Source organism: Pseudomonas sp. GW821-FHT02B10 (assembly GCF_059421865.1).
In genome coordinates, this window is the sequence record NZ_JBWKVU010000009.1 from 170,118 (window position 1) to 281,722 (window position 111,605).

A 111,605-nucleotide genomic window follows, 5' to 3' on the forward strand; every position below is an offset into this window, starting at 1 on the left:
CGGTCGTCGCCGCGCATGCTGCTGGAATAAGCGACGCCGGCTTCCACCAGCATCGCCGGGGTTTCGGCGCGCCAGTCGCCCGACGGGGTACGGAAACCTTCGGCGCGGATATTCAGGTGGTTCCAGAACACCTCGCGGGATCTGGCCATGACCGCCTTCTGCTGCTCCAGGGGCAGGGCATAGAAGGACTCATGCTGGTAACCGTGGTACGCCACCTCGTGCCCGCGCTCGACGATCGCCTGGCATTGCCTGGGCCAGTTCTCCACCACCCAGGCGGGAACGAAGAAGGTGGTCGGGATCCGGAAGTCATCGAGCAGGTCGAGCAAGCGCGGCAGGGCCCGATAGGGGCCGTAGCCACCGAAGCCGAAATACTCCGGCTTGCGCCAGATCGAGCCGTCGAGCATGGCGTCGCCGGTCGGCCCGTCGAGGTCGAAGGCCAGGGCCAGGCACGCCTGGTGCCCGTCCGGCCAGCTGGGTTGGGGTGAGGAAGACATCGATAGCGCTCCAGTCATTGGGGCGGGCCGGTTTGCCCGCCATCCGCTGAGCAACAGCCACCTCCCGCGGACACGAATGTGCTCGTGCCCGCGGGGGGATTGCTCGGATGGTTATTTACCGGCGTTGAGGGTCACGGTCTTGATCGCGCCCAGCTCCAGGTCCCATTTCTTCAGGATGGCCTGGTAACTGCCGTCGTCGACCATGCTTTGCAGCGCGCTCTTCAGGGCTTCGGCCAGCTCGGGCTTCTTGTTGCTCACGCCCAGGCCGGTGAACTGCTCGGAGATCGGCAGGCCCAGGGTCTTGTAGGTGTCTTTTTCCTGGGCCTTGAGGTACGGCAGGGTCTCGCTGCCTTGCATCGCAGCGTCGATGCGGCTCTGGCGCAGTTGCGCGCGGGCGTCGGCCGAACCTTCGGCGCCGATCACCACCACCGCCGGTTTGCCGTGGGCTTCGCAGTTGGTCTTGCTCCAGGCAGCGATTTCCGCCGGAAAGGTGGTGCGACGGCTGGTGCCGACCTTCTTCCCGCACAGGTCGGTGGGTTCGTTGATCGTGGTGTTTTTCTGCAGGGTGTAGAACTGCGGCCCGCTGGTGAAGTAGTCGACGAAGGTCACGCTCTTCTGCCGTTCGGCGGTGTCGGTCATGCCCGACAGCACCGCATCCACGCGGTCGGTGGTCAGGGCGTTGATCATTTGCTCGAAGCCGGTTTCCTGCCAGGCGATCTTCACCCCCAGGCGCTCGGCCAGGGCGTTGCCCAGGTCGTAGTCCAGGCCGGTGAGCTGGTTGGTGGCCGGGTCCTTGAAGTCCATCGGCGGGTAGTTGGGCATGATCGCGACAACGATCTCGCCCTTGGCCTTGATGCTGGCGGGCAGCTCGGCGGCGAAGGTCAAGCTGCTGGCCATCAGGCTTGCGAGTACTGCTGGAATGACGAAATTCTTCATGGTCGTTCTCTTATGAATGTTGTGAGGCTGTGCTTGGTTTGCGAGCTCAGGCCTAGGTTCGAACGGCAGAAATGAAGCTTTGGGTGCGCGGGTTTTGTGGGCTTATTAGTATTTCTTCGGGGCTTCCAGCCTCCACGATCTGCCCGCCGTCCATGAACACCATGCGGTTGGAAACCTCCCGGGCGAAGCCCAGTTCATGGGTGACGACGATCATGGTCATGCCGGTCTGCGCCAGGTCGCGCATCACCGACAGCACCTCACCGACCAGTTCCGGGTCGAGTGCCGAAGTGGGTTCATCAAACAGCATCAGCTTGGGCCGCATGGCCAGGGCGCGGGCGATCGCCACCCGCTGCTGCTGGCCGCCGGACAGCTCGATCGGGTAGCTGTTGCGCTTGTCGGCCAGGCCCACCCGGGCCAGCAGTTCCAGGGCTTCCTCGTGGGATTCCTTGGGCGAGCGCTTGAGCACCTGGCACGGGCCTTCGACGATGTTTTGCAGCACGGTCATGTGCGGGAACAGGTTGAAGCGCTGGAACACCATGCCGGTGGCCAGGCGCTGGCGGGCGATCTGCGATTCGTTGAGCTCGTGCAGCTTGTTGCCGACGATGCGGTAGCCCACCAGTTCGCCGTCGACCCACAGGCCGCCCTTGTCGATCTTCTCCAGCTGGTTGACGCAGCGCAGCAGGGTGCTCTTGCCCGAGCCGGACGGGCCGATGATGCACAGCACTTCGCCTTGCTCGACCTCGATGTTGACGTCCTTGAGGGCGTGGTAGTTGTCGTAGTACTTGTTCAGGCCCACAGCCTTGACGATGTTTCTCATGATCGGATTCTCCAGGGCTGCTTACGAGCGTTTGCCGGCGCCACGGGCGAAACGGCGTTCCAGGCGGCTTTGGCCGAAGGACAGGACGGTGACGGCGGCCAGGTACCAGATGCCGGCGACGATCAGCAGCTCCATCACCCGGGCGTTGGCGTAGTAGATGTTCTGGGCGTTGTAGAGCAGTTCCGAGTACTGGATCACGCTGGCCAGGGAGGTCATCTTGACCATGCCGATGAACTCGTTGCCCACCGGCGGGATGATGATGCGCATGGCCTGGGGCAGGATGATCCGGCGCAGGGCCTGCAGGCGCGGCATGCCGATCGACTTGGCGGCTTCGTACTGGCCGGTGTCCACCGACAGCAGGCCGGCGCGCACCACTTCGGCGGTGTAGGCGCCCTGGTTGATGCTCAGGCCGAGCAGGGCGGCCACGAACGGCGTCATCAGGCTCACGGTGTCCAGCTCGAACAGCCCGGGAATGCCGATGGTGGGGAAGATCAGCGCCAGGTTGAACCACAGCAGCAGCTGCAGGATCAGCGGCGTGCCGCGGAACAGCCAGGTGTAAGTCACGGCCACGTAGCGCAGGATCGGGTTGGCCGACATGCGCATGATCGCGGTGATGACCCCGAACACGATGCCCAGGGCCATGGCCAGGATCGCCATGACCAGGGTGTTGAGCAGGCCGAACAGGATCGCCCGGGACGTGAGGAACTGGCCGATGTACGACCATTCGATCTTGCCTTCGGCGAAGGCCCGGACCAGGCCGACGAGGGCGATGACGATCACCGTGGCGAAGAAGATCCGCCCGTAGTAGCGCCGCGGCACATGTTCGTACTGGGTGATGTCGAACTGGTTTTCGGCTTGTTTGCGCTCGGCGAGGAGGCGCTCTGCCTGGGTCTGGCTCATGCTGTTTCTCCCAACGCAGGCGGACGGTGCCTGCGGTCTGTCGGTCGTCATCCCCGTGGGGCGAACGGGCGTGCGGCATCGATGCCGGTTCGCCCCCGCGGGACTGCGTTCAAGGTTTCAGAGACGGAAACCGTCGTACTGCGCGGCCCATTGCCGCTGCGCCGCCAGGGCGGTTTTCAGCCGGGCGATCTGCGCGCGCACCTGCTCCGGCGCGGTGCCGCCCCAGCCGCAGCGGGCGGCGATGGCGGCTTCCAGGGTCAGGCTGTCGCGCACCTCCGGGGTCAGGCGCGCATCGATCTCGGCCAGCAGCGCCGGGGAGGCTTCCCAGAGTTCGAGGTCGTGTTTCTCGCAGGCCTGGACCAGCGCGCCGGTGATTTCGTGGGCTTCCTTGAACGGCACCCCGCGCACCGCCAGCCAGTCGGCGACTTCGGTGGCCAGGGTGAAACCCAGTGGCGCCTGGCGCCGCAGTTCCTCGACGTTGACGGTCATGGTCGCGACCATCCCGGCCATGGCCGGCAGCACCAGCAGCAGGGTGTCGACGCTGTCGAGCACGCCGTTCTTGTCTTCGCTCAGGTCGCGGTTGTAGGACAACGGCAACGACTTGAGGGTCGACAGCAGCCCGGTGAGGTTGCCGATCAGCCGGCCGGCCTTGCCCCGCGCCAGTTCGGCGATATCGGGATTTTTCTTCTGCGGCATGATCGAGCTGCCGGTGGCGTAGGCATCGTCCAGGGCCACCCAGCGGAACTGCCGCGACGACCACAGGCAGAACTCTTCGGCCAGGCGCGAGATGTTGATCCCGAGCATGCTGGCGACGAACAGGAACTCGGCCACGTGGTCACGGCTGGCTACCGCGTCGATGGAGTTCTCGCAGACGCCGGCGTAGCCCATTTCCCTGGCCGACTGCTGCGGCTGGCGGGCGATGGCCGAGCCGGCCATGGCCGCCGCGCCCAGTGGTGACAGGGCGGTGCGGGCATCCCAGTCCACCAGCCGTTGTACGTCGCGCAGCATCGATTGGGCGTGGGCCAGCAGGTGGTGGGCGAAGACGATCGGCTGGGCCTGCTGCAGGTGGGTGAAGCCCGGGCAGATGCTGTCGACATGCTGTTCGGCCTGTTCCACCAGCGCTTGCTGCAGGTCCAGCACCTGCACCGCCAGGCTGCGGACATGGTCGCGCAGGAACAGGCGCAGGTCGTTGGCGGTCTGGTCGTTGCGCGACCGGCCGGCGCGCAGCTTGCCGCCGAGGGCGCCGAGACGCTCGGTGAGCAGGCGTTCGATGAAGGTGTGCACGTCTTCGTCGTCCAGGGTCGGGCTCACCCGACCGGCGCGGAAGTCTTCGCCGATGCGCTCCAGGGCCTCGAGCATGGTGCGGGTTTCCGGCTCGTCCAGCAGGCCGGCGCGTTGCAGTTCCCGGGCATGGGCCTTGGAGCCGGCGAGATCGTAAGGGGTTAGGCGAAAGTAGCGCTCGGGGCAGCGCGACAGGGCGGCCAGGGCCGCGGACGGGCCGCTTTTGAAACGGGCGCCCCAGAGGCGATCGGTAGGCTGGTTCATTGTTTTTTTCCTCGTCGATAACGCGAATTGAATTCGGTACGGCCGACCACGGACTTCTCCAACAGCCGCTGAAAGGGCGTCGAAGAGTCTTCGGGTCAGGCAGGTTTCAAGAGGGCAGTAGCAAGTGGCGAGAACTGATCGAAGTGTCAGTTTTTAAGGGTGTTGAATCAGCGAGTTGTGGCTGACCCAGGGAAACTTCTGATGGTTGCCAAGCCTTGTTTTCTGTGTTCATTATTATTTGTCGGCTGTGTTTTTGTTGTGCAGCAAAGCCTGTTGAATATGCCGCCCGAGGTCAATAAGCATTATGGAAACCCCACTTTCCAATTCTGGAAACCCAGCGATTAAAACCGCCCACAGAGCACCGCTGGCACTCAGCGGACTGGACTTCAAACTGCTCAAGGTATTCAAGGCGGTGGTCGAGGCGGGAGGCTTCAGCGCCGCGCAAAACGAGCTGAACGTGGGCCTGGCGGCCATCAGCAAGCAGATCTCCGACCTGGAGATCCGCATCGGCATGCGCCTGTGCACCCGGGGCCGGGAGGGGTTTTGCCTGACCGAGGAAGGCAGCCTGGTGTATCAGGCGTCGATTGACCTGTTTGCCTCGGTGGACAACTTTCGCGACCGGCTTAGTTGCGCGCAGAATGAAATAATCGGCGATTTGGGTGTGGGGGTCATTGATAATACGATCACCGATATTAGTTCGCCGTTAGTTGCTGCCCTGCGACGAATGAATATGGAGTCGCCGAAAGTAAGATTCAGGCTCTACGCATCACAACTGGATGAAGTTGAACGGGGTGTGGTGGAGGGGCGCTTAGTTGCTGGAATTGTGCCGGTCTATCAAAAGCGCGAAGAGTTCGACTACTTCAAGTTATATGACGAAGAGTCCGCGGCTTATTGCGCTGTGGGGCACCCGTTGTTTGACGTGGCGGACAACGCGATCGACGCCGAGACCCTCAAGCAGTACGAGTTCATCAACCATCGCTATGCGATCCATCAGGCCAAGGGGCAGTTTGCCCTGTACGACAGCTTTTCGGCGGCGGCGTCCCAGGTCGAAGCGGTGGCGATACTGATCAAGACCGGGCGTTTCCTCGGTTTCCTGCCCCGGCACTATGCCGCGGCGCTGGTGGAACGCGGCGAAATGCGCGCACTGCTTCCGGAGCTGGTGCACTACAGCACGCCCTTCAGCCTGATCCTGCGTCACAACACGGTGCGCAGTCCCTTGGTCAAGGCCTTCGCCCAGGCGCTGGGGGTGGACCTCAAGAGTAATGGCTGAGCCTGGCCCAGGTGCCGTCCAGGTTCTGCCTGCACTCGTTGTCTGTGCCTGGCTGCTGGTGAAAAGTACGGGATAAAAGTGCGGCTCAAAAGTGCAAATGAAAAGTGCGGTTCAAAGTGCGCTATTCCATAAGGCGGAGCACGCCGCAGACATGGCTGGTATAGCCGGCGTCATGGCACTTTCATCCCATGGTTACAGTTCTTTGGATTCCCGCAGGGTTATCCGTACGAAGTAACCGGTGAGTACAAAACATGCCGTTTGCGGCCCACCCACTCGCCATTTTAAATAACCGGCGCGGCGCTCCTTAGATGCCTGATACCTTCCGAACACCCCCGGTAGGAGCGAAGCTTGCTCGCGATAAGGCCGGCATATGCACCATCGATTTTGCCTGGCAGAGTGTCATCGCGAGCAAGCTTCGCTCCTACAGTTGCATGGGGTGGGCAGGCAGTGTCAGGCGCATGGCGCAGCGCCGGGCCGCCGGCAGGCCATGGCGAGCTTCCTCGGCCAGCACCTGCCGCAGGCGCGGCCCCAATTGCTCGGCGTCCAGAGTGACGAAACCGCAGCGCTGGTAGAAGGGTTCATTCCACGGCAACTGGCGAAAGGTGCTCAGGGTCAGAGCGGTAAACCCCTGCTGGCGCGCCTGTTCGCCCACCGTCTGCAGCAGGCGACGGCCGATACCGCGCCCTTGGGCGGCGCTGGCGACCGAGATCTCCCAGATATGCAGCGCGTCGGCGCAGGCTTCTGCGTCGAGGAAGGCGCACACCTCTTGCTCGAGCACCGCCACCCACACCCGCTGCTCGCGGATATGCGCGCGGTGCTGCGCGGCGTCGGGCACCTCGGCGTCGGCCAGCCAGGCCAGTTCGGGGTCGCGGCGAAACAGCGCGGCGGCGCTGCGTTCGATGGCGGGGAGCAGGGGGGCATCGGCCTCTGTGGCCAGGCGGATTTGCAGAGTCATGGGGCGCGAGTGTAAGGAGCCAGGGCGCGACCGATCAACCGTTCAGGGGGGCGTGGTGGCGGGCAGGTGCAGCATGACGTAGTCGTTCTTGTCGAAACGCCCGCCGAGCACCGGGGTCAATCGCGCCAACGGCGTGGCCTTGAGCGTCGCCAGGTCGCTTTGATCCATGATCACCCAGGCCGGGCCTGGTATGGCTGCAAGGGCTTCGGGGCGCTCGGTGAACAGCGGCTGCAGGTCCTGGTCGAGGTGGACCATGAACTTGATGGCCTTGGCGTCCTTGCCCATGGCGTGCAACACCAGCGGTGCCGGGTCGCTCTGGATCAACCGTTGCGCCGCGAGGCTGAAGTCGCGGGTGTCGTACAGCTGGCGTTCGACCGGCTCGAACACCCCGATATAGGTGGTCCACACCGCCAGCACCGCGGTATAGGCCAGGCCGACGGCCCGCCAGCGCGGCTGGGCCAGCATCAGCAGCGCGGCCCCTTGCAGCAGCCCGAGGAGCGCTAGCATTGCGGTCAGGTCCGTCAGTTGCTCGGGAAACTTGCGTTGCAGCACCAGCAACCCGACGATCAACAGCCCCGGCAGCAATAGCCATATGCCTTGGATCGCAATCCGCAGCCAGGCCATGAAGCGCCCCTGGCGCGCCTGGAACGGGTAGGCCGCGACAATCGCCGCCATGGGCAGCATCGGCAGCAGGTAACGGGCTTTCTTGGCCTGGGGAATCGACAGGCCGATCATCACCAGCAGCCCCGCGGCGGTGCACAGGCGCAGCAGTTTCAGCGCCGGATCCGGCTCGCCGCGCGGCGCCAGGAGCACGCCGATCCAGGTCAGGATTGCCAGCGGGTAGGCCAGGGCATAGTTGCCCAGGGAGCTGCTGAAGTAATAGAACGGGCCGCTGCTGCCTTCGCTGCCGTCCAGGCGCCCGGTGAATTGCATGCGGATCACCTCCTGCATGAAGGCCGCGCCGCCACTGAGTCGGGCCAGCCACAGCAACAGCGTCACGCATACCAGCAACAGCAGCAGGGCGCTGCCACCGAAGACCAGCATGCGTCGCCACTGGCCTTCGAGCAGGTAATAGCTGCACAACATGCCGCAGGGAATCACCAGGCCGATCGGCCCGCGAATGGCGAACCCTGCGACCAGCAACGCGAAGATCAGCCACAGGCGGCGCGGCGCGGCGAAGTGATCGTGGGCATACCCCAGGTAGAACACCGCCAACGCCAGGGCGGCGAGTATCTGGTCCAGGGACACGGCGCGGGTTTCGCAGATAAAGGTATTGCTGAGCAGGAGCAGGGCGACACTGAGCAGGGCCCAGGTCCGGGAACAGGGCGCCAGCAGTCGATAGATCAGGCTGACTATGGTTGCCGAAGCCAGGGCCGTGGGCAGCCAGGCGCTCAGGCTGACGACCCGGCCGAACGGCAGCGAGAACAGATAGATCAGCAGCGTCGAGGCGCTGCTGTAGTCGGCATAGGGCTGGCCATAGGTGGTGGGGAAGAACCCCGGCCCATGGCGCAGCATTTCCTTGGCGAACAGGACGAACCTGGAGTCGAAACCGGTCACCGCCTGCTGGTAGACCCCGGCACAGAACAGCAGCAGGGCCAGCAGCCCCAGCCCCAACGCTTGCCTGTGCAGTGTCTGGGCGGGGACGGCGCGCGGGATCATTCAGGCTTCAACCGGTGTGCCGGCCCATTGCTGGTAAGGAATTGGCAGCTCGCGCGACTCGCCGCGGCCGATCGGGAAGTAGGTGAAGCCGTTGCGGGCCAGGCGCTCGGCGTCGTACAGATTGCGCCCGTCGAAGATCACCGGGGCCTTGAGGCGCTGTTGCAGCAGCTGGAAGTCCGGCGCCTTGAACTGCTGCCACTCGGTGCAGATGATCAGCGCGTCGGCGTCGTTGAGCACCGATTCCGGGGTGCCCATCAGCATCAGCTTCGGTTCGTCGGGGTACAGGCGCTGGGTTTCCTGCATGGCTTCCGGGTCGAAGGCGCGCACATTGGCGCCGGCGGCCCACAGCGATTCCAGCAGCACCCGGCTGGGGGCATCGCGCATGTCGTCGGTGTTGGGCTTGAAGGCCAGGCCCCAGAGGGCGAAGGTCTTGCCTTTCAGGTCACCCTTGTAGAAGGCGTTGATGCGCTCGAACAGCTTGTGTTTCTGCCGTTCGTTGATGGCTTCCACCGCTTGCAACAGGTCGCTGGAGCAATGGGCCTGCTCGGCGCTGTGGATCAGCGCGCGCATGTCCTTGGGGAAACACGAGCCGCCATAACCGCAGCCCGGGTAGATGAAGTGATAGCCGATGCGCGAGTCGGCGCCGATCCCCAGGCGCACCGACTCGATGTCGGCCCCCAGGTGTTCGGCCAGCTCGGCGATCTGGTTGATGAAGCTGATCTTGGTCGCCAGCATGCAGTTGGCGGCGTACTTGGTCAGCTCGGCGCTGCGCAGGTCCATGAACATGATGCGGTCATGGTTGCGGTTGAACGGTGCGTACAGGTCGCGCATCACGTCGCGGACTTCTTCGCGCTCGCAACCGACGATGATCCGGTCCGGGCGGCGGCAGTCGGACACCGCCGAGCCTTCCTTGAGGAATTCCGGGTTGGAGACGATATCGAACTGCAGGGCGCGCCCGTCCAGGGCCTTTTCGATGTGCGCTTTCAAGGTGTCGCCAGTGCCTACCGGCACCGTGGATTTCTCCACCAGGATCACCGGCTGTTCACGATGCCGGGCCACGGCGTCGCCCACCGACAGCACGTAGCGCAGGTCGGCCGAGCCGTCCTCGCTGGACGGCGTGCCGACCGCGATAAACAGCACCTGGCCATGTTGCACCGCGAGCTTTTCGTCGCTGGTGAAACTCAGGCGCCGGCTTTCCAGATTGTCGCGCACCAGGCTCGACAGCCCGGGCTCGAAGATACTGACGTGCCCCTGTTGCAGCTGCTGGACCTTGTGTTCGTCAATGTCCATGCAGATGACATCGTGGCCGACTTCGGCCAGCACGGCGGCCTGCACGAGGCCGACGTAACCACTTCCAAATACGCTGATTTTCATGGGGTATTCCTGGGACTTGTCGCGGGAGCAGGTCGTGAGTTGATGGTAATGACGCCGAGGATGACCAGCGCCACCCCCAGGGTTTTCGAGAGACTGAACGGTTCGTTGAACAGTGGCAGGCTGGCGGCCAGCAGGTAGACCAGGGCATAGCTGACGCTGAGCAGGGAATAGGCCCGGCCCAACGGCAGGTCGCGCAGGGCCAGCAGCCAGCAGAGCATCGACAGGACATAGGCGAGGATCGCCGCCAGCACCACGCCCAGCGCCAGCAGGTCGACCTGGCCGCCGGACAGCGCCGCCAGCCAGTCCGCGGGTACCGGCAGGCGGGTCATGCTCCAGCGCATGCCCAGTTGCGCGGCGCTGACCAGCAGCACGCTGCCCATGGCGAAGGTGAAGCCCAGAGCCCGGCTCATGCGTGGCGACTCAACAGCAGCACGCCAGCCAGTACCAGCGCCACGCCCAGCCAGTGGCGGCGGTCGATGGCTTCATGGAAGACGAAGCGGGCGATCAGGGTGATCAGCACGAAGTTCAGGCTGAGCATCGGGTAGGCGATGCCAACCTCGACCCGCTGCAGCACCAGCAACCACACCAGCAAGCCCAGGCCGAGGCTGGCCAGGGCCAGCCACAGCCAGGGCGAGCGCAGTTTGGCGAGTGCGCCGGAGGGCTGGCCACGCCAGCTTTCCACGGCGTACTTCTGCGCGATCTGGCCCAGGCAGGTCAGCAGGCAGGCAGCGAGCAGCAGCAACAGGCTCATGGCTGGCTCTGAGGGAAGATCAGGATCACGAGATTGCCCTGGTCATAACGTTTGAAATCCTGCGGCAACAGATCGATTTCGTAGTGTTCGTCGCCATTGACCCGCATCACCACGCCCACCTGGCCTTGCTTGCGGGCCTCGGGCATCCATTCGCCGACCTTGCGCAGGTCGATATAGCGATGCTGGGTGTCAGGATAGGCCAGGCCATATTTCACTTCGCCTGTCGTGTTGTACAAGGCGATATCCGGGCGCTTGAGACGCCAGGCCAGGGCCGAGGCGGCGCCCAGGTCGTTGCTCACCAGGGTGTGACTCTTCGCGAGTTCCTCGGCGTGATCGATGATGAATTGATCCGGCATCTTGTTGTAGACCACCGAGTTCGGCAGGCCGGCCGGCAGCAGGGCGATGAACAGCCAACTGCCGAGCGCCGGCGCGGCCCACAGTTGCAACGGGCGGAAGGCCGGTAGCAGGTTGCTCATGTTCCAGCCAAGCAGGGCCAGGAATACCAGCACCAGATGCCCGGGCTCGTTGCTGTACAGCGGCTTCTTCAGTTGGAAATACACCAGCGCCAACAGCAGCAACAGGCCCAGCACCAGGTTGAGCACAGCGTTGAGGCGGATGATCCGGGTTTGCCCGGCGTGCAGCCGGTCGCTCAGGCTATTGCCCATCAACAGTGCCAGCGGCAGCAGGCACGGCAGGATATAGGCCGGCAGCTTGCCCTTGCTCAGACTGAAGAGCGCCAGCGGCAGGATCAGCCACAGCAGCAGGAAACCGATGCTCGACTGACGCCGGGTCTGCCAGGCCTGCTTCAAGGCACCGGGCAGCACCAGGACCCAGGGCATGCTGAACGCCACCAGCAACGGCAGGTAGTACCACCATGGCGAAGCGTGCTGGGCGTCGTCGCCGGCAAAACGGCGGATGTGTTCATGCCAGAAGAAGAAGCGCCAGTAATCTGCTTCCTGGGCATGCACCGCCAGGGCCCACGGCAGGCTCACGACAATCGCCACCAGCACCGCGACGCCGCCGTAGGTGAACAGTTCGCGCAGGCGTTTTTGCCAGAACATGTAGGGCAGGGCGATCAGCACCGGCAGCAGCCAGGCGAGGAATCCCTTGGTCATGAAGCCCATGCCGCAGGCGAAGCCCAGGCCGGCCCAGGCCAGCAGGCGGTTGCGTGGGGTGCTGTTGTCCAGGGCGAACCACAGGGCCACCAGGCTCAGGTTGACCCAGAAGGTGAACTGCGGGTCGAGGTTGGCATAACCGCCGGCGCCGACCACCACGCAGAAACTCATGTACAGCAGGGCGCAGACCAGGCTCTTGCGCGGGTCGTTCCACAGCCGCCTGGCCATCAAATAGGCCAGCAGTACGCTCAGGCCCATGCTCAGGGCCGAAGCGACCCGCACGCCGAACAGGTTCTGGCCGAACAGTGCCTGGCCGAGGGCGATCATCCAGTAGCCGGCGGCCGGCTTCTCGAAATAACGGATGCCCATGAAATGCGGCGATGCCCAGTGGCCGGTCAGGAGCATTTCCTGGCTGATCTGCGCATAGCGGGTTTCATCGGGAATCCACAAACCGTGGGTGGCCATCGGCAGCAGGTAGAACAGGCCGAAGGCAAGCAGTAAAAGAGGCAGGGCCCAGCGTCTGGTCATGCGCCTTGCACCCCCAGCCAGCCCTCGCGGCCCTCGAGGGCGCCACGAATGACCTGCCCCTGGGGCAGGCTCTGCAAGGAGGCGGGCAACAGATTGCCCAGGGTAGTGAAATGAATGTCGCGCTGGCGGGCTTGCGCCAGCAGTTGACGAAAATCGTTGGCCATCAGAATCCCTTCGACCTCGGCGTGAATGGTGTAGACGTTGAGCTTTTCAGGGCTGAACCGGTCCAGGATGAATGTGTTGAAGTCGTGGGCCGCGACAGCGGGCCCGACCACTTCGTCGAAGGTCGGCAGGTCGACCGGAATCTGTGGGGCGCCCAGGCCGCCATCCGCCAGCCGGGGCTGGAAGATCGACGTGCCGCGGCAATCGCTGTTGTAGCGAAAGCCGAAGCCCTGCTTGGCCTCGATCACCGACTCGTCGGCGCGCCAGCCGGCGGCGGCCGAGCAGTCGACGCGCTGGCCGAGAATGTCATTGAGGGTGTCGACGCCCTGGCGGATCTGCTCGATCAACTGCGCCGGGTTCCAGCGCCCGGCATTGGCCTGCCAGCCGTGGTGATCCCAGGCGTGCAGGCCGACTTCATGGCCGGCGTCCCGGGCCTGGCGCATCAGGTGCCCGAGGTCGCGACCGATCGGCTTGCCCGGCCAGGCGGTGCCGGCCAGCAGGATGTCCCAGCCATACAGGCTGGCGGCGTTGGAGCGCAGCATCTTCCACAAAAACTGCGGGCGGATCAGGCGCCACAGGTGGCGCCCCATGTTGTCCGGGCCGACGCTGAAGAAGAAGGTGGCCTTGATCCCGGCCTCGTCGAGCAGTTCCAGCAACCGCGGCACCCCCTCACGGGTGCCGCGATAGGTGTCGACATCGATTCGCAGACCTGCCTGCATCAACATGCTTCTTCTTTAGAGTGCTCCGCGATTTCGAGCATGGCTTCGCGCAGGAAGAAGTCCAGCGTGTTGCCGATGGTTTCCTTCATCTCGACGGTCGGCTCCCAGTTCAGCAGGCGCTTGGCGTTGGCGATGCTCGGCTTGCGGTGTTCCACGTCCTGGTAACCGGCACCGTAGAAGGACTTGCTCTCGACCTCGCGGAAACCGGCGAACGGCGGGAAGTTGCCACGCAGCGGATGGGCCTCGAACTGACGCAACAGCTCTTCGCCCAACTGGCGGATGCTGGCTTCGTTGTCCGGGTTGCCGATGTTGATGATCTGGCCGTTGCACACATCGTTTTCGTTGTCGACGATGCGCGCCAGGGCCTCGATGCCGTCGGCGATGTCGGTGAAGCAACGCTTCTGCTCGCCACCGTCGAACAGGCGGATCGGCGTGCCTTCCACCAGGTTGAGGATCAGCTGGGTGATGGCCCGGGAGCTGCCGATGCGCGCCGAATCCAGGCGGTCAAGGCGCGGGCCCATCCAGTTGAACGGGCGGAATAGGGTGAAGTTCAGGCCCTTGCTGCCGTAGGCCCAGATCACCCGGTCCAGCAGTTGCTTGGACACCGAGTAGATCCAGCGTTGCTTGTTGATCGGGCCGACGATCAGGTTGGAGCTGTCTTCGTCGAAGTTCTGGTCCTGGCACATGCCGTAGACCTCGGAGGTCGACGGGAAGATCACGCGCTTGTTGTATTTGACGCAGTAGCGGACCAGCTTGAGGTTCTCTTCGAAGTCCAGTTCAAACACACGCAGCGGGTTGCGGGTGTACTCGATCGGGGTGGCGATGGCCACCAGCGGCAGGACCACGTCGCACTTCTTGATGTGGTACTCGATCCACTCGGAGTGAATGCTGATGTCGCCTTCGACGAAGTGGAAATGCGGATGGTTGCGCAGGCGCTCGATGGCGTCGCAGCCGATATCCAGGCCGTAGACCTCGTACTTGTCGTCACGCAGCAGGCGCTCGGACAGGTGATTGCCGATGAAACCGTTGACGCCGAGGATCAGCACCCGGGTGCGCCGCGGGGCACGACCGGATTCGGCGCCGCGCAGTAGCGAGCCATCCACCAGGCCCAGCTCGTTGGCCAGTTGCGGGCCGCTCAGGTACAGGCCGTTGTCGTTGCGCTGGCCGGCGTTGATCAGCAGCGAGTCCTGGCCGCAGGCGATGCGCAGCGGGTCGACGCTGATCACCCGCCCCGGGGCCTGGCCTTCGTTGCCCTTGATGACCTCGGCGCTCCAGACGATCAGCTTGTGCTCGCCCACGGCGCAGAACGCGCCCGGGTAAGGCTTGGTCACCGCGCGTACCAGGTTGAACAGTTGCTCGGCCGGCTGGCTCCACAGCAGCTTGCCATCAGCCGCGGTACGGCGACCGAAGTAGCTGGCCCGGGATTCGTCCTGGGCGGTTTCGCTGACCTTGCCTTGCGCCAGGGCGGGCAGGGTGTCGCGCAGCAGGCTGGCGGCGGCATCGCGCAGCTTGCCGTGCAGGCTCAGCGCGGTATCGCTGCGATCGATGGCCACCCGCTGCTGGGCAACGATCGCCCCGGCATCCGGGCGCTTGACCATGCGGTGCAGGGTCACGCCGGTTTCGCTCTCGCCGTTGACCAGCACCCAGTTGGCCGGCGCGCGGCCACGATAGCTTGGCAGCAGCGAACCGTGCAGGTTGAAGGCGCCCTTGCTGGCGGTGGCCAACAGCGCTTCGCTTAACAGGTTGCGATAGTAGAAGGAGAAGATGTAGTCGGGGTTGAGTTTGGCGATGCGCTCGACCCACAGCGGGTGGTTGGCGTCATCCGGGGCATGCACCGGGATGCCCTTGAGCGAGCACAACTGGGCCACGGAGCCGTAGAAGGTGTTTTCCTTCGGATCGTCGGCATGGGTGAAGACCGCGCCGATTTCATAACCCGCGTTGAGCAGGGCTTCGATGCCCGCGCAGCCGATATCGTGGTAGGCGAAGACAACAGCTTTATGACTCATGGCGAAACCTGATCGGAGAGAGTGGAAGTTAGACCGTCGACGGTGACAGCGGGAGCAGGGGCGGCAGGCTGGCTGCGCAGAACTTTTTCAATGAAGAAGCGTGGACGGGCACGCACATCGCTGTACATGCGACCCAGGTACTCGCCCAACAGGCCCATGCCGATGAACTGGCCACCGGTGAACACGAACAGGATGGCGAACAGCACGAACATACCGTCGCCGGCCCATTCGGCGCCGAACACCAGGCGCAGGAAGATCAGCAGCAGGGCGAACAGCACGCCGAGGCCGGCCATGCTGAAACCGATGATGCTCAGCAGGCGCAGCGGCGTGGTGGTCATGCAGGTGATCAGGTCGAACATCAGGTTGATCAGGCGCATCGGGCTGTACTTGGAGTCGCCGTGTTCACGCTCGGCGTGGTTCACCAGCACCTCGGTGGTGTGGCGGGCGAAGCTGTTGGCCAGGATCGGGATGAAGGTGCTGCGTTCGCGGCAGGCGAGCATGGCGTCGACCACGCTGCGGCGGTAGGCGCGCAGCATGCAGCCGTAGTCGTTCATGGCCACGCCAGTGGAGCGTTGCACGGCGAGGTTGATCAGCTTCGACGGCCAGCGGCGCCAGGCGGAGTCCTGGCGATTGTTGCGCACCGTGCCGACCACGTCGTAGCCCAGCTCGGCCTGGGCCACCAGGCGCGGGATTTCTTCCGGCGGGTTCTGCAGGTCGGCGTCCAGGGTGATGATCACGTCGCCACGGCACTGTTCGAAACCGGCCATGATCGCCGCGTGCTGGCCGTAGTTGCGGTTGAGGATCACCGCCACCACCGGGCTGCCTTCGCGGCCGGCCGCTTCCTCGAGGATCTGTGCCGATTCGTCGCGGCTGCCATCGTCCACCAGGACGATCTCGAAATCGTGCTTGAGCTGGCGGCAGGCCGCTTCAGTGCGCCGCAGCAGTTCGGGCAGGCTTTCTTCTTCGTTGTAGACCGGAATGACGATCGACACGAACTGGATTGGATAAGGTTTCAAGGTTTCAGTCCAGACAGGTTTTGATGGCGCCGACGACCCGCTCGACATCGTCGAGGGCCATGTCGGGGAACAGCGGAATCGAGCACAGGCGTGCCGAGTTCCATTCGGTGTTGGGCAAATGCACATCCGGGAAGCGCTGGCGGTAATAGCTGTGCAGGTGAGTGGCGACGAAATGGATGCCGCTGCCGATATTTTGTTCCTGCAGGGCCTTCATGAAACCGTCGCGATCGATGCCGCAACGCTCGGCGTCGATGCGCAGGATGAACAGGTGCCAGGCATGTTGCTGCGGATACTGCGGCAGGTGCAGCGGTTGCACCGGCAGGTCGCGCAATTGCTCCAGGTAGGCCTTGGCCAGGATCTCGCGCTGACGATTGATCGCGTCCAGGCGCCGCAACTGCACCAGGGCGATGGCGGCATTGATATCCGCCAGGTTGTATTTGAAGCCGGGCTCGATCACCTCGGCCTGGGGCTTGCGTCCGTGGGTCAGGCGGTCATAGGCATCGACGCCCAGGCCATGGAACTTGAGCATGCGCACCCGGTTGGCCAGGGCCTCGTCGTCGCTGACGAACATCGCGCCTTCGGCGCAGGTCATGTTCTTGATCGCATGGAAGGAAAAGATCGCCGTGCCCCGGGCGCCGACGGGCCGACCGCGATAGATGGTGCCGGCGGCGTGGGCGGCGTCTTCGATCACTGCGATGCCGTGTTTGTCGGCCAGGGCGTAGAGCGGATCGAGGTCGAAGGCGGCACCGGCGTAATGCACCGGAATGATCGCTTTGGTCCGTGGTGTGATCGCCGCTTCAATCGTGGCGGCATCGGTCATCAGGGTGTGCGGATCGACATCGACGAAGACCGGCGTCGCCCCCAGCAGGCAGATCATATTGGCCGTGGAAACCCAGGTCTGCGAGGGGGTGATCACCTCGTCGCCCGGGCCGATGCCCAGCGCTAGCAGGGTAATGTGCATGCCGCCGGTGGCCGATGACAACGCCACCGCGTGCTGGCAGCCGACCCGCGCGGCGAATTGCTGCTCGAGCTCCTGGTTTTTCGGTCCGGTGGTGATCCAGCCAGAGCGTAGAACCTGCTCGACCGCAGCGATCTCTTCATCGCCAATACTCGGACGCGAGAAAGGAAGGAAAGCCTGGTTCATTGAGACCTCGGGAAAAAGGATTTCAGCAATCGAAAGAAGAAAAAGCGCCTGTGCCACAGCTGGGACTATTCAAAAAAGGCGTTTTTGGTTCGGTCATTGAAGTACGTCCATAAGTGAGGTCGGTGTGGTCGTCCATGCCTGATTGCAGTAAAGACCATGCGGGGTAAAAGTAAAGCCATATCAGTGTGTTAGCTTTTGTTTCGATTAGATGACCGGGCTGATTTCCTGCGTCTATGAATGGATTCAGATTAAGCGGAAAAATGTGAAACGAACATGAAAAAAAGGCCAACGGAGCGTTTATCTTTCACCTAGACAGCCAGTGTTCAGACTTCGCCACTAGTTGATCGGGAAAACCCCTGTTACAGCATCCCCAAGGTGTTCTTTTTCGCGGATAACATGGATGAAAGTCGTTTGGCCGAGAGAGTTTTCTGCCTTTGCAGATGCCTCTGTTTTTCAAGCACCACCTGAACCAAGGAGCATCCGTTTGCCCACCGCCGATCCGTGGACGCTTCATCTTGCTGCCTTGACACCTTCGGGGCGCTCGACCATGGCGACCGATACGACCTTTGATAGGACCATGGCGTTCCCGTCGTATACTCCGTCGGGCTTGTAGCGGTGCTCGATCGTTTGCCTGAAGTCAAACCATGTGGAAAAAACCGGCGCTATTGTCGGCGGAACCCGGGAGAGGGAAGACGCTGGCAATAACACTGCTCTCATTCACCGCTGAATAACCACCGGCCATTCAATAACGAATAGAAGCCAACAAGAGGCTCGTTGTGTGACTGACAGAACACCCGCCAAAGGCGTTGCTCTTTTCAGCCTGTTGTTACTGCCGCTATTCCCGGGAACGATTCCTGTGCTCGAGGCGCACGAAGCCCTCGATTTTCTGATCCCGGACGCGCCGCCCCTGACCATGGTCAATCAGGGCGATCGTCACGGCATAGTCGGCGACATTGTTCTGCGGGCGCTGAACAACAGTGGATATGCCAGCGAACCCAGAACCCTGCCTTGGGCGCGGGCGCAGAAACATGCCATCGAAAACGACAACATCCTGATCGCGCCGCTCAGCCGCACGCCCGAGCGGGAAGATCGCTACACCTGGATTGCCCCGATCATGCCGATGGATCGGGAGTTTTTCAGCCTCGAGCATAAAGTGACGAGCTTCGAAGAAGCCCGGCAGCGTTTCAAGGCCATCGCCGTGGGGCTGGGCAGTGCCCAGGAAGAAATCCTGCGCAGCAAAGGCTTCGCCCCGGAGCAGATCTATGCGATCAAGATCGGCGAGAACCCCGCGCAATTGCTGTTGAAGGGCAGGGTGGACGCCTGGTTCAACGGGGTTCAGGAAAGCCGGTATATCTGGAAACGCGTCTCCAGTCGGCCGCTGTTGATGAGCCCACCCATGGTGAGTCATGAGCTGTACCTCGCCTGTTCCAAAGTGTGCGACGCCGAGGTCGTGATCCATGTCGCGAAGGCCATAGAGGCTATGCGCCGCGATGGTTATATCGAGAAAGTCAAAGACCGCTATCTAAATAACGACCCTTTAGCAAAACCAGGCAGTTTGTAGTTGAGTAGCTTCAGTTTTTACCACTCTTGGTAATAAGCAATGTTTGCGTGGCAACCAAGGCAAGTTTATTCCGGCAGTGCATCTTCATTGAGTCGAATGACCTCGTTGAGGCTTCTAAGGGTGTTGTTGAAGTTGTCCTTGGCATGGTTGAGCTTCTTGAATTGCTCCGCCAGCTCCCTGGTTTTTTGCTGCAATGCTTCTTCGCGTTTATCCAGTTCGCCCTGACGCGCTTCTTGTTGCGCCCGCACCGTGCTGTCGGATTGCCGACCCTCATCAAGTTGCCGTTGCAGTTGCTGTAACTGCTCTTCCTTCTGTTCGAGCGCGCGCGCTTTCTCCTGCAGTTGGGACTCTCTGGAGTCCAGGGTCTGCTGTTGTGCCTGGCTTTGCAGTTTCTGTTGCTTGAGCCGATTGGCGATGCTGGAAAACTCCATCAGGCTCGCCTCGACATCCTGCAGGAAGTGCTCGGGGTCGGTGCCCGGGAAAGGCCAGGCTTCATCCTGGGGTTCGGCCGAGGGTTGCTGTTCGTCCGGTATTGGCAGGGGGCCGGCATCGGAGTAGCGAATTTCGGCTTCGGGCGCATCTGGCTGGGGGCTTTGCGTTGCGCAGCTGCCCGCAGCCACGGTGGATTCGTGGTGTTCTTGCTCGGCGCTGTCGTTTGCCTGTTCGTCGAGCTGCGCCAGGGCGGCGTCGAGTTGCTGGTCATCGATGGCTGTGGGCAAATGCTCGGCCGCCGGGCCGAATTGAGCCGAATTCTGAAAGCTCAGCAGCTTGGCGATCCACTCTTTCTTGGTGCTCAACAGGCGATGGTCCGCCGCGGCGGCGGGCGGTAACTGTTGTTTGTTCAGGTCCAGCAGATGGTAGGGCACATCGCTTTCACGGTGTTCGCCGGTGGCTGCCTCGCGCAGGATCTGGCTGAACACGCGAATCGCTAGCTGCCCGTCCTCGTCCGAGTCCAGGGCGCCCAGGCAGTAATTGCCCCCTTCGTTGAATAACAAGGCGATATAGACGCGCAGATTATCGTCATCAAGGCTTTCGTTCAGGCTATAGGCGAGAAAGTTTCGACCTGCTTCTGGAACAGAAAAACTGCAGAGCAAAGCCGCTGTCAGCATTTGCTGCTCTTTGTTTTCGATGAAGATAGTGCGTAAGAGCATGTGTCACCCAGTAAACTTAAGTAAAAAATATGAGCGCTAGGATACTAGGAAATAATGTCAGCTGGCGTTAAGAGCAATACTTCGATCGCTTAGGATAAATCTTATAATTCTATTGAATAGTCTTATTCATATAATTTTATACCCTCGTTAAAAATATCAGCGTGTATTGTGTTGCGCCCATTCCGGCACAACACAGCTGTTGATCCTGTTACAACTATTCAATCTCAACCCCTGCTGAATATGAATGGCTTTTAGCTGTTCACCTCAGACTCTCTTGCTGAACCTGGAAGCCATGATCGAAATATCCAAACTAACCAAGTCTTTTTCCGGGCAGGTCGCGGTCGACGATCTGTCCTGTCATATCGGTCCGGGAGAAGTTCTGGGGATTCTTGGACCAAACGGTGCAGGCAAATCCACCACGATGAAAATGCTCACCGGCTTTCTGGCGCCGACTTCCGGCACCGCGAGCATCCTGGGGTTCGACATCCGCACCCAGACCCGTCATGCCCAGCAGCAGATGGGCTACTTGCCGGAAGGCGCACCCAGCTACAGCGACATGGCGGTACAGGGCTTTCTGGAGTTCATTGCCAGTGTTCGCGGCTATCGCGGTGCGCAGAAGCGTGAACGGGTGGACCGGGTGATCGACCTGCTGGAGCTCGGCGACGTCCGCCGGCAGACCATCGAGACCCTGTCCAAGGGCTTCACCCGCCGGGTCGGCCTGGGCCAGGCGATCCTCCACGATCCGCGGGTGCTGATTCTCGACGAACCCACCGACGGCCTCGACCCGAACCAGAAGCAACTGGTTCGCCAACTGATCCAGGACTTGGGCCAGGACAAGATAGTAATCATCTCGACCCACATCCTCGAAGAGGTGTCGGCCGTCTGCAACCGTGCCCTGATCATCAGCAATGGCCGCTTGCTGGCCGACAGCACGCCGTACGAGCTGGAGCGCAGTTCGCGCTATCGCCAGGCGGTGACCTTGCAGGCCGACGAGCCGCTGGACCTGCTGGCCCTGGTGGTATTGCCGGGTGTGGCGGGCGTCGAGGAGAACCCGGCCGAGGGCAGCCTGACGCTGCTGGCGCGGCCCGGCGAGGTGATTTTCCCTCAGGTCAACGCGCTGGTGACCGCGCGTGGCTGGAAGATGAAGCGCCTGGAACTGGAGCAGGGCCGTCTTGACGAGGTCTTCCAGACCCTGACCCGGGGAGAGTCGGCATGAGACAGTTACCGGTGATTTTCAAACGTGAGCTGGGCAGTTATTTCGCCACGCCGCTGGCCTTCGTGTTCATCGAGATCTTCCTGGTGCTCTCGGGCGTCTTCACCTTCTACCTGGGCAGTTTCTACGAGCGCAACCAGGCGGACCTGGCGCCGTTCTTCGACGTCCATCCCTGGCTCTATCTGTTCCTGCTGCCGGCCCTGGCCATGCGCCTGTGGTCGGAGGAGCGCAAGTCCGGCAGCATCGAACTGCTGATGACCCTGCCGGTGAGCTGTTTCGAAGCGGTGGTCGGCAAGTTCCTCGCCGCTTGGGTGGTCGCCGGCATCACCCTGCTGTTGACCCTGCCCATGGTGCTCACCGTGAACTATCTGGGGAACCCGGACAATGGCGCGATACTGACCGGCTATCTGGGCAGTTGGCTGCTTGCCGGCACCTACCTGGCGATCGGCTCCTGCATGTCCGCCATGGCCAAGAGCCAGGTGATCGCCCTGATCCTCGCCTTCATGGTGTGCTTCCTGTTCGTTGCCTGCGGTTTCTCCCTGGTGCTGGATGCACTCAATCCGTGGGCGCCGCAATGGCTGTTGGACTTGCTGGCCTCGCTGAGCCTGCTGACGCATTTCGGCGCGATCAGCAAAGGACTGATCGATCTGCGCGATCCGCTGTATTTCCTCAGCGTGATCGTCGCCTGGCTGATGGCCACGGTGGTGACGGTCAACCTGAAGAAAGCCGAGTGAGGACGATTCGATGAAACGCATGCTGTATTCCACTTCCGGTCTGTTGCTGATTGCCTTGCTGTTCCTGGCCTTCAACCTGGCGACCGGGCTGCTGATCACCGGTGTCCGGCTCGACCTGACCCAGAACAAGCTCTACTCCATCAGCGCCGGCACCCGGCAGATTCTCGCGGAGCTGAAACAACCGCTCGACCTGTATTTCTACTTTTCCGACAGCGGCTCGAAGGAACTGGTGCCAATGCGCGGCTATGCCCAGCGGGTCCAGGAACTGCTCAAAGTCTACGAGCGCGAGGCCGACGGCAAGATCCGCCTGCATGTCATCGACCCGCTGCCGTTTTCTGCGGAGGAGGACAAGGCCGCCGAGTTTGGCCTGCAGGCCGTGCCGCTGGGGCAGGGCGGAGCGCCCGTGTATTTCGGCCTGGCCGGTACCGATGAGCAGAACAACGCCCAGGCGATCGAGTTTTTCGCGCCGGACCAGGAAGAGTTCCTCGAGTACGACATCAGCCGCTTGCTGCAGACCCTGGCCAACCCCAAGCGCCCGACCCTGGGCCTTTTGAGCAGCCTGCCGGCCAACGGTGGCTTCGATATCCGCACGCAGAGCAAGACCGAGCCGTGGATGCTGATCCAGGAGCTGCGTCGGGAGTTCGATCTGCAACAGCTCAAGCCCGATACCCAGGACATCCCGAAAGACGTCGACATCCTGATGTTGCTGCACCCGAAAAAACTCTCGCAGCCGACCCTGTACGCCATCGACCAGTTCGTGTTGCGCGGCGGCAAGCTGGTGGCCTTCGTCGATCCCTACAGCGAGCAGGACTCCGGCGAGGAGTACTTCGGCATCCAGAGCAAGGACAAGTCCTCCAATCTCGAGCCATTGTTCAAGGCCTGGGGCATCCATATGCAGCCGGGCAAGGTCCTGGGGGACAACCTCTATGCCTTGCTGGAGACTTCCGAGGAGGACGGGCGTCCGCTGCCGCGGCCGTTCACCCTGGGTGTGCCGCAGGCTGCCTTGAGCCAGCAGGACCCGAGTACCGCCGGGCTGGAGTTCATTGCCCTGACCACCGCCGGCATCCTCGAACCGGTGGCCGGCGCCAGCACGCACTTCACACCGCTGATGTACAGCTCCGACTCGGCCAAGGCCTTCGAGGCGGACCGTTTCGACAAGCCAGCCGACCGCAAACAGATGCTGCGCGACCAGGAACAGCCCAGCCAGCGTTATGTGATCGCCGCCCGGGTGCAAGGCCCGGTACGCACAGCCTTTGCCGACGGCATCGAGGGTCGCAAGGACGGCCTCAAGGAGGCGCAGCAGGTCAACCTGGTGGTGGTGGCCGATACGGACCTGTTGAGCGACCGGATGTGGCTGGAAATGCAGGACGTCAACGGGCGTCCGGCAGCACGGCCATGGGCCGACAACGCCTCCTTCGTGCTCAATACCCTGGACAACCTCGCCGGTTCGGACGCCCTGAACAGCCTGCGTTCGCGCGGCCCCTACAGTCGTCCGTTCGTGGTGGTGGAGCAATTGCGCCGTCAGGCCGAAGCCAGTTTCCGCGCCAAGCGCTTCGCCCTCGAGGAAAGTCTCGAGGAAACCGAAGGCAAGCTGCAGCAGTTGCAGGGTTCGTCGGACAAGGGCGAGAGCCTCAGCGCCGAACAGCAGGCGACGGTGCGCCAGTTCCTGCAGGAGAAAACCCGCATTCGCAAGGAACTGCGCGAGGTGCAGTACCAGCTGAACGCCAATATCGATGAGCTGGGCAGGACCTTGAAGATGCTCAACATCGCCGCGGTTCCGCTGCTGTTGAGCCTTGGCATGCTGCTGGTCTGGGCCGTGCGCTACCTGCGCCGGAGCAAGGACCTGTCGCGCAAGTCTGCGCCGCTCGGCAAGGTAGCCGGCTCACGGCGAGCGTAAGTGACCAGGGCCCGACCTGCCATTCATGCGCCAGGTCGGGCAGCGCCAGGGCGAGGCGCTGCTACGCTGGGAGCAACTCCCCAACCTGCGATCCCGACATGACTGACCCGCTCCCGCCCACGCCTGCTTGCAGCGCCCGACAACTGCTGACCGCCCTCAACCTGGAACCGCACACGGAAGGCGGTTACTACCGCCGGACCTTCCAGACGGACCAGCGGCCGCTGCTCGCCAGTGCGGGCGGGCAGCGGTACTTGATGACCTCCATCTATTACCTGCTGACCGGGGATTCGCCCATCGGTCACTTTCATCTGAACCAGTCCGACATCCTGCATTACTTTCACCTCGGCGATGCCCTCGAATACTGCCTGGTGTACCCGGATGGCCGCCTGGAAACCCGGGTGATGGGCAGCGATGTGCTGGCCGGTCAGTGCTTGCAGCTTCATGTCCCCGGCGGTGTATGGAAGGCCTCGCGGCTGCTGCCCGGCGCGGCGGGCTACGGCCTGATCAGCGAAGCGGTGTGCCCCGGGTTCGACTACGCGGACATGCAGCTGGGCTGCAAGCGCCAGCTCAGCGAACGCTTCCCGCTGCACGCCGAATTGTTCGAGCGGCTCTGCCAACCCTGAAGAAAACCGTCGCGCCGATTGCTCATTGCGATCAGTCAAGTGTCACTTGCGATCATTGTTGCGTGCGGCGCCCGGCGCTTATGGTGGCTCGGTCAATCACCGTCGAACGACAGCTCCCCGGTCCACCCCTTGCAAGCGACAGGAGAACACCATGTCCGATCTGAAACTGCATCCCCAGGCTGCCGCCTCCCTGCAACGCTGGCACGCCATGCTGGCCCAGGGTGACCTGGGCGCCTTGCCTGAACTGCTGGATTCGACAGTGGTATTCCGTTCGCCCATGGCCCATACGCCTTATCCGGGCGCGCCGGTGGTCTCGACCATCCTCAATACTGTGTTCAAGGTGTTCAGCGACTTCGCCTATCACCGTCAACTGGTCACCGCCGATGGCCTGAGCGTGGTGCTGGAGTTCAGCGCAAGGGTTGGCGAGCGGCAGATCAAGGGCATCGACCTGATCCGCTTCGACGAAGCCGGCAAGATCGTCGAATTTGAGGTGATGGTCCGTCCCATGAGCGGCCTGCAGGCCCTTGGCGAAGAAATGGCACGCCGCCTGGCGCCCTATCTGGCGGCGAGCAAGGCGTCTGGCTGAGCCGCCAGCAAGAGCAGGGCTGCCCTGTGGAGGCCGGATCCTCGACTAGACTCACGCGATCGATGAAAGCGAGCATGAGGTTCCGGTCATGGCAAAAAACAAAAAGGGCGCCGCCAAGGGCGTTCCCGCAGAATCTGCGAAACTGAGCAAAAAAGACTACGAGGATCAGCTGCGCCGGCTGCATGTGGAACTGGTCAAGCTGCAGGAGTGGGTGCGCGAAAAAGGCATCAAGATCTGCATCGTCTTCGAGGGGCGCGACGGCGCCGGCAAGGGCGGGACCATCAAGGCCCTCACCGAGCGCCTGAGCCCGCGGGTGTTCCGGGTGGTGGCGCTGCCGGCACCGACCGACCGCGAGAAAAGCCAGATGTACCTGCAGCGCTACCTGCCGCACCTGCCGGCGGCGGGCGAAGTGGTGATCTTCGACCGCAGCTGGTACAACCGCGCGGGCGTCGAGCGGGTGATGGGCTTTTGCAGCGAAGAGCAGGCGGACGGCTTCCTCAAGGCGGTGCCGCTGGTGGAGCGGGCGATCGTCGATTCGGGCGTGATCCTGCTCAAGTACTGGCTGGAAGTCAGCCCGGAAGAACAGACCCGCCGCCTCGAAGCACGGATCAAGGACGGGCGCAAAATCTGGAAGCTGACGCCGATGGACGTCAAGTCATACAGCCGCTGGTATGACTATTCCCGTGCCCGCGACGCGATGTTCAAGGCCACCGACACCGAACATGGGCCCTGGCTGGTGGCCGACTCCAACGATAAGCGCCGCGCGCGCCTCAATATCATCAGCGACCTGCTCAGCCGCATTCCCTACAAGGAAGTACCACGGGAGAAAGTGGTGTTGCCCAAACGCCAGAAGCCGGGCGGCTACCGGGAATCGGACCACCCGCTGCGACGGGTTCCGCAGAAGTTCTGAGCGCCAGGCATAAGCTCATCTACCCGCCAAGGATCAGTGTCCGATGAACCACTCGGGGTCTTCACCGCCCGTCCCGGAACCTGGCCGGATCGCCCGCCGGGACGCCGGCGACGAACAGCATCGCTGGAGCCGCTGGCTGCCGGGGCTGCGCATGCTGCGCGAATACCGCGTGGCCTGGTTGCGTCACGATTTCGTGGCCGGGCTGGTGTTGACCACGGTGCTGGTGCCTGTCGGCATCGCCTACGCGGTGGCGTCGGGGCTGCCCGGCATCTATGGCCTCTACGCGACCATCGTGCCGTTGCTCGCCTATGCGATGTTCGGCCCCAGCCGGATCCTGGTGTTGGGGCCGGATTCCTCACTGGTCGCGGTGATCCTCGCTGTGGTCCTGCCACTGTCCGGTGGTGACCCGCAGCGCGCGGTCGTCCTGGCGAGCATGATGGCGATCGTATCGGGGGCGGTATGCGTCCTGGCCGGTATCGCGCGCCTGGGTTTTGTCACTGAATTGCTTTCCAAACCGATCCGCTACGGCTATATGAACGGTATCGCATTGACGGTATTGATCAGCCAGTTGCCGAAACTCTTCGGCTTCTCGGTGGACGCCAACGGGCCGCTGAGCAACCTGTGGGCCATCGCCACAGCGGTGCTGGAGGGCAAGCCCAACTGGACCGCCTTCATGGTCGGTGCGGCGACCCTGGCGCTGATCCTGCTGTTCAGAAAACACAAGCGGGTACCGGGCATTCTGATCGCCGTCACCGCGGCGACGGTCGCTGTCGCGGTGCTGGACCTTGCGGCAACCGCCGGCGTTTCGGTCCTGGGTTCTCTGCCACAAGGCCTGCCGGCGTTCGCCATCCCCTGGATCAGCCGCGCCGATATCGGCCCGGTGCTGATCGGCGGTTGCGCGGTGGCCCTGGTTTCGTTCGCCGATACCAGCGTGCTTTCCCGTGTCTATGCGGCGCGGACCCGCACCTACGTCGACCCGAACCAGGAGATGGTCGGGCTTGGCGTCGCCAACCTGGCCGCCGGGCTTTTTCAGGGTTTTGCGGTCTGCAGCAGTTCGTCGCGCACCCCGGTGGCCGAGGCCGCCGGTGCCAGGACCCAGGTGACCGGGGTCATAGGCGCCCTGGCCGTCGCCTTGCTGCTGGTGCTAGCCCCGAACCTGCTGGAAGATCTGCCCACCAGCGCCCTGGCCGCGGTGGTGATCGCATCGGCCATCGGCCTGATCGAAGTCAGCGACCTGCGGCGGATTTATCGCATCCAGCAATGGGAGTGCTGGCTGTCCATCGTCTGCACCGTTGGCGTGGCCGTGCTGGGCGCAATCGAAGGCATCGGCCTGGCCATCGTGATCGCCGTCATTGAGTTCCTGTGGGATGGCTGGCGCCCTTACTCGGCGGTCCTGGGGCGGGCGGAAGGGGTCAAGGGTTATCACGACATCACGCGTTATCCCGACGCGCGCCTGATTCCTGGCGTGGTGCTGTTTCGCTGGGACGCCCCGTTGTTCTTCGCCAATGCCGAGCTGTTCCATGACCGGGTGCTGGACGCCGTGGCGGCCTCGCCAACGCCGGTGCGCTGGCTGGTGGTGGCGGCGGAACCGGTCACCAGCGTCGACGTGACGTCCGCCGACATGCTGGCGGAACTGGACGACACCCTGCACCAGGCCGGCATCGAGCTGTGTGTGGCCCAGATGAAAGACCCGGTCAAGGACAAGCTGAAGCGGTTCGGGCTGTTCGCACGGTTTGGCGAAGCGGCGTTCTTCCCGACCATAGACGATGCCGTCGACAGCTACCTCGCGCTACAGCCGCTGGAGGGGGAAGGGGACGACGAGCAACCTTGAACGGCAGGCGCCTGATTGACGCTTGTTTGTCTCGCTGTCGCTGCGCCACATCATCGCGCGAGGGCGGGAGCGCCAGAGGTGGCCGCGACTATACTGCGCCGCGGATGCATGGAACCAATACCACAGGGAAGTAAGGATCGATCATGGATTACAGGCGTCTTGGCCGTTCAGGGCTGAAGGTTTCCGCCATTGCGCTGGGAACCGCGCAATGCGACTGGTGGGTGAATGAAGCGACATCGCGCAGGTTGTTCGATACCTACGTCGAGTCAGGTGGCAACCTGATCGACACCGCCGATGTCTATCCGGTCTTTGCCGACGGGGTGGGTGGCAAGGCCTCGGAGGAGTTCGTCGGGCGCTGGTTGCAGACCACGACCAAGCGGCACGAGGTGCTGCTGGCGACCAAGGTGTCCGGGCGCATGGGGCCAGGGCCGAATGACCAGGGGCTTTCCTGGCGGCATATCGTCAAGGCTGTCGAAGGTTCCTTGAGCCGCTTGCAAGTCGACTGCATCGACCTGTATCAGGCGCATGACGACTACGACGATGTGCCGGTGGAGGAGACGCTACGGGCCTTCGACCATCTGGTGCAGCGTGGGCTGGTTCGTTATGTGGGGTGCTCCAACTTCAAGGCCTGGCGGTTGATGAAGTCGCTGGCGATCAGCGAGCGCTCGGCCCTGGCGGGCTATGTCAGCGTCCAGGAACGCTACAACCTGCTGGAGCGTGATCGAATCGAGTCCGAACTGCAGCCGCTGTGCGTGGAGGAGGGAGTCGGTCTGTTGCCCTACAACCCCTTGGCCAAGGGCTTTCTCTGCGGCCGCTACCAACAGCAGGCAGCCTTGCCGGGCTCGCCTCGCGCGGCGGGCGTGCAGCGAGACTACTTCAACGCCCGGAACTGGCAGACCCTCGAGGTGCTGCGGCGGATCGCCCAGGAGCGCGACAGCAGCTGCACCCAGGTTGCCCTGGCCTGGCTGTTGTCTCGCCCCGCCGTGGTCGCACCCGTGGTGGGAGCCAGCTCGGTCGAGCAACTGCGGGAGATCATGGCGGCCCCGCAGTTGCAGCTGTCGCAGGCCGATCTGTATCAGTTGAACCAGGTAAGCGCCGCGCCCGTGGTCTGAACCCGGGGCCGAGGTGATCAGGCGTTGCTGGCCGGCCTGCCCATGCGCAGGCCGAGCCGTACCTGCCGAAGGTAGTCATGCCGGTTGTAAGGGTTGGCCATGGTCCGCTCCCGGCAGGGGGGGGGGGCCGCAACTGGCGCATAGCTGGCGAGTTCGCTTTCCATGAAGCCCAGGCCGCTGGTGGCGTTAGGGATTTCATGTTGCAGCCGGTAGATGCGCGTGGTGACGATCGAGCCTTGAATGCGCACGGTCTCGCCGCTCAGGGTCGCACCGTTGAGGGTGGCGCCGGCCTTGGCCAGCAAGGCATGGACTGGGCTGCTCAGCGCCGCGGGCACCTCGATGCGGAACTGGCTGCGCGGCTCGCACACCTGGGTACCGGCCCGTCCGATCGCCGCAGCGAGCACCAGGGGGGTGAGGTGGCGGAAATCAGCGGCCGTGCTCGAGGGGGATGCATAGTCGACCCTGGTCAGCGCGACTTCGCAGTCGTGCACCGCCCAGCCATGCCGGCCTTCCCGGAGGGTTTCGAAGACCGATTCCTCGATGGCCTTGTAGAAGCTCGTCGGCATCAGCCCGGCATGGGCTTCGCGGATGAATGTCTGGCCCGATCCCGGCGCCCCCGGACTGACCCGAATACCCACGGTGGCGAGGAAGGGATTGCCTTCATCGTCGAGCGACTCCAGGCCCTCGGCGGTCGACAGCAACGTTTCGACGCAGATGGCCGAGCTTTCCTCGAAGAGGGCCTGGATGTCGTACTCGTCCTGCAGCGTGGCCTGGATGATCTCTTTCTGTACCTCGCCGTACAGCGAGACGAACACCTGGCCCGCGGCGTTTCTTCGCAGGTCGATCAGCGGATCCTGCTCGGCCAGCGCGCCGAGCGCCTCCCAGAGCGCCTTGGTCTGCGCCGGCGAAGTGGGGGAGACGTGGGTTTCGATAGCCGGAGGGGTGAAGGTGTGGGCGCCTTTGCCGCGCTCGCTGCAAGCGCCGATGCGGTCACCGATGCGCACGCCTTCGAGCCCGGTGATGCAGGCAATCTGGCCCGCGGCGGCCTGGGTGGCGGGTTGCAAGCCGCCGCTGGCGGACACATGAATGCCGGTGACCCTGGACGCACCTTGCGGCGTGTCGACGGTTTGCCTGAGGCGCAAGGTCCCGGCCAGCATGCAGAGATGAAAGCGCTTGTGCCTACCCCAGCCTCTGTCGATCTTGAACACCGAGGCAAGCACAGGGGCACTGGCGTCGTAGGACTTGACCGGGGCCAGCCGGGCGATTGCCTCGATCATCTGGGCGACGCCGACCCCGGTGATGGCGGACCCGGCGAACACCGGGTTGACCAGGCCTTGGCCAAGTTGCTGGCGCAACTCCCGCTCGAGGCGCGCCTTGCCAATGGCTTCAGGGGCGCTGACATAGTCGTGCAGCAAGGCTTCGTCATGCTCGCACAGCAGATCCAGCCACTGCGCCATCACCTGGGGCGCCGCCGGATCGCTGGTTTCGACCCTCGCCAGGCCAGTCCCGGCATCGTGCACGCTGACCAGTGACAGGGGCCGGCTCTTCAGGTGGCTGCCGAGCGCCTCCAGGGTGCGCTGGAAGTCGGCCCCCTTGCGATCGACCTTGTTGACGAAGAACACATGGGGAATCGCCAGTCGCTGCAGGGCGCCTACCAGTACGCGGGTCTGGGCCTGGACCCCCTCGATCGCCGACACCACGATAATGGCGATGTCCAGCAAGGCCAGCGTGCGCTCCACCTCGGCGATGAAGTCCGGGTGCCCGGGAGTGTCCAGCAGGTTCACCAGGATGCCGTCGAGCTCGAACGAAGCCACCGCGGACCTGATGGTGATGCCGCGTTCACGCTCCAGGAGCAGGTTGTCGGTGTAGGTGCTGCCCGAGTCCACACTGCCCAGGCGCGGCCTGGCGCCGGCGTCGAAAAGTATCCGCTCGGTCAGGCTGGTCTTGCCGGCATCGACATGCGCCAGGATACCCATGCTCAGGGATTTCATCGTCGATCGCTCCTGATCTTCGCGACTGCCGGGCAGCCTGTTGAGTTCCATTCATGTGCCTTGTTTCCGTCTGCGGACAAGTCCATGTACCGTTCTGGAAGGAAGTTTAATTAGTTGAGTTTTGTCAAAGCGTCAAGCAGAGGCGAAGTATTAAAAGTTGTTGCGGCGATAAGCTCGTGGGTATAGGCATTCAAATGAAACGGCGCAGCGATTGATAACCGTTCGAGTGGATGGTCGCAGTGGCGCCGTTGTGATTTTTTTTGCGCGGGTAAGTCGCTGATAACAATGGGCTCTATATATGTTCTAACTGTTCAGTTAAATTTTTGTGCGGTTGAGTATATGTTCTAAGTATATAAAGGATGAACGGTTTTCTCCGCTACTGCTTTTCGGCTAAATAAATTTTTTTGGATGAGTTTCCTTGACCTTTTTCGGGGTGGCAACTAGACCTGATATCGCTGCAACTCGGCAGCAACCTTTAATCACATGGAGATAGTGAAATGATTAAATATCAAAGCGTTCAGACCCGAATTCTTTCGGCGCTGTTCATCCTCTGATTGTCTGCTGTACACAAGATACCGGTGTCTTGTGAAGTACGGCCGAAGCATTGCTTCGGCCGTATTTTTAATCACACCTCTCGCGGTTCCTACATGTCATAGGGAGATGATATGTCCAGAAAAGTGGATGACGCATTCTCGCGCGCCGTGTTCTTTTACGATGACGCGGGCGTGCATCAAACGAACTGGTCCCGCTCTGTGTGTGCGGGGCTGGCGGAACAGAATTTCGACGAAGTGCCTTATCGGGTGCCTCAACTTCTTGAACCCTCGACACTGGTCGAAGTCGCGCAGCGGCACGCCATCAGCGTCAATGAGCTCGAGTTTTTCTCGTACGGGATGGACGGTCCGGTCGCCAAGCTGAAGTGGCTGGCGGACCTGCGCGAATGGGCTCCGCCGGTGCAGAAACTGAGCCTGGCACAGTCCCTGGCCGCCAGCTGCCGGTACCGCTTCGCCAATCAGGTACTGGCCGAGGTACCTTATGACGCGCTCTATCCCGATCAGCGGGTGACTTATCATCTGGCCCGCTTTGCCATTCAGAACCGTCTCGAGATGCAATCCTCGCATCAGGACGACTTCACCGCACTCAAGGCGCTCATGCAGGCCCATCGGCTGTCGCCAGCCCGGGTACTGGATGTCTGCTCCCAGGCGATTGTCTGGAAAATCAAGGGCAATGCCATCGATGACGAGCTGAACCGCTGGTTCATCGGCACGGGCGAGGCGGCGGTCAAGCAGATTGCCTCGAGCGCCACGCCGGCGGATCTGGTTTCGCTGTCTTCGTTCTATCGCGGCCTGGCCATGGTGCCGGCGGCCCGGGGCGACGTCGCCACCACGCGGCAATACATGCTGCTGGCCGAAGAGTATGCCGAGGCGGTGTTGCGCGGCGAGAGAGGCGGCAGTATCGAGGCCCGGGAAGCACGCAAGACTGTCTACGAGTCAAAGCTCAAGGAAATGCTCTACGTCGCCCGCGATGTCGAAAGTGCCCGGCGTGTGGCCGATGAGCTGCTTGCCTACGATCCCGACTGGAGTATTTCCTATCACGAGGCCGGTGAGGTCGAAGTGGTCGACCGGCAATGGCAACGCGCGTTGCAACGCTTCCAGAAGGCTTACGACATCGGCTTTCCACGGGTGACTTACTCGCAATACATGATCGGTGCCTGTCATCAGCAACTGGGGAACTTCGACCAGGCGCTGGACGCGTTCAAGAGCACCCTGTTACTCGACAAGACAAATATATCCGCCGGTATCGCCGGTTATGAAGTAGCCCGGCAACATTCGCCGGAAGTGCTGCCGTTCTTCAAATCCTATATCGATACCTGGGAAACCGACGGCCTGTTGCCGGATGATTATCGAGGGCTTGTCCAATGAATGCTCCGCTCGACAGGATCAGAATCGTGGGTATCGATCATATCCAGCTCGATGTGGCCGATATTGAAGAAAGCCAGGCGTTTTATGCGCGGGTGTTCGGTTTCGAAGTGAAGGAGGTGGGTATTCGTGCCTTTACCCGCTGGATGATTATTGGCGCGGATCAGACACTGTATTTATGCATGCATGAATATGCCGAAGGGCGGGGTGTAAAGAATGATGGTCTGGAAATTACTCACTTCGGTATTTTGGTGGAAGACTTCGATCATGTTCTGCTGCAACTACGCGATCACGGCGTGAAGTTGCTCCCCGATTATGAAGTTCAATACCACTCTTCACGTTCGGTTTATTTTCTCGATCCCAATGGTTACAAGATCGAGATATCCGAGAAGTACGGCGGCGGCATAGAAGACGCCAGGCGGAAAATGTGCCAATAAGCAGCGCGACGGACCGGGAAGTGTCCGGGGGAGGGTGGCGTGTCGGATTACGCTGAGCATTTGCAAAGCACATGGTACAAAAACAACCAGGCGCTGCGCTGTTACAGGCCATGGCGGGATACGCCGGCGCTGGACTGGCACGCCAAGCCGACTCATCAGCGCACGATTCCCTGCGCGGAACGGGTATGGAGCATTCCGTGCAGGATCGGCGAGGACCGCATCGTTTTCGGCTGCTGGGACAACAGCCTGCAGTGCGTCAGCCTGCGCGATGGCGCGCACCAGTGGCGTTTCGCGACCCAGGGGCCGGTCTACAGCTCTCCTGCGGTGTCGGACGATGGCAGTTTCGTGGTGGGTTGCGAGGACCATGTCTTGCGCCGGATAAGCCAGGATGGCGAATGCCTCTGGGCCTTTCATGCCCAGGGGCCATTCCATGCCAGCCCGACCATCGATCCAGCCAGAAGCATCGTCTACGCAGGCAGCTACGATCATACGTTGTACGCTCTTGACCATGCCTCGGGCAGGTTGCTGTGGAAGCAGTCGTTCGACGAGCAGGTGGAGGACGATCTCTACAGCTCGCCAGCACTGGATGCGGACGGCAATGTCATCGTCGGCACCGACAATATCCTGATGTGCTTCAGGCCCGACGGCGAGGAGCGCTGGAGAATCACCGAAACCGGCAGGTTCGAAGGCACCGCGGCGGTCGACCATGCCTCGGGGCGTGGCGTCATAGGCACGGAAGTCGACGGCAAGATCATCGTGTTCGAGACCAAAAGCGGTACGGTCCTCAGGCAATTTCACACCGATGGCTTCGTGGTGTCTTGCCCGAGCCTGTCCCCGCAGGGGGTGGCGTACGTCGGCAGCAATGACGGGCATGTGTACGGGATCGACCTGCACAGCCTGCAATGCCTGTGGCGGGTCAACCTGGAGTGCGAGTTCAGGTACACGCCCTTTACCGTGCTGCCTTCCGGCGATGCCTTGCTGGTCGGCACGGATGAGCGCCTGCATTGCCTGGCGCAACGCACCGGCGAGAGCCTGTGGCGCCTGGAGCACAGTGGCGGTTTTCATTCCTCGCCACTGCTTACGGATGACGGTCACCTGGTGATCGGCTCGCATCGCAACGCCGTACATTTCTATCGATGGATCCGCTGACGCGGGTCGAATCCCAACTGCAAACAGGAGTGTTGGATGAGTCACGAACTGGAAGTCGAGGCGCTCTTCGACGAGTGGGCCATCGAGGATGGCGCGGTGGACATGGCCCGGGAACATTGGGCCCGGGTCGAGCCTGTGCTGTCCGCCCTTGAACCATCTACAGGGCGTTACCTGGAGATCGGGCCGGGCAATGGTTACGCCCTGGAGTACATGGCCAGGTCGAAGTTCGCCAGCGGGCATTGCCTTGCCGTGGAACTCAGCCAGGAAATGGCCCGCATGTGCGCCACCAGGGTGTCCGACCTGGATAACGTCGAGATCGACGTCGAGAGCTTCCTGAACTGGCGCCCGCCAGCGGGCCGCCATTTCGATCTGATCTTCTCCATGGAGGTGTTCTATTACTTCGAGGACATCGCCGCCGCCATCGAGAAAGCCGCCAGCCTGCTGGCGCCGGGCGGAGAACTGATCGTCATGGTCGACTACTACGAGGAAAGCCACGAGTCGCAGGACTGGGCGCAAGAGCTGGGCGTGAAGCTGACGCGCTGGCCGCAAGCTCGCTATCTCGACGCCTTCAAGGCGGCGGGCTTGCAGGCGGTGACCCAGGAGGTGAAAAGCGGTGGCGTGCACGAGCACGGGCTGACGCTTTGCACCCGGGGCAAGCGCCCTTAGACCGATACCCAGGCGACGGGGAAACTGGACATCGATTGCAGCCGCAGGGAGAGCGCTGGTGATATCCCATCTTGATCACATCGTCTATCCGCTGCCGGAGGGCCTGTTCGCGGAGGTCATCGGACAGTGGGAGCGGGCAGGCTTCATCGGGCATACGCGACAAGTGCAGCACAGCGACGGACGCGTAAGCGCCTTCTTCAGGTTGAGTGGGGGGTATCTTGAGTTCTGTTCCGAGGGGGCCGTGGAGGGGCAGGATCTTCGACCCTGTTCGATCTGGCTCTGCTCGACCGATCTGCTGGCGGATGTCGAAGGCCTTTCGCCCGCGCGGCGTGCGGCCCTGGCGGTGACCGAGAAGACGCCGTTGGGCGAGGAGGCACCGGCCTGGCTGATTGCCAGCCTGCCGGCCCGCAGCCCGGGAGATGTACCGGTGTCGGTCATTCAGTACCTGCGCGGTATCGGTACGGACCTCACCCTGCTGGTAGCGGAAAATGGCCTGTTTGCGATCAGCGGGGTGTCATTGCTCTGCGCCCAGCCCGAGCAGGATCGACGCCATTGCTTCGAAGGCCTTGGCGACGTGACGGGGAGCATCGGCACGGAGGAGGGGCACTTGTCCATCGGTCACCAGTGGCTGGCGTTTCTGCACCGCGCAGCGCAGCGCCACAGTGGGCCGGTGGATTTGGCGCGGGCGTCCTGCCTGGTGCACCTGGCCACGGTCGACCTGGGTCGGACAACCGCGATGCTCGAAGCGGCCGACTTCGCCCTGGACCACGTGCCCGGCCTGGGCCTGCTCGCCCAGTCAAAGGTCGCGCCGTCGATCTGTCTTGTAATCGACACGGGATTGTCCCCTGCCTGGCATCAGGCGCAACTGCTGGCGCGCCGCCGATAAATACGCCGCGCCACAGCTGCCGATGGTCCCGGCCAGCCGGGCAAGTACCGCGGATCACCATGCTAGTATTCTGGCGTTTTGGCTGAATCGCAGGACGCGCGAGTTATCAAGGAGATGTATGTCAAAAGCAATCGAGCTGTGTGATGTCAGCAAGGTATACGAAGTGTATCGAGCCAGTGACGGCCATTCACGCAGCCTGCTCCGGTATTTTCGGCGTGAGAAAGAGTTCATCCCCGCGGTCAGGGATGTCTCCTTTTCGATCGACGCGGGTGAGGTGGTCGGGTTTCTCGGCGGCAATGGCGCGGGCAAGACCACGACCCTGAAAATGCTCTCGGGCATCGTCCGGCCCAGCAGCGGGCATCTCTCGGTCCTGGGACATGAACCCTTCAAGAGACGGCCGGAATTCCTCAAGTCGATCACCCTGGTCATGGGGCAAAAGCAGCAACTGACCTGGGACTTGCCGGCGCTGGAGTCTTTCCACCTGCACGGTGCCCTCTACGACATACCGCCTGCCGAATGCCGGCGCCGGATCGATGAACTGTGCGAGTTGCTGTCGGCCGGCGACATCGCCCGCCGCCCGGTCAGGAAGCTGTCCCTGGGCGAGCGGATGAAATGCGAGCTCATCCTGTCGTTGCTGCATCGCCCGAGCATTCTGTTTCTCGACGAGCCCACCATCGGCCTGGACCTGGAAATGCAGGTCGCGATCCGCAAATTCCTCGTCGACTACAACAAGGCGTTCGGGGCGACGATCATCCTGACCTCGCACTACATGGCGGACATCGAGGCGCTGGCCAACCGGGTCATCGTCCTGGACCGTGGCCAGGTGGTGTTCGACGGCGGTCGGCAGGCGCTGGTGAAGGCCCATGTTTCCGAGCGCCGGGTGTGCCTGCGTTTCTCCTCGGCGGTCAGCGACGAGTCCCTGCGCCCCTATGGCGAGTTGATCCGGCTGGACAACGAAGGCGCAGAACTGCTGGTGCCCGAAGAGGAGGTCGCCAAGACCGTGGCGCAGTTGCTGGCGAGCTTCCCGGTGACCGACATCTCGATCCAGAGCCCATCCCTCGAGCAGGCGTTCCCCCGGTTACTGCTGCCAAGGGAGCACGCCTGATGGTCGCCCTGGCTTCGTTGCCCGGCATTGCCGGGCGCCTGATCCGCACGAGCGTGCTGGTGACCGTGATCTACCGGGCGCAGCTGTTCGTGTGGCTGATCAGCGGCGTCGCGCCGTTGTTCATGATGCTGATCTGGTGGGAGCTTTCCCGGGACCAGGTGATTGGTGGGTACGCTGCAAGCGATTTCGTGGCGTATTTCCTGGGCATCTATCTGGTCAGGCAACTGACTGCGGTCTGGGTCATCTTCGTGCTGAACGACGAGATACGCCACGGCACCTTGTCGGGCCGCCTGCTCAAGCCGGTCGCGCCGTTCTGGTTCCATGTGGCCGAACATCTGGGGCAGATGCTGGTGCGCGCGCCGATCGTGGTGACGGTGTTCTGCATCGGCGCCTCCCTGTTCGACCTCGACCTGCCGGGCATCGCCAGGCAGCTACCGTTTTTCCTGGTCTCGCTGGTCCTGGCCTGGATCATCATTTTCCACATCTATTACTGCGTCGGCCTGCTGGCATTCTGGATGGCCAATTCCGTGGCGCTGGATGCCCTGGTCTGGTCGATGTACACCGTTCTGGGCGGCACGCTCATTCCCGTCGACCTGTTCCCCGAGGCGACCCGCTCCATCGTCGCGCTGCTGCCGTTCGCCTCGGCTCTGGATTTTCCCGTCAAGGTGCTGATCGGTAAGGCCGCGGGCATCGAGCTGTTGTACGGTTTCGTGGCCCAGCTGTTCTGGGTGCTGGTGCTGGTGGCGTTGCGCCGGGGCCTGTGGCGCCAGGGCCTGAAGCGCTTTTCCGGAGCCGGCATATGAGCCTGAGAACCTTGAAAGTCCTGCTGGCCCTGATCAGGCATTCGATGCTCGCGGAACTGGAGTTTCGCGCCAATGCCCTCACCAATGCGGTGAATACGGTGGTCGGCATGCTCCTGGCGCTGTACTTCCTGGATGCCATGTTCGCCGAAGTCGGCAGCCTGGGCGGCTGGAACCTCCACCAGGTGTTGGCGCTGTTCGGCGTGGCGCTGATCCTCGAGGGCCTGCTGGAGGTCTGGCTGTTTCCCAGCCTGCACGCGTTGTCGGAGAAGGTGCGCACCGGTGACCTGGATTACCTGCTGGTGCGTCCGGTCGACAGTCAGTTCCTGGTGTCCTGTTCGAAGATCAGCCTCTGGGAACTGCCCCGGGTGCTGATCGGCCTTGCCGTGGTGCTGTACGCCATGTACAGCGAAGGCGCGCTGGGTGCAGGCAACCTCGCAGCGTTCCTCGGGCTGATGGCCGCGGGGGTGGCGATTTTCTACTCGGTGTTCCTGATCACCTGCACCTTGTCGATCTGGTTCGTGAAGATCGGCGATGTCTGGATCATCAGCTATACGCTGATGGAAATCGCACGGTTTCCGGTATCGGCCTTTCCGCAGACGATCCGCACGATACTGACCTTCCTCGTCCCGGTGTATTTCGTTTCCAACGTTCCGGTTACCGGGGCCATGGGCATGGTCGGATGGCCGCAGGTACTCGGCGCGATTCTGTTCGCCGTCGCCTTCCTGTGCCTGTCCAGGGTGTTCTGGCTGTTTGCCCTGAGGTCCTACAGCAGCGCTAGCAGCTAGTGCTTCAAGGTGCCGCGCCGGATGCCGCGCGGCGATAGTGATCGACCCACAGGGAAGTTTTTCGATGAGCACTTATTCCGGGCCCGTTCTCGACGCGCACGTGCATACCGAGTTCGCCGCGGCGGGCAGCCTGCAAGCGTTCCAGGCGTTGCAATCACGCTTCAATATCGTCGCCTCGGTGACCGACTCCCGTGCCCCCGCCTGCGGCGACCAGACGTTGCGGGAGCTGGGGGTGGGCAGGTGCGCGGTCATCGCCCAGCCTGAATGGTGCTCCGAGTCGCTGGCACAGGGGCTGGCCGACGGCGTCTACCTGGCGATCAAGATCAACCTCGGGTTCATGCATGTGTACGCCGACGACCCTCGGCTCCGGGAGCTGTACGCCCTCGCGCGCCAGTTCGATGTCCCGGTGCTGTTCCACAGCGGCGACACCGGCTGGCATCGCTCCAAGCTCAAGTATGCCCATCCGCTGAGCCTGGACGAGGTCATAGTCGAGCATCCCGAGGTGAACTTCCTCCTGGTGCACAGCGGCAATCCCTGGTTCACCGATGCCGCGGTGCTCGCGGCGAAGAATCACAATGTCTGGCTCGACCTCAGTTCGATCATCGAGGGCCCGTTGAGCGATGTCTCCGAGGCCACGCTGGACAGGCTGCTGATCGAGCCGATCCGCTGGATGCTCGACTACACCGGCAAGCCGGACAGGTTGGTCTTCGGCTCGGGGTGGCCCGCTGTCGATTACCCGGGTTATCTCGCCGCGTGCGCCAGGGCGATTGCGCCGCAGTACCACCGGCAGGTGTTCTTCGACAATGGCGCCCGGTTGTTCAAGCATTTTTCCAGGGAGCAGGGGGCCTAGATGCGCCGGTCACTGCCAAAAAAGGCCAAGTACAAGCCCGGGGGCGCGCCGTCCTTGCGTGGCTACCTCAGGCACAAGGCCCATGCCGCGGCACTCGCCGACAACTGCCGGACCCTGTCCGGCGCGCTTTTCGCCGGGCGTGGGGCAGGGGAGCCCGGAGGGGCGCGGGCATCCCAGTGGATTGCCGGGAAGGCACGGGGGATGGGGCTCAAGGCCTGGCACGGCCGCAGAAGCCTTTTTCAGTCCGTGGCGCTTGGCTCCGCTACCCCGCGGGGCGGGCAGGTGACCATCCAGGGCGACGGTTGGCAGCCCGACCCGCTGCATGATGGTGAGTTGCTGATTCGTTCCCAGCAGGCCCGCGTCGTGTTCGACAACGCGCCTCTGGTCTTCGTCGGTTACGGCATAGTCGCGCCGCAATACCAGTGGGACGATTACGCCGGGCTCGATGTCGCCGGCAAGGTGGTGGTGGCGCTGCCCAACGATCCCGGGCGCAACAGTCCGGGGGGCGAGCGCTTCCAGGGTGAGCGGATGACCTACTACGGCCGCTGGGAATACAAGTTCGAGGAGGCCGCTCGACAAGGCGCCGCGGGCGTGATCATCGTCCACACCGATGAGCTGTTCGGCAGTGCCTTCCATCTGGTACGGGACGAGATGCGCCGGCCGTTTCGGTTTCTTCCGGGCGCGGTGCGCAGTGGCCTGGCATTCGAGGGGATCTGCAGCGAACGTTTCGGCCGGCAGTTGTTGTCCAGGGCAGGTGTCGAGCTCGATGCCTTCCTGGCCGACCCATGGCCGATGGCCAGACGCGCGCCCTGGCTCGACGTCCGCTTGCAGTTGCGCCTGGGTTTCGAGATCAAGATCGGCCATTGCCGGAATGTGCTGGGCATGCACAAAGGCGCGCTTTTCCCCCGGCAATGCGTATTGCTGTGCGCGCACTGGGATCATCTCGGCAGGACCCCGGACAGCAGCCAGCCCCGTGGCTACTACCCCGGCGCAGTTGATAACGCGGTCGGTGTCTCTGTATTGCTCGAACTGTCCAGGCGGCTGGCGAACGCGGGCCCGCTGCGCCGCACCGTGCTCTTTGCCTGGACCACCGCGGAGGAGGTGGGCATGCTCGGCTCCGCCCAGGTCGCCCGGTTGATCGACGAGACCGGCCTTGATGTGGTCGCGGCGCTCAACGTTGATGGCTTCGTGCCAATCGGCAGGACCCGCGACCTGAGCCTGGTGGACGGTGATCAATCCGAGCTGCCCAGTGCGTTCATGCGGGCCGGCAAGCAACTGAACCGGCAAATCAGTCTCGATGACGCGCCCGCCGCCGGCTACTTCTACCGATCCGACCAGGCGAGCTTCGCCAAGATCGACATCCCCGCGGTCCAGGTCAGTACCGGCAGCGACCTGATCAGCGGGGGCGTGGAGGAAGGCCTGAAACGGCATGACTTCTACGACTCGAACCTGTATCACAGCACGTCCGATGCGTTCGACAGGTACTGGGACTTCACCAGCCTCTGCGCCGACATCGACGTGCTTCATGAAACGCTGCTCCTGCTGGCCGACTCGTCATGGCGTCCCGCACTGCTCTCGCCGGCTATCCGGACCAGACTCCAGGGACAGGCAGATCCGGCTGATGGCCCGCGACGTTATCCAGATCAAGACGGCCGAAAATCGTCGCCATGTTCATGAAACACAGGCTTCATCGTCGCGCTGCTGGCCTGCCGGTTGCCTTCGATGCAGTGGCCGAGGGTTTCGATGATCGCTTGGTACTCTTGGATATGATTCAGCCAAGCCGCATCGACAGCTCCACGTCGCCGCCGAAGGGCACGGACAGGTAGCCACTGGCGGGCGAACGGACCCGGGCCAGGTAGTCCGGGCAGTAGTCCGTGTTGTCGGCGACGATCAGCGCGCCCGGCCGCAGGCGGCTTTCGACCAGGGCCAGGATGTCGGCATACAGCGTCTTGGCGCCGTCGAGCAGCAGCAGGTCGATGGACTCGGGGAGGTCGACCGCCAGGGTCTTCAGCGCGTCGCCCTCGCGGATTTCCACCAGGTCGGCCAGGCCGCCTTCGAGCAGGTGCTGGCGCGCCCGTTGCACCTTGGACGCCTCGAACTCGCTGCCGATCAGGCGGCCGCCGCCGTTGTCGCGGATGGCCGCCGCCAGGTGCAGGGTCGAGATGCCGAACGAGGTGCCGAACTCGACGATGTGCCGGGCCCGGGTGCTGCGCGCCAGCATGTACAGCAGCTCGCCGGTCTCGCGGGAAACGGGCAGCCAGAGGTCTTTCAGGCGGCCATAGAAATCCAGGTATTCGGTCTTGCTGTGCATCAGGCGCTCGCGTTCCTCGCGGGAGATTCCGGCGACGGCCGGGCTGGTCGCCGTGTCGGCCTGCTCGAACAGGCGATCGAGCAGGGGCGCGAGTGGGGAGGTGGTCAATGTGCTGGTCATGGGGGCATCCCGTCCGAAGTTGACGCCTTGCGGCGCGTGGCTAAAATGCGATCAATTCGTCGCATTCAGAGGATATGAGCAAGTGACCCCCTGCGCTATTCGCATTGGCTGCGGCCCTGTCGGGCCATTATGAGCAACCGCCGGACCCCGCAGGTTTCCTCGCGCAAAGCGCCTAAACAGGCACGCTCGACGGAGCTGGTCGCGGCGATCCTGGAAGCCGCTACTCAGGTTTTGGCCAAGGAGGGCGCGCAGCGTTTCACCACCGCGCGGGTGGCCGAGAAGGCTGGCGTCAGCATCGGTTCGTTGTATCAATATTTCCCGAACAAGGCAGCGATCCTGTTCCGCCTGCAAAGCGATGAGTGGCAACAGACCACGCAGATGCTGCGCAGCATCCTCGAAGAGGCTGGCAAAGCCCCGCTGGAGCGGCTGCGGGTGCTGGTCCGGGTGTTTATCCAGTCCGAGTGCGAGGAAGCCAGAATGCGCGTGGCGCTCAACGACGCTGCGCCGCTGTACCGCGACGCCCCCGAAGCGCAGGCCGTGAAGGCGCAAGGGGAGCGGATCTTCCAGGCTTTCATGGAGCAGGCGCTGCCCGAGGCGCCGCAGGCCACCCGCGCCCTGGCCGCCGACTTGATCACCACCACCCTCAGCAGCGTGGGCAAGGACTTTTCAGAAAGCCCACGCACCGCCGCAGAGATCCAGACCTACGCCGACGCAATGGCAGACATGTTCTGTGCCTACCTTACGCAACTGGCGCGCCGCGCTGACTGACCGGCCTGGCGCGCGCGGGCAAGCATCCTGAAAAAGGGCTTTATTCGGTCATCAGCACCTCTGGCGAAACCACCCATACGCTACAAGGCACCTTGTACAGCAGTTGCTCCACCGTGCTGCCGATCAGGCGCCCCAAGCCACCGCGATGACCGACCCTGCCCATGACAATCACATCGATGTCATAGGCGTCTGCGTAGCTGGTCAGGACCTTGGCCGGATTGCCCATGATCATGTGCTGACGTTCCGGCGCAATGCCGTTGCGTTCAGCCAGTTCGTTGAAGGCGTCGCCTTGGGCATCGAACAGAGTCTTGGCCTTGCTTGTCGAGAAAAATGTCGAACTCTGGTCGAAGTTGAATTCGTCCGCGCCGATGGAGGACAGGTCATGGGCATAGATCACGTCGAGCTCGGCGTTACAGGCGCTGGCCAGTTTCGAGGCCTCATGCAGTATCCGGTCGTTGAAGTCCTTGTACTGACCCTCGCGGTGGAACGGGTCGACCGCTGCGACGATCCTGCGTGGCAATGCGTGCTGTACATGGCTGACAAAATGCAGGGGCACGGGGCATTCGCGCAGCAAGTGGATATCCAGGGGAGTGAACATTACCCGCGACAGCAGCGATTCGTGTTGCAGTGCCTTGATCAGCAAGGCCATGGGCTGCTCCTTGAGGTGGATCAGGATTTCCTGCAAGGGCCTTTCGACCCAGACGACTTCAGTGGTGACGGTCAGCCCCAGTTTGCGCAGCGGCCGGGCCTGTTCTTCGAGCCACTGGTGATGGCGCTCGACGTACCCCAGGCGCATCTGCTCCAGGGCCTGTTCGTTGACCAGGCTGGCCGTGGCCAGGCCTTCCAGGTAGTCGAAGGCGACGATGTGCAGGGCTGCGTCTTCGGCCTTGGCCAGCGCGGCGGCACGATCGAAGGCGGGGCTGTTCTCCATCAGCGGCGAGGCGACCAGCATGAAACGTGATTGCTCGGACATGACAAATCTCCCGTGGGTAATAGGTAACGGCAACGACGCGTCTTCGCCGTGAAACCTTGCTCGGATCCTGCCTCCGGCCGGCGGCGCGCGTTTGATCTGTATCAACCCGTCCGGCAATGGAGCAGACCAGCTGACGTGTGGTCAGTCGCGAGGGGCCCATTGATGAATTATTGATCATGATCAAGCTCAGGCCCTCGCTCCCGGCGCAGCCTGAAAGTCTTGCTGGACTCAAGCTCGGGCTCAGGGTTGGAGGATCGTCATGGCTACCATGAAAGCGGCAATTTTCGTTGAAAAGAACCGGATCGTGCTCGATGAAAAGCCGATCCCCGAAGTGGGGCCGCTGGATGCCCTGGTGCGTATCACCACGACGACGATCTGCGGCACCGATGTGCACATCCTGCGGGGCGAGTACCCGGTGGCCAAGGGCCTGACCATCGGTCATGAACCGGTGGGAATCATTGAGCGGCTGGGCTCGCAGGTGCGCGGTTTTGTCGAGGGGCAGCGGGTGATTGCCGGGGCCATCACGCCCAGCGGGCAAAGTTATGCCTGCTTGTGCGGTTGCGCTTCCCAGGACGGCCCGGACACCCGCCATGGCTTTCGCGCCATCGGCGGCTGGAAGTTCGGCAACAGCATCGATGGCTGCCAGGCCGAGTACGTGCTGGTGCCGGATGCCCTGGCCAATCTGTGCCCGATCCCCGACGGCCTCAGCGACGAACAGGTGCTGATGTGCCCCGATATCATGTCCACCGGGTTTTCCGGGGCAGAGCGTGGCGAGGTCAGTATCGGCGATACCGTCGCGGTATTCGCCCTGGGGCCGATCGGCCTCTGCGCGGTAGCCGGCGCGCGGCTCAAGGGTGCCAGCCAGATCATCGGCGTGGATGCCGTGGCCGAGCGCATGACGGTCGCCAAACGCCTGGGAGCCACCCACGTGGTCAACTTCAAGGACGGTAACGTGGTCGAGCAGATCATGGCGCTGACCGATGGCCGTGGCGTCGACGTGGCCATCGAAGCGCTGGGCACCCAGGGCACCTTTGAGTCCGCCTTGCGCGTGCTGCGGCCAGGCGGGCGGTTGTCCAGCCTCGGTGTCTATTCCAGCGACCTGCACATTCCCCTCGACGCCTTCGCCGCCGGGCTGGGCGACTACAGCATCGTCAGCACCCTGTGCCCCGGCGGCAAAGAACGCATGCGCCGCTTGATGGCGGTGGTGCAAAGCGGCGGGGTCGATCTGTCGCCACTGGTGACCCACCGTTTCAAACTCGACGATATCGAAGCCGCCTATGAGTTGTTCGCTCACCAGCGGGACGGGGTCATGAAGGTGGCGATTACCCCGTGATGCCCGGCCGGGCGACGCGGGTGCTTGAGCGGAGGCGATCGATGATCATCGACATCACAGCGAAACCGACAGGCCATGGCTGGCTCGTGCACATGGATGCCCTGACAGTGGGCTTCAGCAGCCTGGAAGCCGCGACGGCTTTCGTCGGTCAACTCCGGGCGCGCATCGATGCGCCGCATCCCTGGCCGACCAGCCCTGGCCAGACGGAGGCCGCCCCTCGGACAGCCGGCGACCGATCCGCTCCGGCTACCAGGAAGGGGGCTTGCCCTGGCCTGTTGAAGTGACCCTCATGGCCAGGGCGGCAAGGTTCGCCCGCAGGGAGGCTCTATGAGCACGACCCTTGGCCTGGAAGGCGCGGCGGCTGCGCTGGGAATCGGCTTGCTCATCGGTCTGGAGCGCGAGCGGCACAAGGGGCGAGGAGACAGCCGTGCCTGTGCGGGGTTGCGCACGTTCGCCATTACTGCGCTGCTGGGGTATGTGGCGATGCAGGTCGGTGGTGCCCTGTTGCTGGGGATCATGGCTATCTGCCTGGCCTTGCTGATCACCGTGGCGTATTGGCGAAGCCTGGGCAGCGACCCGGGCGTGACCAGCGAAGTGGCGTTGCTTACAGTGCTGGCGCTGGGGGCTATGTGCGGTACGGCGCCGGAATTGGCGATTGCCATTGGCGTGGTCATGGCGGGGCTGCTGACGTATCGACAAAAGTTGCATCACTTCGCCCGCAGTCAATTGAGCGAAGCGGAAATGCGCGACGGGCTGGTACTGCTGATCGCCGCACTGGTTGTGCTGCCGCTGGCACCGGATCGTTACATCGGGCCTTATGCCGCCATCAATTTGCGCACCATCTGCACCCTGACTGTGTTGCTGATGGCCGTGGGTGCGGTAGGGCATATCGCCGTTCGCACCCTGGGCACTCGTTACGGTTATGCGATCAGTGCCATCGCTTCGGGGTTCGCCTCCAGCACGGTGACCATCGCCGCCATGGGGCATATCGCTGCCAGAGAGCCGGACAACATCAAGGCCCTGGGCGCGGCGGCGTTGTTCTCCAACCTGGCCACCCTGACCCAGGTGGGCCTGATCCTGGGCGCGGTCGATACCGGTCTGCTGCACCCTATGTGGGGGCCGCTGTTCGCCGGCGCTGCCGCCACGGCATTGTATGGCCTGTGCCTGATGTTCCCCACGCCGGCCCAGGGCGCCCACCAGCCGATCAAGGTCGGCGGCGCGTTCAACCTCAAGCTGGCCTTGCTCGTCACGCTGGCCATGACGGGTATCACCTTCCTGTCGTCGGTGATGCTGAGTCACTTTGGCGAAGTCGGGGTGATGGTGACCGCGACCCTTAGCGGCTTTGCCGACGCCCATTCCTCGACAGCGTCGATAGCCTCCCTGGCCAAATCCGGCCAGTTGCCGTTCCAGGTCATCGCCGCGCCGGTGCTGATCGCGGTCAGCAGCAATTCCCTGAGCAAATGCCTGGTGGCCTGGGTCAGTGGCGGGCGCCGCTTCGCCGCCTATGTCATTCCCGGTCAGGTATTGCTGACGCTGGCAATGTGGGCCGGCATCTGGCTGTACTGAAACCTGTCGCTTCGGGTAGCTGACAAAGATCAAGTCACCCGGCCCGGGAACGCTCAATCTGCAATTCCATTCCGTGTTCTGAGATGGCCGCGTGCCGAGGTGCCTTATGTCGCAGACCCAGCGTTTACTGCTAATTGCCCCTCCCGCCATGAACCGCACACCGGCATTCGACCGCGCTGCGGCGCTGGCCCGGGCGATGCAGCTACCCTTGCATATCGTGGCGTTCGATTATTTGCAGGCGCTGGCGGTGGCCGGCCTGTTCGCACCCGAACAGATCGCCCAGGCCCGGGACGGGTATCTGCAAAGCCATCGGCAATGGCTTGACGAGCAAGCTCGCTCGATGAGCGAACAGGGGATCGAGGTCACCCGCGAAGTGGTCTGGGTGCAGCATCCGTTCGAAGAAATCCTGCACTTCGTCAATGAGATGCCCCTGGCCCTGATCGTCAAGGATGCCGAAGAAGAGCCTGCCTTGAAGCGCGTGTTTTTCACTCCCCTGGATTGGCAGTTGCTACGGGACTGTCCGGTACCGGTGCACCTGGTGACCAATGCCCTCAACCCACGGCCACGCAACGTACTGGCCATCGTCGATGTGCTGCGCAGCGATGAGCAGGACAGGGTGTTCAACGACCAGATTATCGACGCCGCGGTAAAGCTGGCCGGGCAATGTGCCGCGGCACTCGAGCTGGTGCATGTGTATGACTGGGCCGCGGTGTATGCCCAGGACATGGGGGTTGGCGTGCTGCCGCTGAGCGTCGGGATCTACGAAGTGTTGGGCGAGGCGCAATTCGAGGCATTCGCAGCGCTGGCCGAACGCCATGGCGTGCCTCCAGAGCGTCGCCATTTCATCGAGGGTACGCCGCTGTCGTGTATCTGTGACTTTGCGACTGCCCACCGGACTGACGTCATTGTCATGGGAACCGTGCAGCACAAGGGACTGAAAAAACTCTTGGGCAGCACCGCCGAGCAGCTTTTGCACCGGGCTCCGTGCAGCGTACTGGCGATAAAACCGGACAAGACGCTTTGATTGAGGATTGAATCGCCCGTGGCGGCCCGCTGGCCGGTACGCCACGGGGCGCTGGTTTACAGGTGGAGGCGATGGATGACCTGGCGGCTGTCGTCGGGATCGTGACTCCGTTCGAAACCCAGGGCCTTGGCCAGGTCGCGCATGGGCGCATTGCTGGCGGCGTCGATCGAATACATCTGGTGAAAGCCGTTCTTGCGGGCAGCCTCGATCAGATGCTCCATCAATAAGGTTCCCAGGCCCAGGTGCGTCCATTCGTCGGCGACGGTTACCGCGCATTCGCATTCGTGCTCGCCCGTGGCGGCGTAGCGGCTGATACCGATCTCGATCAGTTGTCCGTTCTCGTGAGCCAGCGCGACGTAGGCCATGTGCTGCTTGCCATCGGTGTACATCAACTGATCGAGCAGGGCGCCACTGGGGTCGTTGATCTGGGCGAGGAAACGCATGTGCCTGGACTCGGGAGACAGGCGCCTGATAAAGGCGTACTCCCGCTCGCGGTCCTTTTCCGCCAGTGGCCGGATCAGCACATGATGGCCGTCCTTCAGCGTTTCGATCCAGTGTTCTCCGGGGACCGCGGCGTAGACGGCGGCGGCCCGTTCGTTGTGGTTTTTGACAGTGAGCATGATGGGGTTCTCCATACGGCCGAAAGGGGCCGCGCGGCAGGGCACACGCGGTTCGCTTCGTTTTACCCCGCTGATGACAGTCGGATCTGATCTGGATCAGACACCGGCGACAGGCGTCGCTCATCGAGTGGGATCTGATGTACATCAAGGCGCTTGCCGGCACACAAGGCGCACTCTAGGTCTATGCCGGCCTGTTCGACCGGTGCCTGAGCGAGGTGTGTGATGGGGCATTACCAACGTTTGCTGCTGATCGCCGATCCAACCCTGCATCAGTCGCCAGCCTTGCTGCGGGCTGTCGCGCTGGCCAAGGCCAGCGGGGCTGCGCTGCATGTACGCGGTTTCGCCGAGCCGGCGCCGGTGGTGCATCTGTGGGAAGAGAGAATCGACGAGGCGGGCTATCAGCGTTATCTGCGTCGCCATCGCCGATGGGTGGCCGAAGAAACCCAGCGGCTCGGCGACCTGGGGCTGGAGGCGACGGTCGACGTGTTGTTCACCACCCATCCGCTGCTGGACATCCTGAAGACGGTCGAAGAGCTCGGTCCGGACCTGCTGATCAAGGATGTCAGCCTGGAACCGCTGCTCAAGCGAGTATTCATCACGCCCCTGGATTGCCATCTGCTGCGTGAGTGCCCGATCCCCGTGCATCTGGTCAATCAGGCCCGTTACGGATTGCCGCACCGGGTCGTGGCGGCGGTGGACCCATTCGATCCACCGACCCAGATCAGCGGCCTGAACGACACCATCATCCAGACGGCCAACGTCCTGGCCCTGCAATGCGATGCGCCACTGCACCTGCTGTACGCCTATGACCTGTCGCCGGCCTTCAATGGCGATGCACCGCTGGTCAGCGGTGGCTGGGGCATGGACGTCGTCGAAGAGCTGCGTGAGTCCTTGCACCTGGCGTTCGTCACCCTGGCGGAGCGTTATGCCATCGCGCCGGAACGCCGGCACTTTGTCCCGGGCCCGCCGGTGCCCGCGATCGGCGACTTCGTTGAGCAGTACCTGGCCGATGTGGTGGTGATGGGGACTGTGCATCGGGTGGGAATCGACCGCTTGATCGGCAGCACGACCGAACGGGCGCTGTACTCGGTGCCGGGCAGTATTCTGGCGGTCAGGTGAACGGCCCGGGCGTCACGGAGTGAGTACGATCGCCCCGTTGAACTGACCGGCCCGCAGGCGCTCCAGGGCCTGATTGGCATCCTCCAGGGCGAAGCAGGTGACGTCGCAGTGGACGGGGGTGTGCTGCAATTCTGCGAAAAACGCGCTGCCGTCTTCACGGGTCAGGTTGGCCACCGAGCGCACGCTGCGTTCGCCCCAGAGTAGTCGGTAAGGGAATGCCGGGATGTCGCTCATGTGGATGCCGGCGCAAATCACGCAGCCGCCCTTGACCGTGACGGCCAGCGCCGCCGGTACCAGCGAGCCGACGGGGGCGAAGATCAGGCTGGCATCGAGCGGGTGCGGCGGTGCTTGATCCGAGGGGCCGGCCCAACGGGCCCCCAGCGAGCGGGCATAGTCCTGGCCCGCGCGGTCATCGGGCCGGGTGAAGGCATACACCTGCTGCCCCCGGCCCAATGCCACCTGGATGGCCAGGTGCGCTGCCGCTCCGAAACCGTAGAGGCCCAGGTGGCGCGCGTTCCCGGCCATCCGCAGCGCCCGAAAACCGATCAGCCCGGCACACAGCAACGGCGCGGCCTGGGTGGCCGGGAGCGCTTCGGGAATCGGCAGGCAGAACCGGGCATCGGCGAGGGTGTAGTCGGCGTAGCCGCCGTCCAGGTGACAGCCGGTAAATTGTGCCTGGTCGCACAGGTTTTCCCGGCCGGTGCGGCAGAACGCGCATTCGCCGCATGTCCAGCCGAGCCACGGAACGCCCACCCGCTGGCCGATCCAGTCGGGCACGACGTCGGCGCCCACCGCGGTCACCTGGCCAACGATTTCGTGGCCGGGCACTCGTGGCAGCAGCGCCTGGGGCAACTCGCCATCGACCAGATGCAGGTCAGTGCGGCAGACGCCGCAGGCCAGGACTTTGATCAGCAGTTGCCGGGGGCCGGGTGTCGGGACCGGGCGTTGTTCCTGTCGCAGCGGCTCGCCGGGGGTATGCAGGACCATGGCGCGCATGACGATTCTCCGGACGTGCAGGGTCAGCGCAGGGCCGAGCGGTGGCAACCTGCGACCAATTGCTTGAGCCCCTCCAGGTTCAGGACCTTGACTTCCCGCCCGGAAATTTCCACCAGCCCCTGGTCCCGCAGGTGCGCGATGCCCCGGCAAATGGTTTCCAGCCTCAGCCCCAGGTAGGAGCCGATCTCCTCGCGGCGCATTTTCAGGATGAAGTCCCTGGACGAGTAGCCACGCAGGCTCAGGCGTTGCGACAGGTTCAGCAGGAAGGCCGCCAGGCGTTCGTCGGAGTTCATATTGCCCATCAGCATCAACATGCTGTGATCGCGCACGATCTCTCTACTCAGGAGTTTGTTCAGGCTGTGTTGCAAGGATGGCAAGTCCTGGGCGAGTTTCTCCAGTTGAGCGAAGTGGATGGGACAGACTTCGCTGTCCTCCAGGGCGAACGCGCTGCAGGCGTGTTCGTCGGCACTGATGGCATCCAGACCAAGCATCTCACCCGATATCTGAAAGCCGGTGACCTGTTCACGACCGTCGATTGAAACCATGCTGGTCTTGAACGAGCCTATGCGGACTGCATACAGCGAGCGCAAGGGATCGCCTGTACGGTAGAGGGCCGTGCCTTTTTTAACCTTGAAGCGTTGCACGATCAGAGTGTCCAGACGCTCGATCTCCGGCCCGCTCAGGCCAAGCGGCAGGCACAGCTCCAGGACACTGCAGTTGGCGCATGCAGCCTTGAGGTAGTGGTTGGGGGACACTCGGGTGTCGGGCATGCCAGTAAGCCCTCTATTGGTGGGTGAAGCATAGTTCCTGGGCATGGGCAAGGCGCGCCATTCGGCTGCTTGCCGAGAGGACGCGACGAATGGAACCGCCCCGACCGGAGAGGCATTGCCGGACATCGATAGAAATGTTGCGTCATTCAATTTCAATGGTGCCTGCGCAACTTGATGTAAATCAAGTTTTGCGTGTTCCAGACTCCCAGAATCAACGAATCTCGATCGGTGGGCCCCCAGGCGGAGAACTTCATGAGCGATTTTCTGAGCGCAGAGCAACTGGAAACACTGGATGCCTACTGGCGGGCCTCCAATTACCTGGCGGTCGGGCAGATCTACCTCAAGGACAACCCGCTGCTGAAGGTGCCGCTGGCCCTGTCCCATATCAAGCCGCGGTTATTGGGGCACTGGGGCACTACGCCGGGACTCAACCTTGTCTACACGCACCTCAATCGGCTGATCAACCAGTACGATCTGAACATGATCTTTATCGCCGGCCCCGGTCATGGCGGGCCGGCTGTCGTGGCGCAGACCTACCTGGAAGGCACCTACACCGAGTTCAATCCAGAGGTGGGGCGCAACGCCAGCGGCCTGAGCCGCCTGTTCCGGCAGTTTTCCTGGCCATACGGGATCTCCAGTCATGTTTCGGCGCAGATTCCAGGGTCGATCCATGAAGGCGGAGAGTTGGGCTACAGCCTGGCCCATGCCTACGGCGCCGCCTTCGATAATCCGGAGCTGATCGTTGCCTGTGTCATTGGCGATGGGGAGGCAGAAACGGCAACGCTGGCAGCCAGCTGGCATTCCAACAAGTTCCTCAACCCGGCGCGCGATGGCGCGGTGTTGCCGATCCTGCACCTCAACGGCTACAAGATCGCCAATCCCACGGTGCTCTCCAGGATCAGCGAGGACGAGCTGTCGGCCTTGATGTATGGCTATGGCTACGATCCGTATTTCGTTGAAGGCGATGACCCGATGGAGGTGCATCAGGCGCTGGCCAGAACCCTGGACAGGGTGGTGCTGGACATTCGCGAGATCCAGCGCGTCGCCCGCCGCAATACCCAGGGCCAGGTTCCGGAGCGGCCTCTGTGGCCCATGCTGGTGTTACGCACTCCCAAGGGCTGGACCGGGCCGAAGTTCGTCGACGGCCATCGGGTCGAAGGCACCTGCCGCGCGCATCAGGTACCCCTGGCCGATTTCCAGCAACCGCTTCACCTGCGCCAGCTCGAGGAGTGGCTCAACAGCTACCGCCCCGACGAGCTGTTCGATGCCAACGGAGCCTTGCTGCCCGAGCTTGCCGCACTGGCGCCCAGCGGACACCGGCGCATGAGCGCCAACCCCCATGCCAATGGCGGCTTGTTGTTGCGACCGCTGGATCTGCCAGGGTTCGCCGACTATGCGGTGCAGCTCGCGGCGCCGGGCTGCCTGCGGGCAGAGGCCACCCGCGTGCTGGGAAGATTTTTGCGGGACGTGATGAAAAACAGCCTGGTGTCGCGCAATTTTCGCTTGTTCGGCCCGGATGAAACGGCCTCGAACCGGCTGGACGCGGTCTATGAGGTCAGTGCCAAGGCCTGGATGGATCCCCAAGAGCCTGACGACAGTCACCTGGCGGCTGACGGCCGGGTGATGGAAATCCTCAGCGAACAGGTCTGTGAAGGGTGGCTCGAGGGTTATCTGCTGACGGGACGGCATGGTCTGCTGTCCTGTTACGAGGCCTTCATTCACATCGTCGATTCGATGGTCAATCAGCACGCCAAATGGCTGAAAACCGCCGCCGAGGTGCCATGGCGAAAACCCGTGGCCTCGCTCAACTATTTGCTGACTTCCCATGTCTGGCGCCAGGACCATAACGGCTTCTCCCACCAGGACCCGGGGTTCATCGACCTGCTGGCGAACAAAAAGGCCGATATAGCGCGAATCTATCTGCCACCCGACGCCAATTGCCTGTTATCGGTAGCCGATCACTGCTTGCGCAGTCGTAACTACATCAACGTCATCGTGGCCGGCAAGCAACCGGAGTGGCAGTGGCTGGATATCGATGCGGCCATCCGCCATTGCCAGGCCGGGATCGGGCGATGGGGCTGGGCCTGCCGGGATGACCAGGACCCCGACGTGGTGATGGCCTGCGCCGGCGATGTGCCGACCCTGGAAACCCTGGCCGCCGTGACCCTGCTGCGCGAGTATGTCCCGGATCTGCGGGTAAGGGTGGTGAATGTCGTCGACCTGATGGTGCTGCAGCCCTCCTACCAGCACCCCCATGGTTTGCCGGACAGTGCGTTCGAGGAGCTGTTTACCTTCGACAAGCCAGTGATCTTCGCTTTCCACGGCTACCCGGCACTGATCCACAGGTTGCTGTACAAGCGAAACAATCACGAGCGTTTCCACGTGCGCGGCTTCAAGGAGGAGGGCGCGACCACTACACCCTTCGACATGGCGGTGATCAACAATCTGGATCGTTACCAGCTGGCGCTGGACGTGATCGAGCGGGTGCCACGGCTGCACGATCAGCTACAGCTGGCGCGGTCGCGTTACTGGTCGACCCTGGAAAAGCACAAGCTCTACCTCATCGAACACGGACAGGACATGCCCGAGGTGTTGAACTGGCAATGGACGCCCGCGGCAGGTACTTGAGTGTCAGAGCGCGCTCAGCCGCTGCGAAGCCGGGGCCGGCACCAGCGGTCGGAGCGGTGGAAATTCCTCGGGGGTCAGGGTTTCCTTTTCCAGCAGCAGGCGGGCTCCGGCATCCAGGTCGTTCCTGCGGCTCTGGAGCAGGGCCTTGGCCTTGTCATAGGCATCATCGAGCAAGGCGCGGATCCCCAGGTCAATTTCCCGGGCGGTTTGTTCCGAATAGTCTCTCTCGCCACCTCGCGGCAGGTGTTCGCCCAAATAGCTTGCAGGTTGCCGTTCGAGTACCGACTGGCCGAGTGTCGAGTCCATGCCGAACCGAGTGATCAACTGGCGGGCAATATCGGTGGCGTGCCCCAGGTCGTCGGCGGCGCCGGTGGATATCTGGCCATAGGCAAGGAACTCGGCGGCGCGCCCGGCCATTAGCACGACAATCCGATCCTTGAGCATCTGACAACTGATCAGGAAGTGATCCTCGGTCGGCCGCTGCAAGGTATAGCCCAGAGAACCGGCGGCGCGGGGGATGATCGAAACCTTGTGGACCGGGTCCATGGCAGGCAGGCTACTGGCGGCCAGAGCATGGCCCATCTCGTGATAAGCCACCACCTTGCGTTCGTCGGGGTGCAACAGACTGCTCTTGCGCTCAACCCCTGCGATAAGGCGTTCCACCGCCGAGGTGAAATCGTCGAGATGGACCGACTCGGCGCCGCGGCGGGTGGCCACGATGGCGGCTTCGTTGACCAGGTTGGCCAGGTCGGCACCCGTGAAACCGGTGGTGATGTCGGCGATACGCTGGCAATCGAGGTCCGCTGCCGCGGCAATTTTTTTCAGGTGGACCTTGAGAATCGCCTCTCGGCCTTTGCGATCGGGACGATCGATCAGCAACTGCCGGTCGAACCGGCCCGCCCGTAACAGTGCCGGGTCGAGAATCTCGGGACGATTGGTCGCGGCCAGCAGGACGACGCCTTCGCGAGGGTCGAATCCGTCCAGCTCGGCCAGTAGCTGGTTGAGCGTCTGTTCTTTTTCGTCATTGCCACCGAACGCGCCGACACCCCGCATCTTGCCCAGGGCATCGAGCTCATCGATGAAAATAATGCAGGGTGCGGCCTGCCTGGCCTGCTCGAACAGATCACGCACTCGGGCGGCGCCGACGCCAACGAACATTTCGACGAATTCGGAGCCCGAGATCGAGAAAAACGGTACCCCGGCTTCCCCGGCGATGGCCTTGGCCACCAGGGTCTTGCCTGTACCCGGCGGGCCGACCAGCAACGTCCCCTTGGGAATATGCGCCCCAAGGCGTGCGTACCTGGCCTTGTCCTTGAGGAACGAGACGATCTCCACCAGTTCGGCCCTGGCTTCATCGATGCCCGCGACATCGGCGAAGGTCACCCCGGTATCGCGCTCCACGAACACTTTGGCCCGGGACTTGCCGATGCTCATCAATCCACCCAGGCCCTGTTTTTCCGCCAGCCCGCGAAACAGGAAATGCCAGACCGCCATGATGAGGACAAAAGGTAGCAACCATCCCAGCAGGTTACTCATCAGGGTGTTTTCATTGATGCCTCTGAATCCGACAGTCGATCGGGCAAGATCCGCCGCCAGCGCCGGCTCGACCCGCACCGTCGAGAACTGGTCGTGCCCATCGATGGGGGGCTGCAGTTTGCCGCTGATCCGATCCTTCTCAATCCGCAAATCGCTGACCTTCTGCGCGTTCAGCAGTTGCAGAAACTGGCTGTAAGGAATGTCCTGCACGACATGACGATCGAAAAAGAGAAACTGGGCGAGGGCGACCATGGCCAACGCGATCACGAAGTAGGACAGGTTCCATTGGTGACTTTTGTTCATGGCCTTGGCTCTCGGAGGGGGCACGGGCGGGCAGGCCGCCTATCCCCCGGGGAGCCGTGGGCGCCCCGGGTGATCGACTCAGGCGATCAGCAAATGATCGTCTACCTTCCTCACTCCCGGCACCGACCAGGCAGCTCGTTCGGCTATTTGCCGTTCGCGCCACAAATGAACCTTGCCTTCAAGCTTTACCACATCGCCGTCGACCTTGATGTGAATGGCCTTGGCATCGATTTCCGCATTGCGCTTGAGGGCTTGCTCGATACGCTGCCGGATATCGCCTGCATCCACTCGCGGACGCAGGGTGAGCTGGTTGTCCACGCCCACCACGCCAGACAATTTACGCACCGCCCGCTCCGCGGTTTCTTTCTGGTACTGCCAATCGACTTCGCCTTCGAGGGTGATCCAGCCGTTCTGTACCATGATCTTGATGTCTCCTTCAGGTACGTCTGAACTCCAGTTGAGGATGTTCAAGGCTCGGTTGGCAATGGTGTCGTCCGCCGTGCCGGCGCCTTTTTCCAGCCTGACCTGGATTTCCTCGGCCAGCGCACGCACCCCCTTGATGGCTTTTACCGCACGTTCGGCACTGATTTTCTGGGCGTAGCTGTTGACGTGGCCAGTGAGCGTGACCACACCGTTCTCCACTGTCACACCGATGTTGGCGGCATCGATATCGGGCTGGAACTCCAGCTCCTCCAGAATGAATTTACGCAGATTCAGGTCGCTCATGATGGTGTCCTTTGGCTGATGCGTTGGTTGTACGGGTCACAAACCGGCCTCTCTTTTTTTACGCCTGAGCGACGCTGTGACATTGAGCTAAGTCAACAAGGCTTCGCTGACGCCGTCCGCTGATCGCTAGCCGGTATTAGTTGATAAAGATCAGAGGTTCAGGTCGATAGCGCCCGATACTCGAAGCACAGCCTGAAGCTATCCGGTCGTAATCGACTGAAGGGGGGAAACCATGGATAAGCACTTGCCCGTTGTATTGCTGAGCATCGCGCTGGCGACGACGGCCGGTTGCAGTCACCGACATGCCCAGGAAATCGACGCGCGCCTGGAGTCCGCGGAAAACAACGCCGCGACGGCGAGGCTCAGGGCTGATGAAGCTTATTTGAAAGCGGAACGGGCAGAGGCAACGGCCAGCCAGGCGCGACGGGTCGCGGATGAGGCGAATGAACGTGCTCGTCGGATGCTTGATAAGGCGACTCGCAAGTAATGAATGATTTTTGAACGATGCTCCCGGCAGGAAGCCGGGCTGGCAGCTACACGGGTAAAGCGTTTCCAGGACGAGGTGTGTGATGTTGAAAATACAACGTTTACTGCTCATTGCACCGACGGAGATGATTCGCACCCCCGCATTCGAGCGGGCACAGGCGCTGGCCAACGCAACAGGTGCGATGTTGCACATTGTCGCGTTCGATTACGTCAACGCACTGGCGGTGGCCGGCCTGTTCGACCACGACGCGATGGCCCAGGCCCGGGAAGGCTACCTGCAGGTGCACCGTTACTGGCTCGAGCAACAGGCCAGGCTTGAACGATGCAAAGGAGGGCATGTGACCACTGAAGTGGTCTGGGCCAGGCTGAGCCCGGCCCACGTGCTTGAGTATGTGAACGACTTCCACCCGGACCTGGTGATCAAGGATGTGCAACGGGTGCCGGCACTTGATCGGGTCTTCCATCGGCCTCTGGACTGGCTGTTGCTGCGTGATTGTCCCGCTTCCTTGCACCTGGTCAGCCGCGCGGAAAACCCCAAGCCGCTGAAGATCCTCGCCGCCATCGACCTGTCTCACCTGGAAGCGCTGACCCAAGGGCTCAACGAACGGATTCTCGACCTGGCCTCGACGCTGGCAACGTCCTGCGGCGCTACCTTGCACCTGCTCAATGTCAGCAACTGGTCGGTGGTGGGCGACGCGGTGATGAGTGTGCCGACCTCGAGCCTGGACGCCAGCTTGCGCGATGCGGTCAACGATGCCCAGCAAGAGGCCTTCGATCTGCTTGCCGAGCGTTATGGCATCGAGGAGGGCCGCCGACATTTGCTGGCCGGCATTCCCCATCAGGCGATCGAGCATTTTGCCCGCAGGAACGCCTTCGACATGGTTGTGCTGGGCACGGCCTGCCGCCACGGCGTCGAGATGTTCGTCGGCAGTACCGCCGAGCGCCTGCTGCGCCATGCCCCCTGCAGCCTGATGCTGGTCAAACCACCCGTCGAGGCCGGCTGAAATGACCGCGGGCACAACCATGCTTGATAAAAGTCAACGGTCGCCAGGGCGAAAGGAGCGATCAATACCCCTCCCATGAAGGTTCAAGGAGACGAGCATGCGAATGTCATTTCTCGGCGCGGCCGGCACGGTCACCGGCAGCAAGTACTTGCTGGAGCATGAAGGCCAGCACGTACTGATCGATTGCGGCCTGTTCCAGGGTTACAAGCAGTTGCGCCTGCATAACTGGGATCCGTTCCAGCTACCGGTTCGCGACCTGGATGCCATTGTCCTGACCCATGCCCACCTGGATCACAGCGGCTACTTGCCGGTACTGGCGCGCAACGGCTACCGAGGCCCGGTGTATGCCACGGCCGCCACCTGTGAGCTGGTGAAAATCCTGTTGCGCGACAGTGGCCGCCTGCAGGAGGAAGAGGCCGAGTTCGCCAATCGCCATGGCTACTCGAAACACACCCCGGCGCTGCCGCTCTATACCGAGCAGGATGCGGAACGCGCCCTGAAGCTGCTGCGGCCGCTGGAGTTGCACCATCGGGTCGATATCGTCCCGGGTATGAGCATCCAGTTGCGCTGCGCCGGGCATATTCTCGGCGCGGCCACGGTGGAAGTCGTGGCCGGCGGCGTCACGCTGGTGTGCTCCGGGGACCTGGGGCGGCCCAACGACCCTTTGATGTTCGCCCCGGAAACCATCGAGCACGCCGATTATTTGCTGGTGGAGTCGACCTATGGCGATCGCCGGCACCCCGTCGAGTCGCCGGAAGAGCAACTGGCACAGGTCATCAACCGTACCGCGATGCGCCGCGGCATCACCCTGGTACCGTCGTTTGCGGTCGGGCGCGCGCAATTGCTGATGTATCACCTGTACCGGCTGCTACAGCGGCGAGCGATCCCAGACCTGCCGATCTACCTCAACAGCCCCATGGCCACCGATGTCACGCGCCTGTACCAGCGTTTTCGCAGTGAGCACCGTCTCTCCCAGGAAGAGTGTGAAGGTATGTGCCATGTCGCGCATTTCGTGCGCACGACCCAGGAATCGATCAACCTGGATCTGCAACGCACGCCCGCGGTGATCATCGCCGCCAGTGGCATGGCCACCGGTGGCCGGGTGGTTCACCACCTCAAGGCGCTGGCCCCCAACCCGATCAATACGTTGCTGGTGCCGGGCTTCCAGGCCGGCGGCACCCGCGGCGCGCAGATAGTCGCGGGCGCCGAGTCGGTGCGTATCCACGGCAAGGATGTGCCAATCCGCGCCGAAGTAGTGCCGATGGAAACCTTGTCCGCGCACGCCGACGCCGATGAAATCATGCAGTGGCTGCGCGGGTTCAAGCGGCCACCGAAGCACACCTTTGTGGTGCACGGCGAACCCAACGCCTCGGACGTGCTGCGCCGGCGCATCAGCCAGGAGTTGGGATGGTCGGTCTCGGTGCCGGAGTACCGCGACAGCGTCGAGCTCTCGAGTGCCGACCAGCCTGCAAGCTCATCGCTCTGACAAAGCCCCCGGTGTTGCCACTCATCGATCGAGGCGTCGTGGTGGAGACGAGAGTGATCCTATGACGGACAACGGTTTTCACAGCGCTGAATGCGAATCGCTTTTTGAGGAACTCTCCTCGATGTTCGGCAAGTGGCTGAACCCGGTGCTATTACTGTTCTGCGTCCTGACGCTCCTGGCCGGTGGCGTTGCGCACATGGCGCAGAAGCCTGGCTGGGCATCGCTAGGCTGGGCCACAGGCAGCCTGGTGATGGCCTTGGTCCTGCTCGTCGAGATTGCCCGGCGCCTGGCCCGGCGCGAGGCGGGTGTAGACCTGATCGCGCTGATGTCGATGGTCGCCGCCCTGGCCCTGGAGCAGATGCTGGTGGCGGCGGTGATTGCCTTGATGCTGGCTACCGGACGCACCCTGGAGTTCTTCACCAGGCAACGCGCCGAGCGCGAGCTTCGCGCGCTCATCGATCGGGCACCACGTTTTGCCTGGCTGCAGGAGCAGGGCGGCTTACGCAGGATCCCGGTCGAACAGATCCAACCGCAGCAGACATTGCTGGTGCGCCTGGGGGAGGTGATACCCGTCGATGGTCGCCTGCTGAGTCCCGCGGCCATCCTGGACGAATCGGCGCTCAGCGGTGAGTCGTTGCCGGTAACCCGTCGTAAAGGTGAGCAACTGCCCAGTGGCGTATCCAATGTCGGTGCACCTTTCCTGTTAACCGCCACGCGAACGGCAGCGCAAAGCACCTATGCCGGGATAGTGCGGCTGGCGGAGACGGCACGACGCTCGCGCGCACCTTTTGTGCGCCTGGCCGACCGCTATGCGCTGCTGTTCATTCCGCTGACCTTGCTGATCGCCACCGTAGCCTGGCAAATGAGTGGCGATCCCTTGCGGGTTCTGGCGGTTCTGGTGGTCGCCACACCATGCCCGTTGATCCTGGCGGTGCCGATTTCCATCATGTCAGGCATTTCGAGGGCGGCGCGGCGCGGGATATTGATCAAGGACGGCACGACCCTGGAGGCGTTGGCCGGGATCAGGCAGGTATTTCTCGACAAGACCGGCACACTGACCAGCGGCCATGCGCGCCTGCAGTCGATAGAGGTCAACGGGCTGGCCAATCCTCAGCACCTGCTTGGCCTGGCCGCCTCGCTGGCGCAGGCTTCGACGCACCCGATCTGCCAGGCAATGGTCGAGGCGGCACATCAACGCCATTTATCACTCAGCGTTCCGCGGGAGGTAGAGGAACATCCTGGCTCGGGGCTTTGTGGTCTGGTCGAAGGCCGGCGCGTGCGTTTCGGCACCTTGTCTTTTGTTCATGAACAAGCGCCTGCGACTGACTGGACCACGGCCATGCTGCGCCACATGGATTATCTGGCGTGTAGTGGCAGCTTCATCGACGTGGACGGGACGCTGGCTGGCCTGCTGGTGTTTTCGGATAAGGTGCGCCGAGAAACCCCGCAAACCTTGCGGCGATTGCGCAACCGAGGCATCGAGAAAATCGTCATGCTCACCGGGGACCGCCTGGAAACCGCCGAGATGATTGCTCTGTCTGCCGGGATAGACGAGCTGCGAGCCGGGTTGACTCCCAAGGATAAAGTGCAGGCTGTCCAGGAGGGCTGCCAGCGCGCCAGCACACTGATGGTCGGCGACGGCATCAACGATGCCCCCTCGCTGGCGGCGGCCAATGTCGGTGTGGCGATGGGCGCCAGCGGTGCCACGGCGTCTGCGCAAGCGGCGGGTGTCGTATTGCTGGTCGATCGCCTGGACCGTCTGGTCGATGCGCTGGACATCGCTCGCCGGACCTGCCGGATCGCCCGGCAGGGCGTATGGGTCGGCATGGGCATGTCATTGCTGGCCATGGTCGTGGCTGCGCTCGGTTACCTGCCACCACTTGTCGGCGCCGTTGTGCAGGAGGGCATTGATGTGTTGATCATCATCAACGCCCTGCGTGCATTGGGGCCTCTACAGGCAATGGGTCCACGAAAACTAGCCGCAGAACATATCGATCGCCTGCAAGACGAACACCAGCAACTGGCCGCAGTGCTGAGCGATCTGCATCAACTGGCCAGTGACTTTTCGCGGCGCCCCCTTGAGCAGGCACAGGCCGACTTGCTGGAACTGGTTGGAAAGCTGCAGACATCGCTGGCGCAACATGAGCGAGACGATGAAAACACCCTGTACCCGCTGCTGAATCGAAGCCTGCCGGGCGAGGACCCCCTGTCGACGATGAGCCACGCTCACCGGGAGATTTTTCGCCTTATTCATTTGCTGGCACGCATGAGCGCCGACTTCAGCGTCGACCCCGCCACGGCTTCCGCCGAGGAGATTCAGCATCAGTTGATTCGCCTGGATACCCTCGTGAGACTGCATTTCGATCAGGAGGAAGAGCTGTACCGTTATCTTGACTGGCGCTAGCCGTGTGAGGCCGGCCCCAGCATTTGACGGCACTCGTCATCTGTCATCCGTACATTGGCCTTTATGCGTGGCGTTGGCGCGAAATCGAAATCCAGTGCTGATTCAGAATAAGTGGGGCAATCCGACGGTCTGCAATGATGACGTGACGATCGCCAAACGCATCCGCAACGTTGTCGCGGGAGCCAGCGCGATCGACCTCAAGCGCGGCCTGGGCCTGGGGTTTTCGTTGGTCGTGGCGTCGCTCCAGGCCCAGTCGCGGCCGGTGGGCACGCCCAGGGAAAAGGCACAGGTGGCCTCGCTGTCGGCGCATAACGATGCCGTCATCGGTCAACTGGTGGCTGATGCGCTGCGCGGGTACTTGATATAAATCAACGCCAAGGAAGCATCGACGGAGGACGCTGGATTACAAGCGCTGGTGCCTGCGCCAGCGAGGATGCCACGGCGGCCGTCGAAAGGGCCACGGCAGGCGTTGAAACCCATCTGCCCCGGAGCCAGCTCATGAGCCAGTATCAACGGTTACTGCTGATCATCAACCCGGTCCTGCGTCACTCCCAGGTCATGAACCATGCCGCAGCCCTGGCCAAGGCCAGCGGAGCGAGCCTGCATGTCTGTGCCTTGATGCCTTCCTGGAAACTCTTGGCATTGCTTGAAGAAGGCGACCGGAAAAAGGCACGCGCGGATTACCTGCAAGACCATCGCGACTGGCTCAAGGAGCAAGCGAAAAATATGCGTGACAGGGGGCTGGTGGTGACGACAGAGGTGGCCTGGGCCGATGACCTGCAGCAAGACATTCTCGATCACGTCATGGAGATGCAGCCCGACCTGCTGATCAAACAAGTGCAGCACGAACCGGCACTCAAGCGCGCTTTTTTCACCCCGCTGGATTGGCGTTTGCTGCGCCATTGCCCGATACCGATCTATCTGGTTGGCGAAGGTGGCCATGCCATGCCGCGCAAGGTGGTGGCGGCGGTCGATGCTTCGAGTAGCGATCCACAGGGCGACAAGCTCAATGAGCGGATCATCAAGCAGGCCTGCGACCTTGCCATGCAGTGCGACGCCGAGCTGCACCTGCTGTATGCCTGCGATATTTCAGCCGCCTATCTGGCCGACATGGGCGGGCTGACACTTGCCGACCTCACTAGAGAGCAGCGCAGGGACATGGAAAAGTCGTTCCTCAAACTGGCCGGTCGGTATGGCGTGTCCTCTGACCGCCGGCATTTCATCCAGGGACACCCCGTTCCGGTGCTGAGCGAGTTCGCCCATCAGCAACAGGTGGATGTGATCGTGATGGGCCGAGTCCAGTCCCGGGGCCTGGATAAGCTGCTGGGCAGCACGACCGAACATATCCTCTATCAGGTGCCTTGCAGCGTCTTGGCGATATAGGGAAGACAGCATCCCCACGTTACGCGGCGAGCGCCGTCATCGCCTGAGGAAGTTTTCCGATGTCCAAGAGTCCTTCATTGCAAACCATCTTGCGCGATCGGGCAGATGCCGGTCGACGCCTGGTGGAGCCGTTGCTCGAATATGCCCATCGACCCGATGTCATTGTCCTCGCCTTGCCCCGTGGCGGTGTTCCGGTTGCCTATGAGGTGGCCAAGGCCCTGGACATTCGCCTGGACCTGATGCTGGTCCGCAAGCTGGGAGTACCCTCGCGCGAGGAGTTCGCCATGGGCGCCATAGCCAGCGGCGGCATTCAAATCCTCAATGAAGACGCCCTGCGCGCCCATCCGGTTGATCAAGCCAGTTTCAATGCCGTGGTAGCGCGGGAAACGCAGGAGTTGTTGCGTCGTGAACAGGTTTACCGGGAGGGCCGTCCACCGTTGCGACTCAAGGATCAGGTGGTGATTCTGATCGACGACGGCCTGGCCACAGGCGCCTCGATGAAGGCGGCGATTCACGCGGTGCGTGCGCAAGCACCGGCGCGCATTGTCGTTGCGGTGCCGGTTGCGCCGCTTGAGACAGCGGAGGCGCTGCGCAGCGAAGTGGATGAGCTGATCTGCCCGCTCACCCCCGAGTGGATGATGTCGATCGGCTACTGGTACCTGGATTTTTCCCAGACGCCGGATACCGAGGTCATCGATCTGTTGCAGCGCGCCTGGCAACGGGAATCGGTTCCCGGCCCCTCGGCCCAGGAGTCTCGCGATGTTTGAACCTCGATCTCGACAGCTGGACCTGGAGGGCATTGAACTATCAGCCGATTTGCGCCTGCCTCCGGGCGCTAGGGCGCTGGTGGTCTTCGCTCATGGCAGTGGCAGCGGCCGTTCAAGCCCACGCAATCGGTACGTTGCCGAGTCGCTGGCCAGGCACGGGTTGGGGTCGCTGCTGTCCGACCTGCTCACGGAGACCGAGCAACACCTGGATAACCGGACCCGGGAGCTGCGTTTCGACATCGCATTGCTTGCCAGGCGACTGACTGAGGTGATCGACTGGATCGGTCGGGACCTGGAGTTGCAATCACTGCGGATCGGCCTGTTCGGCGCAAGTACCGGTGCGGCCGCGGCGCTGCTGGCCGCAGCCGCACGGCCGGATGTGGTGCACGCCGTGGTCAGTCGGGGAGGGCGGACCGATCTGGCGGGGCCTGTGCTGTCTCGAGTGAAGGCACCGACCCTGCAGATCGTTGGTGCACAGGACCCGGTGGTGTTCGGCCTGAATTGCCAGAGCAGTCGTGCCCTGCAGTGTGAGCAGCGCCTGGAAGTCGTGGCCGGCGCCACGCATCTGTTTGAAGAGCCCGGTGCCCTCGAGGAAGTCGCCAGGCTTGCTGGCGACTGGTTTGAGACGTATCTGCACGGCCCCCCTCCATAGCTGGCATTCGTTGACCGGCCTCATACACCGAACGGAAAGGTTTCGTCTTCCGGTTCCAGCTCCTGGCTTTTCGGCAGCGGCAGCGCTTTTACCGGTTTCGTTTGCTCGATCCAGATCATGGCGTCGAACTGTTCGGCCAGCACCGCTTCGAAGTAGTGACTGCCACGCTCGCTCTCGGGGCGATAAATCACACCGATGGCTCGCTCCAGCAAGGGTTTGGAAAGGGCGCGACGAAGTTCCTTGCGCTGTGGATCACGCCAGTCGGTCAATGACGCTGCAACGCCGGCCTTGAGGAACTGATACTCCCAGCTGTCCGGGCGCGACGGCCGGATGTCCTTGATCAACAGGTCACCATCCCAGTCGTCGGCCGCAGCCACCTGGCCACGATCGGTGCCCATGCCGATCAGAACGACCTCTCGCCCGAAGGCACTGCGGCACAGTTGACCGATATTGAACTGACCCTTCCAGCCCATTTCCGTGGCCGCCGCATTGCCGATATGGGAATTGTGTGCCCAGACCACGGCTTTGGCTTGCGGGCCTCGGTGTTCAAGCAGCGCGCGCAACGTGTCGAACATATGTCGGTCGCGCAGGTTCCAGGAGGCTGTCGAGCCTCGATAAATCGCGCGGTAGTATTGTTCCGCCGCCAGCACCACCCGGGCGTTTTGCGTCGCATCGAAGAACGCCTCGTCGTCTTTGATGAGCCCGGCCAGTTGCTCGGTCAGCAGGGTATTGAGCTGTTCGATCACTGGTTGCTCACAAGGCATCAGGCCGCCACGCTCGACGAAGTGACCGTACAGCGCCGGGTCATCCTGCCAGGGCGTCAAGCAGCCATAGCGCCGGCGAGCTTCACGGGCCAACTGCGGGTCGACCCGGTCCAGATAGCTCAGGACTTCATGAATGGAGTTGCGCAAACTGTAAACGTCCAGGCCACGGAATTCGACGCGGCGCTGCGGGGCATGCTGGTGGTTGAATTGGTGCAGCCAGTGGGCGAACCCCTTCACTTCGGTGTTGCGCCACATCCAGGTCGGGAATCGGCTGAAGATATGGCGCTTCCAGGCCGAGTGTGCCAACCCGCGCACGTAACGATCGACATGGCTCGCGTCCGGCCAGTCTGCTTCAACGGCAACGATGTTGAACCCGTGCTGCTCGATCAGCCTTCGGGTGATCGCTGCCCGGGCTTGGTAGAAGTCGCTGGTGCCATGACTGGCCTCACCGATCATCACCACGCGCGCATCCGCGTAGCGGTCGAACATTTCACCGAAAGCGGACGAATCCAGCTCCGGCAGGGGCTCGGCGTATTGGCGCAAGAGAGGGGTAATGGCTGCCTGATCAATGTGCGCAGGCAAGCCGTACAGACTATCGAGCATGTCTTGGGAAGGGGTATTCATAGCGGTCATTCCCATCAGGATGGATTACCCGAGGCGTTGACAGCAAAAAGCCCCTTGCCGGTTTCCCGGCAATGGGCAGGCTGGTCCGGCTTCAATCGGCCTTGATCGGCACGACTTTCTCCGCCTTCATGGCTTCGGGCTTTTTCGGCAGCGAGATGCTCAGCACGCCTTTGCTGAAGCTGGCTTCGATCTTCTCGGCATCGACCCCCTTGGGCAGGTTGAACATCCGCTCGAAGGAGCCGTAGTGACGCTCGCTGAGGTGATAGCCTTTTCTTTTCTCTTCCTTGTCCTCTTTCTTTTCACCCTTGATGATCAGGCAACCGTTGGACAGCTTGATCTCGATGTTCTTCTGATCCATGCCCGGCAGCTCGGCGGAAATCTCGAAGCTCTTGTCTTTCTCGGTAATGTCCACGGCAGGCAGGCTATGGCCGATCAATTCCCGCCGCCAGAGTGGATCGACATCGAACAGTCCGCGACTGAAGGGCGACAGGCTGGAGCCGCGATTGAAATCTTCGAACAGGTGATCGACTTGTTGCCGCAGTTTTTCCAGGGGCCGCCACAGGTCTGTCGTCAGCGATGGCTGACGGGCCTTGTCTTCAGTCGTTACTGGCATTTTTTTCACGGAATTGCTCATTTTTCACTACTCCTCTTGGGTAAAGGACAGGCTGTGAAGACTGAGTCTTAATGTCTGCGTGAATGACCGGTTCGTGTTTGATTTAGGTCAGAAGCCGGAAAGTATTTGTCGCCCCAGCCGTCCTGCCGGATTGTTTCGCCACCTTCAGATTCCGTTAAGAAACGCCACCGATACTCCTCCCGAACTTACCCAGGGAGGCATCCATCCATGCCTGATCACGACTGGCACATCGCTCTGCCTTTGCACTTCGGCCAAATCGAAGCGCCGCCGATGTGTCTTGCCAGGGCCTTGCCGGACGAGCCTCAGCGTCCGCTTTTCGAAGCCTTTATCCAGCGCCGTTTTCGCAAGGCCCACGGTGCCGACATCCGTCATTTCATGCCACAGCTGTTTGGCATGAGCAACAACGCATCGGGCGAGCTCTGTGCAGTGGCCGGCGTGCGCCTGGCAGGTCATGAGCAGCTGTTCCTGGAGCGCTATCTGGACGATCCGATCGAGCCATTGATCAGTGCAGCCGCCGATCGTGCCGTGGACCGGGCGGGCATCGTCGAAGTCGGCAACCTGGCCGCCAGCGACACGGGCAGTGCACGGCTGAGCATCATCGCCATGACCTATTTGCTGGCCATGGGGGACCTGGAATGGGTGGCGTTCACCGGCAACATCGGCCTGGTGAACAGCTTTCATCGCCTGGGCCTGAAACCCGTGACCCTCTGTGCCGCCGACCCACAGCGGCTGGGTGATGAACGGCACAGCTGGGGTAGCTATTACGAGAGCAAGCCTTGGGTACACGTCGGCAACATTCGCGCCGGCTTCATTCATCTGCGCAACATCGGGATGTTCGATCGCCTCGGGTTGCCGTCGTCTTTTGCGCAGGCCAGCCATGTCGCATGAAAAGGAACGCTTCAAGCAGGCGCTACGTGACCATGCCGAGCACCGGCCCAATGCCGTTGCCTTGTGGGGCGATCACCTGAAGCTGGACTACGCCACGCTGTACGCACAAGTGATGCAGCGCCAGCAGCGTTTGCGCGACGAAGGCGCCAAGGTGGTTGCCCTGGCCCTGGACAACGGCGTCGAAGCCATGCTCTGGGACCTGGCCGTGTTGTTCGAAGGCTTGACTTGCGTGCTATTGCCGCCGTTCTTCAGCCCGGCCCAACGGGCCCATTGCCTGGAACAGAGCCAGGCTGGGTGGGTGATTGCCGAGCCGGAGCTGGAAGCCGAGCTGAAAGCGGCCGGATACGTGCAAACCGCAACCTTCTGGCGGCGCGCTTTCAGTGGCCCGGACCGGATGTTGGAAGGCACCGCCAAACTGACCTTCACCTCGGGCACCACCGGCACCCCAAAAGGCGTGTGCCTGAGCGCCGAGAGCATGCTGCGGGTCGCTCGCGAGCTGGATCGGGCCAGCAAACCGGCAGATCCGCAGCACCACCTTGCGCTTTTGCCGCTGGCGATCCTGTTGGAAAACCTCGGCTGCTATGCCGCCTTGCACGCCGGCGCGACCCTGAGCCTGCCCAGCCAGAAAACCCTGGGCATCCAGGGCGCCAGTGGCGTCGATGTACCGCGCCTGCTCGGTTGCCTGGCCAACCGTGCGCCGCAGAGCCTGATCCTGGTGCCGCAGCTGTTGCAGATGCTGGTCGGCGCCGCCGAGCACAAAGCCTTCAACCCCGCCGCGCTGCGTTTCGCCGCGGTGGGTGGGGCACGGGTTTGTGCTGCGCTGTTGCAGCGTGCGCAACGCCTCGGCCTGCCGGTCTATGAAGGCTATGGTCTGTCCGAATGCGCATCGGTGGTCTGCCTTAACCGACCGGAGGCGAACCGCCCCGGCAGTGTCGGCCAGCCATTGCCCCATGTGCAGGTCCGCCTGGCCGAAGACGGCGAAGTGCTGATCAAGGGTTCGACCTTGCTCGGGTACTTGGGCGAAACGCCGCGCGCCGATGAATGGTGGCCCAGCGGCGATCTCGGCGAGTTCGATCCCGATGGCTTTCTTTACCTCAAGGGGCGCAAGAAGCATCAGTTCGTCACCAGTTTCGGCCGCAACGTGAACCCGGAATGGGTCGAGGCCGAGTTGACCCAACGCCGCCATATCGCCCAGGCCTTCGTCTACGGCGAAGCCATGCCGCGCAACCATGCTCTGCTCTGGCCCCATCGCCCGGACTGTAGCGACGACGAGCTGGCCGCCGCCGTGGCCGAGGCCAACGAGGCCTTGCCTGATTATGCCCAGGTCCATCGCTGGTCCCGGCTGGATCAACCCTTCACCTTTGCCAATGGCCTGCTGACCGCCAATGGCCGACCGCGCCGCGACGCCATTGTCGAGCGTTACCGGGCGCAACTGACTGAACCCGTACTTTCCGAGGAATCCGCACCATGAGTTTTTTTGACCGGCTGCAAGAAGCTACCCAGCAGGAACGCAACGAGCTGTTCAACCTGCCGATCATTCTCGATGCCCTGCAGGGCCGGGTCAGCCTGGAAAGCTACCGGGCCTTCCTGGCGCAAGCCTATTACCACGTGCGTCACACCGTGCCCTTGATGATGGCCTGCGGTGCGCGCCTGCCGCTGCGCCTGGAGTGGTTGCGCAAAGCGGTGTGCGAGTACATCGAGGATGAGTATGGCCATGAGCAATGGGTGCTCGATGACATTGAAGCCTGCGGCGGCGACAGGGACGAGGTGCGCAACGGTCGCCCCTCCTTGCCAATCGAGTTGATGGTCAGTTTTCTCTACGATCTGATCGCCCGGGACAATCCGGTGGGGCTGTTCGGCATGGTCAATGTGCTCGAGGGCACCAGCATTGCCCTGGCCACCCATGCCGCTGGCAGCATTCGCCAACGCCTGGGCTTGCCGGAAAGCGCTTTCAGCTACCTCAGCTCCCATGGTTCGCTGGATATCGAGCATATGCAGACCTACCGCCGGCTGATGAATACCCTCGACGATCCGGCCGACCAGGCTGCGGTCGTCCATGCCTCCAGGGTGGTGTACAGGCTTTACACCGACATGTTCCGCGGCTTGCCCCGCGGCGGGGAGAACCTGCATGCGCCTGTCTGACGCTCGCGTAGTGCTGACCGGGGCCAGCGGCGGCATTGGCCTGGCCATCGCCAGCGACCTGTGCGCCAGTGGCGCCAAGGTCCTGGCAGTGGCGCGTCGACGCGAGCCCCTGGAGCCCTTGCTCGCCCGCTATCCCAGCCAGCTGTGCTGGGTGGCGGCGGACCTGACCTTCCTCGCCGACCGGCGCAAAGTGCTGACCGCTGCACAGGCCATGGGCGGCATCAACCTGCTGATCAATGCCGCCGGGGTCAATCACTTCACCATGCTCGACCAGCTCGATGACAGCGACGTCAATGCGATGCTGGCGGTGAACATCGGCGCTCCGGTCTGTTTGACCAAGACCTTGCTGCCACTGCTCAAGCAAGCCGAGAGCGCTATGGTGGTGAACGTCGGCTCGACCTACGGTTCCATCGGCTACCCCGGTTACGCCGTCTATTGCGCCACCAAGTTTGCCTTGCGCGGGTTTTCCGAAGCCCTGCGCCGGGAACTGGCGGACACCCGGGTCGGAGTTCTGTATGTCGCGCCACGGGCCACCCATACGAGCATGAATAGCCCCGCAGCCCGGGCCTTGAATGACGCGCTCAAGTCCAATGTCGACGATCCGCAGACCGTCGCCGCGGCGGTGATCCATGCCATCGCCGGTGACCGCCGTGACCTGTACCTGGGCTGGCCGGAGCGCTTTTTCATGCGCCTCAACAGCCTGCTGCCCAATCTGGTGGATCGGGGCCTGCGCAAGCAGTTGCCGCTGATCCGTCGCCTGAGCCACAAGCCCGATAACGAGCATCTCAAACCATGAAAAAACTCATCACATGCCTGCTGCTGGGGGCCTTGAGCCAGAGCGTCTGGGCGCTGGACCCCGCCGACCAGCAACGCCTGAACGGCATTCAGCAAAGCTGGGCACACATCCAATACGAAATCCCGGAAGGCCAACGCACCGCCGCGTTCGAACAACTGGCCAGCCAGACTTCTGCGTTCACCCGGGAGCGTCAATCGCTGGCCGAAGCCTGGATCTGGTCCGGCATCGTCACCAGCAGTTGGGCCGGCGCCCAGGGTGGCCTCGGCGCGCTGAGCAAGGCCAAGGCGGCGAAAGGCTATCTGGAGCAGGCCATGGCCCTGGACCCCAAGGCTCTGCAAGGCTCGGCCTACACGAGTCTTGCCGCACTGTACGACCGGGTGCCGGGCTGGCCCATCGGTTTCGGCGACGCGGAAAAAGCCGAGCAGCTGCTCAAGCAGGCCTTGCAGGTGAACCCCGATGGCATCGACAGTCTGTACTTCTGGGGTGATCATCTCTACCGTCAAAAACGCTACGGCGAAGCCCGCGACGCACTGCAAAAAGCCCTGCGGGCAGCCCCGAGACCCGGCCGGGAAACCGCCGACGCCGGACGTCGCAAGGAGATCGAGGCACTGCTGGTGGACGTGAACAAGAAACTCAACTGACAGGAGTCCGTGTGCGCTTATTACTGATTGAGGATGACGTGGCCCTCGGCGAGGGTATCCAGCATGCCCTGGAACGCGAGGGCTACACCGTCGACTGGCTGCAGGACGGCGGTAGCGCCTTGCATTCGCTGCTCAGCGAAACCTTTGATCTGGCGGTGCTCGACCTCGGCCTGCCGCGCATGGACGGCCTGGATGTGCTGCGACGCCTGCGTGACAGTGGCTCCAACCTCCCGGTGCTGATCCTCACCGCCCGGGATGCCACGGAAGACCGCATCGCCGGGCTCGACGCCGGGGCCGACGATTACCTGATCAAGCCCTTCGACCTGGCCGAACTCAAGGCGCGCCTGCGCGCCTTGCTGCGGCGCAGCGCCGGCCGCGCCCAGCTGCTGATCGAGCATGCAGGCATCAGCCTGAACCCCGGTACCCAGCAGGTCAGCTACCAGGGCGAACCGGTGGCCCTGACCCCCAAGGAATACCAACTGCTCCACGAATTGTTGTCGCCGCCTGGCCGCGTGATCACCCGCGATCACCTGATGCAGTTGCTCTACGGCTGGAGCGAGGAAGCGGAAAGCAACACCCTGGAAGTACATATCCACCACCTGCGCAAGAAGTTCTCCAGCCACCTCATCCGCACCGTCCGCGGCGTCGGTTACCTGGTGGAAGGCCGCCCATGACCTCTATCAGGCGTCGTACCCTGACGTTGATCCTCGGGCTGCTGTTCCTTGGCCTGTTGATCATGACCGTACTCAACCTTCACGACAGCAATCATGAAATAGACGAGGTCTACGACGCCCAGCTGGCTCAGAATGCTCGCCTGCTGCAAGGGATCATGCGCATGCCGATGGCCAGCAAGGAGCACGCCGAGCTGTATCAGGCGTTCAACCAGGCGCTGGGCCAGGCCGTCCCCCAAGTCGATGGCCACCCCTATGAAAGCAAGATCGCGTTCCAGGTCTGGAACGCCCAGGGCGAGCTGTTGGTTCACACCTTGAGCGCGCCGGTCTTTTCAGCGGCGTCGGCCGCGCCCGGCTTCAGCGACGTGACCGATCCGAATAGCCGTAAATGGCGGGCATTCACCCTTGATGACACGCAGTACGGCCTGAAGATATGGGTCGGCGAGCGGGACGATGTACGCGCCGACCTGGTTGACCGGATTGTTCGTCACACCGTCGTCCCTAATCTGCTTGGCAGCCTGATGCTCGCTGCGGTGATCTGGCTGGCAATCGGCTGGGGCTTGAAACCACTGGTGGATATGGCGGCGACGCTGCGTGCGAGGCATCCCGGCTCTCTCGAACCGTTGCAGTTGATGCCGTTGCCCACTGAACTCGAGCCCATGCAGGCGGCCCTCAACCGGGTGTTGGCACAGATTCAGGAAGTCATGGGCCGTGAACGGCGTTTTATCGCTGACGCCGCCCATGAAATGCGCACCCCACTGGCGGTGCTCAGGGTGCATGCGCAGAACCTGATGGAGGAGGGGAGCGAGCAGGATCGCCGTGAATCGCTCGAGCATTTGATTGCCGGCGTGGACCGAACCACTCGGCTGGTCAACCAGTTGCTGACGATGGCGCGTATTGAACCGCAAACAGACACCCATGCAGCACCCTGTATCGATCTGGCGGCGACGGTTCGCGAAAGCCTGGTCCAGCTGACGCCCTGGTTGTTGAACCAGGGGCTCGAGCTGGCTTTCGATGTCGACGAAGGCATCGGCCGTGTCAGAGTCAACGCGGCGGCCATCGACATCGCCTTGAACAACCTGGTGACCAATGCAGCAAACTTTTCGCCGCCCCACGGACTGATCACGGTGCGGCTGGCCAAGAAACAGGAACACTACGAACTGTCCGTCGAGGACCAGGGGCCGGGAATCGATGAGACTGAACGCGAGCGACTCTTCGAGCGTTTCTATAGTCGCGGAAATGCTCAGGGAGCAGGGTTGGGGCTGACTATCGTGCAGGCCATTGCAGCGCGCCTGGGCGGGCAGATCAGATTGGAGAATCGCCACTCTGGCGGGCTGCGGGCGACGTTGGAGATTCGTCGCTTTTAATGCAGCCAGGGCCCACAACGCCAACCGAAGCTCGATGAGCTGCGTTGCATTGCGCAGGTACGACGAATCCGTCATGCAGGACGGTCGGGGTACGTCCTGTTGCTATCGGGTAGGCCGGCATGTTCCTGGTCATTGCCAGCGCCGCTGGGGTGATGGCCACAGCAACTGCCATGTTCACCACTTTCACCATGCTCACGTCCGCCATGCCCATGCCCACGGTGCATGAAAAAATGCATCAGTGGACAGGCCAGTAGTAACAGGAATGGCAGATACGGAAGGACGTGAGCCCTGTGCTCGGTGAACAGGAAATAACCAGCGATGGCGAGGAAGCCTAAAAAGTACCCGTAGGTACCTCTTGCGCGATGCTGGGGAAAGTTATGACTCATGATGGCACTCCTTGAAAGGAAGAGGGACGGCTATAAGGCAAGATCACTTTCTTTTCAGCTGCCGACGAGCCTCGGCCATATCCTTGTCAAATTGACGGATACCGCGAAAAAGTTGCGCCCCGACCAAGACCGGGCACAGCAGGAATAACCCGGCCAGGACAAACGATTTGCCAGTCAGCCCCAACAGGTAAACCACTGTTGCAATACCCACAACACTCACCAGGAGGCAGATTATAAAAACCTCGCGCTTCATGATCCGGCCTCCTGACTCAAGCCAATACGGGCACGTTTGAGCAGCGCGGAGTTGGCAATCACCGACAACGAGCTGAGTGCCATGGCGGCGGCGGCAATGATGGGGTTGAGCAGGCCAAAGGCTGCGATTGGAATACCGATGCTGTTGTAGATGAACGCCCAGAACAGGTTCTGTTTAATCTTGACCATGGTCGCGCGCGACAGCTTGATCGCCGTGACCACGTCACGTACATCGTTCTTGAGCAAGATGATGCCGCCGGTTTCCTTGGCGACATCCGAACCCGAGCCGATGGCAATGCCGATGTCGGCGGTGGCCAGGGCCGGCGCATCGTTGACACCATCGCCAACCATGGCCACGACCTGCCCTTCGCTTTGCAATTGACGGATCACTGCGACCTTGTCGTCCGGCAAGACCTCGGCAATCACTCGCTCAATGCCGACCTGTCGCGCGACTGCTTCGGCAGTACGGTGGTTGTCACCGCTCAGAAGCACGACCTTGATGCCGCTTGCCTGCAATGCCGCAACGGCTTCAGCCGCTTCGGGTTTAATGGTGTCGGCCACAGCAATCACCCCAACCAAACGGTCGTCGACACCGACCAGCATGACGGTCTTGCCATCGGCTTCCAGGCGGATGAGGTGTTCCTCGGCAGCTTCGGTCGCAATGCCTTGGCGGGCGAATAACCGCCGGTTGCCCAGCCATATGTGTTGACTGTCGACACGGCCTTCGATGCCGTGGCCGGCGATTCCCTGGATACCGGTAGCTTTCGGCAAGCGGATGCCATGATGCGCAGCGGCGCGCACTATCGCCGCGCCAAGCGGATGTTCTGAACCGGACTCCACGGCGGCAGCGAGCATCAAGACCTCGCTTTCCAACACGGTGTCTAGCGAGATCACATCGGTTACGTTTGGTTCGCCTCGGGTAATGGTGCCGGTTTTGTCGAATACCACCGTACTCAGTTTTTCTGCCCGCTCCAGTACTTCGCCGCCGCGAATAAGGATGCCGTTATCAGCCCCCTTACCAACACCGACCATTAACGCGGCGGGTGTCGCCACACCGAGTGCGCAGGGACAGGAAATGATCAGAACCGCGATAAAGGCCAACAGCCCCTGCGGGAAATTCCCCGCAAGAGACCAGCCGACCAGCGCCAACAGCGCGACGGCCACCACTGCAGGCACAAAGTAGCCAGTGACCTGGTCGGCTAACCGCTGGATCTGTGCAGTGCTGCTCTGTGCCTCCTCGACCATCTTGATGATCTGTGCCAGTGCGGTATCGGCACCGATTCTGCTCGCCTTGAACGTGAACACGCCACTGCCATTGAGCGTACCTCCGATCACCGAACTGCCCGGGTGTTTGTCGACCGGCATCGACTCGCCAGTCAGCATGGACTCATCTACCGTTGACCGACCTTCACTGACATCACCGTCGGTGGGAATTTTTTCGCCAGGTTTGACTACCAGGAACTCGCCGGCCATGACGCTCTCAGCAGGCAGGTCGACTTCTTGCCCGTCACGAATCACATGCGCGATCGCCGGTTTGAGATCGAGCAAGCGCCGTACCGCGGCAGAGGATTTCTTCTTGATGATCTCCTCCATGTACCTGCCCAGCAGCACGAAGGCGATGATGACCGCCGACACCTCGAAATAGACGTCGCGCTCGGCCACCTTGACTGGCAGGACGTCCGGGAAGAACAACACCGTGACGCTATAGAAATAGGCGACCGACGTACCGAGGGCAATCAGGAAATCCATGTTGATGTTACGGGTGCGAATGGCGTTCCACGCTCCCTTGTAGAAACTCCAGCCACCGATGAACTGCACTGGAGTGACCAACAGGAAAAGCCATATACCCCAGGTGAACCAGGGGAGCGCAGGGATAGGTACCCAAGTCAGTAGCGTGGCACCGGCGGCCAGCGCGATGAAGGCGCCCGCACGCAGAAGCGCCAGGGCCAGTACACCGGTGAGGGCGATAGTCACGCGGGTTTTCATCGCCTTCAGTTCTCTTTCTGGCGACTCGAAGGTGCGAAGGCAAGTATCGCTGCAAAAGTAATAGCTGCGCCCGCCACGTTCCCGTGACAGCGCTGTGGTCTTATCGACCATCATTCCGCAGATCGGATCTTTCGCCATGTTCCCTGATGCAAACGCCGGCTGGCGCCGGCTGTGCTGCATGTGTGATTCGTTCATCGCGGCCTCCTACTCGAAGCGGCTATCAGGGCCTGCCATGGAGTTTGTTTGACAGCCACGCGAACAAGGTGCCGACCACCGCGCCCCATGCACTCAAGACCAGCAGCGGCCCGACGAACGTCGCCACGTTGTAGTCTTGTGGCGCCTGAAGGCGAGCAAAGTCGAGGCCATGGAACAAGGCACTGAGAAAAGCGATACCCTGCGCCGGCCACAGCACGTAGAGCAGCGCACAGATGGTGTAGGAAATGGCCATGGTCAGGGCCAGAGAAATGCCGGTTTTCCAGGGAGCGTTCATGGCTGTTCTCCTGGGCCTGGAGGGGCACCAGTAGGGGGAGGGGGGCTGTGAGCGGCTGACCACGGCAGGAATGCCGGCGTCTGTTGCGAGTAAGTGCGATAGGTATCACCGAAATGCGCAAGCATCTCCTGTTCTTCTCGCTTCGCCAGCCTGGCGTAGACCACCAGGAGGATTGGAAACATCACCAGGGTGATCAAGGTAGGCCACTGCAACAGAAAACCGAACATGATCAGCACGAAGCCGACGTACTGTGGGTGACGGATCCGTGCATAGGGCCCGTCGAGCGCCAGTTGCCCGATACTTTGGGCCTTGTAGAGCACACGCCAGGCGGCCGCCAATAACCAGAAGCCGCCGGCGATCAGCAAGTTGCTGAGAATGTGGAATGGCCCCCAGTGCGGATTGACCTTCCAGCCCATGACCATTTCGAGCAAATGCCCGGCGTCGTGCGAAAGGAAGTCGATGCCAGGGAAGTGGCGTGTGAGCCAGGGCATCAGCAGGTAGATCGTCAGCGGAAACCCGTACATTTCGCTAAACAGCGCCACCAGGAACGCCGAGAACATGCCAAAGGAGCGCCAATCGCGGTTCGTCCTGGGCCGGGTGAAGCTGAAGGCGAACAAGATAAACACTAATGAATTGATAATGACCAGCGACCAGAGGCCGTAGGCCGGTTCGGCATGATCCATGGTTGGCGCTCCTCACTTGCCGGGTGTGTTTGCCGTTCATGCCTTTACTGATGATCGCCGTGGCGTGGGGCATGAACAGCTGCACAAGTGGGCGGTCGGTGTCGGCTCGGCCAGTGACTTCGCCTTGCCGGATTCTTTGGCGACACACCTCAGGTTCATTTCTTCATTGGCATGTCCATCATCGACGACTGCTGCTCCATCATCTGCATCATCATGTCCATCATGCCTTTGCCTGTGCCGTCCTTGGCTGCGGACATCCCCATACACCCCATGGAGCCCTGCTCCTTGCTCATCATGGCCATGCCGTTCTTCAGCGCTTTCATGCCTTCTTGCAGGGCGGCCTGGCGCTCGGCGGGTGTTTTGGCCGCCGCGGCCTTGTCATGGGCCGCCTGCATTTTCTCCATCTGCTCGGTCATGGCTTCAGTCATGGCCGCCGGCGTCGGTGCAGTGCTCTCGATTGCGCCGCCTGGCGCATCGGCCGGGTGATGCGCATCCTCGGCAGAGGCCATGAGTGCCCCGCCAGCCAAGACGGCAGCTAGAACGAATGTTGAATGCTTGTGCATGATGAACTCCTGAACTCGTGAGGGAATAAGCAGCAATGACAGAGACGCGAAAAGCGGCGCAGCAGAACGGAGCGACCCGTGCTCTGCCACTTTTGAATCAGGGAGGGGTTAATCGTTGAAACGGACGAAAGTCAGGCGGGCCGGTTCTTTCGGCGGGGCGGGGCGCTTCAGTGCAAGGGTGGCAAAGGAGGATTCTTTCGCCGGATCGAGCATCATTATGACTGCTGCAGTTAACAGTAAGAGGGCGGCCCACTGGAGGGCGTCCAATGCTGGATGCTGCAATGCAGGTTTTATCGCCGTGACAGTGTCCTCACAGCTTTGCAGGCAACCACTGGCGTGGAGGGCATGGTCATCCGCCACCCACTGCTCGGCATGATGTGGTGCGGCTATCTCGTGATTCGCCTGCACCAGGCAGCCCTGGATGGCCATCACGCCCATGGCTGACACCCACACCACGAGGGTGAGGTGCAACAGGCGTTGGCGATGACGGCGGAACCAGGACATGAAGTACAACCTCGACTTATGACGTCGTATTGGTTTTCAGTCTAGCCAGCACGGCAGTGGAGAATTTGATCAAAATCAAATTTCGGCGATTGACTGCCGAAGCGGCTGTATCGATCAGGCTACGGGCGCCTCTTGCTCGCGGGCTTGCTTGGCGTTCGAAACGTCAAGGGTGAGGGGCAGGGTGACAGCGTTCTTGGCGGCGAGGATCTCGGCCATGACGCTCACGGCGATCTCGGCGGGGGTCTTGCTGCCGATGTAGATACCGATGGGGCCGTGCAGGCGCTGGAGCGAGGCTTCGGTTTCGCCGAAGTGTTCGATCAGGCGTTCGCGGCGTAGCTGGCTGTTGCGCCGCGAACCAATGGCGCCGATGTAGAAGGCCGGGCTGTGCAGGGCCTCGAGCAGGGCCAGGTCGTCGAGCTTGGGGTCATGGCTGACGGCGACGATGCAGGTGCGCAGGTCCGGGGCGAATTCGCGGACGATGTCGTCCGGCATGCCGACCAACTGCTCCACGCCCGCCACGCTCCAGCCGCCGATGTATTCGGGGCGGGGGTCGCAGACCGCGACCCGGAAGCCGTTGAACAGCGCCATGGTCGCCAGGTATTCGGCCAGCGCGCCGGCCCCGATCAGCAGCAGGCGGTAGCCGGGGCCCAGGGTGTTGACCATCTGCCGGCCATCGAAGATGAACTGCTCCGGGGTAGCGCTGATGGTCAGGGACACTTGGCCGCTGCCCAGGTCCAGGCTGCGGCGCACTAGCTTGCCGGTGTTGAGTTGGGTCAGCAGCCGTTCGAGGGCATCCCTCGAGGGGGTGAATTCGAGGATCAGCTCCAGCGTGCCGCCACAGGGCAGGCCGAAGCGGTGCGCTTCGTCGGCGCTGATGCCGTAGCGCACCACCTGCGGCGGCCCGTCCGGCAGGCCGCTGCCATCGTAGGCGTTGGTGTAGCGGTGGATCAGGTCGTCCTCGATACAACCTCCCGACACGCTGCCGACCACCCGACCATCGCCGCGCAGGGCCATCATCGAGCCCACGGGGCGGGGCGATGAGCCCCAGGTGCGGGCTACGGTGGCGAGCAGCACGCGGTGGCCGGCCTGGAGCCAGTCATGGGCGGTGCTCAGGACCAGTAGATCGATGCTTTCCATGGGGACCTCGGTTGTTCATGGGGAGGGGCTGCTGGCGGATCCGCTCCTGGCCAGGGGGATCGCCAGCACCTCGCTCCTTGCTTTCAGCGCATGTGCAGGATGATCGGGCTGCTGCTGGCCGGGTCGGTATGCCCGCGCAGCTTGCCGACCGCTTGTGCGTCGACCGCGCCGCCCGAATTGCCCCAGGTGCCGCGCACGAAGCTCAGGACCTCGGCGATTTCCCGGTCCGACAATTGCTCGCGAAAGGCCGGCATGCGGTAGGCATCCGGCACGCCGGCGGCGACCACGCGCTGCGAGCCGTTGAGGGTGATATTGATCGCCGACGCGTTTTCCTTGGCCAGTGCCGAAGTAGCGCCGGCCAGGGGCGGCATCCACTCGGCCTGGCCCTGGCCGTCCAGGCCGTGGCAGGACGCGCAGCGGGTCACGTAGGTATGGGCTCCGGGGCTGTCCAGGCGGGCGGCGGCGGACACGGCCTGGTACTGCCAGGGCGCGCCGTCGCGCTGCGGATCGCCGGGCAGCGACTTGAGGTAGCGGGCGATCGCGGCCAGGTCCTCGTCGGCCATGAATTGGGTGGAGTTGTTGAACGCCTCGGTCATTGAGCCGTAGACCACCGCGTGCTGGTTGCGCCCGGTCTTGAGGAACTGCACGATCTGCGGCTCGCTCCAGCGGCCCAGGCCGGTGTTGGAGTCCTGGCGCAGGCTCGGCGCGTACCAGCCGTCGAGCAGGGCGCCGGCGAGGAACGGCGCGCCGGACTCGTCCAGGGCCTTCTCGTTGAACGCCAGGCCGCGCGGGGTGTGGCAGCTGCCGCAGTGGCCCGGCCCCTGGACGATGTAGGCGCCGCGGTTCCACAACGCATCCTGCGCAGGCTTGGCCGCGTAGGGCGTGCTTGGGGCGAACAGGCCGTTCCACAGCGCGATGGGCCAGCGCATGTTCAGCGGCCAGGGGATAGCGCTGGGGACGTTGGGCTGGCTGACCGGTTGCACGCCTTTCATGAAGAACGCGTACAGCGCGCGCATGTCATCGTCGCTGAGCTTGACGTAGGACGGGTAGGGCATCGCCGGGTAGAGCCGCCGGCCGCCCGGGGCGACGCCATGGCGCACGGCGCGGTCGAAGTCGGCCAGGCTGTAGGCACCGATGCCGGTATCCCGGTCGGGGGTGACGTTGGTGGCGTGGATGGCGCCCAGCGGCGTGGCCATTTCCAGGCCGCCGGCGAAGGGCGCCTTGCCCGGCAGGCTATGGCAGGCCACGCAGTCGCTGACCCGGGCGACGTACTCGCCGCGGCTCACCAAGGCGGGGTCGAAGTGGGTCGCCGCGGCCTGTTCCTGTTCGAAGGGCGAGGCGGGCTCGCGGGTGACATACCAGGCCAGCAGGCCTGCCGCGACCAGGCACGGCAAGGCCAGCCAGCCTGCGGTTCTTGCGAATCGGCGGTTATTCATGGGCAGTCCTTGTCGGTCAGCTGAAGGTGTATCGGCTCAATGGCAGGCTACGGATGCGCTGGCCGGTCAGCCGCGCCACCGCGTTGGCCACCGCCGGCGCCACCGCGGGCAGCGGTGGCTCGCCGACGCCACCCATTTTTTCGCCACTCTCGACAATCCGTACATGCACCCGCGCCATGCGTGAAGGCGGCAGGATCGGGTACAGGTCGTAGTTGCGCGCCCGGGGCTTGCCGTCCACGTACACCGCTTCTTCCACCAACGTCTGGGACAACCCCAGGGCCACGGCACCATTGACCTGGGCCTCGACGATCGCCGGGTTGACGATGCTGCCCGGGTCGATGGCCTGCCAGATGTCGTGGACCTTGACCTGGCCATTTTCGATCGACACTTCGGCGATCGCCGCCGTGTGCGAGCCGAACGGCGAGGCCATGGCCACGCCGCGGGCGCGGCGAGTGCCGTCCTCAGCAGTGAACGGGCCGCGCTTCCAGCCGCCGGACAGTTCGCCCACCGCCTGCAGCAAGGTGGTCAGGCGCGGGTTGTCGCGCAGCAGGTGCTGGCGTAGCTCGTACGGGTCGCGGCCGCCTTTGTCCGCCAGTTCGTCGAGGAAGGCTTCGTAGAAGAAGTCGTTGAGCGAATTGCCCACCGAACGCCAGTAGCCGAGCATGGCTGGTCCCTTGACGTAGATCTGCGCGATGCGCTTGTTGGCAATGGCGTAGGACTTGCCCGACAAACCTTCGAGGGCGGTGGGGTCGAGTTTCTCGCCCTGTTTGCCGGCGATGGCCTCGGTGGGGCCTTCGGTGGCGCTCACCGCTTCGATCGCCACCGGCAGCCCTTGGGCATCCAGCGCGGCCTGGAATTTGACCACGGCGACCGGGCGCAGCACATCACGCAGGAACTCTTCCTCGCGGCTCCAGATCAGCTTGACCGGGCGGCCGACGGCCTTGGCCAGGGCGATGGCCTGCGGGTAGGGACTGGCCGAGTCATAGAGGAAATGCCGGCCGAAAAAGCCGCCCAGCAGCGGCGAGTGCAGGGTGATCCGCGAGGGATCGAGACCGGTGCGCTTGGCGATGTCGGCGCGGAACATGTCCGGTGCCTGGTTGGGCAGCCAGACCTCCAGCGAACCGTCGGGATTGAAGCGCGCCAGGGCCGAAGGGGGCTCCAGCTGGGCGTGGTTGAGGTACTGGTTGTGGTAGGTGGCCTCGACCCGGGTCTTGGCGTTGGCCAGGGCGGCGGCCACGTCGCCTTCGTTTTCGTCGTCGCGGGCCGGGCCTTGCTGGGCGGCGAGAAAATCGCGGAACGCATCGCTGGAAAAGTCAGCGGGCATTGGCCGTACCTTCGAATCGGCGGACGCTTCCTGCCAGTCGACCTGGATGGCTTCCACCGCGCGCTTGGCGTGCCACCAGCGTTCGGCGACCACCGCCACCGCGCCGGGCAGCGAGTGAACGGAGTGCACACCTTTCATGGCCTTGACCTGGGCCTCGTTGCGCAGGCTGCCCACGGTCATGCCCAGGCGCGGCGCGTGCTGCACGGCGGCGTGGAGCATGCCGTCGACCTTCAGGTCGATGCTGTACAGCGCCTTGCCGGTGGATTTCTCGTAGGCATCGACGCGCCGTACCGGCTTGCCGATCCAGCGGAACTGGTTCGGGTCGCGCAGGGTGATGCTGGCCGGGTCGGGCACCGGCATGTCCAGGGCGCGACCGGCCAATTCACCGTAGCCCAGCGAACGACCGGAAGCGGCATGCAGCACCCGGCCAGGCTCGGTGGACAGCTCGGCCAGCGGTACGCCCAGTTGCTCGGCGCCGGCCTGCAGCAGCATGGCCCGCGCCAGGGCGCCCAGGCGACGCATGGTCGGGTAGCTCATGCGTACCGACATGCTGCCGCCGGTGATGCGCATGCCGTTCTCCATGACCACGTAGGCTTCGCCGGGCGGCGCGGCCTCGACCACGAAGGTGGCGGGGTCGGCGTCCAGCTCTTCACCGACGATCTGCGCCATGGCGGTGTGGGTGCCTTGTCCGCCTTCCATGAAGGGGCTGAGCAGGCGCACGCTGCCATCCGGGCGAATCTCCAGAAACGCCGGCACCTGGGTCCCGCGTTCCGCGGTGTTCGCCGTGGCGGCCAGGACCCTGGCCGAACCCAGCGGCAGGCCGAAACCGAGCACCAGCGCGCCCACGGCGGTGCCGGTCAGAAAGCGCCGGCGGGACAGGTTGACCGGTTCGTCCAGCGGCAAGTCCAGGAGGTCTTCAGCGAAATCGATGGGTTTGTTCATCAGGCGCTTTCCTTCTTGGCAGGCTGGGCCAGGTCATGCACGGCGGCATGGATGGCGTTGTAGGTGCCGCAGCGGCACAGGTTGACCATGGCTGCCTCGATCTGCGCATCGCTGGGCGCGGGGCTGTGCTTGAGCAGCGCGGTGGCCGCCATGACCTGCCCGGACTGGCAGTAACCGCACTGGGCCACCTGGTGCTCGACCCAGGCGGCGACCACGCGCTTGCCGACTGCGTCCGCCTCGATCGCCTCGATGGTGGTGACCTCGCGGCCGACCACACCCGCCACCGGGGTGACGCAGGCGCGCACCACATTGCCGTCCACCAGCACCGAACAAGCGCCGCACTGGGCCAGGCCGCAGCCGTACTTGGTGCCGGTCAGGCCCAGGTCATCGCGGATCACCCACAGCAACGGCGTGTCGGCGTCGGCATCGACCTGATAGGTCTTCTGGTTGATTCGTAGTTCCATGGCTCACCTGCTGATCATCGGTTGGTGTGTCGTTGTTTTTTCTTCAGGAGGCGCCACGAGGCGCGTCCTTGCTCAAGAAACGCGGGTAAAGGGGCGGATACGCCAATCCGCTGCCCCGTGCATCGGGCTGGCCGCGAGCACGTCGGAGTGGGCCGGAAGGTCCAGCGAGAGAAAATGCGAGGAGGTGTCGAGAGTGTGTGCCAGGGGCGATGCCTGGCCGGCGCGGGCTTGGGTCATGGCGGCTGGCTCCTAGTGATCGGACTCTAGCCCAGGAGCCAAGGGTTTCCTATCCGATACCCGGCAAGCTCAGAGGATCAGGCAAGTATTCCAGAGGAATGCGCAATAACGAGGGCTGGTAGGCGTCGAGCAACGGCAACGAGACCTGACAGCAAGGCGGGGTTTATGGGTTGGCTACGGCTTGGGGGAGGGCTTGGAAGGAGAGCGTCGCGATGAACCATCGGGCCGCGCAACCTGCGCGCGACCCGACGGATTTGATCCTTGCTTAGATCCGGTGGATCTGGGTGATGTGCGGCTTGCCTTTAATAGGCGCGTAGATTTCCACTACGGCCTGCCAGCTGTCCGACGAGCCAGGCACCGTTGCTTTCGACAGATAGCGATAGTTCGTGCCGTTGACGACTTGGGTCGAAACTTTTTCAGGGGTGTAGTGCACACCCACGAACCCGGCCAGGGCCTCTTTGAATACTTCCCGATCCTTTGGAGTCAGTTCGTGGTAAGGAGTCCATCCGCCAACAAAGTTCTCTTGAGCCGACATACGATATATCTCCATATATAAGTTCCTACTCGTCTGGCTTTTCGGAGTCCGCCCCGTCTATTGAATGGTTTCCGGAATCCATTGTGCCGAGTGGGTTTCCCAAACGCCTGCTCATCGTGAAACAGGGTATCGGGGAGAACACCGGCACGTACTGCACAAGTCGCGCACTGCAGGCCATCAAGTGGCGGGCGCGAACTGCTGGTCATGGAGGATGAGGTGGTCGCCGGCTTCAGATCCTTGTGCCTGATGGAAACAGCCTTCGATGAATGATGACTGCCAGACCTCCGTGTCTTGCCTGCAGCAGCTGTGCCTATAGGGCATGCCGCTGGATGGCCTTAAGCTATCAGGCGGCAGTGAAAAGTATGTCCGCATTTGGCTGTGTGAGATGTAAGGCGTTGGCTATTGGCTACGAGCGGCCAGAGCCCTTGAACCTGCTATCAATATTGAGGCTTATCGAAGGGCACAGCGCCGTCATCGAGATATCGGTTCACCGAACGCGAATGTTTGGCTGAGAAGAAAGCCGAATGAAGACGCTTTAAGGGGTTAGCCTGTAGCCTTGAACGATTGCAACCTGCGAGTTTCTGTTTTGGCTAGAAGTGTAGATAGGCGCGACTATGAAAATGTAGACCGCCCCATCGTGGTCATGGCGAAGGACTATCCGGCCGCATATGCCGTGGCGCCGCATGCCCATTCCTGCGGGCAGCTCATCTACGCGGTTTCCGGCGTCATGGAGATCCGGACGGGCACGGGCCTGTGGCTGGTGCCGCCGCAACGCGCCTTGTGGATGCCCGCGGGAATCTCCCATGCCATGCAGACCCGAGGCAGCCCGGTGGCATTGCGCACAGCCTATGTTCGCCAGGATCGCTATCCCACTGATGCCCCCCTGCACCCCGGCGCGGTACGGGTTTCGAACCTGCTGCGCGAACTCATCCTGCGTGCGGCGACGATTGCTCTTGATTATCCAGAGGACAGCCGGGATGGCCGCATCCTGAGCCTGATCCTCGAAGAGATTGCCTGGTCGCCGGAACAAGGGCTGCATTTGCCCACGGGCCGCGACAAGCGCTTGGTGGCCACCTGCGAAGCGATCCTGGCCAACCCACAGGATAATCGCACGCTGAACGACTGGGCTGGCCAGCATGGCGCGACAGCACGCACGCTGTCGCGGCTGTTCACTGCCGAACTCGGGGTGCCGTTTCAAGTGTGGCGACAGCAGGCCCGCGTGATGGCGGCGTTGCCGCGCTTGGCCGCGGGCGAGCCCGTGACGACTGTGGCGCTGGAAATGGGCTACGACACGCCGGGCGCGTTCTCGGCCATGTTCAAGCGGCTGCTTGGAGCATCGCCCAGCCGCTACTTTGCGTAGTTGATCGGGCGTGCGCTTGTCCTGTTTGACGTAGAGGTTGTCTTTCTGCGCGAAGCGTGACGAGAGGAGGGGCAACACACTATCAAGTGATTCGGCGGCCGACTGTCCGCCGCCACGATTGATAGGGTTTCCATGGACTCGCATGCAGCACAACGGCGCTTTCTCCTGCTGATCCTCAGCTCCACCTTTCTGCAAGGCTCGTCCTTCGTCGCCAGCAAGATTGTCCTGAGTGAATTGCCGCCGCTGTGGCTGGCGGCGCTGCGGTTTTTCGTGGCGGCTCTCTCGCTGCTGCCCTGGTTGTGGCTGCGCCACCGTGCCCGGGTCGCTGCCGGCACAGCGGTTCCGGTCAAGGCCATGCCCTGGCTGCGACTGACCATCATCGGCCTGTTGCAGACGACCGGTGTCATGGCGTTCCTGACCATGGGCCTGACGCAGACCAGCGCATCCAAGGCGGCAATCCTGATGGCCAGCAATCCGCTGGTGGTGGCGCTGCTGGCCGGCATCCTGCTCAAGGAGCGGGTACGCCCCCTGGCCTGGCTGGGCCTGCTGCTGGCCTTCGCCGGGGTGGTGGTCTGCATCGGTGTGCAGTCGGTGATGACCGGCGCAATCGGCCCCGCGGAAGCGCTGGTCATGGCGGGCTCGACCTGCTGGGCTCTCGCCACGCTGGCCAGCAAGCGCTTTCGCTTGGCCGTCGATACCTGGACGCTGGCGTTCTGGCAAATGCTCATCGGGGCGGTCGCGCTCGCGTTGCTGGCCGCCTGGCGTGGCGAGTCCTTCAGCCTGCCAGCCCAAACGATGGTTGCGTTCCTGTGGCTGGCCATTCCCGCTTCGACGGGGGCCATGGGATTGTGGTTCGCGGCCCTGCATACGGGCGGCGCCGTGCGCACCAGCGGCTTCCTGTTTCTGTGCCCTTTCTTTGCCGCGCTGATCACCTTCGCGATCAGCGGCGACATGCTTTCCACCCACGAAATGCTGGGTGGCGTGATGATCGCCGTAGGCATTGTCTTGCTGTCCCGGACACCGGCCGCGCGGCCGGCCAGCCATTCCTCGCCCCGGGAAACCTCTTCGTGACCCCCACAAATCCGCGCTGCTGGTGAAGGGGAGGAGGGCATGGCTGCTTTTGGCCAACCTGTGGGGCAACTTTAGCCTCGCGCATCAAAGCGTTTCGCCCATTGCTGCTCGCGGGCATGACTCACCAGCAGGTCCACGAAGACCCGCGTCTTGGCCGGCAGCAGTTTCTGCCCGGCGAAGTACAGCGAGATGGGGCCCGCGTCGACATACCAGTCCGGCAGTACCCGTTCAAGGGCGCCACTTTGCAGATGGTCAAGCACGTCGGGAATCGCCAATAGCGCCACGCCCAGTCCCATGAGCGCGCTCTGGCAAAGTGCTTGTGGGTCGTTGACCAGCAACCGTGGGCGCAACTCCAGTGCCGCACGCTGTTCCTTGGGGCCTTGCAGTGTCCAGCCGCGGACCTTGCCGCTTTGTAGCGAGCGCATGGCCAGATGCTCAAGGTTATTCAACTGCTCGGGACGACGTACAGGAGGGTGCCTGGACAGACAGTCCGGCGATGCCACGAGCACCAAATGCGCCGGTGACAGATCCCGGGCGATCACCCCGGGCGAAAGCTCGATGCCGCCGCCGATGGCGACGTCAAATCCATCGGCGATCAGCTCCACCTGGCGATTGTCGAAGTGCCACTCGGGAACCACCGCCGGATATCGCTTCATGAACTGCGGCATCAACGGCAGCAGGTAGTCACGGCCAAAAGCGGGCGCCGCGGAAATACGCAGCACTCCAGCCGGTTCTCCGGCGTTGCTGGTTACGTCGGCAATCGCCGCCTGGACAGTCTCCAGCCCACCCTCGACGTTAGCCAGAAAGCGCTCCCCAGCCTCGGTCAAGGCCAGTCGGCGAGTACTGCGTTGAAACAGGCGTACCCCCAGGTTGGCTTCCAGTTGGGCGACATTCCTGCTCACCGCGGCCGGCGTGATACCCAGGCGCCGCGCGGCGGCAGAGAAACTGCCTGCCTCTGCGCTGCGAACGAAAGATTGCAGATTGGCCAGGGTTTCCATGATCGATACCTTCAAGCAAACGTTGAAAGTGATTCTAGTCACTCCCTACTACTTGATGGAAAAAGAAAAGCGTTTCATAGCCTCACCAACCACCAATCGAGGCTCACATCATGAACGCTGTCACGCTTCCTCTCTCTGGCAAGATCGCCATCGTCACCGGCGGCTCGCGCAGTATCGGAGCGGCCATTGCCCAACGCCTGGCCGCGGACGGCGCTGCTGTCGCCATTACCTACAACGCCTCGCCTGATCGTGCCGCGGCCCTGGTCGAGACGATCACCGCTGCCGGCGGTCGAGCTATTTCGCTGGCCGCCGACGCTGGAGATCCCGAGGCTGTACGCGCCGCGGTCCAGCAGGTCGCCACGTTATTCGGCAAGGTCGATATCCTGGTCAACAACGCCGGCATCAGTGTGCTCGGTGCTCCGCAAGACATCGCTTTCGAGGACTTCCAGCGCATCCTCGCGGTGAATGTCACCGGTGTTTTCGTGGCCACCCAGGAGGTGCTCAAGCACATGGGGCAGGGGGGGCGAATCATTCATATCGGCAGCTCCATGGTGCAATACGCGGCTTTCGCCACCGCCTCCGCCTACACCCTGACCAAGGGCGCCGTGGCGGGCTTCAGCCGAGGCCTGGTGCGAGACCTGGGACCCCGCGGCATCACCGTGAATACCGTCCACCCCGGGCCGACCGACAGCGACATGAACCCCGCCGAGGGGCCGGTGGCGGACTTCGTGCGTCCCAATATCGCCGTGGGACGCTACGGGGAAGGCCAGGACATCGCCAGCGCAGTGGCCTATCTGGCCAGCCCCGAAGCCAGTTTCGTCACCGGTGCCGAATTGATGATCGACGGCGGCTTCACCGCCTGAGGAGCCAGACATGAGCATGAGTATCAGCATCATTGGAGCAGGCGCCCTAGGCAGCGCGATCGCCAGGTTACTGACGAAGGCCGGCCTGGACGTGAGCATCGCCAACAGCCGTGGCCCTGACAGCCTCACGTCGCTGATCGCCGAACTGGGGCCCAAGGCTCAAGCCGTTACCGCCGAGCACGCGGCTACCGCAGACCTGGTGTTCCTGGCGGTGAACTGGTCGAAGATTCCGTCGGCACTGGCCGGGCTGGGACCCTGGGAAGGAAGGATTGTGGTGGATACCAACAACCCGATTGAAGCGCCGCTGTTCAAGCCCTTTGACCTGGGAGGCCAACCTTCCACCCAGGTCGTGGCGCAAATGCTGCCCGGCGCGCGAGTGGTCAAGGCCTTCAACCATCTATCGCCGAATCTGCTGGCCAACCCGAACGCCGAAGGGGGCAAGCGCGTGTTGTTTGTCTCTGGAGAGCATGCGCACGCCAAGCAGCAGGTCAGCGAGCTGATCCAGCAACTGGGGTTCCATGGCATTGACTTGGGCGACCTGCAACAAGGGCAACTCGCGCAATTTCCCGGAGGGCCTTTGCCGGCGCTCAATCTGGTCAAACATGACTGACGAGGAGGCCGGTGAATACCGGCTTCGCTTTATGAGGACTGTATTGAGAGCAGATTCGGCCGGAGTTTTTCCAGTTGCCCTGGAAAGGTGCTTGGAACGATGGTTTTGTGACTAGATATCTTATCGGTCACAAGTTGTCAGTCCGCTATAGGGTGAGTAAGCTGTTCCCATGAATCAGCCATCGATATCTCCGCCCAGCGCCCGTGGCCCAGCCGATCACGACATTCGAAACCAGATTGTCGCGGCGGCCAACGAGCACTTCAGTCAGTACGGCTATGGCAAAACCACGGTCTCCGACCTGGCTAAAGCCATCGGTTTTTCCAAAGCCTATATCTACAAGTTTTTTGATTCCAAGCAGGCGATCGGTGAAGCCATCTGCACAAATTGCCTGGCAGAAATCGTTGCGGCTGTTGAACAGGCCATCAGTGGAGAGACCCTTTCGGCAACGGAGCGCTTTCGGCGCCTGGTCAAAACGGTGATCGCCACAGGTGTGAACCTGTTCTTCAACGATCGGAAACTCTATGACATCGCAGCGTTTTCTGTGTCGGAGCGCTGGTCCAGTTCGCAAGTCTATGACGCACAGATCAAGCAATTCATTTTGCAGATTGTGCGTGAAGGGCGAGAGGTCGGTGAGTTTGAACGCAAGACTCCCCTGGACGAGACAGTAGACGCGATACATCTTGCGCTGCGGCCATTCGTCAATCCTCTGCTGCTGCAGTACAACCTCGACTTTGTCGAAGAGGCGCCCACGCTCACCTCCAATCTCATCCTGCGCAGCCTCATGCCTTGATCTTCGGCTAACGCTCGAACGCCTGCTGCTCTGGGCGAGGCATCGCCCAATCAGCTTTTTACTTTGCCCTTCCTCCAACCGTCGAAGGGCATTTATTTATCTGTTATTTGACTATTGACTGAAATAGTCACATGGATAAGTATGCGTCCGTTGCTTCTGCTGTTTTATCTTGGTGATAACCCTAGAGTTCTAATAATGAAAAAAATATTGCTCATGAGCCCGCTTGGGCTCGCTGTTGCGCTCGCGTCTTCTTATGTGTCTGCGAGCGGCTTCGCTCTCAATGAGCAGAGCATCAGCGGGATGGGCTCTGGATTTGCCGGTCGTTCCTCCTCCGCTGAAGATGCGAGCACGGTCTTCGGTAATCCGGCGGGCATGTCACACTTGAAAAGAGAGCAAGTCAGCGTCGGGGCGGCGACGCTTTTCGCGAAGTCCGACATCAGCCAGACCCGCAGTACATTCGCCGGCCAGGAAGACGGCGACATGGTGCCCACGACTACGGTACCTATGGGCTACTACGTCAAACCCATTGATGAGCACTGGGCATTCGGTGTCGGGTTTTATGTGCCTTTCGGCCTGATAACCGATTATGGCAGCGGCTTTGCGGGGCGTTACTACGCTAACAAAAGCGAGGTCACGACATTTACCTTCCAGCCCACCATCAGCTATGCCTTTAACGACAAGGTTTCGATCGGCTTCGGTCCCACCATCAACCGTATCAGCGGCGAGTTGTCCGGGATGGTGCCCAATCCGCTCAGCCCTGGTCGCAACGACGGGAAACTCAAAAGCACCGGCGACGATACGGCCCTGGGTTTCAACGCCGGCATTCTGGTGCAGGCTACCGATCGAACTCGCCTCGGATTGACCTACCATTCCAAGGTCAGTTACCACCTGGATGCCAAGACCAAGGTCACCGACGGCATCTTTAGCGTGTTGGGGGTTAGCGGCCGCAGCTATGACGCTTCGCTGGATGTGGATACGCCGGAGTCGGTGGACTTCTCGGTAACTCATCAGCTCAGTAATGACTGGACGCTCTACCTGGGGAGCACCTGGACCCGCTGGAGTCGTTTCAAGGAGTTAACCATCGAGAACACGGGCTTACCTCCTTTATTGAGCGGATCGCTGGGCACGGTTACCGAAGAACAGGACTGGCACGATACGTGGGCCCACGCTATCGGTACGGCGTACAAACTGAACGATCACTGGGTACTTCGTGCCGGCTTGTCAGTCGACCAGTCGCCCGCCAACAACACCCATCGCGGACCCCGTATTCCAACGGGCGACCGGACGGTTATCAGCTTCGGGGCTGGTTGGACTCCGGCGGACAATGTCACGATCGATGTCGCTTATTCCTATCTGTGGGAGGAGAGCGTGCAGGTCAAGGGTACCTCCGCGACCCGGGGCGCATACAGTGCCAAGTACAAGAACAGCGCGAGCGGGCTCGGCACTTCCGTCAGCTATCGTTTCTAAGATAGGGCGTCGCTCTACGATAAGGGGCCGGCCGGGAGTGCGGGTTACCTCCCGGCTAAAGCATATTTCCCTCGGGGAAGCTGCTTTGTCGCCACTCACACGCCCATGATGCGCGACATGAGCTCCTGATGAAATCGGCGTGGCGTGGGGCAAACTCCTCGCCAAATCCGCTTGAGGCTCCGGTGATGAGCACCCAGGAATTCTCGCTCGCTTTCATAGCCCCCCTCTCGAACGGGTAGTCGCGTGTGCCATAAAGCGCCGCGTCGCCTGGTCAAGTCATCGAGTCGCCACGGACCGGGTGTCAGGAGGTTGCCAGCCACCACCGAGGGCCTTGAATGCCGCAACCGCCGCCCGTGCCGATTCCGTTCGCGCCTGCGCTCGGGCATCGGAAGCCTGCAGCATCGTTTCGTCGGCGTGCAGGACATCGATCAGGCTGGCCGTACCTTTCTGGTAGGCCATGAACGACGATTGGCGAGCCTGCGTCAGGGAGGTTTCGCCTTCGCTCAGGGTGGTTGCCTGGACTTCCCGATTCACCAGGGCGGAAAAGGCATTCTCGACATCTTCGGTGGCGCGCAGTACGGACTGACGGTAAGCGGCCAGTGCTTGCGCTTCCTGGCCCTTGGCTTGATCGATTTGAGCGTTTATGCGGCCAAAGTCGAACAGTCTCCAGCGCAGACCCAACACGCCCGCCGACTGATTGGCGCCGCCGGTGAAAAGATTGCCGCCGGATACCACCGTGGCGCTACCCAGCAATGCGCTGAGGGAGAATTTCGGGTAGTACTCGGCAATCGCCACCCCGATGCGCGCGTTGGAAGCCGCAAGCTGGCGCTCGGCGACGATGAGATCGGGCCTGCGGCGTAGCAGATCGGCCGGCGTTCCCATGGCCTTTATCTGCGGTGCAAGAGGAATGCTCCCTGCATTGGCCAGTTGCGCGCGATGAGTGCCGGGCGGTGTACCGAGCATGACATCCAGTGCATTCATGGCAGCATCCAGGCCGGTCTGCAGGACCGGCACTGTCGCCTGGACCTGCGATAGCGCACCCTCGGTCTGCTGAACCTGATAGTTGGCAGCGAGGCCCTTGCCGTAAAGCAAGCGGACTTTCTCTAGCAGCTCCTGCTGCGTTTTGACTTGGCGGTTGGCAATGTCCAGCCGGGTCTGCAATCCGCGGAGGGTGATGTAGATATCGGCGGTCTGCGCGGCGACGGCCAGTCGTGTGGCGGCGGCGCCCGCCTCGGACGCCTGGTACTCGGCGAGTGCGGCTTCGCGTCCGCGTCGCAGGCCGCCAAAGACATCGACCTCCCAGCCCGCACCGAGGTTAACCTCGTAGGAGTTTCCATACCGATCATAACCAGGCGTTGAGTTCAACACCTGGCCGAGCGGGGTCTCGATCGATTGGTAGGAACGCGCGGCCTGGCCACTGATGTTCCCCGAGGGCAGCAAGGCGGCATTTGCGGCACCCAATCCTGCCCGAGCCTGCGTGACTCGCGCCGACGCCTGTGCCAGATCCAGGTTCTGTTCAAGCGCCTTGGAGACGAAGTCGGTCAGCACGGGATCACCAAAACCTTCCCACCAGGCCACAAGACTGGCCGGCCTCGCCACAGGCCTCTGCTCGACGGCAGACTGGCCCAGGTAACGGTCCAGAAGAGGAGGGTGCGGACGTTGATAGTCCGGACCGACTGCGCAGCCCGCCATCAAGCTGGCGCTTACCCAAAGAGCAATGGGGCGGAGGGGAGGCATTGAGACTCCTTAAATCGAGGATATTTGTGACCATATTACGTTATGGTCACATCCTGTCAATCAGCTCAATTTGATCAGATTCTAAAGCTTACTCAATGAATGCGGCGATTTCCGCGTAAGCCTATAGAATCTTGACACGTCACAGATTGTGACCATTGACAGATACAGTCACTATTCTGAGAATGTGCTGCATGTCCTATTGTTCAAGTAAGGGAACCTATGCGCCGGCTCCGACCTGTCCCCATTGCCGCTTGCCTGTTGCCTCTAGTCCTGACGGCGTGTGGCGACTCATCCACCGTTGAAGATCCACGCACGCAGGCCCCGCTGGTGAGGTCCTCTGCGGTGCAGGGGGCGTCCGGTGTTTCACGCTCTTTCACTGGCGTCGTGGCGGCCCGCGTCCAGGGCGATCTGGGTTTTCGGGTATCGGGCAAGATACTTGAGCGCTTGGTCGACACGGGCCAGACCGTCAAGCGGGGTCAACCGCTCATGCGTCTCGACCCAATCGACCTGGGACTGCAGGCGCGAGCGCAGCAAGAGGCGGTCATCGCCGCTCGGGCCCGAGCCAAGCAGACAGCCGATGACGAGGCGCGCTATCGCGACCTGGTCGCCGCGGGGGCTATTTCTGCATCGGCCTATGACCAGGTCAAAGCCGCAGCCGATACCGCAAAGGCGCAGCTCAGCGCCGCCGAAGCGCAGGCTGACGTAGCCCGCAATGCTTCTGGTTATGCGGTGCTGTTTGCCGATTCCGATGGCGTGGTGGTGGAGACGCTGGCCGAGCCCGGGCAAGTCGTCAGCCCGGGGCAGCCCGTGGTTCGACTGGCGCGGGCAGGGCAGCGCGAAGCCATCGTGCACCTACCCGAGACGCTACGTCCGGCAGCGGGATCCACCGCGCAGGCGACGCTGTATGGCAACACCACGGAGGCTGTTACAGCGAAGCTGAGGTTGCTTTCTGACTCGGCCGACCGGATGACTCGCACCTTCGAGGCGCGGTATGTGCTTGAGGGCGCGCTGGCCAATGCGCCGTTAGGTTCGACCGTCACCCTGCGGATCGCCGAGGGCAGCACCAATGGACAGGTGCTGCAAGTGCCGATCGCCGCCATTCATGACCCGGGCCAAGGCACTGGCGTGTGGGTCATCGCTGGCACACCGGCGAAGGTGGGCTGGCGACCTGTCCGGGTCCTGGGCTTGAGCGACGACGCAGCGCAAGTTGCCGGCGATCTCAAGGCCGGCGAACGGATTGTGGCCTTGGGCGCGCATCTACTGCGCGAGGGGGAGGAGGTGAGACTGGCTCAACAGGGTGACGTCAACGTTGCCGGGAGCCATCCATGAGCCAGGGGCGCTTCAATCTCTCGGCGATCGCCGTTCGCGAACGTTCGATCACGGTATTCCTGATCTTCCTGATCGCTGTTGCTGGCACCCTGGCGTTCTTCAAGCTGGGGCGGGCGGAAGATCCGCCGTTTACGGTGAAACAGCTGACGGTCATTACCGCATGGCCGGGCGCCACGGCGCAGGAGATGCAGGACCAGGTTGCAGAGCCACTGGAAAAACGCCTGCAGGAACTGAAATGGTACGACCGCACGGAAACCTACACGCGTCCAGGTCTCGCGTTCACGATGGTGTCGTTGCTTGACAGCACGCCGCCCTCGCAAGTGCAGGAAGAGTTCTATCAGGCGCGTAAAAAGCTCGACGACGAGGCCATCAAGCTACCGGCGGGGGTCATTGGCCCGATGGTCAACGACGAGTTCTCAGATGTGACATTTGCGCTTTTCGCCTTGAAAGCCAAAGGCGAGCCGCAGCGGCTGTTGGTGCGTGATGCGGAGTCGTTACGCCAGCGCCTGCTGCATGTGCCAGGCGTGAAGAAGGTCAACATCATCGGCGAGCAGGCCGAACGCATCTTTGTCTCCTTCTCCCATGATCGGCTGGCCACGCTGGGCGTCTCTGCCCAGGATATTTTTGCCGCGCTGAACAATCAGAACGCGCTCACGCCTGCCGGCTCGATTGAAACCGACGGGCCGCAAGTCTTCCTTCGTCTCGACGGTGCCTTCGATAAGGTGCAGAAGATTCGTGACACTGCGATTGTGGTCCAGGGGCGCACGCTCAAGCTCTCTGACGTGGCAACTGTTGAACGGGGCTATGAAGATCCAGCAACCTTCCTTGTGCGCAATAACGGGGAAGAGGCTCTGTTGTTGGGAATCGTGATGCGAGACGGCTGGAACGGCCTGGACCTGGGCAAGGCGCTGGACTCCGAGACGAGCAAAATCAATGAAGGCATGCCGCTGGGCATGACGCTGACCAAGGTCACCGATCAGTCTGTGAACATCAGTTCGGCCGTCGACGAGTTCATGGTCAAGTTCTTCGTCGCCCTGTTGGTTGTGATGCTTGTCTGCTTTCTCAGCATGGGCTGGCATGTAGGTATTGTGGTGGCCGCCGCTGTGCCGTTGACGCTGGCCGTGGTGTTTGTGGTGATGGCGGCCACGGGCAAGAACTTTGACCGTATTACCCTCGGGTCGCTGATTCTGGCGCTTGGCCTGCTGGTGGACGACGCCATCATTGCCATCGAGATGATGGTGGTGAAAATGGAGGAGGGCTACGATCGTATCAAAGCCTCCGCGTACGCCTGGAGTCATACGGCCGCGCCAATGCTCTCCGGTACGCTGGTGACCGCCATCGGCTTTTTGCCCAACGGCTTCGCCCAGTCCACCGCCGGCGAGTACACCAGCAACATGTTCTGGATCGTGGGCATTGCCCTGATCGCCTCCTGGGTCGTCGCGGTGGCCTTTACCCCCTATCTGGGGGTGAAAATGTTGCCGGACATCAAGCCGGTCGAAGGTGGTCATGCGGCCATCTACGACACCCCTAATTACAATCGCTTTCGCCGGATTCTGACGCGGGTCATCGCTCGCAAATGGCTGGTGGCCGGCACGGTTATCGCGGCGTTTGTCGTGGCGATTCTCGGCATGAGCCTGGTCAAGAAGCAGTTCTTCCCCACCTCGGACCGTCCCGAGGTGCTGGTCGAAGTGCAAATGCCCTATGGAACCTCCATCGAGCAGACCAGTGCCACTGCCGCAAAGGTCGAGGCCTGGCTGCACAAACAGGATGAAGCAAAAATTGTCACGGCCTATATCGGGCAAGGCGCGCCGCGCTTCTACCTGGCGATGGCGCCGGAGCTCCCCGATCCCTCGTTCGCCAAGATCGTGGTGTTGACGGACAGCCAGGAGGCGCGCGAGGCCCTCAAGTTCCGTCTGCGCGAGGCCATTGCTGAAGGGCTTGCCCCGCAAGCGCGGGTCAGGGTTACGCAGTTGGTGTTTGGTCCCTATTCGCCATTCCCCGTCGCCTACAGGGTAATGGGGCCTGACCCGATGACGCTGCGCGAGATTGCTGGCCGGGTACAAGAGGTCATGCAAGCGAGCCCGATGATGAGGACGGTCAACCGCGACTGGGGACCACTGACGCCGACGCTGCATTTCAGCCTGGATCAGGATCGCTTGCAGGCGGTTGGCCTGACATCCAGTGCAGTCGCCCAGCAGTTGCAGTTCCTGCTGGCCGGGGTGCCGATCACGGCGGTTCGTGAAGATATTCGTTCAGTGCTGGTGGTGGGGCGCGCCGCGGGTGACATCCGGCTCGACCCCGCCCGGATTGAAGGCTTCACATTGGTGGGAGCGGCGGGTCAGCGTATCCCCCTGTCCCAGGTTGGAGAGGTGGATGTGCGCATGGAGGATCCGATCCTTCGGCGTCGTGACCGCACCCCGACCATTACCGTGCGCGGCGACATTGCCGAAGGCTTGCAGCCACTGGACGTCTCGAGCGTGATCATGAAGGAGCTGCAGCCGGTCATCGACACCTTGCCTGCCGGGTATCGTATCGAGCAGGCGGGGGCCATCGAGGAGTCGGGCAAGGCCGGCCAGGCGATCTTGCCGCTGCTCCCGATCATGATTGCCGTCACGCTGCTGATCATCATCCTGCAGGTACGCTCGGTCTCGGCGATGATCATGGTGTTTCTCACCGCGCCGCTGGGATTGATTGGCGTGGTGCCGACGTTGCTGATCTTCCAGCAACCATTCGGAATCAACGCTCTGGTCGGCCTGATCGCACTTTCGGGCATCCTGATGCGTAATACGCTGATTCTGATCGGGCAAATCCATCACAACGCACAAGAAGGACTGGATCCGCTCCACGCAGTGATCGAAGCCACGGTACAGCGTGCCCGCCCGGTATTGCTGACAGCGTTGGCAGCCATCCTGGCGTTCATCCCCCTGACGCACTCCGTCTTCTGGGGGACCCTGGCCTACACACTGATCGGCGGTACATTTGTCGGCACCATCATGACGCTGGTGTTCCTGCCGGCGATGTACTCCATCTGGTTCAAGATCACTCCTGTCAAGCAGAGGCAAGCTGAAACAGCAGAACTGATATAGCAGGCGAACCCGCCAGAAGAGAGGACGCCATCGCCGTCCTCTCGTGGTTTTGAGCGTGGCCCGACCGCAGGGCAACGCCAGCATCGATAAGGGGAGGGTGGTGCAGCAGCTAGTTTTAGAAAAGTGGCATGGCACGGATCACCATTGACATCTTTCTTCACCCACTGGATGAATTTGATAAAGGGCGGATCAAAGCTATATTCACCAAGGGCAGTGATCTTAATTACTTCCAAATACGTGTTAAATATCCGGGCAGGAGCCAAGAGACATGACAGGGGAAGATCTGATTAGAGCTATAAACAACAACACAACACTTATGGAATTGAAGAATTGTCCTGGTGTGCCAGCTCAAATGAGCTGCGCTGTTTACGGGAAGGTGCAAGATGATGTTGGAAATGATGTCATTGAAAATAATGCGAGCATGAAGTACCAAATCGAACAAGCACTTCTATTTCGTGGCGATCACTCACAGACAGCTGTTTGGCACTTTCTTATTACGGGATCAGCGGTTCATCACTTTGTCGTTATCCCTTGGTACAAGCAGTCAGTCGGGACAGTGTATACGGTCTTTATGGCCTACGAGCATAAAAAGGGCGACGAGTATGGGTACTCGGTGGATAAGTATGTCAAGCATATCCATCCAGCCCCTGGCGAGATTAAAGGCTACAAGACAGTTTGGACGGCAAACGACCTAAGCACCATGCTCTCTGACTTGCTAACTAAGAGTAACGCTTGGGAAGAATATTTCGGTAATGTTGGACCCGCTCAGGCAGATGCAATCCGCTACTATCAATACAAAACAACAGCACTAAGCTCTGCAGTTTCCAACGTGAATCAATACAAAGAGCTCTGTCGGTAGACTACTTGACCATCCTGGCGACCGCCTCACGCTTGGCCTGCGGTTACCCAAAGCCCACCTTCAGTGCCTTGATGTGCAGGTGGGCCTCGGCCAGCAGCCTAAAAAGGCCGCCGCGTACTTTTGCCAAGGGGTGAGGGCGAAGTCCGCATTCATGCAAGTGCACTTGGATCAGTTCCGCGTAACCAGCATGTGCCGCGTACTAGGCGTACAGCGCAGAGGCTTCAACGGCATCGCCTTAGCTCAACAAGCTGCTGATGGCAGTGGACTCCATTCAAACCTGTCTCGAAGACCTTGAAGACCTCGAGGTCACGAACGCCGATACGGCGTCTCGCTCGTGCTTCCAGAGGAGCACCAGCGTTTCTGGACTCATGCAAAGCAGCTGTCCGGCTGAACGCCCACTAATCGCAAGAAGCCCCCCCGATCTGGCTTCGGGTCGCCGAGTCACCCTTTGACGTGAGCCGAAACGGCGCAGATCCACTTGCCTGATAGCGCCCTAGGGTGCCTGCTGAAAAAAGGCATTGTGTTGTCTCGAAAACGCATGTTATGTTTTTAACATTATCTAAATTAATGACAAGCTAATAACAATCTGTGCTCAGGGGGCTCTGACATGCCTACGGAAAAGAACAGCTTCCTACAGTTGCTGGAGCAGGAGTTCTCCAGCCTGACCCCTACCGGCAAGCGCATCGCCAGCTATCTGTTGGGTAACCCGGAACAGCTTCCGTTCGAGTCGGCCGATAGCATCGCGCAGCGGACCTCCACCACAGGGATTTCTGTGGGGCGCTTTTTTCGCTCCCTTGGCTACCAGAACATTGATGAAGTCAAACAGAGCCTGCGCGGTGAAACGCCCACCTCGTGGCTGATTACCGACCGCATCGGTGCCTTTCGTGCCGAAAGCAATCAGGAAGACGCTCTCGATCGTTCCATGAGTCGCGAAATCGAGGCCATCCGGCACGTGTACGGTCTAGCGCGCAGCAGTGCCTTTGCCGATATCGTGCAGCGCATCTACGAAGCTGATGCCGTATTCATCCTCGGAATCCAGTCCACTCGCGGGATTCTCACAGCGTTTCATAGCCACCTTGAATACATTCGGCCCAAGGTCTACTACGTCGATGGCCTGTCAGGAATCTACGCAGAAACCCTGAACTCCGGCTTCGCCAATCCCTACGCAATCATTTCGGACTTCCGTGCTTATTCCAGCGTGACCCAGACCTTCTGCGACGCGGCGGTAGACAACGACCTGTCACTGGCCCTGATCACAGACCTGCAGTGCCCTTGGGCCAGGGATTACCCGCTTGACCTCTTGCAACTGAAAACCGATGTCGGGCAGTTCTGGGACTCCCTTGCACCCTTGGCCTGCCTGTTAAATCTCATCGTGTCGGCCGTCGCGGAAAAATACGGTGATCGCCTCGATGAGCGCTTGGCCAAGAACCGTCAATTGCAAAAAGCTTTCGGTCAGTTCGAAAGCTGATCCCATCGCCCCACCGAATCCCAACTGGAGTGTTTGCGTGAACAACAGCCCACTTGTAGAGATTGATGCCCAGCGCTATCAGGTGCAAATCGACCTGATCTACGCCGGCGCAGAAAATCTGGCTGGAAAAGTGATCTATCCGAATGCTCGTTGCAGGTTGCACCGTCAGGCTGCGACTTGCCTGGAAAAAGCTAGCCAGCTCGCGCGCCAGGCCGGGTTTGTCCTGCGCATTTACGACGCCTACCGGCCACCCTACGCCCAGTACCTGTTGTGGGAAGCGCTACCAGACAACGACTATGTGCGTGACCCGCACTTGGGCTCCCACCATAGCCGTGGGGTGGCGGTGGATCTGACCTTGGTGGGCGCCGATGGTGAGCCACTGGACATGGGCACCGCATTCGACGCGATGGAAGAAAAGTCCCATCAGTTCTACCCCGACTTGCCAGCAGACGTGCAACGCAATCGTCTGCTGCTGCTGGGGATCATGCTGGATGCTGGTTTCCAGGCAATTCCCACCGAGTGGTGGCATTACGAACTACCGAACGCCGACGATTACCCATTGCTGGAGGACGAGTAAGCCACGGGTTTTACAAGCCAATCGAACCGCAACACCGCCCCCGGAAAAACCACAGAGTTTTCGAAAAGCACACTGCACAGCCCACTTTCAATGTGGCTGATAACAACAACAAACCAGCATCACTTACGTTTCACCTGCAACTGCCCGGTTATAGCTTTTATAAAAAACCTGACCTACTTCCCTATCGAATGATCAAGGAAACCGGCATGAACCCAATGAACACCGTGACCAGCAAAACCTTTCCCGGCGCCGGCAAACTGCTGCTGAGCGTTTTGTGCAGTGCATTGAGCCTCGGTGCCTGGCAGGCTGCTGCGGCGGCTGTACCCCAGGACACGCTGGTCATCGGCAAACCCGCCGATCCGCAGACCCTCGACCCGGCCGTGACCTTTGATAACAACGACTGGACCATCACCTATCCGTCGTATCAACGCTTGGTCGGCTACAAGGTCGAGGGCGACAAAAGCAGCACTGAAGTGCAGGGCGACCTGGCCGAGAGCTGGACCGTTTCCCCTGACAGCCTGGTCTGGGAGTTCAAAATCAAACCGGGCAATAAATTCGATGACGGTGCCCCGGTAGATGCCACAGCGGTAAAGTTTTCCTTTGATCGCTTGATGACCCTCAAGCAAGGGCCTTCCGGCGCATTTCCGGAGGACATGGTGGTGGCGGTCGTCGATCCGCAGACCGTCCGCTTCACCCTGAAAACGCCTTTCGCGCCGTTCCTGTTTACCCTGGCCCACAACGGTGCTTCGATCATCAACCCCGATGTGGTCAACAAGAGTCCGGACGTAAACGCCTGGCTGTCGAGCCACACCGCGGGCTCCGGTCCTTTCCGCCTGAGCAACTGGCAAAAAGGCCAGTCGTTGACCATGGAGCCAAACACCTATTTCGCCGGCCCCAAACCAGCGCTGAAAACCGTGGTCATCAAGATCATCGGTGAGCCCTCCGTGCGCCGCCTGCAGTTGGAACGCGGTGACCTGGACATCATCGAAGACATGCCCGAAGACCAGCTTGGCGCTCTCGCCAGCAAGCCGGGCGTCGTGGTCAAGGATTTCCCGTCGTTGCGGGTGACCTACCTGTACCTGAACAACAAAAAGGGTCCGCTGACCAGCGTCGATGCCCGTCGTGCGATAACCGAAGCCGTGGATTACAACGGCATAGTCAAAGGCATCCTCAAGGACAAAGCCAAGCTGATGAACGGGCCGATCCCGGACGGCATGTGGGCTTATGACAGCTCGCTGTCGCCGATGAGGCAGGACATGGCAGCCGCCAAGGACAGCCTCGCCAAGGCACCGCAGAAAATCACCAACCTCAGCTACATGTATTCGGACAAGGATCCCAACTGGGAACCGATCGGCCTGACTCTGCAAGCCGCATTGGCGCCACTGGGCATCAACCTCAAGCTGGAAAAACTCGCCAACGCGACATTGCGTGAGCGCGTCGGCCAGGCGGACTACGACATCGCTGCCGGGGCCTGGAGCCCGGACTTCGCGGACCCGTACATGTTCATGAACTTTTGGTTCGACTCCAAGATGCAAGGCCTGCAAGGCAACCGCTCGTTCTACAGCAACCCGGAAGTCGACAAACTGATCCGCGAAGCAGCCGCTACCAGCGATACCGCCAAGCGCGTCGAGCTGTACCAGAGCGCGCAGAAGGTGGTGCTCAAGGACAGCGTTTACGCCTACCTCTATCAGAAGAGCTACACGCTACCGATGCGTGACTCGGTCAAGGGCTACCTGTTCAACCCCATGCTCGAGCAGGTGTTCAACCTGGGCAGTATGAGCAAGTAAACCCGCTTCCTCGCGCCAGCTGTTCGCGGCTGGCGCGGCTTCTGACTCTCGTCGCTCGTGTTACTGAGGTGCCAAATGGCCTTCCTGACTTTGTTGCGCAAGCGTCTGCTCGGCCTGTTGTTGGTCGTGTTCGGTGTTTCGCTGATTACCTTTGCAATTTCGCACTTGATTCCGGGCGATCCTGCCCGACTGATCGCTGGCGACCGTGCCAGCGACGCCTTGGTGGCCGGCATCCGTCATCAGCTGGGATTGGATCTGCCGCTGTATCAACAATACGGTCGTTATCTGATGGACCTGCTGCACGGAGACCTGGGCACCTCGATACGCACCAGTCGTCCCGTGCTGGAAGACTTGCAAGCGTTCTTCCCGGCAACCCTGGAACTGGCGCTGGTAGCGCTTGTGCTGGCGGTTCTGGTCGGCATCCCGCTTGGCGTGCTGTCAGCGGTTTATCACAACCGGGTCATTGACCAGATCGCCCGTACCCTTGCGGTCACTGGAATTTCCACGCCGGCCTTTTGGCTCGGTCTTGGTGCAATCGTTCTGTTCTACGGTCACCTTGGCTGGCTACCGGGTGGTGGCCGGTTGTCCGAAGGGCTGGCGCCGCCACCGGCAATCACCGGTTTTTATCTGATCGACTCGCTGCTCGCCGGTGATGGCCGACTGTTTCTCGATGCTGTGGAGCACCTGATTCTTCCCGCTGCAACGCTGGGGTTCGTGACCTTGGGTGTCGTCGCACGACAGATTCGTTCAGCCATGCTTGATCAACTGGGTGAGGACTATATCCGCACCGCACGCGCCTATGGCCTGTCCCGATGGACCGTGATCCTGCGCCACGCACTGCCCAACGCCCTGATTCCTTCGGTGACTGTCCTCGGGTTGACCCTGGGTGATTTGCTGTATGGCGCAGTGCTGACCGAAACAGTATTTGCCTGGCCTGGCATGGGCGCCTATGTCGTCAAGTCGATCCAATCGCTGGACTTCCCCGCGGTGATGGGCTTCGCCATTCTGGTTTCGTTCATCTACGTGCTGTTGAACATGGCCATCGATCTTTTGTACCGCGTGATCGATCCACGCATCGGCGAGGTGAACTGAAATGTCCGTAACCCTGACGGCAGCGCGCCGCCCGCGCTGGAGCGAAAAAACCGCCTACCTGGCCTATCAGATCCGCCGAAGCCCGCTGACCATGGCGGGCCTGACGATCACTTCTATCGTGTTGCTGTGCATGATCTTCGCCCCTTGGCTCGCCAGCCACGATCCCAACGCACTGAACCTCGCCGAACGCCTGGCGCCACCGTCCAGCGACCACTGGTTCGGCACCGACGAAGTCGGCCGCGACCTGTTCAGCCGCGTGCTGTTCGGTAGCCAGCAGTCGGTGGGCGTCGGCCTGTTCGTGGCTTTTGCCTCCTGTTTCATTGGCGGGTTGCTGGGATGTTTTTCGGGAGTGGTCGGTGGTCGTTTCGACGCGTTAATCATGCGCCTGATGGACATCATGCTGTCGGTGCCGTCGCTGGTACTGATTATGGCCCTGGCGGCGGCGTTGGGCGCGAGCCTGTTCAACGCCATGCTGGCGATTACCCTCGTGCGAATTCCGTCCTATGTGCGGCTGGCCCGTGGCCAGGCCTTGAGCATCCGGCAGATGGGGTACGTCAAGGCCGCCCAGACCTTCGGGGCTGGACGCTGGCACGTGGTGCACTGGCACGTGGCACGCAACGCGATGCCTCCATTGCTGGTGCAACTGAGCCTGGATATCGGCAGTGCGATCCTCATGGCCTCGGCCCTGGGCTTTATCGGCCTGGGGGCACAACAGCCCACGGCCGAGTGGGGCGCGATGGTCGCTACCGGGCGTAACTACATCCTGGATAACTGGTGGTACTCGACCTTTCCGGGTCTGGCGATTCTGATCACAGCCACCGGCTTCAACCTGCTGGGCGATGGCGTGCGCGATCTGCTCGATCCACGGCAACAGGGGAAATGACCATGCACACTTCGAGTCCAGTACTGGCCATCGACAACCTGAGCCTGGAATTCCCGGCTTACAAAAATAACGTCAAGGCCCTGAACGGCGTGTCGTTGCACGTCAATCCCGGCGAAATCGTCGGCGTGGTAGGCGAGTCGGGGTCGGGCAAGTCGGTCACGGCGATGCTCAGTATGCGATTGCTGCCAGAGCGCAGTTATCGGATCACCGCCGGCAGCTTGAGCATGCTCGGTCGCGACATGCTGGCGGCTCCTGAAAAGGAGCTGCTACAGATGCGTGGGCGCGATGCCGCGATGATTTTCCAGGAGCCGATGACGGCCCTGAACCCGACCCGGCGCATCGGTCGGCAAATGCTCGACGTGATCATCCATCACCAAAAGATCAGCACGGCCCAAGCCCGTCTCAAGGCAATTGCATTGTTGCGTGACATGCACATCGCCAGCCCGGAGCAAGTATTGGAGAGTTACCCTTTCGAGCTGTCCGGAGGCATGCGGCAACGGGTGATGATCGCGCTGGCGTTCTCCTGTGAGCCGCAACTGCTGATCGCCGACGAGCCGACCACCGCCCTCGACGTTACCGTGCAACGCCAGGTGCTGTTGCTGCTGAGAGAAAAAGCCCGGCAACAGGGCACCGCCATTCTGCTCATTACCCATGACATGGCCTTGGTTTCACAGTTCTGCGACCGGGTGTATGTGATGTATACCGGCGCGGTGGTTGAAGAGGGCGGTACCGTCGAAGTGATGGGCAACCCGCAACATCCCTATACGCAAGGGTTGCTCAGTGGCCTTCCGGAAATGGTCGAGCCGGGTCAGCCGCTGCTGACCATCCCCGGTCAAGTGCCAAACCTGGCGTCTTTGCCTGTGGGCTGCACCTTTCAGGAGCGTTGCCCCTACGTCATGCCGGTTTGTAGCAAACGCCCGAACCTCAACAGCATTAATGGTAATGACCAACGTAAAAGTGCGTGCTGGTTACCGGTTAAGGAGCTTTCGTGATGAACAATGCCGTCATTCATACCACCACCCAAATGGCACCCACGATTCTCCAACTTGACGATGTTCGCGTCCGTTTCCCCATCAGTAATGATTGGCTCGGTCGACCGCGGGGATATGCCCACGCTCTGAACGGCATTGACCTTCAGGTACGGGCGGGAGAAACCCTCGGAATAGTGGGCGAGTCAGGCTGTGGCAAAAGCACATTGGCGCAGCTATTGATGGGCTTGGTGCCGCCCAGCAGCGGCGAGCTGAACTGGGCCAGTCGCAGCGGCGGCGAGGGCAGCAGCAACGTTCAAATTGTTTTCCAGGACCCACAGTCTTCGCTTGATCCACGCTTGCCTGTCTGGAAAATCATCACCGAGCCGTTATACGCCCGAGGTCACGCCTCCCGCGCGCAGATGCGCGATGTGGCGGCCCGGGTCGCGGCCCAAGTCGGCATCCGCCCGGAGTACCTGGACCGCTTTCCCCACCAGTTTTCCGGTGGTCAGCGACAGCGGATTGCCATTGCCCGAGCCCTCTCATCAGACCCGGATATTATTGTCCTGGACGAGCCGACATCGGCGCTGGATATTTCGGTTCAGGCACAGATCCTTAACCTTCTGGTGGAGTTACAAAGCGCTCGCAACCTGACTTATATCCTGATTTCCCACAACGTCTCAGTAGTCCGCCATATGGCAAACCGGGTAGCGGTGATGTACCTGGGGCAAATCGTTGAACTTGGCAGCGCAGCCCAGGTTCTCGATCAGCCACGCCATCCCTATACCCGCTTGTTGCTCGAGGCGGTACCACGACTAGGCGTGCCGCTGCATGCCGAACACGTTGCGGCGCCTACCGAATTGCCAGGGAACCGTCGGCTACCGAGTGGCTGCTTCTTCCGCGAACGTTGCGGCCTGTGCACCGCTGGCTGCGAAAAGCCCCAGGCCTTGCTGGAGAATGAGCAGCAGCGCGTGCGATGTCATTTACAGAGCTGATCACTGCCAGCAGACCGCAACACGGGACCTCGATCGTGCGGACGACTTCAGGTAATCGCTGAGCAGACCAGCAAGGGCGACGCAGGGCACGGCGCTGTTGTATCAGCACATCGATTTGCCAACGGACGCTCCGCCATCGACAAACAATGTCTGGCCAGTGATAAAGCCGCTCTGTTCCGATAACAGGAAGGCGATGGCCGCCGCGACTTCATCCGGCTGACCGAGCCTGCCCATGGGAACGCTCGCCAGGTAACGCGCTTCACCGTCGCTGCCCAGCGGATTGCCGGCGCGGAACAACTCGGTTTCCGTGGGGCCTGGAGCAACGGCGTTGACGGTGATCCCGGTGGCTGCCAACTCCAATGCCCAGGACCGCGTGAAGCTGACCAGCGCGGCTTTTGCCGCGGCATAGGCGGTGCGGTATGGGATTCCCAGAATGGTCAGGCTGGAGATGTTGACGATCCTTCCCCAACCGCGATTGCGCATACCCGGTAGCAGTGCTTGCGTTGCCTGCAAGGCGCTATGCAGGTTGATCCGCATGACCTCATCAAAGTCATCGAGCTGTATATCGCCCAATGCCTGCGGGCGTACCAGGCCAACGTTATTGATCAAACCATCGAAGTCATAACGAGAAACGAGCCCCGCCAACGTTCTTTCGGTCTGCGCCCGGTCGCCCAGATCTAGGGAAATAAGGGTGCCGGGAAAGTGTGGATCGTTGCTGTTGCGAGCGATGCCGACTACATGGTGGCCCGCTTGGGACAATTGGTTCGCGAGCGCACGTCCGATGCCTTTGCTGGCACCGGTGACAAGGAAAGTACGAGTTTTCATTGCAGAGCTCCAAACATCCGGGATCGGGGAAGGGGGCGGTGCCAGGATGTGGCGCGCCATCAACCAGGGCGGAGTCGGAAGCATGCCCTGTCTGGATACTCTATTGATGTGTGTTGTGGCGATAAACCACCGCCAGAGGAATTCATCTGGACTTGGAAGGCAATGATCGCTGGGACAGCAAGGTTGAAAATGCAGACTTTCGCATCTTTTGTTGAGGCCCGTCGTCAGCAAGTTACGCGGCAAATCGAGGAGCCTACAACAGGCTCTGGTGCACGCTCACCACGCAAGTCACGCACCAGGCCCGTCAATAATTACCACTGGCCGCTTATGAGACAACCGACGATTTCCCAACCGCTGTATTCCCACCAGGAATATCGTTCATCGGAGCAACTTCTGGCCAGGCTGGCCATCTGGATTTCGCCAGCTTTTTGATGGGTTCCGAAAGGAGTGTCAATAGAAGCTGTCACCTGATTGACGGTCTGGGGGGCCTTGATGGTGGTCGGATGCACGGAAGCGTTCGCGACAGTTGCGGTGAAAGCGAGCGTCGCGGATACGGCCAGAGAAGTTATGGGCTTTTTCATGTTCGAATCCTTTCAGTTATCTGACATGCGGCTTATACATCGGCCTGACCTGCCTTTATCAATAATCTGAACAGATCGGGCACTCGCGTAGTGTGGCGCCATGAAAGCCTACCATCGCGCTGCCTCCCGCACAGTCGCTCAACGACACTATTGACAAGCTGGTAAATGCTTGGGTTTTTCTGTGGGGAGAGCTGCCCAAGAGTTAGCGATTTCTATCGGTGTGGTGCCAATTGCTGTCGTCATGGTTTGAGGCGGAGGGATGCCAACGGCGTTGTTTCTGAGGACGGCATTCAAGTGTGCAGCGGTAACCGACGCCACACCGTGCATGATTACGAGAATGGAGGCTTTGCCAGGCTGAAAATTTGGCCAACCTTAGCCTCAGCTCTGCATATGATGATTCGCATAATGTATATTATGTTAAACGACAGGTCATGTCATAGATGTTCATGAGCCGCATAAGAGTACCCGGAAGTGAACATCGATTTTTTTGAGACCTAAATGAGGTAGGCGGAACCGACCGATAAACTCGGCCAATCTGGATAGACAATCCCAAAACTTCGCCCAGTTCAAAATGTTATCCCTTCTCCATCGTTTTCACCTGATAAATGAAAAGAGATGGCATCCATCACTAACCGGCCGCCTGAACTAACAGGGAAAATCTCGGTCAATTGAACGCAACGTAAGAGTTTAATGACGTCGTGCCTGCATTACCTGTCGTAGGTATTTGGAGTGGGTATCGTCCTGCCACTTATAGTAACTCGAGCGTTAACCCGAGAACTTAAGAAGCGGAGCTGTCTACCCCAGTTACTCTTGGTAATACTTTTCAAGATTGACGGCGATCGATTGATGTCAAAAAAATACTTGGCCGATCTGATTCGGTCATTACAGCTCGATTCAATTCTCAGGTAGAGGTGGCGTATGTATATCGTCAAGAAAGCACCGAGCTTGGCAATGGTGGGAATCCTGATGGGTGGTTTTTTTCAATCATCCGTTCAGGCTGAAGGCATCGTTGGCTCGGCACTCAACGGCGCAGCGAATATCACCGGGGCCGCGCTGGGTGGGGCCGCCAATGTCACCGGGGCCGCGCTTGGAGGTGCGGCGAATGTTACTGGAACAGCACTCGGCGGCGCAGCAAACATTACAGGGACCGCACTCGGCGGGGCCGCCAATGTCACCGGCACTGCGCTCGGTGCTCCCCGATACAGTTCCGACGATGACTACGCCCCGCCACCACCAAAGCATCGCCGCCATCAGCAACAGCGTTATTACCAGGATAATAACTAACAGCAGCAGCTGTCTTATCCAAGCCGGCCAGAAACTGATGTTTTGTTGTTGATGGTGGCAAGAGTTCAACAGGTAGCGGGGAATCATTCAAAGGGCGATAGTGTTCACTTGTTTTTAAGTGGGCACTATCGCCCTCTTTTAGTGCAACCAACGCTCAGCGAAATACTCATCCGAAACAAAAGCGCATACGTAAAGGGTTACCGCCCATGGCTGATAACACCTTCGCGGGTTTGTCTTTATTTATATTTCTATAGTTCTCGCCCTGGTATATGGCAGATCAACTTCGTAAATGCACTATAACTGGGCGAGGCGCCATTACAGGTGACTTATCGTTTTGGGTACCGGGTCGTTGAGCATGGGCGGGTCGACTTTGTGGATCAGTTGCTTGATCGGTACGCCTTCGGGCAATGCACCTGGCTGACCCAATGGCTGGGCATGGGCGTCCAGGACCGGGGGTCGTTGCCGGCCTCATCGGTCGGTTGAATCACCTCGCCCTCCAGCAGCGGGCGATAACCTGGCGCTGGTGTGGGCCGCCCGCCAGTAACGCTGCCCGCCGCCAGGCCAGGGACAACATTCGAGGGTTGTTGCGTAGAGCGCTTCAAATCCATGCCGCTGAACTCCTGTGAGGTGACGTTCAAGCACGAAGCAAAACGCGCGCCACAGACTTGCTCAGGCAGGTGCGAAAACTAATGCGACGAGACATAGACAGACGGCGTGGACGGCGCAGGCAATGCATAGGTCGCCTTCATCCATTCGATCTCCGCCTGGGGCGTTCGGCCGAAGAAGCGTTTGAACTCGCGACTGAATTGCGAGGCGCTTTCGTAGCCTACGTTGAAGGCCGCCGTCGAAGCGCTCATGGCGTTGCGCAGCATCAGCAGTCGCGCCTGGTGCAAGCGCGTCGACTTCAGGTACTGCATCGGCGAGGCGTTCGTCACGCTGCGAAAGTGCAGGTGAAAGCTGGGCACGCTCATGCTCGCTTCCTGGGCCAGGGACTCCACGTCCAGGCGCTCCTGGTAGCAACTGTGGATCTTGCGAATTGCGCGAGTGACCTTGCCGAAGTGCCCCTGGCGATTGAGCGCGACACGCATCGAGCCGCCCTGCTCGCCCGTCAGGATGCGGTAATAGATTTCCCGCACCAGCGACGGTCCGAGTATCTGCGCGTCACCTGGAGTACTCATCGCCTCGAGAAAGCGCAACGTCGAGGCGCGCAGCAGATCGTCCATCGGCGAGGCATACATCCCCTTGGGCTGGGCGTCGCTGGGCCCGAGGGCTTCATCCACTTGCAGCAGCAACTCGCTGGCCACCTGCAAGTCGAGACGCATGTAGACCGCCAGCATGGGCTCTGCCTCACTGGCATCGGTCTCCATGGTGAACGGCACGGGTACCGACACCACCAGGTAATGCTGGGCGTCATAGACGTAGACGTCATCCCCCAGGTAGCCACGCTTGCGCCCTTGGCACAGGATGACGATGCCCGGGTCATACAAAACCGGAGTGCGGGTCAGGGGCCGGTTCGAACGCAGGAAGCGGATATCCTCCAGCGCGCTGAGGTTGTAGCCCTCGACCGGAGCCAGCTTTTCCATCAGTTGCACCATGCGCGAGGTCTGTGAGTCAGCCAGATTCATTGACGGCCCCTTGGCTGACCGTTCAACCATCGGTCGAACGGCTCAGCGCTTCCCATTGATCGATCTCATTGGCCGCCTGCTCCAGTCTGGAACGCACCAGGCTCAAGGCATCGCTGCCCAGCAGCAGGTGTGCGGGTGGCGCCGGACTGGCGATGACCTGCAACATCGCTTGCGCGGCTTTGCGCGGGTCGCCAGGCTGTTTGCCGCTTTTCTCTTCCCGCGCTTTGCGCACCGGATCGAAACTGGCGTCATAGTCGGCAATGCTCCGTGGCGTGCGCTGCATCGAACGACCGGCCCAGTCCGTGCGGAACGAGCCTGGCGCCACGGCGGTCACGAAGATATTGAACGACCGCAATTCTTTGCTCAGCGTATCGGAGATGCCTTCGAGCGCAAACTTGCTCCCGCAGTAGTAAGCGATACCCGGCATGGTGATGGTGCCGCCCATGGAGGTGATATTGAGAATGTGACCGGCACGCCGCTTGCGAAAATATGGCAGGAACGCCTTGGTGACCGCGACCGCGCCGAACACATTGACGTCGAACTGGCGACGCAGCTCCTCCAGCGGCGACTCTTCAAAGATGCCCTCATGACCGTAGCCAGCGTTGTTGACCAAGACATCGACCGGGCCATGAGCGGCTTCGACAGCCGCGACCACGCTGTCGATCCGCTCGAAGTCAGTGACATCCAGAATCACCCCATGGCCACGATCCACGGAAAGCGCCTGAAACGCCTGCAAGGCCGCTTCATTGCGCACAGTGCCGATAACCCGATGCCCCGCGGCAAGCGCTTCCCGCGCCAGCGCATTGCCAAAGCCGCTGCTGACACCCGTGATGAATAGGGTTTTTATGCTGTTCATGGCGAGCTCCGATAAATAGGGACGAGGCGGCCATGCTATCCAGCGAACACTCGGTCACCTATGCCGGTTTGTCTTTGAGCATTGCCTATTCCTATCAGGGCCAGTAGTTAAGTGGGTAGTCGCCGATCTCCACTTCCGCGAGTCAGGTCCGCTCCAGCGTGGCAAAAGGGCAAGAAGCAAAAAGCCTCGGAACAACTAAGCAAGATCATCGTAGGCTATCGAGGGAAAAGCGCCCTGCCTCAAAATCCGCTCTAGTAAAAAGTCACGTCATGTCAAGTGTAGTGGTCTAATGAAATCTATGGTCACCCCCATTTTTGCAATGCTGATTAACGGGTGAAGTGGTTGGCTTGCTTAAATCTATCCGGCGTCTGTATGAGGCATGCCCCGCGCCATGATGAGAGTCGCGCCTGGCAATCCTGAAAACCGGAGCGGCTTCTAAAGCCGTTTCATAAGTCA

Annotated in this window: 103 protein-coding genes and 1 pseudogene (1 of these 104 only partly in view); 59 read left to right on the forward strand and 45 right to left on the reverse strand. The window is 61.8% G+C overall.

The annotated features are described in order from the left end of the window. The 5 genes from AC07VU_RS19920 to argH all read right to left on the reverse strand — a co-directional run. Window positions 1-494, reverse strand: the 5' portion of a protein-coding gene (locus AC07VU_RS19920; RefSeq protein WP_274302746.1) for a polysaccharide deacetylase family protein. Its footprint begins 355 nt before the window's first position; only the first 494 of its 849 coding nucleotides appear in the window; it begins with the start codon at window positions 492-494; the stop codon falls past the left edge of the window. A 111-nt stretch (window positions 495-605) separates the two neighbouring features. After that, window positions 606-1,430 carry an ABC transporter substrate-binding protein gene (locus AC07VU_RS19925; RefSeq protein WP_274302747.1) on the reverse strand — a complete coding sequence of 275 codons (825 nt, stop codon included), beginning with the start codon at window positions 1,428-1,430 and terminating at the stop codon, window positions 606-608. Window positions 1,431-1,482: 52 nt separating this feature from the next. Next, window positions 1,483-2,247 (reverse strand): amino acid ABC transporter ATP-binding protein, encoded by a 765-nt coding sequence (locus AC07VU_RS19930; protein WP_009043823.1) that lies wholly within the window; start codon window positions 2,245-2,247, stop codon window positions 1,483-1,485. A gap of 21 nt (window positions 2,248-2,268) precedes the next feature. After that, window positions 2,269-3,147, reverse strand: coding sequence for an amino acid ABC transporter permease (locus AC07VU_RS19935; RefSeq protein WP_009043824.1), 879 nt, complete (start codon window positions 3,145-3,147; stop codon window positions 2,269-2,271). A gap of 117 nt (window positions 3,148-3,264) precedes the next feature. Beyond that, entirely contained in the window at window positions 3,265-4,692 is a 1,428-nt protein-coding gene (argH, locus tag AC07VU_RS19940; protein WP_274302749.1) for an argininosuccinate lyase, read from the reverse strand. 304 nt (window positions 4,693-4,996) lie between these two features. Between argH and AC07VU_RS19945 the strand changes: the two genes are divergently transcribed. Continuing rightward, on the forward strand, window positions 4,997-5,962 hold the full coding sequence (locus AC07VU_RS19945) for a LysR family transcriptional regulator (RefSeq protein ID WP_102680316.1): 966 nt from the start codon (window positions 4,997-4,999) through the stop codon (window positions 5,960-5,962). Window positions 5,963-6,383: 421 nt separating this feature from the next. Here AC07VU_RS19945 and AC07VU_RS19950 read toward each other — a convergent pair whose 3' ends face one another. Genes AC07VU_RS19950 through arnB form a run of 10 tightly spaced genes read right to left on the reverse strand, consistent with a single transcriptional unit; the run spans window position 6,384 to window position 17,391 of the window. After that, complete coding sequence (locus AC07VU_RS19950) at window positions 6,384-6,917, reverse strand: GNAT family N-acetyltransferase (RefSeq protein ID WP_495030311.1); 534 nt, start codon at window positions 6,915-6,917, stop codon at window positions 6,384-6,386. 42 nt (window positions 6,918-6,959) lie between these two features. Next, window positions 6,960-8,576 (reverse strand): ArnT family glycosyltransferase, encoded by a 1,617-nt coding sequence (locus tag AC07VU_RS19955; protein WP_495030312.1) that lies wholly within the window; start codon window positions 8,574-8,576, stop codon window positions 6,960-6,962. After that, window positions 8,577-9,950, reverse strand: coding sequence for a UDP-glucose dehydrogenase family protein (locus AC07VU_RS19960; RefSeq protein WP_495030313.1), 1,374 nt, complete (start codon window positions 9,948-9,950; stop codon window positions 8,577-8,579). Next, a complete protein-coding gene (gene arnF / locus AC07VU_RS19965) occupies window positions 9,947-10,360 on the reverse strand; it encodes a 4-amino-4-deoxy-L-arabinose-phosphoundecaprenol flippase subunit ArnF (protein ID WP_101337943.1) in 414 nt (137 codons plus the stop codon). Before arnF ends, AC07VU_RS19960 begins: the two co-directional genes overlap by 4 nt. After that, the gene (arnE, locus tag AC07VU_RS19970; RefSeq protein WP_495030314.1) at window positions 10,357-10,701 is read right to left on the reverse strand and encodes a 4-amino-4-deoxy-L-arabinose-phosphoundecaprenol flippase subunit ArnE; all 345 of its coding nucleotides are present in this window, start codon (window positions 10,699-10,701) and stop codon (window positions 10,357-10,359) included. The genes arnF and arnE overlap by 4 nt, the downstream gene beginning before the upstream one ends. Then, window positions 10,698-12,344, reverse strand: coding sequence for a lipid IV(A) 4-amino-4-deoxy-L-arabinosyltransferase (gene arnT / locus AC07VU_RS19975; RefSeq protein WP_495030315.1), 1,647 nt, complete (start codon window positions 12,342-12,344; stop codon window positions 10,698-10,700). The genes arnE and arnT overlap by 4 nt, the downstream gene beginning before the upstream one ends. Then, window positions 12,341-13,225 (reverse strand): 4-deoxy-4-formamido-L-arabinose-phosphoundecaprenol deformylase, encoded by an 885-nt coding sequence (gene arnD, locus AC07VU_RS19980; RefSeq protein WP_277590008.1) that lies wholly within the window; start codon window positions 13,223-13,225, stop codon window positions 12,341-12,343. The genes arnT and arnD overlap by 4 nt, the downstream gene beginning before the upstream one ends. After that, complete coding sequence (arnA, locus tag AC07VU_RS19985) at window positions 13,225-15,231, reverse strand: bifunctional UDP-4-amino-4-deoxy-L-arabinose formyltransferase/UDP-glucuronic acid oxidase ArnA (protein ID WP_274302758.1); 2,007 nt, start codon at window positions 15,229-15,231, stop codon at window positions 13,225-13,227. The genes arnD and arnA overlap by 1 nt, the downstream gene beginning before the upstream one ends. Continuing rightward, window positions 15,228-16,247: an undecaprenyl-phosphate 4-deoxy-4-formamido-L-arabinose transferase gene (arnC, locus tag AC07VU_RS19990; protein WP_009043835.1), complete on the reverse strand. Its 1,020-nt coding sequence runs from the start codon at window positions 16,245-16,247 to the stop codon at window positions 15,228-15,230. The genes arnA and arnC overlap by 4 nt, the downstream gene beginning before the upstream one ends. Before the next feature lie 4 nt (window positions 16,248-16,251). Next, window positions 16,252-17,391, reverse strand: a complete 1,140-nt coding sequence (gene arnB, locus AC07VU_RS19995) for a UDP-4-amino-4-deoxy-L-arabinose aminotransferase (protein WP_274302761.1) — start codon at window positions 17,389-17,391, stop codon at window positions 16,252-16,254. 778 nt (window positions 17,392-18,169) lie between these two features. On the opposite strand from arnB, the gene AC07VU_RS20000 reads away from it, so the two are divergent. Next, entirely contained in the window at window positions 18,170-18,952 is a 783-nt protein-coding gene (locus AC07VU_RS20000; RefSeq protein WP_495030316.1) for a substrate-binding periplasmic protein, read from the forward strand. A 65-nt stretch (window positions 18,953-19,017) separates the two neighbouring features. On the opposite strand, the gene AC07VU_RS20005 is transcribed toward AC07VU_RS20000, so the two are convergent. Continuing rightward, complete coding sequence (locus tag AC07VU_RS20005; RefSeq protein ID WP_495030317.1) at window positions 19,018-20,061, reverse strand: hypothetical protein; 1,044 nt, start codon at window positions 20,059-20,061, stop codon at window positions 19,018-19,020. A gap of 334 nt (window positions 20,062-20,395) precedes the next feature. Here AC07VU_RS20005 and AC07VU_RS20010 point away from each other — a divergent pair, with 334 nt between their 5' ends. The 8 genes from AC07VU_RS20010 to AC07VU_RS20045 all read left to right on the forward strand — a co-directional run bounded on the left by AC07VU_RS20010 (window position 20,396) and on the right by AC07VU_RS20045 (window position 29,009). Continuing rightward, window positions 20,396-21,319 (forward strand): ABC transporter ATP-binding protein, encoded by a 924-nt coding sequence (locus AC07VU_RS20010; protein WP_007925682.1) that lies wholly within the window; start codon window positions 20,396-20,398, stop codon window positions 21,317-21,319. Next, window positions 21,316-22,050 carry an ABC transporter permease subunit gene (locus AC07VU_RS20015; protein WP_124351051.1) on the forward strand — a complete coding sequence of 245 codons (735 nt, stop codon included), beginning with the start codon at window positions 21,316-21,318 and terminating at the stop codon, window positions 22,048-22,050. The genes AC07VU_RS20010 and AC07VU_RS20015 overlap by 4 nt, the downstream gene beginning before the upstream one ends. 10 nt (window positions 22,051-22,060) lie before the next feature. Beyond that, complete coding sequence (locus tag AC07VU_RS20020; protein ID WP_277588860.1) at window positions 22,061-23,947, forward strand: GldG family protein; 1,887 nt, start codon at window positions 22,061-22,063, stop codon at window positions 23,945-23,947. Window positions 23,948-24,045: 98 nt separating this feature from the next. Next, window positions 24,046-24,570 (forward strand): cupin domain-containing protein, encoded by a 525-nt coding sequence (locus tag AC07VU_RS20025; protein WP_495030318.1) that lies wholly within the window; start codon window positions 24,046-24,048, stop codon window positions 24,568-24,570. Between the two features lie 151 nt (window positions 24,571-24,721). Then, window positions 24,722-25,156, forward strand: coding sequence for a nuclear transport factor 2 family protein (locus AC07VU_RS20030; protein WP_277588858.1), 435 nt, complete (start codon window positions 24,722-24,724; stop codon window positions 25,154-25,156). An 88-nt stretch (window positions 25,157-25,244) separates the two neighbouring features. Then, window positions 25,245-26,066: a polyphosphate kinase 2 gene (gene ppk2, locus AC07VU_RS20035; protein WP_495030319.1), complete on the forward strand. Its 822-nt coding sequence runs from the start codon at window positions 25,245-25,247 to the stop codon at window positions 26,064-26,066. Window positions 26,067-26,109: 43 nt separating this feature from the next. Continuing rightward, window positions 26,110-27,897: a SulP family inorganic anion transporter gene (locus tag AC07VU_RS20040; RefSeq protein ID WP_495030320.1), complete on the forward strand. Its 1,788-nt coding sequence runs from the start codon at window positions 26,110-26,112 to the stop codon at window positions 27,895-27,897. Window positions 27,898-28,040: 143 nt separating this feature from the next. Further along, window positions 28,041-29,009 carry an aldo/keto reductase gene (locus AC07VU_RS20045; protein WP_274302775.1) on the forward strand — a complete coding sequence of 323 codons (969 nt, stop codon included), beginning with the start codon at window positions 28,041-28,043 and terminating at the stop codon, window positions 29,007-29,009. Between the two features lie 17 nt (window positions 29,010-29,026). Here AC07VU_RS20045 and AC07VU_RS20050 read toward each other — a convergent pair whose 3' ends face one another. Continuing rightward, entirely contained in the window at window positions 29,027-31,000 is a 1,974-nt protein-coding gene (locus tag AC07VU_RS20050; RefSeq protein WP_495030321.1) for a GTP-binding protein, read from the reverse strand. Window positions 31,001-31,800: 800 nt separating this feature from the next. Here AC07VU_RS20050 and AC07VU_RS20055 point away from each other — a divergent pair. From AC07VU_RS20055 to AC07VU_RS20100, 10 genes are all read left to right on the forward strand, one after another. Beyond that, on the forward strand, window positions 31,801-32,919 hold the full coding sequence (locus AC07VU_RS20055) for a tetratricopeptide repeat protein (RefSeq protein WP_274302779.1): 1,119 nt from the start codon (window positions 31,801-31,803) through the stop codon (window positions 32,917-32,919). A gap of 26 nt (window positions 32,920-32,945) precedes the next feature. Then, a complete protein-coding gene (locus AC07VU_RS20060) occupies window positions 32,946-33,353 on the forward strand; it encodes a VOC family protein (RefSeq protein ID WP_277588854.1) in 408 nt (135 codons plus the stop codon). 39 nt (window positions 33,354-33,392) lie between these two features. Continuing rightward, a complete protein-coding gene (locus tag AC07VU_RS20065; RefSeq protein WP_274302782.1) occupies window positions 33,393-34,502 on the forward strand; it encodes an outer membrane protein assembly factor BamB family protein in 1,110 nt (369 codons plus the stop codon). 36 nt (window positions 34,503-34,538) lie between these two features. Next, a complete protein-coding gene (locus tag AC07VU_RS20070; protein WP_274302784.1) occupies window positions 34,539-35,168 on the forward strand; it encodes a class I SAM-dependent methyltransferase in 630 nt (209 codons plus the stop codon). A 58-nt stretch (window positions 35,169-35,226) separates the two neighbouring features. Continuing rightward, window positions 35,227-36,054 (forward strand): hypothetical protein, encoded by an 828-nt coding sequence (locus tag AC07VU_RS20075; RefSeq protein ID WP_457276392.1) that lies wholly within the window; start codon window positions 35,227-35,229, stop codon window positions 36,052-36,054. 118 nt (window positions 36,055-36,172) lie between these two features. Next, a complete protein-coding gene (locus tag AC07VU_RS20080) occupies window positions 36,173-37,159 on the forward strand; it encodes an ABC transporter ATP-binding protein (RefSeq protein ID WP_495030322.1) in 987 nt (328 codons plus the stop codon). Further along, window positions 37,159-37,962: an ABC transporter permease gene (locus AC07VU_RS20085; protein WP_495030323.1), complete on the forward strand. Its 804-nt coding sequence runs from the start codon at window positions 37,159-37,161 to the stop codon at window positions 37,960-37,962. The genes AC07VU_RS20080 and AC07VU_RS20085 overlap by 1 nt, the downstream gene beginning before the upstream one ends. Next, complete coding sequence (locus tag AC07VU_RS20090; protein ID WP_457276393.1) at window positions 37,959-38,747, forward strand: ABC transporter permease; 789 nt, start codon at window positions 37,959-37,961, stop codon at window positions 38,745-38,747. Before AC07VU_RS20085 ends, AC07VU_RS20090 begins: the two co-directional genes overlap by 4 nt. Window positions 38,748-38,811: 64 nt before the next feature. Continuing rightward, complete coding sequence (locus AC07VU_RS20095; RefSeq protein WP_457276394.1) at window positions 38,812-39,597, forward strand: amidohydrolase family protein; 786 nt, start codon at window positions 38,812-38,814, stop codon at window positions 39,595-39,597. Then, complete coding sequence (locus AC07VU_RS20100; protein WP_274302793.1) at window positions 39,598-41,274, forward strand: M28 family peptidase; 1,677 nt, start codon at window positions 39,598-39,600, stop codon at window positions 41,272-41,274. It begins immediately after the preceding gene. A gap of 94 nt (window positions 41,275-41,368) precedes the next feature. Here AC07VU_RS20100 and AC07VU_RS20105 read toward each other — a convergent pair whose 3' ends face one another. Beyond that, window positions 41,369-42,028, reverse strand: coding sequence for an O-methyltransferase (locus AC07VU_RS20105; RefSeq protein WP_495030324.1), 660 nt, complete (start codon window positions 42,026-42,028; stop codon window positions 41,369-41,371). A 129-nt stretch (window positions 42,029-42,157) separates the two neighbouring features. Here AC07VU_RS20105 and AC07VU_RS20110 point away from each other — a divergent pair, with 129 nt between their 5' ends. After that, window positions 42,158-42,796: a TetR/AcrR family transcriptional regulator gene (locus AC07VU_RS20110; protein WP_495030325.1), complete on the forward strand. Its 639-nt coding sequence runs from the start codon at window positions 42,158-42,160 to the stop codon at window positions 42,794-42,796. 40 nt (window positions 42,797-42,836) lie between these two features. On the opposite strand, the gene AC07VU_RS20115 is transcribed toward AC07VU_RS20110, so the two are convergent. Then, window positions 42,837-43,769 carry a universal stress protein gene (locus AC07VU_RS20115; protein ID WP_053261120.1) on the reverse strand — a complete coding sequence of 311 codons (933 nt, stop codon included), beginning with the start codon at window positions 43,767-43,769 and terminating at the stop codon, window positions 42,837-42,839. A gap of 259 nt (window positions 43,770-44,028) precedes the next feature. Between AC07VU_RS20115 and AC07VU_RS20120 the strand changes: the two genes are divergently transcribed. From AC07VU_RS20120 to AC07VU_RS20135, 4 genes are all read left to right on the forward strand, one after another. Further along, the gene (locus AC07VU_RS20120) at window positions 44,029-45,102 is read left to right on the forward strand and encodes an NAD(P)-dependent alcohol dehydrogenase (RefSeq protein ID WP_009043853.1); all 1,074 of its coding nucleotides are present in this window, start codon (window positions 44,029-44,031) and stop codon (window positions 45,100-45,102) included. A 41-nt stretch (window positions 45,103-45,143) separates the two neighbouring features. Beyond that, entirely contained in the window at window positions 45,144-45,386 is a 243-nt protein-coding gene (locus AC07VU_RS20125) for a hypothetical protein (RefSeq protein ID WP_173679792.1), read from the forward strand. A 43-nt stretch (window positions 45,387-45,429) separates the two neighbouring features. Next, a complete protein-coding gene (locus tag AC07VU_RS20130; RefSeq protein WP_457276397.1) occupies window positions 45,430-46,668 on the forward strand; it encodes an MgtC/SapB family protein in 1,239 nt (412 codons plus the stop codon). Between the two features lie 106 nt (window positions 46,669-46,774). Beyond that, on the forward strand, window positions 46,775-47,692 hold the full coding sequence (locus AC07VU_RS20135) for a universal stress protein (protein ID WP_150051157.1): 918 nt from the start codon (window positions 46,775-46,777) through the stop codon (window positions 47,690-47,692). 56 nt (window positions 47,693-47,748) lie between these two features. Here AC07VU_RS20135 and AC07VU_RS20140 read toward each other — a convergent pair whose 3' ends face one another. After that, on the reverse strand, window positions 47,749-48,312 hold the full coding sequence (locus tag AC07VU_RS20140; protein ID WP_274302805.1) for a GNAT family N-acetyltransferase: 564 nt from the start codon (window positions 48,310-48,312) through the stop codon (window positions 47,749-47,751). 222 nt (window positions 48,313-48,534) lie between these two features. On the opposite strand from AC07VU_RS20140, the gene AC07VU_RS20145 reads away from it, so the two are divergent. Beyond that, a complete protein-coding gene (locus AC07VU_RS20145; RefSeq protein ID WP_495030326.1) occupies window positions 48,535-49,431 on the forward strand; it encodes a universal stress protein in 897 nt (298 codons plus the stop codon). A 12-nt stretch (window positions 49,432-49,443) separates the two neighbouring features. On the opposite strand, the gene AC07VU_RS20150 is transcribed toward AC07VU_RS20145, so the two are convergent. Both AC07VU_RS20150 and fnr read right to left on the reverse strand, forming a co-directional pair. Continuing rightward, window positions 49,444-50,427 carry a zinc-dependent alcohol dehydrogenase family protein gene (locus AC07VU_RS20150; protein WP_274302809.1) on the reverse strand — a complete coding sequence of 328 codons (984 nt, stop codon included), beginning with the start codon at window positions 50,425-50,427 and terminating at the stop codon, window positions 49,444-49,446. 23 nt (window positions 50,428-50,450) lie between these two features. Then, window positions 50,451-51,197, reverse strand: a complete 747-nt coding sequence (fnr, locus tag AC07VU_RS20155) for a fumarate/nitrate reduction transcriptional regulator Fnr (RefSeq protein WP_274302810.1) — start codon at window positions 51,195-51,197, stop codon at window positions 50,451-50,453. Window positions 51,198-51,425: 228 nt separating this feature from the next. Between fnr and AC07VU_RS20160 the strand changes: the two genes are divergently transcribed. Further along, window positions 51,426-53,825, forward strand: a complete 2,400-nt coding sequence (locus tag AC07VU_RS20160) for a phosphoketolase family protein (protein ID WP_495030327.1) — start codon at window positions 51,426-51,428, stop codon at window positions 53,823-53,825. A 3-nt stretch (window positions 53,826-53,828) separates the two neighbouring features. Here AC07VU_RS20160 and ftsH read toward each other — a convergent pair whose 3' ends face one another. Together ftsH and AC07VU_RS20170 are read right to left on the reverse strand one after the other, a co-directional pair. Next, window positions 53,829-55,664, reverse strand: coding sequence for an ATP-dependent zinc metalloprotease FtsH (ftsH, locus tag AC07VU_RS20165; protein WP_495030328.1), 1,836 nt, complete (start codon window positions 55,662-55,664; stop codon window positions 53,829-53,831). 78 nt (window positions 55,665-55,742) lie between these two features. After that, window positions 55,743-56,390 (reverse strand): BON domain-containing protein, encoded by a 648-nt coding sequence (locus tag AC07VU_RS20170; protein ID WP_053261128.1) that lies wholly within the window; start codon window positions 56,388-56,390, stop codon window positions 55,743-55,745. A 232-nt stretch (window positions 56,391-56,622) separates the two neighbouring features. Here AC07VU_RS20170 and AC07VU_RS20175 point away from each other — a divergent pair, with 232 nt between their 5' ends. From AC07VU_RS20175 to AC07VU_RS20210, 8 genes and pseudogenes are all read left to right on the forward strand, one after another. Continuing rightward, window positions 56,623-56,877: an Lpp/OprI family alanine-zipper lipoprotein gene (locus AC07VU_RS20175; protein WP_274302816.1), complete on the forward strand. Its 255-nt coding sequence runs from the start codon at window positions 56,623-56,625 to the stop codon at window positions 56,875-56,877. Window positions 56,878-56,959: 82 nt separating this feature from the next. Beyond that, window positions 56,960-57,880 (forward strand): universal stress protein, encoded by a 921-nt coding sequence (locus tag AC07VU_RS20180; RefSeq protein WP_274302818.1) that lies wholly within the window; start codon window positions 56,960-56,962, stop codon window positions 57,878-57,880. 97 nt (window positions 57,881-57,977) lie between these two features. Next, the gene (locus tag AC07VU_RS20185) at window positions 57,978-59,366 is read left to right on the forward strand and encodes an MBL fold metallo-hydrolase RNA specificity domain-containing protein (RefSeq protein ID WP_274302820.1); all 1,389 of its coding nucleotides are present in this window, start codon (window positions 57,978-57,980) and stop codon (window positions 59,364-59,366) included. Between the two features lie 121 nt (window positions 59,367-59,487). Then, a complete protein-coding gene (locus AC07VU_RS20190; protein WP_274306791.1) occupies window positions 59,488-61,770 on the forward strand; it encodes a heavy metal translocating P-type ATPase in 2,283 nt (760 codons plus the stop codon). 67 nt (window positions 61,771-61,837) lie between these two features. Beyond that, window positions 61,838-62,119, forward strand: a pseudogene (groEL, locus tag AC07VU_RS20195) (chaperonin GroEL); the annotation flags it as partial. A gap of 149 nt (window positions 62,120-62,268) precedes the next feature. Then, window positions 62,269-63,153: a universal stress protein gene (locus AC07VU_RS20200; RefSeq protein ID WP_495030329.1), complete on the forward strand. Its 885-nt coding sequence runs from the start codon at window positions 62,269-62,271 to the stop codon at window positions 63,151-63,153. A gap of 59 nt (window positions 63,154-63,212) precedes the next feature. Then, window positions 63,213-63,920 carry a phosphoribosyltransferase gene (locus AC07VU_RS20205; protein ID WP_495030330.1) on the forward strand — a complete coding sequence of 236 codons (708 nt, stop codon included), beginning with the start codon at window positions 63,213-63,215 and terminating at the stop codon, window positions 63,918-63,920. Next, complete coding sequence (locus AC07VU_RS20210; RefSeq protein WP_274302851.1) at window positions 63,913-64,572, forward strand: dienelactone hydrolase family protein; 660 nt, start codon at window positions 63,913-63,915, stop codon at window positions 64,570-64,572. Before AC07VU_RS20205 ends, AC07VU_RS20210 begins: the two co-directional genes overlap by 8 nt. 20 nt (window positions 64,573-64,592) lie before the next feature. Here the strand turns inward: AC07VU_RS20210 and AC07VU_RS20215 are convergent, their stop codons facing one another. Together AC07VU_RS20215 and AC07VU_RS20220 are read right to left on the reverse strand one after the other, a co-directional pair. Then, window positions 64,593-65,960 carry an erythromycin esterase family protein gene (locus tag AC07VU_RS20215; RefSeq protein WP_457276405.1) on the reverse strand — a complete coding sequence of 456 codons (1,368 nt, stop codon included), beginning with the start codon at window positions 65,958-65,960 and terminating at the stop codon, window positions 64,593-64,595. A 91-nt stretch (window positions 65,961-66,051) separates the two neighbouring features. Next, window positions 66,052-66,594: an Hsp20/alpha crystallin family protein gene (locus AC07VU_RS20220; RefSeq protein ID WP_053261138.1), complete on the reverse strand. Its 543-nt coding sequence runs from the start codon at window positions 66,592-66,594 to the stop codon at window positions 66,052-66,054. A 207-nt stretch (window positions 66,595-66,801) separates the two neighbouring features. Here AC07VU_RS20220 and AC07VU_RS20225 point away from each other — a divergent pair, with 207 nt between their 5' ends. From AC07VU_RS20225 to AC07VU_RS20255, 7 genes are read left to right on the forward strand one after another with little or no spacing between them, the layout of a single operon-like run. Continuing rightward, a complete protein-coding gene (locus AC07VU_RS20225; RefSeq protein WP_053261139.1) occupies window positions 66,802-67,482 on the forward strand; it encodes a thermostable hemolysin in 681 nt (226 codons plus the stop codon). Then, window positions 67,472-68,953, forward strand: a complete 1,482-nt coding sequence (locus AC07VU_RS20230; RefSeq protein WP_274302856.1) for an AMP-binding protein — start codon at window positions 67,472-67,474, stop codon at window positions 68,951-68,953. The genes AC07VU_RS20225 and AC07VU_RS20230 overlap by 11 nt, the downstream gene beginning before the upstream one ends. After that, window positions 68,950-69,624, forward strand: coding sequence for an iron-containing redox enzyme family protein (locus AC07VU_RS20235; RefSeq protein ID WP_053261141.1), 675 nt, complete (start codon window positions 68,950-68,952; stop codon window positions 69,622-69,624). The genes AC07VU_RS20230 and AC07VU_RS20235 overlap by 4 nt, the downstream gene beginning before the upstream one ends. Beyond that, window positions 69,611-70,420 carry an SDR family oxidoreductase gene (locus AC07VU_RS20240; protein ID WP_053261142.1) on the forward strand — a complete coding sequence of 270 codons (810 nt, stop codon included), beginning with the start codon at window positions 69,611-69,613 and terminating at the stop codon, window positions 70,418-70,420. The genes AC07VU_RS20235 and AC07VU_RS20240 overlap by 14 nt, the downstream gene beginning before the upstream one ends. Further along, the gene (locus AC07VU_RS20245; protein ID WP_007925649.1) at window positions 70,417-71,061 is read left to right on the forward strand and encodes a tetratricopeptide repeat protein; all 645 of its coding nucleotides are present in this window, start codon (window positions 70,417-70,419) and stop codon (window positions 71,059-71,061) included. The genes AC07VU_RS20240 and AC07VU_RS20245 overlap by 4 nt, the downstream gene beginning before the upstream one ends. Before the next feature lie 11 nt (window positions 71,062-71,072). Then, window positions 71,073-71,735 (forward strand): response regulator, encoded by a 663-nt coding sequence (locus AC07VU_RS20250; RefSeq protein ID WP_495030331.1) that lies wholly within the window; start codon window positions 71,073-71,075, stop codon window positions 71,733-71,735. Beyond that, a complete protein-coding gene (locus AC07VU_RS20255) occupies window positions 71,732-73,099 on the forward strand; it encodes a sensor histidine kinase (RefSeq protein ID WP_150051177.1) in 1,368 nt (455 codons plus the stop codon). The genes AC07VU_RS20250 and AC07VU_RS20255 overlap by 4 nt, the downstream gene beginning before the upstream one ends. 71 nt (window positions 73,100-73,170) lie before the next feature. Here AC07VU_RS20255 and AC07VU_RS20260 read toward each other — a convergent pair whose 3' ends face one another. The 13 genes from AC07VU_RS20260 to AC07VU_RS20320 form a co-directional block, all read right to left on the reverse strand. Beyond that, on the reverse strand, window positions 73,171-73,485 hold the full coding sequence (locus AC07VU_RS20260) for a DUF2933 domain-containing protein (RefSeq protein WP_495030332.1): 315 nt from the start codon (window positions 73,483-73,485) through the stop codon (window positions 73,171-73,173). 43 nt (window positions 73,486-73,528) lie between these two features. After that, window positions 73,529-73,738 carry a hypothetical protein gene (locus AC07VU_RS20265; RefSeq protein WP_495030333.1) on the reverse strand — a complete coding sequence of 70 codons (210 nt, stop codon included), beginning with the start codon at window positions 73,736-73,738 and terminating at the stop codon, window positions 73,529-73,531. Further along, entirely contained in the window at window positions 73,735-75,918 is a 2,184-nt protein-coding gene (locus AC07VU_RS20270) for a heavy metal translocating P-type ATPase (RefSeq protein WP_495030334.1), read from the reverse strand. Before AC07VU_RS20270 ends, AC07VU_RS20265 begins: the two co-directional genes overlap by 4 nt. 25 nt (window positions 75,919-75,943) lie before the next feature. Further along, window positions 75,944-76,213, reverse strand: coding sequence for a DUF5676 family membrane protein (locus AC07VU_RS20275; protein WP_457276408.1), 270 nt, complete (start codon window positions 76,211-76,213; stop codon window positions 75,944-75,946). After that, a complete protein-coding gene (locus AC07VU_RS20280; RefSeq protein ID WP_457276409.1) occupies window positions 76,210-76,896 on the reverse strand; it encodes a methyltransferase family protein in 687 nt (228 codons plus the stop codon). The genes AC07VU_RS20275 and AC07VU_RS20280 overlap by 4 nt, the downstream gene beginning before the upstream one ends. A 155-nt stretch (window positions 76,897-77,051) precedes the next feature. Next, window positions 77,052-77,459 (reverse strand): hypothetical protein, encoded by a 408-nt coding sequence (locus AC07VU_RS20285; protein ID WP_274302869.1) that lies wholly within the window; start codon window positions 77,457-77,459, stop codon window positions 77,052-77,054. 108 nt (window positions 77,460-77,567) lie between these two features. Beyond that, window positions 77,568-77,963 (reverse strand): hypothetical protein, encoded by a 396-nt coding sequence (locus tag AC07VU_RS20290; protein ID WP_277588840.1) that lies wholly within the window; start codon window positions 77,961-77,963, stop codon window positions 77,568-77,570. 114 nt (window positions 77,964-78,077) lie between these two features. Beyond that, the gene (locus tag AC07VU_RS20295) at window positions 78,078-79,100 is read right to left on the reverse strand and encodes an XdhC family protein (RefSeq protein WP_495030335.1); all 1,023 of its coding nucleotides are present in this window, start codon (window positions 79,098-79,100) and stop codon (window positions 78,078-78,080) included. Window positions 79,101-79,183: 83 nt separating this feature from the next. After that, window positions 79,184-80,536 carry a c-type cytochrome gene (locus AC07VU_RS20300; RefSeq protein WP_495030336.1) on the reverse strand — a complete coding sequence of 451 codons (1,353 nt, stop codon included), beginning with the start codon at window positions 80,534-80,536 and terminating at the stop codon, window positions 79,184-79,186. 16 nt (window positions 80,537-80,552) lie between these two features. After that, on the reverse strand, window positions 80,553-82,802 hold the full coding sequence (locus tag AC07VU_RS20305; protein ID WP_495030337.1) for a xanthine dehydrogenase family protein molybdopterin-binding subunit: 2,250 nt from the start codon (window positions 82,800-82,802) through the stop codon (window positions 80,553-80,555). Then, the gene (locus AC07VU_RS20310) at window positions 82,802-83,266 is read right to left on the reverse strand and encodes a (2Fe-2S)-binding protein (RefSeq protein WP_053261152.1); all 465 of its coding nucleotides are present in this window, start codon (window positions 83,264-83,266) and stop codon (window positions 82,802-82,804) included. Before AC07VU_RS20310 ends, AC07VU_RS20305 begins: the two co-directional genes overlap by 1 nt. Window positions 83,267-83,338: 72 nt before the next feature. Then, a complete protein-coding gene (locus tag AC07VU_RS20315; RefSeq protein ID WP_320449535.1) occupies window positions 83,339-83,503 on the reverse strand; it encodes a hypothetical protein in 165 nt (54 codons plus the stop codon). Window positions 83,504-83,768: 265 nt separating this feature from the next. After that, window positions 83,769-84,038, reverse strand: a complete 270-nt coding sequence (locus AC07VU_RS20320) for a hypothetical protein (protein ID WP_007925627.1) — start codon at window positions 84,036-84,038, stop codon at window positions 83,769-83,771. 643 nt (window positions 84,039-84,681) lie between these two features. On the opposite strand from AC07VU_RS20320, the gene AC07VU_RS20325 reads away from it, so the two are divergent. Together AC07VU_RS20325 and AC07VU_RS20330 are read left to right on the forward strand one after the other, a co-directional pair. Continuing rightward, window positions 84,682-85,398, forward strand: a complete 717-nt coding sequence (locus tag AC07VU_RS20325; protein ID WP_081002284.1) for an AraC family transcriptional regulator — start codon at window positions 84,682-84,684, stop codon at window positions 85,396-85,398. A 132-nt stretch (window positions 85,399-85,530) separates the two neighbouring features. Beyond that, window positions 85,531-86,469, forward strand: a complete 939-nt coding sequence (locus AC07VU_RS20330; RefSeq protein WP_274302883.1) for a DMT family transporter — start codon at window positions 85,531-85,533, stop codon at window positions 86,467-86,469. Between the two features lie 71 nt (window positions 86,470-86,540). Here the strand turns inward: AC07VU_RS20330 and AC07VU_RS20335 are convergent, their stop codons facing one another. Next, window positions 86,541-87,467, reverse strand: a complete 927-nt coding sequence (locus tag AC07VU_RS20335) for a LysR family transcriptional regulator (RefSeq protein ID WP_274302884.1) — start codon at window positions 87,465-87,467, stop codon at window positions 86,541-86,543. A 110-nt stretch (window positions 87,468-87,577) separates the two neighbouring features. Between AC07VU_RS20335 and AC07VU_RS20340 the strand changes: the two genes are divergently transcribed. From AC07VU_RS20340 to AC07VU_RS20355, 4 genes are all read left to right on the forward strand, one after another. After that, entirely contained in the window at window positions 87,578-88,330 is a 753-nt protein-coding gene (locus AC07VU_RS20340; protein ID WP_274302886.1) for a 3-oxoacyl-ACP reductase family protein, read from the forward strand. Between the two features lie 16 nt (window positions 88,331-88,346). Next, complete coding sequence (locus AC07VU_RS20345; protein ID WP_274306792.1) at window positions 88,347-88,940, forward strand: NADPH-dependent F420 reductase; 594 nt, start codon at window positions 88,347-88,349, stop codon at window positions 88,938-88,940. 169 nt (window positions 88,941-89,109) lie between these two features. After that, complete coding sequence (locus AC07VU_RS20350; protein WP_114760532.1) at window positions 89,110-89,730, forward strand: TetR/AcrR family transcriptional regulator; 621 nt, start codon at window positions 89,110-89,112, stop codon at window positions 89,728-89,730. A 195-nt stretch (window positions 89,731-89,925) separates the two neighbouring features. Beyond that, window positions 89,926-91,197 (forward strand): OmpP1/FadL family transporter, encoded by a 1,272-nt coding sequence (locus tag AC07VU_RS20355; protein WP_274302888.1) that lies wholly within the window; start codon window positions 89,926-89,928, stop codon window positions 91,195-91,197. 276 nt (window positions 91,198-91,473) lie between these two features. Here the strand turns inward: AC07VU_RS20355 and AC07VU_RS20360 are convergent, their stop codons facing one another. After that, window positions 91,474-92,934: an efflux transporter outer membrane subunit gene (locus AC07VU_RS20360; protein WP_495030338.1), complete on the reverse strand. Its 1,461-nt coding sequence runs from the start codon at window positions 92,932-92,934 to the stop codon at window positions 91,474-91,476. Between the two features lie 219 nt (window positions 92,935-93,153). On the opposite strand from AC07VU_RS20360, the gene AC07VU_RS20365 reads away from it, so the two are divergent. From AC07VU_RS20365 to AC07VU_RS20410, 10 genes are all read left to right on the forward strand, one after another. Further along, window positions 93,154-94,263: an efflux RND transporter periplasmic adaptor subunit gene (locus AC07VU_RS20365; RefSeq protein WP_457276415.1), complete on the forward strand. Its 1,110-nt coding sequence runs from the start codon at window positions 93,154-93,156 to the stop codon at window positions 94,261-94,263. Next, a complete protein-coding gene (locus AC07VU_RS20370) occupies window positions 94,260-97,349 on the forward strand; it encodes an efflux RND transporter permease subunit (protein WP_495030339.1) in 3,090 nt (1,029 codons plus the stop codon). Before AC07VU_RS20365 ends, AC07VU_RS20370 begins: the two co-directional genes overlap by 4 nt. 268 nt (window positions 97,350-97,617) lie before the next feature. Beyond that, entirely contained in the window at window positions 97,618-98,208 is a 591-nt protein-coding gene (locus AC07VU_RS20375; RefSeq protein WP_277588834.1) for a hypothetical protein, read from the forward strand. 607 nt (window positions 98,209-98,815) lie between these two features. Next, complete coding sequence (locus AC07VU_RS20380) at window positions 98,816-99,676, forward strand: MurR/RpiR family transcriptional regulator (protein ID WP_102680278.1); 861 nt, start codon at window positions 98,816-98,818, stop codon at window positions 99,674-99,676. Between the two features lie 37 nt (window positions 99,677-99,713). Further along, a complete protein-coding gene (ddpX, locus tag AC07VU_RS20385) occupies window positions 99,714-100,253 on the forward strand; it encodes a D-alanyl-D-alanine dipeptidase (RefSeq protein ID WP_053261163.1) in 540 nt (179 codons plus the stop codon). A 206-nt stretch (window positions 100,254-100,459) separates the two neighbouring features. After that, complete coding sequence (locus AC07VU_RS20390; RefSeq protein ID WP_495030340.1) at window positions 100,460-102,040, forward strand: ABC transporter substrate-binding protein; 1,581 nt, start codon at window positions 100,460-100,462, stop codon at window positions 102,038-102,040. A gap of 75 nt (window positions 102,041-102,115) precedes the next feature. After that, a complete protein-coding gene (locus tag AC07VU_RS20395) occupies window positions 102,116-103,132 on the forward strand; it encodes an ABC transporter permease (RefSeq protein ID WP_495030341.1) in 1,017 nt (338 codons plus the stop codon). A 1-nt stretch (window position 103,133) separates the two neighbouring features. Continuing rightward, a complete protein-coding gene (ddpC, locus tag AC07VU_RS20400; RefSeq protein ID WP_053261166.1) occupies window positions 103,134-104,015 on the forward strand; it encodes a D,D-dipeptide ABC transporter permease in 882 nt (293 codons plus the stop codon). Between the two features lie 2 nt (window positions 104,016-104,017). Further along, window positions 104,018-105,007 carry an ABC transporter ATP-binding protein gene (locus AC07VU_RS20405; RefSeq protein WP_495030342.1) on the forward strand — a complete coding sequence of 330 codons (990 nt, stop codon included), beginning with the start codon at window positions 104,018-104,020 and terminating at the stop codon, window positions 105,005-105,007. Beyond that, the gene (locus tag AC07VU_RS20410; protein ID WP_101337984.1) at window positions 105,007-105,978 is read left to right on the forward strand and encodes an oligopeptide/dipeptide ABC transporter ATP-binding protein; all 972 of its coding nucleotides are present in this window, start codon (window positions 105,007-105,009) and stop codon (window positions 105,976-105,978) included. Before AC07VU_RS20405 ends, AC07VU_RS20410 begins: the two co-directional genes overlap by 1 nt. Before the next feature lie 102 nt (window positions 105,979-106,080). On the opposite strand, the gene AC07VU_RS20415 is transcribed toward AC07VU_RS20410, so the two are convergent. Together AC07VU_RS20415 and AC07VU_RS20420 are read right to left on the reverse strand one after the other, a co-directional pair. After that, on the reverse strand, window positions 106,081-106,803 hold the full coding sequence (locus AC07VU_RS20415) for an SDR family oxidoreductase (RefSeq protein ID WP_495030343.1): 723 nt from the start codon (window positions 106,801-106,803) through the stop codon (window positions 106,081-106,083). 311 nt (window positions 106,804-107,114) lie between these two features. Continuing rightward, complete coding sequence (locus tag AC07VU_RS20420) at window positions 107,115-107,384, reverse strand: hypothetical protein (RefSeq protein ID WP_087090967.1); 270 nt, start codon at window positions 107,382-107,384, stop codon at window positions 107,115-107,117. Between the two features lie 918 nt (window positions 107,385-108,302). Between AC07VU_RS20420 and AC07VU_RS20425 the strand changes: the two genes are divergently transcribed. Then, window positions 108,303-108,668 (forward strand): hypothetical protein, encoded by a 366-nt coding sequence (locus tag AC07VU_RS20425; RefSeq protein ID WP_274303047.1) that lies wholly within the window; start codon window positions 108,303-108,305, stop codon window positions 108,666-108,668. A 686-nt stretch (window positions 108,669-109,354) separates the two neighbouring features. Here AC07VU_RS20425 and AC07VU_RS20430 read toward each other — a convergent pair. Together AC07VU_RS20430 and AC07VU_RS20435 are read right to left on the reverse strand one after the other, a co-directional pair. Beyond that, window positions 109,355-110,293 carry an AraC family transcriptional regulator gene (locus AC07VU_RS20430; RefSeq protein ID WP_274303048.1) on the reverse strand — a complete coding sequence of 313 codons (939 nt, stop codon included), beginning with the start codon at window positions 110,291-110,293 and terminating at the stop codon, window positions 109,355-109,357. A gap of 22 nt (window positions 110,294-110,315) precedes the next feature. Further along, window positions 110,316-111,149 (reverse strand): oxidoreductase, encoded by an 834-nt coding sequence (locus tag AC07VU_RS20435; RefSeq protein ID WP_277588811.1) that lies wholly within the window; start codon window positions 111,147-111,149, stop codon window positions 110,316-110,318. Window positions 111,150-111,605: the final 456 nt, after the last annotated feature.

What these genes read in the sequence shown, in the direction of transcription:
- AC07VU_RS19925 (WP_274302747.1), bottom strand. Translation starts at nt 1,430, where the DNA reads ATGAAGAATTTCGTCATTCCAGCAGTACTCGCAAGCCTGATGGCCAGC.
- AC07VU_RS19930 (WP_009043823.1), bottom strand. Translation starts at nt 2,247, where the DNA reads ATGAGAAACATCGTCAAGGCTGTGGGCCTGAACAAGTACTACGACAAC.
- AC07VU_RS19935 (WP_009043824.1), bottom strand. Translation starts at nt 3,147, where the DNA reads ATGAGCCAGACCCAGGCAGAGCGCCTCCTCGCCGAGCGCAAACAAGCC.
- argH (WP_274302749.1), bottom strand. Translation starts at nt 4,692, where the DNA reads ATGAACCAGCCTACCGATCGCCTCTGGGGCGCCCGTTTCAAAAGCGGC.
- AC07VU_RS19945 (WP_102680316.1), top strand. Translation starts at nt 4,997, where the DNA reads ATGGAAACCCCACTTTCCAATTCTGGAAACCCAGCGATTAAAACCGCC.
- AC07VU_RS19950 (WP_495030311.1), bottom strand. Translation starts at nt 6,917, where the DNA reads ATGACTCTGCAAATCCGCCTGGCCACAGAGGCCGATGCCCCCCTGCTC.
- AC07VU_RS19955 (WP_495030312.1), bottom strand. Translation starts at nt 8,576, where the DNA reads ATGATCCCGCGCGCCGTCCCCGCCCAGACACTGCACAGGCAAGCGTTG.
- AC07VU_RS19960 (WP_495030313.1), bottom strand. Translation starts at nt 9,950, where the DNA reads ATGAAAATCAGCGTATTTGGAAGTGGTTACGTCGGCCTCGTGCAGGCC.
- arnF (WP_101337943.1), bottom strand. Translation starts at nt 10,360, where the DNA reads ATGAGCCGGGCTCTGGGCTTCACCTTCGCCATGGGCAGCGTGCTGCTG.
- arnE (WP_495030314.1), bottom strand. Translation starts at nt 10,701, where the DNA reads ATGAGCCTGTTGCTGCTGCTCGCTGCCTGCCTGCTGACCTGCCTGGGC.
- arnT (WP_495030315.1), bottom strand. Translation starts at nt 12,344, where the DNA reads ATGACCAGACGCTGGGCCCTGCCTCTTTTACTGCTTGCCTTCGGCCTG.
- arnD (WP_277590008.1), bottom strand. Translation starts at nt 13,225, where the DNA reads ATGCAGGCAGGTCTGCGAATCGATGTCGACACCTATCGCGGCACCCGT.
- arnA (WP_274302758.1), bottom strand. Translation starts at nt 15,231, where the DNA reads ATGAGTCATAAAGCTGTTGTCTTCGCCTACCACGATATCGGCTGCGCG.
- arnB (WP_274302761.1), bottom strand. Translation starts at nt 17,391, where the DNA reads ATGAACCAGGCTTTCCTTCCTTTCTCGCGTCCGAGTATTGGCGATGAA.
- AC07VU_RS20005 (WP_495030317.1), bottom strand. Translation starts at nt 20,061, where the DNA reads ATGCTGACAGCGGCTTTGCTCTGCAGTTTTTCTGTTCCAGAAGCAGGT.
- AC07VU_RS20010 (WP_007925682.1), top strand. Translation starts at nt 20,396, where the DNA reads ATGATCGAAATATCCAAACTAACCAAGTCTTTTTCCGGGCAGGTCGCG.
- AC07VU_RS20015 (WP_124351051.1), top strand. Translation starts at nt 21,316, where the DNA reads ATGAGACAGTTACCGGTGATTTTCAAACGTGAGCTGGGCAGTTATTTC.
- AC07VU_RS20020 (WP_277588860.1), top strand. Translation starts at nt 22,061, where the DNA reads ATGAAACGCATGCTGTATTCCACTTCCGGTCTGTTGCTGATTGCCTTG.
- AC07VU_RS20025 (WP_495030318.1), top strand. Translation starts at nt 24,046, where the DNA reads ATGACTGACCCGCTCCCGCCCACGCCTGCTTGCAGCGCCCGACAACTG.
- AC07VU_RS20030 (WP_277588858.1), top strand. Translation starts at nt 24,722, where the DNA reads ATGTCCGATCTGAAACTGCATCCCCAGGCTGCCGCCTCCCTGCAACGC.
- ppk2 (WP_495030319.1), top strand. Translation starts at nt 25,245, where the DNA reads ATGGCAAAAAACAAAAAGGGCGCCGCCAAGGGCGTTCCCGCAGAATCT.
- AC07VU_RS20040 (WP_495030320.1), top strand. Translation starts at nt 26,110, where the DNA reads ATGAACCACTCGGGGTCTTCACCGCCCGTCCCGGAACCTGGCCGGATC.
- AC07VU_RS20045 (WP_274302775.1), top strand. Translation starts at nt 28,041, where the DNA reads ATGGATTACAGGCGTCTTGGCCGTTCAGGGCTGAAGGTTTCCGCCATT.
- AC07VU_RS20050 (WP_495030321.1), bottom strand. Translation starts at nt 31,000, where the DNA reads ATGAAATCCCTGAGCATGGGTATCCTGGCGCATGTCGATGCCGGCAAG.
- AC07VU_RS20070 (WP_274302784.1), top strand. Translation starts at nt 34,539, where the DNA reads ATGAGTCACGAACTGGAAGTCGAGGCGCTCTTCGACGAGTGGGCCATC.
- AC07VU_RS20080 (WP_495030322.1), top strand. Translation starts at nt 36,173, where the DNA reads ATGTCAAAAGCAATCGAGCTGTGTGATGTCAGCAAGGTATACGAAGTG.
- AC07VU_RS20085 (WP_495030323.1), top strand. Translation starts at nt 37,159, where the DNA reads ATGGTCGCCCTGGCTTCGTTGCCCGGCATTGCCGGGCGCCTGATCCGC.
- AC07VU_RS20090 (WP_457276393.1), top strand. Translation starts at nt 37,959, where the DNA reads ATGAGCCTGAGAACCTTGAAAGTCCTGCTGGCCCTGATCAGGCATTCG.
- AC07VU_RS20095 (WP_457276394.1), top strand. Translation starts at nt 38,812, where the DNA reads ATGAGCACTTATTCCGGGCCCGTTCTCGACGCGCACGTGCATACCGAG.
- AC07VU_RS20100 (WP_274302793.1), top strand. Translation starts at nt 39,598, where the DNA reads ATGCGCCGGTCACTGCCAAAAAAGGCCAAGTACAAGCCCGGGGGCGCG.
- AC07VU_RS20105 (WP_495030324.1), bottom strand. Translation starts at nt 42,028, where the DNA reads ATGACCAGCACATTGACCACCTCCCCACTCGCGCCCCTGCTCGATCGC.
- AC07VU_RS20110 (WP_495030325.1), top strand. Translation starts at nt 42,158, where the DNA reads ATGAGCAACCGCCGGACCCCGCAGGTTTCCTCGCGCAAAGCGCCTAAA.
- AC07VU_RS20115 (WP_053261120.1), bottom strand. Translation starts at nt 43,769, where the DNA reads ATGTCCGAGCAATCACGTTTCATGCTGGTCGCCTCGCCGCTGATGGAG.
- AC07VU_RS20120 (WP_009043853.1), top strand. Translation starts at nt 44,029, where the DNA reads ATGGCTACCATGAAAGCGGCAATTTTCGTTGAAAAGAACCGGATCGTG.
- AC07VU_RS20125 (WP_173679792.1), top strand. Translation starts at nt 45,144, where the DNA reads ATGATCATCGACATCACAGCGAAACCGACAGGCCATGGCTGGCTCGTG.
- AC07VU_RS20130 (WP_457276397.1), top strand. Translation starts at nt 45,430, where the DNA reads ATGAGCACGACCCTTGGCCTGGAAGGCGCGGCGGCTGCGCTGGGAATC.
- AC07VU_RS20135 (WP_150051157.1), top strand. Translation starts at nt 46,775, where the DNA reads ATGTCGCAGACCCAGCGTTTACTGCTAATTGCCCCTCCCGCCATGAAC.
- AC07VU_RS20140 (WP_274302805.1), bottom strand. Translation starts at nt 48,312, where the DNA reads ATGCTCACTGTCAAAAACCACAACGAACGGGCCGCCGCCGTCTACGCC.
- AC07VU_RS20145 (WP_495030326.1), top strand. Translation starts at nt 48,535, where the DNA reads ATGGGGCATTACCAACGTTTGCTGCTGATCGCCGATCCAACCCTGCAT.
- AC07VU_RS20150 (WP_274302809.1), bottom strand. Translation starts at nt 50,427, where the DNA reads ATGCGCGCCATGGTCCTGCATACCCCCGGCGAGCCGCTGCGACAGGAA.
- fnr (WP_274302810.1), bottom strand. Translation starts at nt 51,197, where the DNA reads ATGCCCGACACCCGAGTGTCCCCCAACCACTACCTCAAGGCTGCATGC.
- ftsH (WP_495030328.1), bottom strand. Translation starts at nt 55,664, where the DNA reads ATGAACAAAAGTCACCAATGGAACCTGTCCTACTTCGTGATCGCGTTG.
- AC07VU_RS20170 (WP_053261128.1), bottom strand. Translation starts at nt 56,390, where the DNA reads ATGAGCGACCTGAATCTGCGTAAATTCATTCTGGAGGAGCTGGAGTTC.
- AC07VU_RS20175 (WP_274302816.1), top strand. Translation starts at nt 56,623, where the DNA reads ATGGATAAGCACTTGCCCGTTGTATTGCTGAGCATCGCGCTGGCGACG.
- AC07VU_RS20180 (WP_274302818.1), top strand. Translation starts at nt 56,960, where the DNA reads ATGTTGAAAATACAACGTTTACTGCTCATTGCACCGACGGAGATGATT.
- AC07VU_RS20185 (WP_274302820.1), top strand. Translation starts at nt 57,978, where the DNA reads ATGCGAATGTCATTTCTCGGCGCGGCCGGCACGGTCACCGGCAGCAAG.
- AC07VU_RS20190 (WP_274306791.1), top strand. Translation starts at nt 59,488, where the DNA reads ATGTTCGGCAAGTGGCTGAACCCGGTGCTATTACTGTTCTGCGTCCTG.
- AC07VU_RS20200 (WP_495030329.1), top strand. Translation starts at nt 62,269, where the DNA reads ATGAGCCAGTATCAACGGTTACTGCTGATCATCAACCCGGTCCTGCGT.
- AC07VU_RS20205 (WP_495030330.1), top strand. Translation starts at nt 63,213, where the DNA reads ATGTCCAAGAGTCCTTCATTGCAAACCATCTTGCGCGATCGGGCAGAT.
- AC07VU_RS20210 (WP_274302851.1), top strand. Translation starts at nt 63,913, where the DNA reads ATGTTTGAACCTCGATCTCGACAGCTGGACCTGGAGGGCATTGAACTA.
- AC07VU_RS20215 (WP_457276405.1), bottom strand. Translation starts at nt 65,960, where the DNA reads ATGAATACCCCTTCCCAAGACATGCTCGATAGTCTGTACGGCTTGCCT.
- AC07VU_RS20220 (WP_053261138.1), bottom strand. Translation starts at nt 66,594, where the DNA reads ATGAGCAATTCCGTGAAAAAAATGCCAGTAACGACTGAAGACAAGGCC.
- AC07VU_RS20225 (WP_053261139.1), top strand. Translation starts at nt 66,802, where the DNA reads ATGCCTGATCACGACTGGCACATCGCTCTGCCTTTGCACTTCGGCCAA.
- AC07VU_RS20230 (WP_274302856.1), top strand. Translation starts at nt 67,472, where the DNA reads ATGTCGCATGAAAAGGAACGCTTCAAGCAGGCGCTACGTGACCATGCC.
- AC07VU_RS20235 (WP_053261141.1), top strand. Translation starts at nt 68,950, where the DNA reads ATGAGTTTTTTTGACCGGCTGCAAGAAGCTACCCAGCAGGAACGCAAC.
- AC07VU_RS20240 (WP_053261142.1), top strand. Translation starts at nt 69,611, where the DNA reads ATGCGCCTGTCTGACGCTCGCGTAGTGCTGACCGGGGCCAGCGGCGGC.
- AC07VU_RS20245 (WP_007925649.1), top strand. Translation starts at nt 70,417, where the DNA reads ATGAAAAAACTCATCACATGCCTGCTGCTGGGGGCCTTGAGCCAGAGC.
- AC07VU_RS20255 (WP_150051177.1), top strand. Translation starts at nt 71,732, where the DNA reads ATGACCTCTATCAGGCGTCGTACCCTGACGTTGATCCTCGGGCTGCTG.
- AC07VU_RS20260 (WP_495030332.1), bottom strand. Translation starts at nt 73,485, where the DNA reads ATGAGTCATAACTTTCCCCAGCATCGCGCAAGAGGTACCTACGGGTAC.
- AC07VU_RS20265 (WP_495030333.1), bottom strand. Translation starts at nt 73,738, where the DNA reads ATGAAGCGCGAGGTTTTTATAATCTGCCTCCTGGTGAGTGTTGTGGGT.
- AC07VU_RS20270 (WP_495030334.1), bottom strand. Translation starts at nt 75,918, where the DNA reads ATGAACGAATCACACATGCAGCACAGCCGGCGCCAGCCGGCGTTTGCA.
- AC07VU_RS20275 (WP_457276408.1), bottom strand. Translation starts at nt 76,213, where the DNA reads ATGAACGCTCCCTGGAAAACCGGCATTTCTCTGGCCCTGACCATGGCC.
- AC07VU_RS20280 (WP_457276409.1), bottom strand. Translation starts at nt 76,896, where the DNA reads ATGGATCATGCCGAACCGGCCTACGGCCTCTGGTCGCTGGTCATTATC.
- AC07VU_RS20285 (WP_274302869.1), bottom strand. Translation starts at nt 77,459, where the DNA reads ATGCACAAGCATTCAACATTCGTTCTAGCTGCCGTCTTGGCTGGCGGG.
- AC07VU_RS20290 (WP_277588840.1), bottom strand. Translation starts at nt 77,963, where the DNA reads ATGTCCTGGTTCCGCCGTCATCGCCAACGCCTGTTGCACCTCACCCTC.
- AC07VU_RS20295 (WP_495030335.1), bottom strand. Translation starts at nt 79,100, where the DNA reads ATGGAAAGCATCGATCTACTGGTCCTGAGCACCGCCCATGACTGGCTC.
- AC07VU_RS20300 (WP_495030336.1), bottom strand. Translation starts at nt 80,536, where the DNA reads ATGAATAACCGCCGATTCGCAAGAACCGCAGGCTGGCTGGCCTTGCCG.
- AC07VU_RS20305 (WP_495030337.1), bottom strand. Translation starts at nt 82,802, where the DNA reads ATGAACAAACCCATCGATTTCGCTGAAGACCTCCTGGACTTGCCGCTG.
- AC07VU_RS20310 (WP_053261152.1), bottom strand. Translation starts at nt 83,266, where the DNA reads ATGGAACTACGAATCAACCAGAAGACCTATCAGGTCGATGCCGACGCC.
- AC07VU_RS20315 (WP_320449535.1), bottom strand. Translation starts at nt 83,503, where the DNA reads ATGACCCAAGCCCGCGCCGGCCAGGCATCGCCCCTGGCACACACTCTC.
- AC07VU_RS20320 (WP_007925627.1), bottom strand. Translation starts at nt 84,038, where the DNA reads ATGTCGGCTCAAGAGAACTTTGTTGGCGGATGGACTCCTTACCACGAA.
- AC07VU_RS20325 (WP_081002284.1), top strand. Translation starts at nt 84,682, where the DNA reads ATGGCGAAGGACTATCCGGCCGCATATGCCGTGGCGCCGCATGCCCAT.
- AC07VU_RS20330 (WP_274302883.1), top strand. Translation starts at nt 85,531, where the DNA reads ATGGACTCGCATGCAGCACAACGGCGCTTTCTCCTGCTGATCCTCAGC.
- AC07VU_RS20335 (WP_274302884.1), bottom strand. Translation starts at nt 87,467, where the DNA reads ATGGAAACCCTGGCCAATCTGCAATCTTTCGTTCGCAGCGCAGAGGCA.
- AC07VU_RS20340 (WP_274302886.1), top strand. Translation starts at nt 87,578, where the DNA reads ATGAACGCTGTCACGCTTCCTCTCTCTGGCAAGATCGCCATCGTCACC.
- AC07VU_RS20345 (WP_274306792.1), top strand. Translation starts at nt 88,347, where the DNA reads ATGAGTATCAGCATCATTGGAGCAGGCGCCCTAGGCAGCGCGATCGCC.
- AC07VU_RS20350 (WP_114760532.1), top strand. Translation starts at nt 89,110, where the DNA reads ATGAATCAGCCATCGATATCTCCGCCCAGCGCCCGTGGCCCAGCCGAT.
- AC07VU_RS20355 (WP_274302888.1), top strand. Translation starts at nt 89,926, where the DNA reads ATGAAAAAAATATTGCTCATGAGCCCGCTTGGGCTCGCTGTTGCGCTC.
- AC07VU_RS20360 (WP_495030338.1), bottom strand. Translation starts at nt 92,934, where the DNA reads ATGCCTCCCCTCCGCCCCATTGCTCTTTGGGTAAGCGCCAGCTTGATG.
- AC07VU_RS20365 (WP_457276415.1), top strand. Translation starts at nt 93,154, where the DNA reads ATGCGCCGGCTCCGACCTGTCCCCATTGCCGCTTGCCTGTTGCCTCTA.
- AC07VU_RS20370 (WP_495030339.1), top strand. Translation starts at nt 94,260, where the DNA reads ATGAGCCAGGGGCGCTTCAATCTCTCGGCGATCGCCGTTCGCGAACGT.
- AC07VU_RS20375 (WP_277588834.1), top strand. Translation starts at nt 97,618, where the DNA reads ATGACAGGGGAAGATCTGATTAGAGCTATAAACAACAACACAACACTT.
- AC07VU_RS20380 (WP_102680278.1), top strand. Translation starts at nt 98,816, where the DNA reads ATGCCTACGGAAAAGAACAGCTTCCTACAGTTGCTGGAGCAGGAGTTC.
- AC07VU_RS20390 (WP_495030340.1), top strand. Translation starts at nt 100,460, where the DNA reads ATGAACCCAATGAACACCGTGACCAGCAAAACCTTTCCCGGCGCCGGC.
- AC07VU_RS20395 (WP_495030341.1), top strand. Translation starts at nt 102,116, where the DNA reads ATGGCCTTCCTGACTTTGTTGCGCAAGCGTCTGCTCGGCCTGTTGTTG.
- ddpC (WP_053261166.1), top strand. Translation starts at nt 103,134, where the DNA reads ATGTCCGTAACCCTGACGGCAGCGCGCCGCCCGCGCTGGAGCGAAAAA.
- AC07VU_RS20405 (WP_495030342.1), top strand. Translation starts at nt 104,018, where the DNA reads ATGCACACTTCGAGTCCAGTACTGGCCATCGACAACCTGAGCCTGGAA.
- AC07VU_RS20410 (WP_101337984.1), top strand. Translation starts at nt 105,007, where the DNA reads ATGAACAATGCCGTCATTCATACCACCACCCAAATGGCACCCACGATT.
- AC07VU_RS20415 (WP_495030343.1), bottom strand. Translation starts at nt 106,803, where the DNA reads ATGAAAACTCGTACTTTCCTTGTCACCGGTGCCAGCAAAGGCATCGGA.
- AC07VU_RS20420 (WP_087090967.1), bottom strand. Translation starts at nt 107,384, where the DNA reads ATGAAAAAGCCCATAACTTCTCTGGCCGTATCCGCGACGCTCGCTTTC.
- AC07VU_RS20425 (WP_274303047.1), top strand. Translation starts at nt 108,303, where the DNA reads ATGTATATCGTCAAGAAAGCACCGAGCTTGGCAATGGTGGGAATCCTG.
- AC07VU_RS20430 (WP_274303048.1), bottom strand. Translation starts at nt 110,293, where the DNA reads ATGAATCTGGCTGACTCACAGACCTCGCGCATGGTGCAACTGATGGAA.
- AC07VU_RS20435 (WP_277588811.1), bottom strand. Translation starts at nt 111,149, where the DNA reads ATGAACAGCATAAAAACCCTATTCATCACGGGTGTCAGCAGCGGCTTT.